This is a genomic window from Desulfovibrio sp. 3_1_syn3 (genome assembly GCF_000145315.2).
In the GTDB taxonomy this organism is placed as follows: domain Bacteria; phylum Desulfobacterota; class Desulfovibrionia; order Desulfovibrionales; family Desulfovibrionaceae; genus Desulfovibrio; species Desulfovibrio fairfieldensis.
The window spans coordinates 1,142,231-1,257,573 of record NZ_ADDR02000001.1 but is presented as its reverse complement, the minus strand read 5'-3'; the positions used below and the strand labels follow the sequence as shown (position 1 = coordinate 1,257,573).

Below are 115,343 nucleotides of genomic sequence, written 5' to 3'. Positions count from 1 at the left end.
ACAGGCCGCGCGTCTCCAGGGCGCTGACGGCCCCGGCGTCCGGGCTTGCGCCCAGGCTCAGAAGCTCCTGCCGCCAGAGCGGATTGATTCCGGCCAGCCGCCAGTCCAGACCGTTCTGGCGCAGATCCACATAGCGCACGCCGTCCAACACCAGCTCATCCGGCTCCCTGGTCTCCCGCGCGGCATTGCCGCCGAAGGCGCCGACGACTCCGGCCAGGGCCGGGGCGCGGTCCGGGGAACTCACGGATGGTCCGGATGCCGAGGCTGACGCCTCATCCTCGGGCGGCAACCGGCGCAGGAGCAACGGCTCACAGATCCAGCCGCCGCCGACACCCGCTTCGTTCCCTTGCGGGCGGCAGAACACAAGAGCCAGCCGGGCATGCGTGTTTTCCGCCAGAAAACGGTCCGCCTCTTCCAGCAGTTCCGGGCTGAAATCCGTTGTCAGCAGGCGCGGCGCGCCGATAAGAGCCGAACCCGCCGCATCCCCGGCGAGAGCCTCTTGCAGGGCGCGGGAAAAAACAACAGCGTCCGTGGAAAAAGACCGGGAAGGAGCAATGCCGACCCAGAGGGCGGTGGGCGCGCCGCGCGCCGCGCCCAGGCGCAGCAGGCTCAGGCAAGGCGCGGCCAGGACAAGCGCGGCATCCGTCTCCGGACCGCCGACAGGCAGAAGGACGCGCCGGAAGGTTTCCAGCGCGAGCGACGCGGAAGGCGCGGCAAGGGAGGCGGTTATGGCATCGTCGTTGTGCATGGCGGCCTTTGAAGCGCCGCCGCAAAAGCGCGCGGAACATCCGGCGTGGTCTTGCGGAGCGGGCGAAAAATGCTAGGGCATATCCAGGCTGTTGTCCAGCCTGTGCCGCATTCCGACACGGCCGGGGGCCCCGGTCCGCCCGCGTCATGAACGCCGGCCCTCTCCGAAACCCGCCGGGCGGGCCGATATTTACTGCCGCTTTCAGCGCATTACGGGCTTGCCTTGCGTTTCGGCTTCAGCTATACTGAATCGTTACAAAGATGTGCCGAATCAGCGGCACTCCATCACGCCGGTCCCATATCCGGCAAATTCCGGACAATTCGCGAGGATAAGGCATGAAGAACAACCATTCCTGTCAGGCAGGCTCCACAGCGGCGGAACAGCGCGCCGTTGCGCCAAAGAGCTGCGCTTCCGGCTTCAACCGCATGCGTTCCAAACTCTCTTTCGAGCGGCTTGTGGAAATGGCCAGCCAAATGGGGATGGATAATCCTCTCTTTGTTTGCCACGATCGGGCGGCCAAGGCCACCACGCTGATCAACGGCAAGGAATTCATCAATTTTTCCACCTATGATTATCTGGACATCAACGCCCATCCCGAAATCACCGAGGCCGTGACCAAAACGGCCGGCATTTTCGGCACCTCGGCCGGAGCCAGCCGCCTGGTGGGCGGCGAGCGCCCGCCCCACCATGATCTGGAGCGCGCCCTGGCCGATCTGTATGAGGTGGAGGACTGCATCGTCTACGTCAGCGGGCACGCGGCCAACGTCTCCACCCTGGGCTTCATGTTCGGACCGCGCGACGCCATCTTTCACGACGGCCTGGCCCACAATTCCCTGGTTCAGGGAGCGCGCCTTTCCGGCGCCACGCGCTACTCATACGCCCACAACGACTGCGACGCGCTGGAGGAGATGCTTAAAGCCCACCGCGGCGAGCACAAATACGCGGTCATCGTTACCGAGGGGCTGTTCAGCATGGACGGCAACATCCCGGACCTGCCCCGGATCATTGAGCTCAAAAAGAAATACGACTGCATGCTCCTGGTGGACGAAGCCCACTCTTTGGGCGTGCTGGGCAAGACCGGGCGCGGCGCGCGCGAATATTACGGCATAGACCCCACGGACGTGGACATGTGGATGAGCACCTTGTCCAAGGCCATGTGCGGGTGCGGCGGTTTCATCGCGGGCCGCAGCGACCTGATAAAATTTCTCAAATACGGTTCGCCGGGTTTCGTATTCAGCGTGGGCATGCCCCCGGTCATTGCCGCGGCCTGCCGCAAGGCGCTGGAAATCATGCTGCGTGAGCCCGAGCGGGTGCATAAGCTCCAGCACATCAGCCGGTATTTTCTCGAATACGCCCAGAGCAAGGGCCTGGACACCGGCGCGGCCCAAGGCTATGCCGTCGTGCCCGTCATTGTCGGGGACTCCATGGTTTCCGGCTTCCTGTCCCAGCAGCTCTTCAAGCGGGGCATCTACGTCATGCCCGTCTCCTTCCCGGCGGTCAAAGAAGGCACGGCCCGGTTGCGCTTCTTTATTTCCGCGGCCCACACCGAGGAACATGTCCGCAAAACCCTGGATGCCGTGGTGGAAGAATTGCCCAACGCCCAGGCCATTGTGGAAAAATACCGGCGTGAGCATCAGGACGAAGCACAGGACGATTAGCATTCTTGCCCCGTCCGTGCCGTCCGATTCGGCGTTGACAGCAGCCTCGGCCGGACCGGCGCAAAACCGGTCCGGCCTTTTTTGCACTTCTTGCGGAGAATGCCATGTCCCGCTCCGAGGCGGCCCCCACAGCCGCGTCCCCAGACCCATCTTCCTCAGACGCCACACCTTCGGCCCGGCGAGGCGACGCCGTCACGCCCTTCTCTCTGGCCTATGTGCTGCTCTGGTTTCCTCTCTCCTCGGAAACCTTTATTTTCAGGGAAATCGTCCAGCTCATGGCCCTGGGCCTGCCCATCCACGTCTACACCATGTACGGCAAGGCCCTGAAAGGCTGCTCCCAGGAAATGCGGGACTTCCCAGGTCCGGTGCGCCGCATGGGGGCGACGGCCTTTTTCCGGATCTGGGCGGCGTTTTTCCGCGCCCTGCGGCGGGAACCGGGCAAGGTCTGGCGACTGCTGCGCGAAGGCTGCTTCCGCCGCATGCGCAATCTGGAGTCCCTGGGCGAAAATCTCTGGTGCTTTATGGCCGGTTTTCTGCTGGCCGAACAGTGCCGGGCCGACGGCATCAGCCTGATCCATTCCTCCTGGGCCAACGGCCCGGCCACCGCGGCCTGGGTGGCCTCGCGCCTGACGGGCATTCCTTTTGCCTTCACCGGCAGAGCCGGAGACATCTATCCCCAGGACGGCCTGTTGCGTGAGAAAGCGCGCGACGCATTGTTCATCCGTACCAACAATCAGGCCAATGTAGGCTGGCTGCAAAGTTTCTGCCCGCCGCGGCAGCAGGACAAGGTGCGCCTGGTCTACAACAGCCTGACCTTTACCGAGCGGACGGAATGCGCCCTGCCCATGCGGCCGCCCTACCGCCTGCTGGCCGTGGGCCGCTTCGCGCGCACCAAGGGTTTTCCCGAACTGCTGACAGCTATGGCCCGACTGCGGCGCGAGCAGGTGCCCGTGCGGCTCACCCTGGTGGGCGACGGCGGCTGGCGGCGCAAGCTCATGGCCCTGCGGCGACGACTGCGCCTGACCGACTGCGTGGACATGCCGGGTTTCCTGCCCCATGACCGGCTGCGCGAATTCATGCAAAACCACGACATGCTGGTGGTGCCCAGCGTGGTGCACAGCAACGGCGACCGTGACGGCATTCCCAACGTGATCATGGAAGCTCTTTCCCACCGCATGCCCGTGGTGGCCACGGACGTCTGCGGCATCTCCGAAGTGATCCGCGACGGGGAAACCGGCCTGCTGGTGCCCCAGCGCGACCCGCGCGCCCTGGCCCTGGCCGTGCGGCGCATGCTGGAAGACCGGGAGCGGGCCCTGGGCATGGCTGAAGCGGGCCGCGCGCTGGTGGAACAGATGTTCGACAGGGATACGAACATCACGGCCCTGCGCGGCCTTTATCTTTCGGCCGATCGCTCCCGGCGGACGGAACAGGGCTGAGCCATGCGCCGACGCGAGACGTTGTACCTGGTGGTCAGCCTGGATGTGGAAGAGGAGGGGCTGTTCGGCGGCCGCTATGCCCGCCGTGCGCCGCGCGTGACCAATACCGCGCAGCTCTCCCGCCTGGCGCCCCTGCTGGAACGGGGCGTGCGGCCCACGCTTTTCTGCGCGCACAGCGTGCTGACCGACCCGGCCTCACGCGCGATCCTGGCCCGGCTGCGGGACATGTCCGGCGCGGAAATCGGGGCGCATCTGCACCACTGGAACACGCCGCCCTTGGACCTGGACAGCCATGCGGGCGGGCAGTCGGATATGGCGGACGTGACAAACAGCGTGCCTGCGGCATCGGTTCCCGCTGCCCTGATGGCGGCCAAGCTGGGCACTCTGTTCCGGGTGGGCGAGGATTTTCAGGGCGCGCCCCTGACCTCTTTCCGCATGGGGCGCTGGGATCTGCACCGCGCGCATTGGCCTTTGCTGGCGCGGGCGGGCGTTTTGTGCGACGCTTCGGTGCGCCCTCTGCACTGCGCCAAAACAGGCGCGGATGGCGTCGCGGCCGGGCCGGACCACTTCAATGCCCCCAGCGATCCCTACTGGGTGCCGGTGGAGGGCAAACACATTTTTGAAGTGCCCCTGACGGTCACACCGCTGCTTCGCCCCCTGCCCAAAATGCTGAGAGCCCTCCCCGACGGGCCGGATTCATGGGGCCGGGCCGTGCGGGCAAGCCTGCGGCACTGGGGGGCTCTGGCCCTGCTGCCCGTTGAGCACCCGTTCTGGGCCATACGGGCCGTGACCAGTCTGTTCGCAGCCCGGGGGGGACGCGTGCTGTCGCTGACCTGGCATTCCTCGGAAATGCTGCCCGGCGGCGCGCCGCATCTGCCCGACGCAGCCTCGGTGGAACGGCTGATGACCAAAATCGAAGCCTATCTGGACTGGCTGCACGCGCATTGGGAGGTGCGCTGCCTGACCATGGACGGCCTGCGCCGGGAGCTGGGGAGCTCGGCGGCCTGCCCGCGTTCGGACGTCGCGTGCGACTGGACAACAGGGGCGGAACAGGAGAAAGAATCCGGACAAGGGGGAACAACTTGGGGAAGCGACCGAGGAGAACCCGCATGACGACAGAACAGATCAATCCATCCCCTCCCGGGGAAGGAAAACCCCTACCCGCCGGCCTACCCCATGTGGCTTATGTGCTCTTGTGGTATCCGCTTTTTACCCAGCCCTTCATTTTCCGCGAAGTGGAAGGACTCAAGGAACATCTGCCTCTGACCGTCTACAGCCTGTATGCGCGCAATCTGCGCCACTGCTCCACGGAAATGCGGGCGGCGGCGGACAGTGTGCGCACCTTCGGGATCAAAGCCGCGCCTCTTTTCGCCCTGGAACTGCTGCGTCAGTTGCTGACCCATCCCCTGCGCCTGTGCCGCCTCTTCCGGCGCAGCATGTTCCGGCGTTGGCGCAGCCTTGAAACCTTTGGCGAAAATCTCTGGGCTTTCGGCGCGGGCCTGTATCTGGGCCGTCGGTTCCGTGAGGACGGCATTGACATGATCCATGCGCCGTGGCCGCGCGGCGCGGCCACGGCGGCTTGGGTGGCCGCCGACATCGCGGGCGTGCCCTTTTCCACATCAGCGCGCGGCGACAATCTGGAACCAGCGGACCCGGACCTGGCGGACAAGTTGAGCGCGGCCCTTTTTGTGCGCGCCAACAACGCGGCGGACCAAGCCCGCATCGAAGCCTTTGACCGCAGCCAGGCCAGAGGCAAGGTAGCCCTGGTCTACAACAGCCTGACTCTGCCGCCGCCCGCCGTGGACTCCACGGCCTCCCGTTCCGGGGGCTGCACGCGGAAAACGCCGCGCCTGGAACAGGGCCCCGTGCGCCTGCTTGCTTTGGGTCGTTTCGACGTGACCAAGGGCTTTGACGTGCTGCTGACTGCCTGCGGCATCCTCCGGGAACGCGGCCTGAATTTCAGCCTGACCCTGGCCGGAGGCGGCGGCAAAGTCATGGGACTCGGGCAGTTGGGCGCGCAGCTGGTCAAAATGCGCAAGGATCTGGGCCTGGAAAAACAGGTCGACATGCCGGGCCTGATTTCCCACAACGAACTGCCGCGCATTCTAGACGAGCATGACATCTTCGTGGCCCCCTGCGTGGTGCATGCCTCGGGCCGACGCGACGGCATTCCCAATACGGTTATTGAAGCACTGGCCTACGCCCTGCCGGTAATCAGCACCACGGTCAACGCGCTGCCGGAGGTGGTGCGCGACCACGAGACCGGCCTGGCCATACCGCCCGGCGACCCGCAGGCCCTGGCCGAAGCAGTGCTCCGGCTGGTCGGGCATCCGGAGGAAGCCCGGCGCATGGGGCGCAACGGCGCGCTGCTGGCCCGGGACATGTTCGATCCCCATACCAACAACCTGCGGCTGGCCAAGCTGTTCATCAGCTGGTACGCCCACTGGAAAAAAACATGTGCGGCATAGCTGGCATCTGTCATCTGGACGGGGAAACGCTCTCCCCGGAAGCCGGAATCCGTGTCAAGGCCATGACCGACTGCCTAACCCACAGGGGGCCGGACGGCGAAGGCCTCTGGCAGGCCGGCCCGGTCTGCCTGGGGCATCGGCGGCTTTCCATCATTGACCTGACGGGCGGTACCCAGCCCATGCACAGCGCCGACGGCCGCCTGAGCGTGACGTTCAACGGCGAGATCTACAACTTCGCCGAACTCAGGGACGAGCTGGCGGCGGGCGGCGCGCGTTTCCAAACCAATTCGGACACGGAAGTCATTCTGGAAGGCTACCGCCGCTGGGGCGCGGACTGCCTGACGCGCTTCGACGGCATGTTCGCCTTCGCCCTCTGGGACGCGGAGCGCCGACGCCTGTTCTGCGCGCGCGACCGCTTCGGCAAGAAGCCTTTTTTCTATACCGTCCAGCACGGCTGCCTGTACTTCGCCTCGGAGCTCACGGCCCTGGCCCGCGTGCCGGAGCTGACCCTCACGCTGGACCCGCAGGCCGTCATGCGTTACCTGGCCTACGAATACGTGCCCACGCCCCAGACCGTTTACGGCGAAGTCCGCAGCCTGCCGCCCGCCCACCTGCTGCTCTCGGGACAAAGCGACGTCCGCCTGGAACGCTATTGGGACATGCCCGTGCCGGACGAAGCCGACCCCAGGGATGAAGGCGAACTCTGCCGGGAGCTGAACCATCTGCTCTCCCGCGCCGTGCGCCGCCGCATGGTCAGCGACGTGCCGCTGGGCGTCTTTCTCTCGGGTGGCATTGACTCCTCCATTGTGGCCGGGCTCATGGCCCGGCAGTCCGCCACGCCCATCAAGACTTTTTCCATCGGCTTCACCGAAGCCAGCTACGACGAATCGCGCTATGCCCGCATCGCGGCGCGAGCCTTCGGCACGGACCATCACGAGCGAATACTCTCGGCCGAGGAATGCGCGGACGAGCTGCCCGGCATCGTCAGCCGCATGGATGTGCCCATGGCCGACGCCTCGGTAGCGCCCACCTGGCTGCTCTCGGGCGTCACCCGCGAGCATGTCACCGTGGCCTTGGGCGGAGACGGCGCCGACGAACTCTGGGCCGGGTATGAGCACTATATCGGCTTCAAGGTGGCGGAGTGGTACAACGCCCTGCCCGCCTTTGTCCGGCGCGTGATCATCGAACCCCTGGCCCGGCATCTGCCCGCCTCGGCCGGGTATATCAATCCGCGCCTGGCCGTGGCTACGTTTCTGCGCGGGGCGCACGCCCCGGCCTGGCAGCGGGTGCAGACCATGCTCACGGCCTTCACCCCGGAGATGCAGCGCGAAATCCTGGACACACCCTGGCTGGAAGCGCACGGCGACTTTCTGCGGTCCGACCGGCTTTTCGCTCCCACGCGCGAGCAATACGAGCACTGGCTGCCGGAAAGCGCGGCGGCTCCCCTGGCACGCGCCTTTCACGTCTATGTCCGCCAGTTCATGCTGGACGACATCCTGGTCAAGGTGGACCGCTGCTCCATGCTCCATTCCCTGGAAGTGCGCGCGCCCTTCCTTGACCGGGACGTGGCCGAATTCGCGGCCCGGCTGCCCGTGCGCCACAAGCTGCACGGCTTCAAGCGCAAGTATCTGCTCAAAAAGGCCTTTGCCGACCTGCTGCCGCCGGAGATTCTGCACCGCAACAAGCGCGGCTTCCAGATTCCGGTGGCGGCCTGGCTGCGCGGGCGGATGCGCCCGCTCATGGAAGATCTGCTCAGCGAAGCACGCCTGCGCGGGCAGGGCATTTTCAATCCCCGTGCCGTGCGCGCGCTCATGGACGAGCATATTTCAGGCCGGGCGGATCTGCGCAAGCCGTTGTGGACGCTGCTGGTCTTCCAACTCTGGTGGCAGGCCAGAAAAAACAATTGAGCCTTTTGCCCCTGACGGCGTTGGGCTTCGCAACGCCGTCGACAAAAAATCTCGCTTGGCCCGAACCTTGCCAGCGCACATGCCATGCTTATATTTTATAGTCGTTACGATAGAGAAGACGCGCCCCAGCGCATTTTGAAGATAAGGAGAATGTTATGACCAGCCAGATAAAAACAGTTCTTCTGCTGGCCTTGCTGTCCGGCATCATTATCGTGCTGGGCGGCCTGATGGGCGGCCGCACCGGCGTGATCATCGCCTTCGGCCTGGCCCTCGTGATGAATGTGGGCAGCTACTGGTACTCGGACAAAATCGTGCTTTCCATGTACCATGCCCGGGAACTGGCCCCTGAGGAAGCCCCCTATCTGCACCGGATTGTGGAAGAGCTGGCCCGCAATGCCGGCATTCCCAAGCCGCGCGTCTGCGTGGTGCCGGAAGAGGCCCCCAATGCCTTTGCCACGGGCCGTGATCCGCAGCATGCGGTGGTGGCCGTGACCGAGGGCATCATGCGCCTGCTTTCGCCCGAGGAGCTGCGCGGCGTGGTAGCCCATGAAGTGGGCCATATCGTCAACCGCGACATCCTCATCCAGACCGTTGCGGGCGTGCTGGGCTCGGCCATTGTGACCCTGGCCAACATCTTTCAGTTCACCGCCATTTTCGGCGGCAACCGTGACGGCGAAGGCGGCGGCAATCCCATCGGCGCGCTGGTGTTGGCCCTGCTCGCGCCCATCGCGGCCGGGCTGATCCAGATGGCCATTTCGCGTTCGCGCGAATACCTGGCCGACGACACGGGCGCGGAACTGTGCGGCCAGCCGCTGGCCCTGGCCGGAGCCCTGGCAAAGCTGGGCGCGGCCAGCGGAAGGATTCCCATGCAGGAGGGCAATCCCAGCACGGAGCAAATGTTCATTGTGGCGCCCATGTTCAGCATTGACGGCAGCATGGCCAACCTGTTCAGCACGCATCCGCCGCTGGAGGAGCGCATCCGGCGTTTGCAGGCCATGGCCGCCGCCCGGCGTTAGGAGCTGTTTCTAAATAAGGATTTTTGTGGAAAATCCGCACCGCCCACCATCCACTTCACAACAAAGGTCGAGGTTATGAAACTACGCCTCCCGCTGGGAATTATGCTGGTCCTGCTGCTCGCCGCCTGCGGCGCCAAAAATGCGTCGGAGGAGCCGCCCGCTCCCCAGCCCGCGCCCTGCCCCTTTGTCTATGTTTATGCGCCGGGCAATTACATTATCGACATTGCAGGCGGCGCGGATGTGGTGCTCGACCCCATGGCGCAGGACTTTTCCCTCTTCTGTGCGCCCGCGGACGCCCGCGCGGCGCTCAACGCTGAAATCGCGGCGGGCCGCCTGCCCGAGGGCGATTGGCGCATCTACCGGGTGGAAGGCCAGTTCGACGACCTTGCCCAGAAGTCCGGTCCCAACCAGTACACGCTCAAACGTATGGCTCCCATTGTGGATTGGGTGACCGAAGACATCTGAGGCCGGACGCCGTATGCGGAACGCCCGCTCCTTGCTGAAAGGAGCGGGCGTTCTACATTTTGAAACGCAAAGCGTTTCATTTGCGCTTGAAATTATCGCTTAACGGTGAAATAAATTCGCCTTGCGATACTTTCGCGGTGCGGATTTTCACGGAAAATCCGCACCGCGCGTTGAGATATTTTCAATATCAAAACGCTCTAAGAACGGTAATCGGAATTCAGCGTCACATATTCATGGCCCAGGTCCGAAGCCTGGAACGTATAGCTGCCGGGGCCGTCACCCAGATTGATGTCCACAGCAATATCCTTGGCCTTGAGCAATTCGGCCAGCTTTTCCTCCTGATCGTCGTTCACCGGACGGCCCAGGCGGAAGCGTTCCACGCCGCAGAGGTGCAGGCCCACCTTGGCGGGATCGAAGCTCGCGCCGCTGTAGCCCACAGCTGTGACGATGCGGCCCCAGTTGGCGTCGCCGCCGTAGATGGCCGTCTTGACCAGCTGCGAATGCCCCACGCTGCGGGCCACCAACTCGGCGTCCGCGTCATTGCGGGCGCCGCGCACGCTGATATGGATGACCTTGCTTGCGCCTTCGCCGTCCATGACCAGCATGTGCGAAACCGTGCCCAGAATGGCGGTAAGGGCCTCTTCCAGCAACGCCAGATCCGCTTCATCGCGGGCGGCCACGCCGGACGCGCCGTTGGCCAGGCCCAGGATGGTGTCGTTGGTGGAGGTGTCGCCGTCCACACTGACCCGGTTGAAGGTCTTGTCCACGGCCCGGCCGAACATGGCCTGCCAGGGCTCACGCTCCACGGCGGCATCCGTAAGGGCCACACAGAGCATGGTGGCCATATTGGGGCAGATCATGCCCGCGCCTTTGGCCATGACTGTCAGGCGCACCGTGCCGCCGGAAAGCGTCACCTCGCGCATGGCGAATTTGGGAAAGGCGTCCGTGGTCATGAAGGCGCGGGTGAAGCCCTCGGCGTCGCGGCTGCCCAGGCTTTGAGCCAGGGTGGGCACAGCCTTGCGCCAGAGGTCCATCTTGAGGTGGGCTCCCACCACACCGGTGGAAATGGGCAGAATCTCCTGCGCCTCAAGGCCCGTGGCCTCGGCCGCCATCTCCTGGGTGGCCCGGCAGTTGTCCAGGCCCTCCTCGCCGGTGCAGGCGTTGGCCTGGCCGGAATTGGCCAGCACCGCGCGGGCCGTGCCGAAGGTATCCAGGATTTCCCGGCAGACCAGGACCGGCGCGGCCTTGAACAGATTCTGAGTGAACATGCCGGCCAGCACGCAGGGCCGGTCGGAAATTATCAGGCCCAGGTCGTCGCGGCCCGCCTTTTTGAAATTGGCCGCCGCGGCTCCGGCCTTGAAGCCTTTGGGAAGATCGTCAATCATTGTCTATCCTCATGCAAATGAGATGGCGCTTTGCTTCGCCGTCCACAGAACGGCATTCGAAATTTTTTCGTCGCTGACAAAAAAGACAAGCGGCGCGCCGACGGAGCGTAGCATACTACGTGACCGAGGCGCGCCGCGCGGTCTGATGCGGTCAGCGGCGAAAAGGGCCGAATGCCGCTAACTCTTGGCTTTCTGGATCTCTTCGGCCAATGCCGCCGGCACACGTTCGTAATGGTCGAACTGCATGGTAAAGGTGGCGCGGCCCTGGGTACGCGAACGCAGGTCCGTGGCATACCCGAACATAGAGGCCAGGGGCACCTGGGCGCGCACGCTCTGCGCGCCTCCGGCGCGGGCTTCCATGCTCTGCACGCGGCCGCGGCGGCCGTTGAGGTCGCCCATGACATCGCCCAGGTATTCCTCGGGCGTAACCACTTCCACATCCATGATGGGCTCGAGCAGCACGGGACCGGCCTTGTGCATGGCGTCCTTAATGGCCATGGAACCGGCCACATAGAAGGCCTGCTCCGAGGAGTCCACTTCGTGGTAGGAACCGAACACCAGGTTGACCTTGAAGTCCACGCAGGGGAAGCCCGCCAGCACGCCGGACTTCATGGCGTCCTGAATGCCCTTGTCGATGGCCGGGATGTATTCCTTGGGAATCACGCCGCCGGTGATGGAGTTGACGAACTCGTAGCCCTTGCCCGGATTCGGCTCCACCTCAATGACGCAGTGGCCGTACTGGCCGCGGCCGCCGGACTGCTTGGCATGCTTCATGTCCGACTTGGCGGGCTTGGAGATGGTTTCGCGGTAGGCCACCTGAGGCTTCCCCACATTGGCGTTGACGCTGAACTCGCGGGTCAGGCGGTCCACGATGATTTCCAGATGGAGTTCGCCCATGCCCGCAATAAGGGTCTGGTTGGTCTCCTCGTCGCCCTTGACCCGGAAGGAGGGGTCTTCCTTGGCCAGCTTGTTCAGCGCGGCAGAAAGGGCATCGCGGTCGGCCTTGGTCTTGGGCTCGATGGCCACTTCAATGACCGGCTCGGGGATGTTCAGGGACTCCAGGATCACTTCGTGCTTTTCGTCGCAGAGCGTATCGCCGGTGGAGGCGTTCTTCAGGCCCACCAGAGCCACGATGTCGCCCGCTCCGGCCCATTTGATGTCCTCGCGCTTGTTGGCGTGCATTTTGAGGATGCGGCCGATGCGCTCCTTCTTGCCGGTGTTGGCGTTATACACGCTGGTTCCTGATTCCAGGAAGCCGGAATAGATGCGGAAGAAGGACAGATGGCCGATGAAGGGATCGGAAAAGAGCTTGAAGACCAGACCGGCCAGAGGCCGCTTGTCGTCGCAGGGGCATTCGATGATCTCGTCTTCCTTGCCGGGCACGTGACCGATCATGGGCGGGATGTCCACGGGCGAGGGCAGATAGTCCACCGTGGCGTCCAGCAGGGGCTGCACGCCCATGTTGCGGAAGGCCGAACCGCAGAGCACCGGCACGATGTTCCGGGCGATGGTGGCCTTGCGGATGCAGGAGATGATTTCCTCTTCCGTGAGGGTTTCCCCGCCCAGGTACTTCTCAAGCAGGGCTTCGTCTTCCTCAGCCACAGCTTCCAGCAACTCATGGTGCTTTTCGTCGTACAGGTCCCGCATGTCGGCGGGCACGTCCTCTTCCACGAATTCGGCGCCCTTGGTGGTCTTGTCGAAGCGGATGGCCTTGCCCCGCACCAGGTCCACCACGCCTTCAAACTTGTCTTCCGCGCCGATGGGCAGCTGCAAAGGCACGGCCTTGGCGCCCAGACGATCGTGGATCATGCCCACGCAACGGAAAAAGTTGGCGCCGATGCGGTCCATCTTGTTCACAAAACAGATGCGCGGCACGTGATAGCGGTCAGCCTGGCGCCAGACCGTTTCGGACTGCGGCTCCACGCCGGCCACGGCGTCAAACACGCAGACAGCGCCGTCCAGCACGCGCAGGGAGCGCTCCACCTCAATGGTGAAGTCCACGTGGCCGGGGGTGTCGATGATGTTGATGCGGCAGTCTTTCCAGAAGCAGGTGGTGGCGGCGGAGGTAATGGTGATGCCGCGCTCCTGCTCCTGCTCCATCCAATCCATGGTGGATTCGCCGTCGTGGGTTTCGCCGATTTTGTGGGAAACGCCGGTGTAAAAAAGGATACGCTCGGTGGTGGTGGTCTTGCCGGCGTCAATATGGGCCATGATGCCGATATTGCGCTGTTTGTCTACGGGAACAGTGCGGGACACGGTATTTCCTCCATACTGCGGAAGGTGTGGTACCAAACCGACGCCGCTTCCTTACGGACGCGGCGTCGGCGGCATGCGATTCAAATCGGAACGGCCTTACCAGCGGTAGTGGGAGAAGGCCTTGTTGGCGTCGGCCATGCGGTGGGTGTCTTCGCGCTTCTTCACCGCACCGCCGCGGCCGTTGTAGGCATCCAGCAGTTCGGCGGAAAGTTTGGCGGTCATCCCTTTTTCGCCGCGCGAGCGGGAATAGTTGATCAGCCAGCGGATGGACAGGGAGACCTGACGCTCGGGACGCACTTCCATGGGCACCTGGTAGGTGGCGCCGCCCACGCGGCGGGCCTTGACTTCCATATGCGGCTTGACGTTGTCCAGGGCCTTTTCAAAGGCGCGCATGGGGTCTTCGCCGGTCTTTTCAGCCAGGGTTTCCAGGGAGCTGTAAAAAATCTTTTCAGCCGCGCCTTTTTTACCGTCGTACATCAGCCGGTTCACGAATTTGGTGACCAGACGGCTGGAGTACAGCGGATCGGGCAGCACTTCCCTCTTGGGAACGGGACCTTTACGGGGCATGGGGTTTCTCCTTCATGCTTGTATTGCGGCGTCACCAACCCCGCGACGCGCCGGCGCCCAGAGCAAAGCGGGCGGCCGTGGCGCGGCGCATGGCGCACGCCGGGCGGATTGGCAAAGGGGTTTGAAATGCCGGGAACCTACTTGGGACGCTTGGCGCCGTACTTGGAACGGCTCTTGCGGCGGTCGGCCACGCCGGAGGTATCCAGGGTGCCGCGCACGATGTGGTAACGGACGCCGGGAAGGTCTTTCACACGGCCGCCGCGGATGATTACCACGGAGTGCTCCTGCAGGTTGTGGCCTTCGCCGGGGATGTAGGCCGTCACTTCGATGCCGTTGGTCAGGCGCACGCGGGCGACCTTACGTAGAGCCGAGTTAGGCTTTTTCGGGGTGGTGGTGTAAACGCGGGTGCATACGCCGCGACGCTGCGGGCAGGCCTGCAACGCCGGGGTCTTCTTGCGTTTCACCACGGCTTTCCGCTCAATGCGGATGAGCTGATTGATCGTGGGCATGCATTCCTCCATAAGGAACAGTTAAACGGGGAAAACTCCAAGGGGTTGGACATAGCCCAGGCAAGGCGGGGCTGTCAAGGGGTGAGGCGCTTTCGCGCAGGGCAGACGCATCTAAATTCTGAGAGCCTGAAGGAGAAAATCTTCACTCAGCGCAATCTTGAACCTCTTGCCCTTCAAGCTCGATTTCCCCGGCATGCGCCGAAGTAAATTGAGGCAGATACTTCGCAAAATTCCAAGATTTTTGCCCGCATTACGAACCCGTGCTCGACTTTGATCTTCATCAAAAACTACATCAAGACACCAGTGCAAGGCGTTTTCTATCTGCCAATGAGCTCTCACGCTTTTAGCGGCACGCACTTCATCCTGAGCTAAACTACTTATGTAGTAACGACGGTTTGTCTCGATTTTTCCTCTACTTTCACGCACTGACTCAATAAGTACAAAGCTTTGCAAGCCAGCCCACTGCTCCTTATCGCTATACCAATCTATTGAAGGTGATTGCCAACACCGCCGGGTTTCAATACGGCCATGTTCTTTCTCAATTTGTTCAAATCCCGGTGGAACGTCACAGGATAGAGCATCCATATGCATACGTACTTCCTCGTAAAACATAGGATGATTGCTCTTCAATGCCAAAAGGTAAGCAGCCTGTTTCTCGATGGCTTTAGCCGCTACAACTTTTTGGCAGTTGAGCGCATCGGCCGTTACTACACACCCTTTCAAGTCCAGCATATCCATTAATTGGGGAATGGCTGTAATTTCATTACTCTTTTCTTCTACGGCCAGTTGTCCGAGAACCAAACGATTTTCCACGGACCAAGCGTTGAGCATATGTAAAGCTGTCCCATTCTTCTTGGTAGTGCGCCGGTGTGTTTTTCCGTCAAAGGCCACTATGTCGCCGGTCACTTTCTCCCGAAGACGTCGGGATAATTCAAGGAGACATTCGCCAAAGCAACTCGGGGAAATTGCCTGAAATACGCGGTTGAAGGTATCATGACTGGGAATGCTTTGCATGCCTATATGGCTGCTGAGCCAATCCTGCCTGGCATGGGCATAATCTTCCATGTCATAAAAGCCGTCACCGCCTGACAAGTACGAACATAAAGCAATAAACATAATAGTCCCAAGACTATGTATCTTTGTGCGCTCTACTCGTGGGTCAGGCAGGTCACGGAAAATAGCCAATGTGATTTCAATAGGGTCTTCCATAGCCCCCAGTCTATAGATCTTTTTTAGATGCGTCTGCCCTGACGACCAGAGCGATCGAATGACCGGGATAAGCATTTTTTGTGTCCGGAGCGGAAGAGGAAAATACACTTGCGTCAGGCTCCCTGCAACTTTGCGGTTATTTTACAAAATACGTCCTTTCCGCTGCGCCTTGCCGCCCGAAAAAAATGCAGCTTTTCGCGAACGGCGTTTTTAGAACAATTTCACTTTGAAATTGCTCTGGCGATTGTGTAAGCAGCCGCCCGCCACGAGCGTCAGCCGTCGGCGGCTATGCCGCCTTACGGATGGCGACAGCAGAGCTAAGCGCCGGAGACCGACCCCAAGGGTGGCCCGCAGGGCCATGGCCGTAGGCACGCGAAGCGCGCCGTACGGACATCGAGAGCAGGGCGAGCGTCTTAAAAACTTTGAGAATGCGCATTCTCAAAGTTGAAATGCTCTCATGAGGGCTGGGCCCGGAAATCGAATGGATAGTCGGCGATTGAGCCCTTCGTCCTATTGCCTGCCGGAGGGCGGGACCAAGGGCCGCCGTGCCGTACGAGCACGCTTGTCATTGACAGCGCGCATGTAAAAATCGTATGAAATCAAGAAGTACGCTTGCCAGCCTTGTTTTGCGGATTCCCCCCACCTTCCGTCCCAACGTCCGGCCTTAGTCCCCTCTCTTTTTTTATAGTTCCTATACAAAACGAGATTCAGTTGGTCACCCGGTGATGAAACAAGCCGCAAGCTTTGTCGCCAGGGCCTGTCTTTTCCGGCGTCCGCCGGTTTCAGCCGTTCCGTAAGATCGCCCGCTTTCAGACCGTGGCGCATATACACCAACTACAGCTCAATTCTCCGCAGGAGGATTTATGCGTCCTACGCTATTTCCCAAGCTCCGATACTTCAAAGAACGCCTCAGCGAAATGGGAGGCGAATTATTCTCCGGTTCCGAATACAGCGAACGCCAAGGCGGGCGCTCCTGGGAAGATTATTACCGCCGCCGCTGGCAGTACGACAAGGTGGCCCGTTCCACACACGGCGTCAACTGCACCGGCTCCTGTTCCTTTGACGTGTTCGTCAAGGACGGCATCATCGTCTGGGAAGCCCAGAAAACCGATTATCCCACGCCGCATCCGGATTTCCCCGATTATGAACCCCGAGGCTGCCCGCGCGGCACCTCGGCCTCATGGTACGTATACAGCCCGCTGCGGGTGCGCCACCCGCTCATCCGGGGCAAACTGCTTGAATTCTGGCGCGCGGCGCTGCAAGAGCACGGCGATCCGGTGGAAGCCTGGGCTTCCATCGTCAACGACCCCGTAAAACGGGGGGCCTACCAGCGGGCGCGCGGCAAGGGCGGTTTTGTGCGCTGGACCTGGGACGAGGCCGCCGAGATGTTCGCCGCCTCCATGGTGCACACCATCCGCCGCTACGGGCCGGACCGCATCTTCGGCTTCACGCCCCTGCCCGCCATGTCCATGGTCAGCTTCGCCTCGGGCGCGCGCTTTTTCAGCCTCATCGGCGGCAGCATGATCAGTTTTTACGACTGGTACTGCGACCTGCCCCCGGCCTCGCCGCAGATCTGGGGCGAACAGACCGACGTGCCCGAAAGCGCGGACTGGTACAACGCGGGCTATATCATCGCCTGGGGTTCCAACCTGCCCCAGACGCGCACGCCCGACGCCCACTTCTTTACCGAGGCACGCTACCGGGGCACGAAAATCGCCGCCGTGTCGCCGGACTACGCGGATTTCACCAAGTTCGCGGATCACTGGCTCACAGTGAAGCCCGGCACGGACGCGGCTCTGGGCATGGCCATGACCCACGTGGTGTTCAAGGAATACTTCCTGGACCGCCGCGTTCCCTATTTCGAGGATTACGCCCGGCGCTTCACGGACCTGCCCTGCCTTGTCCTGCTGGACGGCGCGGACAATCAGCATACTCCCGGCCGTTTTGTGCGCGCTTCGGACATCGGGCGCGAGGGCAACAATCCGGAATGGAAAACCGTGGTCTACGACGCCGCGCGCAACGACCCGGCCGTGCCCATGGGCAGCGTGGGCGCGCGCTACGGCGAGGACGGCCGCTGGAATCTGCACATGCGCGACGAGGCCGACGAGGCCGAGCTCACGCCGCTGCTGCGCATGGAGGAAGCCCCCGGAGCCCGGTGGACCATGGTGGCCTTTCCGGTTTTCGACGCCGGAAAGCCCTCCGTCAAGCTGCGCCCCGTGCCGTATGTCACCTTGCGGACGGCCGAGGGGCCGCGCCGCGCGACCACGGTCTTTGAACTGCTGGCCGGAAGCCTGGGCGTGGACCGGGGGCACGGCGGCGACGTGGCCCGCGATTACGACGACGCCGGGGTCAACTGCACCCCGGCCTGGCAGGAAGAGCTGACCGGCGTGCCGCGCGAACAGGTCATCCAGGTGGCCCGCGGCTTCGCGGACAATGCCGCCGCCACCGACGGTCGCTCCATGATCGTCATGGGCGCGGGCATCAACCACTGGTACAACAACGACGTCATCTACCGCAGTATTCTTTCCCTGACCACGCTCTGCGGCTGCCAGGGCGTCAACGGCGGCGGCTGGGCCCACTATGTGGGCCAGGAAAAGGTGCGCCCGCTCTCGGGCTGGACCACGGTGACCATGGCCGGGGACTGGACCGGGCCGCCGCGCCTGCAGAACGGCACCTCCTTCTACTATTTCGCCATTGACGCCTGGCGCTACGAACTGCTGAACATGGGGCGCATGTGCCCGCCCGGCCAGGAAGGCGTCCTGCCCGACCACCCGGCGGACTGCAACGCCGTGGCCGCGCGCCTGGGCTGGCTGCCGTTTTACCCGCAGTTCCAGGAAAACTCCCTGGAGATCTGCCGCAAGGCCGAAGCCGACGGCGCGACCAGCGACGAGGAAATCATCAGGCATGCCGTGGCGCGCCTGAAGTCCGGCGACCTGCGCATGGCCGTCGAGGCCCCTTCGCACGAAGACAACGTGCCGCGCATCATGTGCTTCTGGCGCACCAACCCGCTGGGCTCCAACGTCAAGGGGCATGAATACTTCCTGCGCCACCTTCTGGGCACGGAAAACGCCGTGCGCGGCGGGGAATCCCCACAACAGCCGAGTGAATTCCAGTGCGATCCGCCCATGGAACAGGGCAAGCTGGACCTCATGGTGGTGTCGGAATTCCGTATGAGCACGTCCTGCGTCTATGCCGACATGGTGCTGCCCGCAGCTCACTGGTATGAAATCAACGATCTGTCCTCCACGGACATGCATCCCTTCATCCATCCCTTTACCCCGGCCGCTGACCCGCCGTGGGAAGCCCGCAACAACTGGGAGCAGTTCCGTACCGTGGCCGAGGTCTTCTCCCGGCTGGCGGAAAAGCATTTGGGCACGCGCAAGGACCTGGTAGCCACGCCCCTGCTGCACGACAGCCCCGGCGAAATCGCCCAGCCCCTGGGCCAGGTGCGCGACTGGCGCACGGGCGAGGTGGAACCCGTGCCCGGCAAGACCATGCCCGGCCTGCATGTGGTGGAGCGCCGCTATGCCGACGTGCTCAAGATGTACACCTCCCTCGGTCCCAAGATCCGACGGCCGGAAGGCATGGGCGTCAAGGGGGCCAAGTGGTCCGGCGCCATCGAGCATGACCTGCTCAAGGCCCGCCTGGGCACGGTACGGGAGGAAGGCGTCAGCAAGGGCATGCCCCGCCTGGACACGGACCGCGCCGCCTGCGAGGCCATTCTCTGCCTCTCGCCGGAATCCAACGGCACCGTCTCGGTGCGCTCCTGGACCAGCGTGGAAAAACGCACCGGCCTGTCCCTCAAGGACATCTCCGCGCCCTCCGAGGGCATCGACCATACTTTTGAATCCATCACGGCGCGGCCGGGACGGGCGCTGAACAGCCCCAACTGGAGCGGCCTCAAGGGCGAACAGGTGACCTACACCAGCTTTGCCCAGAACGTGCAGCGGCTGCTGCCCTTCCACACCCTGTCGGGCCGCCAGCACTTCTATCTGGACCACCAGTGGATGCGCGGCCTGGGCGAAAGCCTGCCCGTGTTCCGCCCGCCCCTGCCCCTGGCGACCCTGGGCGAGGTGACCGGGGACGCCGTTCCCCACAAGGACACGGATCTGGTGCTCAACCTGCTGACCCCGCACAGCAAGTGGTCCATTCACTCCACCTACTCAGACAACCTGATCATGCGCACGCTCTCGCGCGGCGGCGGCGAAATCTGGCTCAACGACGAGGACGCCGCCCAGGCGGGCATTGCGGACAACGAATGGCTGGAATGTTTCAACGCCAACGGCGTGTTCATGGGCCGGGCCCTGGTGAGCTACCGCATCCCCAGGGGCCGGGCCTTCATCTACCACGCCCAGGAACGTCACGTGGACACGCCGCTTTCGCCTCTTTCGGGCCAGCGCGGCGGCACGCACAACAGCCTGACGCGCCCCTTCATCAAGCCCACGCAGATGATCGGCGGCTACGGCCAGCTCAGCTATTCCTTCAACTACTACGGACCCACGGGTTGCCAGCGCGATGAATACATCGTGGTGCGCAAGGCCGGGGAGGTGATATTCCATGAAGATTAAAACGCAGATGAGCATGGTGCTCAACCTGGACAAGTGTCTGGGTTGCCACACCTGCAGCATCCCCTGCAAGAATGCCTGGACCACGGATCCGGGCAGCGAATATATGTGGTTCAACAATGTGGAAACCAAGCCCGGCATCGGCTATCCCCGCCTGTGGGAAAACCAGGACATCCACAAGGGCGGCTGGGAAGTGGAGAACGGCAAACTCCGCCTCAGGGCCGGAGGCAAGCTGCGCAAGGCCGCGCAGATTTTCGGCAACCCGAACCTTCCGGGCATGGATCAGTATTACGAGCCCTGGAACTACGACTACCAGAACCTGACCACCTCCCCGGAGCAGAAGCATCAGCCCATAGCCCGGGCCTATTCCAGCGTCACGGGCCGCCCCATGACCCCGCAGGCCGGCCCCAACTGGGACGACGACCTGGCCGGAACCCAGGTCACCGGCCTGGACGACCCCGATTTCGCGGGCCTGGACGCCCAGGCCCTGCTGCAATTCCAGCGGGTGTTCATGCTGCATCTGCCGCGCCTGTGCGAGCACTGCCTGAACCCGGCCTGCGTGGCCTCCTGCCCTTCTGGAGCCATTTATAAGCGGGACGAGGACGGCATTGTGCTCACGGACCAGACGCGCTGCCGCTCCTGGCGCTTCTGCATGTCCGGCTGCCCATACAAAAAGGTGTATTTCAACTGGAAAAACCACCACTCCCAGAAGTGCATTTTCTGTTATCCCCGCGTGGAATCGGGTCAGCCCACACTCTGCGCGCAGTCCTGCACCGGGCGCATCCGCTACATCGGCGTCATGCTCTACGATGCCGACGCCGTGCATGAGCTGGCCGCCACGCCCGACCCGGCCGCCCTCTATGAGGCGCAGTTGCGGGTCTTTCTCGACCCCCGCGACCCCACCGTCATCCGGCAGGCGGAAAAGGACGGCATCCCCCATCAGTTCCTCACGGCGGCCCGGAACTCGCCCGTGTACACGCTGATCAGCGACTGGAAACTGGCGCTGCCCCTGCATCCGGAATTCCGCACCATGCCCATGGTCTGGTACATTCCGCCCGCCAGCCCGCTCACCAATGAGACGGACATCGACATTGACACGCAGCTGGACGCCATGCGCATCCCCGTGCGCTATCTGGCAAATCTCTTCACCGTCGGCCGGGAAGAGCCGGTGCGGGCCGCCCTGCGCAAGATTCTGGCCCTGCGCCGCTTCATGCGGGAGAAGACCTTCAGCGGCCCGGACGCGGCCCAGGCGCTGGAAACGGCGGGCATGACCCCGGAAAGCGCCGCCGCCATGTACCGCCTGCTGGCCGTGGCCCGCTATGAGGACCGTTTCGTCATTCCCACGGTACGGCGCGAAGACGCCCCCGGCGAGGATGTGGAAGCCCTCAAGGGCCATACCGGCTACCCGGACCGCGACCCCGTGGCTCCGGAGTTCAAGGGGGTGCACGCATGACCCGCGCCGAAACCTTTCTGTGGGTAGCGCAGCTTCTGCGCTACCCGGACGAGGAACTGACGGCCCTGGCGCATGAGACGCATGAGGCACGCCGGGAGCCCGTGCCCGCCTGGGCCGCGGCTTTTCTGGACCATGCGGCGGCCACGCCGCTGCTGGATCTGCAGGCGGCCTTTGTGCAGACCTTTGATCTCAACCGCGCCGCCTGCCTGTATCTGACCACCCACGTCTACGGCGACTCCCCCTTACAGGGGCGCGCCCTGGCCGCGCTGACGGAACTGTACCGCGACAGCGGCTGTACGCCTTCCGGCGGGGAACTGCCGGACTATCTGCCGCTGGTTCTGGAATTCCTGGCAATGGCCCCGGCCTGGGCCGCCGCCTGCCTGTGCGAAAAATTCGCCCCTGCGGCACAGAACATCGCCGCGCATCTCGCGGCGGAAAACAGCCCCTGGGCGCCCATGCTGCGCGCCGCCGCCGACGCCATGCGGGAGTGCGCTCCCGACGCCGACCATTCCGCACATCCCGCAGTTCGGGGCGACAGCCGGGCGGCGCGTGACATTCCCTCTCGGGAGGTATGCATATGACCCCGCTCATGAAACTGTTCATCGCCGCTTTCGCGGTGTATCCCTATATCTGTCTGACCCTGCTGACCGGCGGCCTGCTGCTGCGCTACACCTACGCCCAGGAAGAGTGGAACGCCCGTTCCAGCCAGTTCCTGGAAAGCCGGATGCTGCGCTGCGGCAGTCTCATCTTCCATATCGGCATTCTGCTCTCTCTGGGCGGGCATATCGTGGGCCTGGTGCTGCCGCCCGAAGCCCTGCGCGCCGTGGGCATCTCCGCCCAGGCCCACGCCCAAATCGCCGGGCTGGCGGGCATGCTCATCGCGCCCATGGTGCTGCTGGGCGTGGGCATCCTGCTGCTGCGCCGGATAATCAGCCTGCCCGTGCGCCTTACCACGCGCTGGACGGACATCATCGTGCTCCTGCTCATCGGCTTCAACGCGGCCACGGGCATGTATCAGGCCTATGCGGCGCACTTTGACGCCTTCACCACCATCGGCCCCTGGGTGCGCGGCATTCTCACGCTCGCGCCCGCGCCCGGGCGCATGATCCACGTGCCGCTCTTCCTGCAACTGCACGTGCTGAGCGGTCTGACCATCTTCGCCCTGCTGCCGTTCACCCGGCTGGTGCACATCTTCAGCGTGCCGCTGAGCTATGTGACCTTCCCCTTCACCATCTACCGCCGCCGCTGGGGAGGGGTGTGATGCGCGGCCAACTCACGGCAAGGGCCCTCGCGCTGATCAGAAGCGCCGCCCCGGCCAACTTCGGCATGGTCATGGCCACGGGCATCGTGTCCATTGCCCTGCACCTGCTGGGCATGGAGGCCGGGGCGCTGGCGCTCTTTTATGTGAACATCGGCATGTTCTGCTGCCTGTGGGTGGTGTACATCCTGCGCCTGGGCCTTTATCCCCGGGACTTCTTCGGCGATATGGCCGATCACGCGCGCGGCCCCGGCTACCTGACCATCGTGGCGGGCACGGGCCTGCTGGCAAATCAGTGCGCCCTGCTGCTGGGGCGCTATGACCTGGCCTGCGGCCTCTTCTGGCTGGCCCTGGCCGTGTGGTGTTTTTTCATCTGGGCGGACTTTCTGGCCCTTTTCACCACGGACCGGAAACCGCCCATTGAAAAGGGCATCAACGGCGCGTGGCTCCTGAACACCGTGAGCTGCCAGGCCCTGGTCATTCTCGGCTGCGTGATCATCGACCACACGAGCTGGGAGCACGAGACGGCCTTCCTCCTGCTCACGGCGCTCTTCGGCACGGGCTTTATGCTCTATGCCGTCGTCATCACCCTTATCGTCTACCGGTTGTGCTACAAGCCGCTGGCTCCCGAGGCCCTGGACCCGACCTTCTGGGTCAATGCCGGGGCCGTGGCCATCACCACCCTGGCGGGCTGCGAGCTCATCCTGCGCGCCGGGGGATCGCCCTTCCTCCAGTCCGTGCTGCCCTTTCTCAAGGGCATGACCCTCATGGCCTGGGGCTTCGCGGCCTGGTGGGTGGTCATGCTGTTCATCCTCGGGCTGTGGCGGCACGCGGCGCGGCGTTTTCCCTTTGTCTACACGCCCGGCTACTGGAGCATGGTCTTCCCCATGGGCATGTTCACGGCCTGCACCATCATGTGCAGCAAGGCCCTGGGCGTGGCCTCGCTTATGGCGGTGCCGCGCGTGTTCATCTACGTGTCCGTGCTGAGCTGGCTGTGCACCTTCTGGGGCCTGGGGCGCTTTCTGTGGCGCTCGCTTCAGGAAAAAGCCGGTTAAGGCCGTTCAGGCGCACAATACGCCGACGCTTCCGGAGCTTCCCGTCATTCCATTGTAATAAAGAAGTCCTGAGCCCGGTCGGGCTCAGGACTTCTTTATTACCGCTTCCTCTCGCGGGCCAAACGGCTCCGCGTGCTCTTCACCCGCAAGGGTTCGACACGTCGTTACAGGCCCAGAGCCTTTTTGATCTTTTCCGAAGTCACGGGCAGCCGGTAGAAACGCTTGCCGACGGCATGGGTGACGGCATTGCCGATGGCGGCGACCACCGGGACCATCACCACTTCCCCGATTCCTTTGGGCGGCGCGGTTTCGGATTCCGGCTCAAGATAATCGGCGGTCTGATTCCAGACCGCGACATCCGTGGCCCTCGGCAGCGTGTAACGGTTGAAGTTCCACGTTCCGTTGCCCGGCCCGTCTTCATAAAGCGGCAATTCCTCCATCAGGGCATGCCCGATGCCCATGGCCAGGCCGCCCTGCAACTGGCCGGATACGAGTTCCGGTACAATCATTTTGCCGGTACCGAGCAGGCTGTGGTGGCGCATGATTTCTATCTCGCCGGTGAAGGTGTTGACGTTGAGTTCAACGATGCAGGCCGCGGGCGCGTATGTCGTCACACCGGCGTTATTGCGTTGAACCGGGGGGAATTTCACGCTGCTTCTCTTGATGAAGTCATAGCCGCCGCTGGTCATGCGCCGCTTGAGCTCCGGCGCGGCGCCGTCGCCGTAACGCACGGAGAGAACGTCGGCGGCCACTTCGATGGAACCGATGGTCGGAACATCGAATGTCGCGGTCGTCCATTCCCAGCGGCTGAAGCAGTGCAGGGCAACCCCGGTCACCAGCCCCAGCTCGTGGGCTTTTTGGGCGACCCGTTCAAACGGCAGAATTTCCATGCCGCCCCCGCCGATGCCGCCCTCGACGACACGCAGGTCATTCACGGTCATGAAGCCGCTGGAGATCTGGCCGCCTGCCGGTCCCTCGCTCCAGATGGCGCGCGCCGCCGGCCACAGCGTGTTTTCAAACAGGAACTTCGCCGCCTGCCGCGTGCCGAAGCCGATGAAATAGGCGCTGTTGGAGGCGCTCATGGCCGGCAGCATGAACGGCACCCAGTAGGGATTCTTCTGTAAGTCGTCCTGCTGTTTCTGCGTCGTCGTGTAGGGCGACCAGTTGCTGACCATCGGCAGTTCGGCGAATTCCGCGACGCCGAACTCGACGGAATCGGGCGTCTTGCCCAGCATGTCACGGACGATGACCTGTTGCGCGGTGGTCGCGCCGGTACCGATCTCCTGCACGCAATGGCGCATCCGCACCTTGCCGTCGGCATCGAATTCCAGGGCCAGCGCGGTGGTATCCGCACCGGTGCCGTAATCCTTCTGCGCCTGCGCGAAGCCGACGCCGTACAGTCTGCCGGGGTTGGCCTTGTCGAACTCGGCCTTGGCTTTGTGCCGGTTCACCCAGAGCGGATGCTTTGCCGCGATGTCGAGCATTTCAATATTGCCCGGCTCGCCGAGCGGCTGCGCGCCCTGCGTGTTTTCGAAACCGGCCAGCATCGCATTGCGGCGACGCAGTTCGATCTGATCAATACCCAGTTCGGCGGCGACTTCATCGACCATCAGCTCCGTGATGCTCATGGCCTGAAGGGTGCCGTAGCCGCGCATGGACCCCGCCTCCACCGCGGGCGATGCCAGCGCGATGGCCGCAAGATCGGATTTCGGGAAATAATAGATGGACTGCGCGGCGGTGGCGGCCACCTGCGCCACCGAGAAGGAGAAGTTGGCGCGGCCGCCGCCATTGAGGTTATAGAAGCCCTTGAGGATCTCGAACTTGCCGCTCTTGCGGTCGGCCACGATGGTCACGTCCATTTCGACGGAGTGGCGCTTGATGCCGAGCTGGAACTGCTCATAGCGGTTGTTGGCAAGCCGTACCGGCAGGCCGTTGCCATAGAAACACGCCGCGATGACATAGAACGGGAAGATCGAATGGTCCTTGGCGCCGTACCCCACGGTGGTGCCCGTGAGCAGCTTGATCGTTTTGACCGGGAAGCGCTTGTTGTCCTTGACCATCAGCGCCGCGACGCGGGCGACCTCATACGGCGACTGTGCCGACGCGACCAAGTGCAGGGTGCGCGTTTCGGCATCATACCAGGCATTGCCGTTGTCCGCCTCCAGCGCGCACGAGTCGATTGATTGCGAGAAGCCCTGCCGCTCCAGCACCAGTTTGCTTTCATCCTTGCGCGCCGCTTCAATAGCCTTTTCGATGTCCGCGGCCGCGTTCATGCCGCGCCGCATCGGCTCATAGGTTTCGCGCGCCACCGTGAGCGGGTCGCGCACGCCGCCGCCGCCACGATGCCGCGTCATCACCGAGGCGGGCACGAAAAGTCCGGACGGGCTTTCCGGCGGCCAGACCGGCTTATTGCCGTCGAAAGCGCCCCAAATGACGGCGTCCTGCATCGGCGAATACACGGATGAGGCTGTCGGGTTGTCGCCGCCGATGCGGACATAGCGTGCCGCGCCGTAGTTGGGCGGCGTGTTCGGGCCGGTGGCGGCGCCGTATTTCACGACATTCTCGGCAAAGCGCAGTCTGCGCTTCGCCGCCTCGAACGTATCAAAGTCACGATAAATCAGCAGGGCCACCGGGTGGCCGAGCAGCGGCGGGGTCTGCCCTTTGGGAACCAGAAAGTTTTTGCCGTAAAAGTCGGCGGCCAAACCCTCGGCCTGCGGCATGGTCACGCCGTCACCGACCAAATTTTCATGCAGGACAAGGCGGTCGGGCTGCAATTCCGGCCCCAGAATGCTCAGGTCCACACCCTCAAAGGTCCGATCGGCCCGCGTCGCCTTAATGAAGAAGGCGTGGGCCTGCTCCCTGGGCCAGCCGGGCAGATCCCGCGCACGAAAGTCCCGCGCGAAGTCCTTTTGCCCGGCCACCTTGCGCACGGCATCCCACCGATAGCGAACCTTGCCGTCCGGCGACATCCAGTCTGTGGGGCCGGGGCCCGAATTTATTTCCACTGCAAAGGCATCCGGCAAGCGTCCGATCATGACGGAAATGCCGAAAACTGTTCCGAGTTTGATAAAATTGCGTCGCGAAATATCAATAGTCATGGTTTTTTTCCTATTCGGGATCCGCTTGCGTCGCAGACTGCAAGCGGCATAAAAGAAGACAGACATGCCCAGCGACAGGCCCGCCCGTTATTGTATTCATTTTACCGCGGTTTCCTGGGCACTCACCTGAGCGGCGGTCACCGGCACGGCCTGGCCGCCCCATTCCGCCCTGATCCAGGTCACGAGCTCGGCGACCTCGGCGTCGTTCATGCGGTGCGCGAAGGGCGGCATGGCGTACATCCGCTCGCCGTTCTTGAAGATCTGGGTGGGAATGCCGTTGAGAACGGCTTTGATCAGCGTCCGCGGGTCGTCCATGGCCAGCGTCGCATTGCCCTTCATGGCCGGACCGACATTGGGGAGGCCCTGGCCGTTCATGCCGTGGCAGCCCGCGCAGAACGCCATATAGGCCAACCGGCCGGCCGCCATGGGCGTGCCGGATTCCGGGGCGACGGCTTGCGGCAGCGGCGCGGGGGGCGCGGACGGGGGCACCAGCTTGCCGTCCTTGGCCGTGAGCAGGTAGGTGGCTACCGCCTTGACGTCCTCCGGCTCCATCGTGCTGGTCGAGAAATGCGTGACGGTGTACATCCCGTCGAACGCGGTGCCCTGGGGAGCGACGCCGGTGGCGAGATAGGCGCTCAGCGTGGGAACGTCGAAGCCGTGCTTGGCGAGCGCCGCGGCGGTAATCGCGGGAACCGCCACGCCGTCCACTTCGCCGCCCTGCAGGGCACGGGAGAATTCAAGGCCCATCATGAAATTGCGCGGCGAATGGCAGGCGCCGCAATGCGCCAGCCCTTCGACAAGATAGGCGCCCCGGTTCCATTCGGCGGAGCGCTGTTCGTTCCGGGCCGCCTTGCGGTCCGGGAAGTTCAACAGGGTCCAGAAGTTCATGAACGAGCGCACCGGCAGCACGAAGGCCCCGGTATTGGCCTTGTTGGCGACCGGCATGGCCGGAATGCTCATATTATAGGCGTAGAGCGCGTCAATGTCGTCAGGCGTCGTGAGCTGCGTGAAGACAAAGGGCATTGCCGGATAGAGATTGCGATTGCCCGGCGCGATGCCGTCGCGCATCACGCGATGAAAATCGGCGCGCGTATAGTTGCCGATGCCGTACTGTTTGTCCGGCGTGATGTTGGTTGAATACAGCGTGCCGAACGGCGTCCCTATGGCCAGGCCTCCGGCGCCCATCGGCCCTTGCGGCAGCGAGTGGCAGCCGAAGCAGTCACCGGCCAGGGCCAGTTCGCGGCCGCGCGGAATCAGAGCTTTCATCTGTTCGGGTGAAAGGGCCTGTTTCGCCTGCGGGGCTACGCTCGATGTCCGGAACAGCCCGAACAAAACGGCAAGCGCCGCCACGATGACAACAGCGATGATGACGAGAATCGAATTGCGCAATGTACGGCTTTTCATGGCGGCCCCCTACCCGATCACACAGCCGGGAGTGGCAAGCGCCACATCGCGCACGGCTTCGTAATACCGCACATACCCCGTGCAGCGGCAAATATGCTCGTTGAGCGCTTCCTCGATTGCGCCCTCCAATTCGGCGCGCCTGATCGGCTTGTGCTTCAGACCGTCGATGAAGGCGGTCGCGCCCGCGACAAAGCCGGGCGTGCAGTAGCCGCACTGGAACGCGAATTTTTCAATGAAAGCTCTCTGGATCGGCGTCAGTTCGGTAATGTTGCCGTCAGCGTCCGTTTTGGCCTGGCCTTCGATCGTGATGATCGTCTTGCCGTCAAAGGCATGCGCATTGGTAATGCAAGTCCGGGTATCGACCATGCTGCCGTCCGGCTGCACTTCCACGACGGTGCAGGCATGGCAGACGCCTTGCCCGCAGCCGAAATGCGTGCCGGTCAGGTTAAGATAATGATGTAAAAAGTCGATCATCGGCATCCCCACCGGCACCTCGACAGGGCCGACCTTTTTGCCGTTTACAATCATGCTCAATGGCTTTTTCTCAATCTTGGGAGCTGTATTTTCGTTGCTCATGCTCATGCCTTTCTTATTTTTTGATCTGGTTGGAAATCCATAAATATATCAGCCGCGCCTGAAGATGACCCGGCATCTTCAGACGCGTTGATCCAGGGTTGCGCACCCTTTCCCTCTTACAGTTTTCGATTGAATCGATTGGCGGCAAAGAACAAAACTCAGGCGGGTTGGAGCCGGTATGGTCACGATTCTCACTTTGGAATGTAGGAGCTTTCTCTGGCAACATCAATAGTTGCATAATAATATGTATAATATTATACAGTATGGCTGTACCGGCCCGGTCGGGCGGCGGCGCGCTTCCGCCCGGCGTACAGAAAATGGGGGCTCGGAAATATTCTTTTTCAGCGCGATCCGCGCCGCCGCCCACTACCCGTCGCCCAAACCGGAGCCCGCCGCGCGCGGGGACGCCCCGGCCCCTTTTCAAAGCCGTGTTCCCTACCTATAGTGTGCTTGCCGGTTTCCGGCCTCAGCGACGAACTCAAGCACAAGGATACCCCATACATGGACAAACACGGCTTCACCCTGCTCACGGAACGGGACATGGCGGAAGTGGGCGGCACGGCCCGCCTCTGGCAGCACAAGATTACGGGCGCGCAACTGCTCTCCGTGGTCAATGCGGACGAAAACAAATGCTTCGGCGTGAGCTTCCGCACGCCGCCCACGGATTCCACGGGCGTGGCCCACATTCTGGAGCATTCGGTGCTCTGCGGCTCGGACAAGTATCCGGTCAAGGAGCCCTTCGTGGAGCTGCTCAAGGGCTCGCTGCAAACCTTTCTCAACGCCTTCACCTTTCCGGACAAGACCTGCTATCCGGTGGCCAGCGCCAACCTGCGCGACTTTTACAATCTCATCGACGTCTACATCGACGCGGTCTTTCATCCCCGCATCAGCGAGGATATCTTCCGCCAGGAAGGCTGGCACGTGGAGGCGGAAAGCGCCGACGGCCCCTGGACCTACAAGGGCGTGGTCTACAATGAGATGAAGGGCGTGTATTCCTCGCCGGATTCCGTGCTGGCCGAGCAGAGCCAGCAGGCCCTGTTCCCGGACACGCTTTACAGCCTGGATTCCGGCGGCAATCCCGAGCGCATTCCGGACCTGACCTACCAGGCCTTTCACGATTTCCACAGCCGCTACTATCATCCGAGCAACGCCCGCTTCTTCTTCTGGGGCGACGATCCCGAGGACGAGCGCCTGCGCCTGCTGGACGCGGCCCTGGCGGGCTACACGGCCCGGCCCGCGGATTCCGCCGTGCCCCTGCAGCCGCGCCGGGACGTGCCGCGCCAGATCGAGGTGCCCTACGCGGCGGCCGAAGGCGAACAGCGCGCCCTGTTCACGGTCAACTGGCTGCTGGGCGAGCGCGGCGACGTGGGCCAGGCCCTGCTCATGGAAATGCTGGAACACATTCTGGAAGGCCTGCCCGGTTCGCCGCTGCGCAAGGCTCTGATCGGTTCCGGCCTGGGCGAGGACACCACGGGCTGCGGCCTGGAAACGGACCTGCGCCAGATGTACTATTCCACAGGTCTCAAGGGCGTGGCTCCCGACGACGTGCAGCAGGCCGAACTGCTGATTTTCGACACGCTGGCCCGACTGGCCGAGGAAGGCATTGACCCGGCGGCTGTGGAAGCGGCGGTGAACAGCGTGGAATTCGCCTATCGCGAAAACAATTCCGGCCGCTTCCCACGCGGTCTGGCGGCCATGATCCAGGCCCTGTCCACCTGGCTGTACGACGGCGACCCCCTGGCCCCCCTGGCCTGGGAAGGACCGCTCACGGCCATCAAGGAGCGCCTGGCCAGGGGCGAGAAAGTTTTTGAGGAAGCCATCCGCCAGTGGTTTTTAAACAACGAGCACCGGGCTACCGTGGTCCTGCTGCCGGACGCCGGCTTGGGCAAAGTCCGCGAAGAGGCGGAAAGCGCTCGCCTGGCCGATGTCCAGGCCGAAGCGGGGCCGGAGCGGCGCGCGGCGCTGGTGGAAGAAACCCTGCGCCTGCAGGAGGCCCAGACCGCGCCGGACAGCCCGGAAGCCCTGGCGACCATCCCGGCTCTGGGCCTGGACGACCTGCCGCGCCGCAACGCCGCCATTCCCCGCGCCGAATCCCGTCTGCCGGAAGTCTGCCTCAGCCACGAGTTGCCCACCAGGGGCATTGCCTACGCCAATCTGCTGCTGCCTCTGAAAGGCCTGCCCGAGCGTCTGGTCCCCCTGCTGCCGCTCTTTGCCCGTTCCCTCACCGAACTGGGCACGGCACGGCGCGACTTCACGGAGCTCGGCGCATACATGGCGGCCAAGACCGGCGGCGTCGGGGCCGACACCCTGCTGGGCACCACAAGGGGCGAACGCCGCACCTTCAGTTATCTGAGCCTGGCGGGCAAGGCGGTCTACGACAAGATTCCGGACCTGTTCGGCATCTTCCATGAAATCCTGCTGGAGCCCCTGCGCGATCCCGCCGTGGCCCGCGAGCGTCTCAGGCAGATGCTGCTGGAAGGCAAGGCCCGCCTGGAGCACGGCCTGCAGGCCGCCGGGCATACGGCGGTGGGCACGCGGCTGCGCGCGCATTTCACCGGCGCGGGCGCGCTGGCCGAACGCACCGGCGGCGTAAGTTATCTGGCTTCAATACGCGGCCTGCTGGAACAGCTGGAAACGCAGCCGGAGGCCCTGCTGGCCGATCTGGAAGAATTGCGGGCCCTGGTCATGTCCGCTTCCGGCGCGGTCTTTGACTGCACGGCCGAAGCCGGGGGCCTGGCCCTGGCCCAGGACAGGGCCCGCGCCCTGCTGGCCGAGCTGCCTTCCAACGGCCCGGAACGCACGGACCACGAAGCCGGGCCCATGCGCGACCTGCCCATGGCCGAGGCCTTCCTGGCCCCGGCCCAGATCAACTACGTGGGCAAAGCCGCCAACATCTATGACCAGGGTTATGTCTACCACGGCTCGGCCAGCGTGATTCTGCGCTATCTGCGCATGGGATACCTGTGGGAGCAGGTACGCGTGCGCGGCGGGGCCTACGGGGCCTTCTGCATGCTGGACCGCCTGGGCGGCACCCTGGTCTGCGCTTCCTACCGCGACCCCAATGTGGACCAGACCCTGGCCGCCTATGACGGCATGGCCGACTTTCTGCGCGGCTTCAAGCCGGACAAGGCCCAGCTGACCCAGGCCATTGTGGGCGCGGTGGGCGATCTGGACAGCTACCTGCTGCCCGACGCCAAGGGGGCCCAGTCCCTGGCGCGCTGGCTCACCGGCGATACGGACGAGATCCGCCAGCGGATGCGCGAGGAAATTCTGGGCACCACGGAGCGGCATTTCAGCGAGTTCGCCGACGTGCTGGCCGAAGCCGCGCGCCAAGGCGCGGTCTGCGTGCTGGGCGGCCCCAAAACCAAGGAAGCGGCCGAAGCCCACGGCTGGGCCGCGCAAAACCTACTGTAATCATGAACGCCCCCGGCCGTCTCGTGCTGGTGCTGGGCATGCACCGCAGCGGCACCAGCACGCTGGCCAGGGGCCTGCGGGTTCTGGGGGTCGCGTTGGGCAAGAACCTGCTGCCCGCGCACCCCTGCAATCCCAAGGGCTTTTTCGAGGATGCCGGGTTCTATGCCTTCAACAAGGCTCTGCTGGCCCAACTGGGCCTGACCTGGCGCAGCCCGGAAGCGCCGGACGCGGCGGCGTTGCGGCGGCTGGCCGCCGGTCCGCCGGGAGTCACGGCCCTGGGGCTGCTGCGCGAAAAAAGCGCCGGACAGGCGATTCCTGGCCTCAAAGACCCGCGCATGAGCCGCCTGCTGCCCTTCTGGCGGCCGGTGCTGGCGGCTTCAGGCCTGCGCGCGCACTGCTGCATCGCCCTGCGCCACCCGGAAAGCGTGGCCCATTCCTTGTGGCAGCGGGACCGCCTGAACGCGGAACACAGCCACGCCCTCTGGCTCGCATACATGCTCGACGCTCTGGAAGGCAGCATCGGCCTGCCGCGTCTGCTGGCGGACTACGGCCTTCTGCTGCGCAAGCCCGAACACCAGTTGCAACGCCTGGGACATTTTCTGAATCTGCCCTTGGACCCGGCGGAGCTGACGCTGTTCGCGGACGATTTTCTGGACAAAACACTCTGCCACCACAGCCCGGCCGACGGCACCGACCGGGAAAGCCCCGGCGGAGCTTGGGCGGCCCTGGCCCTCCGCCTGTATGAGGCCCTTGTCCCGGCGGCCGCTGATTCCCCTGAGCGCCGGGCGCTGGACGAACCGCGCCTAGCCCGCCTGGTGACGAGCCTGCGGCGTGAATCCGCCGCCCTGGCGTTTCCGGTCTCTCCGGAGACCCGGCCATGAGCGGGCAATCCACGGCCCATCCCCTGGCGGGCCGCCTGGCCGCGCCCTCCTTTGTGCTGCCCGGCACGGTGGCGGAAAACGCGCGTTTTCTGAGCGGCAGAGTGGACGAGATGGCCCTCTGCTTTTTTGAAGCCCAGGCCTGCCTGAAGTACGACGAAAATGATCTGCCGCCGGATTTGGCGGAACCTTCGGAATCAGGGACGTTGCGCTGCCACGTCCACTTGCCCGTGGACCTGCCCTGGCCCTCCCGCCACGGGACGGCGGCCGAAGCCGAAGCGGCGGCCGCGGCGGATCTGGCCCTGGCGGTCTGCGCCGGAGCCGCCTATCTGCATCCGGGCTTGGCCGTGCTGCACCCGCCCGCAGGTTCCCCGGCGCACAAACGCCGCCTGCTGCGCGCTTTCGCGGCCCGCTGGCAGGCCCGCAGCCGCATCCCCCTTTTACTGGAGAATGTGGATTCCTGTGACGTGCTGGAATTGGGAAAAACCTTTCCGGCGGACCACGGGCTGGGCCTCTGTCTGGACGTAGGGCATCTCCTGGGCTATGCTCAAGACCATCTCCTGAATTCCGAGCTGCCGGAAACAGCGGCCCTGGTTCATTGGAGCGCGCCCGGCAGGATGGATCAACACCTCCCGCTGACGAAATTCACAATGCGGCAACGCCGCACGGCGGCAGCTCTCATGGGCCGTCTGCCGCATACGGCTGTTCATCTGGCGGAAATTTTTCACTGGCCGGGCGTGGCGGCATCACTGCCCGTGCTGGCGGCGCTGGCCCGCGAAGCCCTGCCGGAAAAAACGGCCCCGAACGCACAGCCATATGAAAATACGCATTCATGAAAAATTTTTGTTCTTTATCAGGGGCGAAAGGATCATTCTCAGCGCTGCTATAACGCCTATCAGGGCATTTCAACGTTGAAACGCCCTAACGCCGAACACGGTGCGGCGCGCCGCGAAGACCGACCCGACGGGCGGCCCGTAGGGCCGTGCCTGTAGCCCAAAGGGCGTACGGGCATCGAGAGCAACGCGGCGTGGATTCCGGCGATAACCGCGTTTTTTGCCGGAATGACCCCTTTGAAACGTATAGCGTGCCAAAGGTAATCTGCCCTGGAGCAGTTGACACTTTTCATGCCTGAACTGTTCCAGGAGGCCAAGGGGAGGGCCATGCCGGTCAACGCCGAACACATCGCCAGTTTCAAGCAATGGCGGCAAAATCTGGACAAGGACGACCGCTGGTGCATCATGATCAATGCCGATCCGGACGCCCTGGCTTCGGCCGTGGCGCTCAAGCGGCTCATGCTGCACAAGGTGCACAGCGTGGACATCATGCGCATCAACGAGGTGACCCGGCCGGACAATCTGGCCATGATCCGTTATCTGCGCATCCCGGCCAAACCCTGGCAGCCGGAAAAGGCGGGGCAGTACACCCGTTTCGGCATGGTGGACTCCCAGCCCCGGCACAATCAGGCCTTCGCGGGCATTTCCTACGACCTGATCATCGACCACCATCCCCTGACGGATCTCACGGACTGCACCACGCCCACGGCCTTTTGCGACATCCGGCCCGGCATCGGCGCCACCAGCACCATGATGACCCGCCTTCTCCAGGCTCTGCGCATGCGCCCAGGCCCGCTGCTGGCAACAGCCCTGCTCTACGGCATCCGTACGGACACGGCGGCCTTTGAGCGTTCCGGCGGCGAGGAAGATTTGCGCGCCTACCAGTGGCTCTCCCAGCATGCGGACAACAACTTGCTGCGCCGGATCGCCCGCAGCGAATATCTGCGCGCCTGGCTGCCGCTCTTTTCGCGCGCCTTCCGCTCGCTCACCGACTGCCGGGGCGGCGGAGCCCACGCCACGCTCGGCGAAATCAAGAGCGCGGACCTGCTGGTGGCCATTGCCGACTTCTTTACCCGCGTGCACGGCCTGAAGTGGATCGCTGTCAGCGGCATTGTGGACAAAACCGTGATCGTGATCTTTCGCGGCGACGGCGGGCGGGACATCGGCCGTCTGGCCGACGCCTGTTTTTACGACGTGGGCACCGCCGGCGGGCACCGCAACCTGGGCCGGGCGGAATTTCCACTTTCCGCCGTACCCGAGGGCGTCAAAGCCGCCGACTTTGTGCAGCAGCGTCTGCAGACCCGCAAGCTGCGCCCCAAAGCCGCGATCCAGCCCGTCCCTCCGGCCCCGGAACCGGCCCACCCTGTCGCCAAATCCTGATCGCGCTGAAAAAAATGGACTGGAACGCCGCGCTTTACCGGAAAAGCCATGGTTTTGTGGCCGAATACGGCAAAAATCTGCTGGCCTGCGTCCCGGAAGACGCCAGCCAATGTATTCTGGATTTCGGCTGCGGCACCGGCGAGCTGACCGCCGCCCTGGCCCGGAAAGCCGGGCAGGTGATCGGCGTGGACCAGTCCGCCGCCATGATCCGGGCGGCGCGCGAAAAGTACCCCGGTCCGGAATACCATGTTCTGGACGCGGCCGGTCTAGCCGTCCAGGGCTGGACGGCCCGTTTCGACCTGGTCTTTTCCAACGCGGTTTTTCACTGGATTCAGGATCAGGACGCGCTGCTGCGCGCCCTGCATGCGGTTCTGAAGCCGGGCGGCCTGCTGGTCTGCGAATTCGGCGCCCAGGGCAACGTGGCGGCCGTATGCTCGGCCTTTGCCTCGGCGCTGGCGGCTCGCGGCCGGACCCGGTCCGAGCCCTTCTATTTCCCCACCCCGGCGGCATACCGCCGAAAACTGGAAACAGCGGGCTTTCAGGTCCGGCAGATTGAGGACTACGACCGTCCCACGCCCCTGTCCGGCGGCGAAAACGGCTTGGCCCACTGGCTGGAACAGTTTTTCGCCGGGGATCTGGCCGGTTTTGAACAAGCGGAACAAATGACAATCTTCCGCGAGGTGGAATGCGCCCTGAGGCCGCGCCTCTGGGACGGGGAGCAGTGGGTCGCCGATTACCGGCGGCTCCGGTTGCTGGCCGTCAGAAGCTGAACGACCGGGAGACTCAGTCCTCGCTGCGGCCGCAGACCAGGGCCAGGCGGCGGCCCGATTCCGCATAATGCTCCAGCAGGGTCCGCTGGATATGCCGGGGATCGCGCCCGCGCACGGCGTCGTAAATGACTTCGTGCCGCTGATAGAATTCACGCGGTGAAAAAAGCGTGTCCCAGCACTTGTAGTAGAGGAATTTGGAGATGTGCGCGCAGGAATTGCGCGCGATGCCCGCCATCAGACGATTGCGGCAAGGGGCCAGCAGGGCGTCGTGGAAGGCTTCGTCAATCTGGCTCAGCGCGGCCAGACCGGCGGCGGCGCGGCTCTGACGCCCCATTTCGGCCAGAATTTCTTCCACCCCGCCCAGGGCCTTGTCATCCCAGCGCTCCAGGGACTGGACAATGCAAGCCCCTTCCAGAGTGCCGCCCAGGCAATAGCTGTCTTCAATCTCCCGCGCCGTAAGATGCCGAATGAACTTGGCCTTCTGCGGCAGACCCGTGACCAGGCCCTGTTGCAGCAGGCTTTGCAGGGCTTCGCGCACCGGCCCCCGGCTGATGCCGAGGTGTTCGGCGATCTCGGTTTCACGGATGGGATCGCCGGGCGAAAGGGTGCCGTCCAGCAGGCGCTGCTTGATATAGGCGATGGCCTGGGCGCTGTACGTCTTGACCTGAGGCAAGGGGGGCTCCTCATGTTTTTGTCCCATGAGGTAGACTTACGCCGACGTAATGTCAACATTTCCGGACGCGGGCGAACCTTTTCCCTCCCGTGCCCGCGGGAGCGATCACCCTGCCCCGGACAGCCGCTGATCGGGCCTGTCCGGGGCAGAATGGTTTGCATTGCTAGGCCGCCTCCCCGTTTTCGCCGGACTCGGCGAAACGGCGGTTCCAGCCGGTCAGGACCGAGAAGAGCAGCACCGCCAGCAACGCCCAGGAGTAGGGATTGTACAGGGCAGCGCTGATGGGCGGCGCCGCGATGCCGTAACTCTCGGCCGCGCTGTAGAGAGCGCCGTACCAGGCTGCCACGGCGATATGCCAGGGCAGGATGAAGAAGACAGTGCACACCGCGCAATCCATGAGGTTGGCGCGCCGCGCCGCCGCCAGGCGGAATTTTTCGCCCATGGGACGCACCAGGCTGGGGCCCACCAGAAGTTCCGCCGGTGCATTGGCCGAAATGGGAATGGACGCCAGAATGGTCACCCCCACGATGAAGAGTTCGGCCTGGCGCACGGTGGCCACCACGCTTTTCCGGGCGAACTCCAGAATCTTGCCCATGATGCCGCATTCCACAAGAATCTGGGTTACGGCCAGAATCAGGATGGCGAAGATGATGGCCCCCACCACGCCGTCGATGCCGGACTGGATGATGCCCGTGGAGCCCCCGGCCTTGGCCGGGATGCCGAAAATATCGCCGGGCTTGAGCGTGCCCGCGCAAATGCCCACCAGGGCTGCGGTCACGTTGCCGTAAATCAGGGCTTCAATGATATGCCTGCCGCGCAGGGCCGCAACCACGACCACCACCAAGGCCAGCAGCATGAACACGCCCGACGGATTCAGCGTGGCTTTGATTTCGGGCAGCACGCGCACCTCTCCGCCGCCGCCGAACATCAGAAAGACGATGCCCGAGATGACGGCCGCGCTCATGGCCAGCGGAAAACGGCTGCGCACCACCTCGCGCATGCTCGCGCCCTGAGTATACGCGGAAACAATGGTCGTGTCCGACACCGGGGCCAGATTGTCCCCGAAGGCCGCGCCGGACAGGATAGCCAGGCCGAGCATGGCCGGGTCCGCCCCCAGAAAGTAGCCCGCCGGGTACAGCACGGGCGTCAGGGCGATGCAGGTGCCCGTGCTGGTGCCCGTGCCCAGCGCGAAAAGCATGGCCGCCAGGAAGACCAGCAGGGTGAAGACCGCGCCCTGCGCCCCGGTGGTCATGCCCAGCCAGAGCAGACCGTTGACCAGGCCCCCGGCGGCCATGAGTTTGCCGAAAACCCCGGCGAACAGCCAGGCCGTAACGATGACGATGCCCGTCTTGTCGCCGATGCCGCGCATGGCGGCCTTGCAGTATTCCGCCTTGTCGCGGGCGAAAAACAGCCCCACGGCCAGGGCCAGCCAGGCGCAGGCCCAGAAGGGCTTGGTGCCGCCGCGCCCGGCCACGGAGAGCCAGGCCAGGCCAATGACAAGAATGGTCAGAGGCACCAGGCCGCCCAGCATGCCGCCGTACATCCGCAGTGTTTTTTCCTGCATGGTCCTTTTCCTTGTGCTTGTCCCGGCTGAGCCGGGAAACTGCCGCGCGTCGGTTCCCATGGCGGAAGCGGCGCGCGGCAGGGGCGTTTATGACTTCTGCCGGAAGGAATCCAGATAAGCATAGAGCGCCGGGGAACCGCCGGTATGCAGGAACAGCAGGTTCGCGCCCTTTTTAAAATGATCCTTGCGCACCAGGTCCATCAAACCGGACATGGCCTTGCCCGAATAGACCGGGTCCAGCAGGATGCTTTCGGTGCGCGCCAGGAGCTTGACCGCCTCCACCATGGCGTCGGTGGGCAGGGAGTAGCCCGGCCCCACGTAATCGTCATAGGCCACCACGGCATCGCGCGGAATATCCATGCTCACGCCCATATATTCGGCCGTGTCTTGCATGAGCTTGTGCACAGCCTCTTCCTGCACGGGCTTTTTGCGGTTCACGCCGATGCCCGTGACCGGAATGTCCATGTGGCAGCCCAGCAGTCCCAGCAGAAAGCCCGCATGCGTGCCCGCGCTGCCGCTGGGCACAATGATGTGATCAAAGTTGAGGCCCTGCTCGAACATCTGCTGCATGAGCTCCTGGGCGCACTGCACATAGCCCAGCGCGCCCACGGGATTGGAGGCCCCACCGGGCACGATGTAGGGCTTGCGGCCCTCGGCGCGCAATTTGGCGGCCAGTTTTTCCATTTCCACCGGCATGGGGCTGCCGCCGGGCACCACGGTGATGCTCTTCACGCCCATGAGCTGATAGAGAAAATTGTTGCCCGACGCCTCGGGCTTATAACTGCCGGGCACGCGCTCCTCCAGGACCAGATGGCAGTCCAGGCCTTCCTTAACCGCCCAGGAGAGGGTCAGGCGGCAGTGGTTGGACTGCACGGCCCCGCAGGTGATGATGGTGTCCGCGCCCTGGGCCAGGGCATCGGCAATGGAGAAATCCAGCTTGCGGGTCTTGTTGCCGCCGCCCGCGCCGGGCAACAGGTCGTCCCGTTTGATCCAGATATTGGCCTTGTTGCCCAGCGCCTTGCTGAAGGCGGGCAGAAATTCCAGCGGCGTGGCTTCCCGCACATAGCCGCGACGGGCGAAGCGAGCCAGATTCATACAGTTTCCTCCTGAATCAGATGTTTGTTGTTCAGCCGTTGTCCGGCCACCGGGGAACGCCCCTGATGGCTGTTGTCGGAAAAAATCAATGTGGGGAGGTACGCCCCTTGGCCATGTCCACCACGGCCCGCGCCAGTACATCGGCGGCATCCACCTGGGGGCAGTCCGCCCGCGCGCCGATGACACCGAGTTCCGTACAGGCGACGATCAGCACCGCCGCCCCCCTGCTCCGCACGTGCCCGGCTATCTCCGCAAAGGCCGCGCGCGCCGCCTCGCCCGCGCGGCCCGCCTTGACATCTTTGATGACCTGCAAAAGGCGTTGCTCCCACGGACCGTCGGCATACAGGGGGGTCAGGCCCAAGGCCGCGCAGGGGCCTTCGTAAAGGCCGGTGAGCCGCACCGCCGGCGAAGCCAGGATGCCCGCCGCGCCGCCCGGCGCGAGTTCCGACGCGGCCCTGGCCGTGAGTTCAACCATATTGAGCACCGGAATGCCCACAGCCGCCCGCACCTCGCCGTAATAGTTGTGCGCCGTGTTGCAGGCCATACACAGAAAATCCGCGCCCCAGGCCTCCAGCCGCCGCGCCATGTCCGCCAGGCACGGGCCGGGAGAAACGCCGCCGCCCTCCAGCAGGGCCTTGATGCGCGAGGGCACCTTGGGGTTGTTGTCCACAATGCAGCGCACATGGTCCGCGTCGTCGCGGGCGTCGGTATGGGCGATGATGCGGCGCATCAGATCCACCGTGGCCTCGGGCCCCATGCCGCCGAGAATGCCCGCCGTCTTTTCCTTCATGGTTTTGTCCTCCACGATGCTCAGACGTTCATGGCCGCCCCGCGCGCGGGGTCCATATCCGTTTCCAAACGCGAAACCACAATGGCCCCCGTGGCATCGCCCAGCACATTGATGGTGGTGCGCGCCATGTCCATGACCCGGTCCACCCCGGCCACCAGGGCGATGGCTTCCAAGGGAATGCCCACCTGCGTGAAGACCATGGTGATCATGATCAGCGCCGCCCCCGGCACGCCCATGGAGCCGATGGAGGCCAGAAGCGCCATAAGGACGACGGTCAGCTGCTTGTCCAGCGGCATGGGGATGCCGTAGATCTCAGCCGCGAAAATGGCCACGATGCCCATGTAGATGGCGGCCCCGTCCATATTGATGGTATTGCCCAGGGGGATGGAGAAGCTGGAGACGCTCCGGGAGGCTCCGAGCTTCTGCACACTCATGAGGTTGGAGGAGAGGGCCGCCGCGCTGGAGCAGGTGGTAAAGGCAATGAGCAGGGGCTCGCTGATGCCGCGTAGGAAATGTCCGGGCCTGACGCCGCTGAACTTCACGCAGGGAAAATAGACCAGCAGTATTTGCAGGATGCAGGCCAGATACATGACGGCCACCAGCTTGATGAGCGGCAGCAGCACTTCCAGCCCATGGGTGGCGACGGTATAGGCCATAAGCCCGAAAACACCGATGGGCGCATAAAGCATGACCATGGAGGTCACGCGGATCATCACTTCGGCCATGCCGTCAAAAAACGCCGTGACGACCCTGACTTTTTCGCCGCAGATACTGAGGGAAAAACCCAGCAACACGGCAAAGAAAATAATTTGCAGCATATTGCCCTTGCTCAGGGCCTCAACAGGATTGATAGGCACGATGCCGAGCAGCACCTGGGTGAGGCTCGGAGGGACCACGTCCTTGGCCTTGAGGCCGGTGGTGGAAAGATCAAGCCCCAGACCCGGCTGAAAGATATTGGCGAGGATCAGGCCGATGATGATGGCCACGGCTGTGCTGGCGAAATAATAAACCAGGGTTTTTCCTGCCACGCGGCCCAGGCGGCCGATGTCCCCCACGCTGGCCGCGCCCGCCACCAGCGTAGCCAACACCAGCGGCACCACCACCATGCGCACAAGGTTGATGAACAACTGCCCCAGGGGTTTGAACCACTGCGGGTCCATGTTCCAGTACTGGGCGGATGCGCCCGCCATGATGCCCAAAACCATGCCGATGCCCATCTGGGTCGGCAAACTTATTCTCCTTTTCCCGCTCATACTCGCTCCTCACGTCGGGCCGCGGCGTGCGTCCCGGCAGAAGGTTCACCGTCGCCGACGGGCGGCGGCCTGGGTTTACGGAAATATTCCGGCGCTCCTTGTTAAAAGTTAAATGTTAACATTTGATGTAATTAATTTGTGTCCTTTGTCACAAGTGCTGTCAACAAAAAAATATCCCGCAATTTTTTATTGACATCCGCCGGGCCCGGGGCTACTCACATTCCAACACGGAGTTTTACGTCATGTCCCGATTTGTTCCCGCCACCGCTTCCTCGTACGCCGCCGGCTTCAGCTGGTATTTTTTTGCGTACTTTACCGAAGCCTGTGGTCGGGAACTTCGCTGACGTCCATTGTCCGCAAGTTCAAAGGGCCGCAGGCATACCACCTGCGGCCCTTTTTTGTTTCCGGCCGCAGGCGGGCTGCCCGCAAAACATGCTGACACGCAACAAGAAAGGAGTTTCCCATGTACCTCGGCAAAAAAGTCCGTCTGGAGCGCATCATCAATCGTGAGAACGGCCGCACCATCATCGTGCCCATGGACCACGGCGTCACCCTCGGCGCGGTGGAGGGCCTGATCGACATGCGCGAGGCCGTCAACGACATGGCCATGGGCGGCGCGGACGCGGTGCTCATGCACAAGGGCCTGGTGCGCTGCTCCCACCGCAACGCGGGCAAGGACGTGGGCCTCATCGTCCATCTTTCCGCCTCCACGGCCCTCTCGCCCTGCGGCAACACCAAAACCCTGGTGGGCACCGTGGAAGAAGGCATCAAGCACGGCGCGGATTGCGTCTCCGTGCACATCAACCTGGGCGACCCCAACGAGCGCCTGATGCTCACCGACCTGGGCCGGGTGGCCGAAGCCTGCGACAACTGGCACATGCCCCTGCTGGCCATGGTTTACGCGCGCGGCCCGCAGGTGAAGAACAGCTACGATCCCGAAGTGGTGGCCCACTGCGCCCGCGTGGGCGTGGAGCTGGGCGCGGACATCGTCAAGGTGCCCTACACCGGCGACATCGAGAGCTTCTCCGACGTGGTTTCGGCCTGCTGCGTGCCCGTGGTCATCGCGGGCGGCGAACGCATGGAATCCACCCGCCAGATTCTGGAAATGGTCCATGATTCCCTCAAGGCGGGCGGCGCGGGCATTTCCGTGGGCCGCAACGTCTTCCAGCATCCCAACCGCGTGAATCTGGTCAAGGCCCTGCGCTCCATAGTGCACGAGGACGCCGACGTGGATCAGGCCCTCAAGGTCGTGGGAGAGTAGGCTCCATGTCCCGCATCTATTTCCGTTGCGCGCCCTTTGACAAAGGGCAGGTCACTCTGGCTCTGGAATCCGGCGTGGACGGCGTCATCGTGCCGCGCGACCATGTGGAGCGTGTGGCGGCGCTGTCGCGCTGCCCGGTCTGGGCCGACGAGGACGTGGCCGTGGCGGCGCTCACGGTCAAGGCTGACGAGGAGGCCGTGCTGGCCCGCCTCAAAAACGGCGAACGCGTGGTGCTGGCGCGCGGCTGGGAGGTCATCCCGGTCGAGAATCTGCTGGCCCAGAGCGACGCGGTGCTGGCTGAAGCCGGGAGCCTGGACGAGGCCCGCCTGGCCGCGGGCATCCTGGAGCGCGGCGTGGACGGCATCGTGGTGCGGCCCGAAGCTCTCGGCGAGCTCAAGGCCATCGTGGCCCAGTGCAAGCTCTCCCAGGGCCGCGAGCATCTGCTGCCCGGCGTGATTACCCGCGTGGAGCCCGTGGGCCTGGGACACCGGGTCTGCGCGGACACCCTCTCCCTGCTGCGCCGGGGCCAGGGCATGCTGGTGGGCAATTCCAGCGCCTTCACCTTTCTGGTGCACGCCGAAACCGAGCACAACGAATACGTGGCCGCGCGGCCTTTCCGGGTCAATGCAGGAGCCGTGCACGCCTACACGCGCCTGCCCCACGACAAGACCACCTATCTGGGCGAACTGCGCGCCGGGCAGGAAGTGCTCATCGTGGGCGCGGACGGCGAAACCAGCGTGGCGACCCTGGGCCGGGTCAAGATTGAGGTGCGGCCCATGCTCCTGATCGAAGCCCGGGTGGAATGCGAGGGCGGCACCAAAACCGGCGCCATCTTCCTCCAGAACGCGGAAACCATCCGGCTCACGGGCCCGGACGGCACGCCGCTGAGCGTGGTGGGCCTCAAGCCCGGCGATACGGTGCTCTGCCGCATCGACGAGGCGGGCCGTCATTTCGGCATGCGCGTGCGCGAAGAAATCCGGGAGGTCTAGGGGCATGGACGACGCCAAGACACATTGGCCCCAGGGCCGAGATACGGAAAACGGAATGGAGGGCGCGCAACGCCTGGCCGCCATCCGCAAGGAAATCGACAGCGTGGATCTGGAGCTGCTCCGGCTTTTCAACCGCCGCGCGGACCTGAGCCAGGAAGTGGGCCGGATCAAGGCCACGGAGCCGGGCATAATCTTCAAGCCGTTGCGCGAGCGCGAAGTGCTCGACGGCCTGGCGGCCAAAAATCCCGGCCCCCTGCCGGAGGAACATCTGCGGGCCATCTGGCGGGAGATCTTCTCTTCCTCGCGCGCCCTGCAACGCCCGCAGAACGTGGCCTATCTGGGGCCGGAAGGCACCTTTTCCTATTTCGCGGGCGTGGAATATCTGGGCCACGCGGCCAGCTTTCACCCCTGCGGAGACATTACCCAGATTTTCGAGGAGGTCAGCTCCGGCCAGTGCGAACTGGGCGTGGTGCCCCTGGAAAATTCCCTCCAGGGCACGGTGGGCGTGAGTTTTGACCTTTTCCTCAAGCACGAGGTTTTCATTCAGGCCGAGCTTTTTTCGCGCATTTCGCACTGCCTGCTGAGCAACGCCCCGGCCCTGGCCGCCGTGCGCACGGTCTATTCCCACCCGCAGCCCCTGGCCCAGTGCGGCGGCTGGCTGCGCGCGCATCTGCCGGGCGCGGCCCTGATCCCGGTGGAATCCACGGCCGCGGCGGCACAGCGCGCGGCGGGCCAGCCGGACGCGGCGGCCATAGGCCACGGCAAACTGGCCGACATGCTCGGTCTGGGCGTGCTGGCCCGGCGCATTGAGGACGAGCCCGGCAACTGGACGCGTTTTGTGATCATCGGCCCCAAATCGGCCCAGCCCGGCCAGAGCGGCATGGCGCCCCGGCCCATGCCCGGCCACACCGGCGCGGACAAAACCTCCCTGCTCTTCACCCTGCCGGACAAGGCCGGTTCCCTTTCCACGGTGCTGGACCTGCTGGCCGGAAATGACATCAACATGCGCAAGCTGGAATCCCGCCCCCTGCGCGGCCAGTGCTGGAAATACGTCTTTTTCGCTGATGTGGAGAGCGATCTGGAAGACCCGCGCCACGCCGCCCTGCTGGAGCGGCTGCGCAACGCCTGCACCAGCTTCCGCATCCTGGGCAGCTATCCCACCGGCCCGCAGCTGGACCGCATGAGTCTCAGCGGGGACGACGCTTCCGACGAACAAGGTATGTAAGACCATGCTTCAAAACACAGATCAGACTTCAGTCGTTACGGTCACGGCCCCGGCCTCCAAATCCCTGTCCCACCGCTACCTCATCGGCGCGGCCCTGGCCGGGGGCGAATCCACGGTGCGCCACACCTTGGAAAGCGTGGACCTGGAATGCACCAGAGCTATTCTTTGCGGCGCGGGCGCACGCATGGAAGCGCTCGACGCCTCCGGCAACGGGGCGGGAAACAACAGCGGCGGCTGGCGGGTTCAGGGACTGGGCGGCGCGCCGCGCGGCGGCCGGGGGCGCCCCCTGGATTGCGACGTGCGCGAATCCGGCACCACCTGCCGCCTGCTCACGGCCGTACTGGCCGCCGGTGAAGGTCTGTTCCGCGTCCACGGTTCAAAACGCATGCACGAGCGCCCCATCGGCGACCTCACCGACGCCCTGACCCGGCTGGGCGCGGGCGTGGCCTTTGAGGGCAAACCCGGCTGCCCGCCCCTGCTGCTTCAGGCCCACGGGCTGAACCCCGCCCTGGCCGACGGCATAATCCACCTGGGCATGGATATGTCCAGCCAGTATTTTTCCGGCCTGCTGCTGGCCGCGCCGTTCTGCGCCACGCCGCTCAGCGTAGAGCTGGCCGGGCGCAAAGCCGTGTCCTGGCCCTATGTGGGCCTGACCCTGCAATGTCTGACGGATTTCGGCATCAGCTTCAGCGTGGAAACGCGCAAGAACGAGGCCGCCCCCTGGCAGACCCTGCCGGAAGGAGACTGGCGCGATCTGGCCGAGGCCCGCCCCGGCTGCCTGCGCGTCACTATGCGGCCCGGCGCATATCGGCCCGGCGACTATACGGTGGAGGGCGACTGGTCCGGCGCGTCCTATTTTCTGGCCGCGGGGGCCCTGGGCCGCAGGGCCGTGCGTGTGCGGGGCCTGCGTGCCGACTCTCTGCAGGGCGACCGCGCCATGCTGGGCATCCTTCAGAAAATGGGCGCGCGTCTGGAGGTGGAGCCCGACGCGGTCACGGTGTACCCCTCCGAACTGCACGGCGTGGCCCTGGACATGGGCTCCTGCCCGGACCTGGTGCCCACGGTGGCCGTGCTGGCCGCCTTTGCCAAGGGTTCCACGCGCATCAGCAACGTGGCCCATCTGCGGATCAAGGAGTCGGACCGCATCAACGCCCCGGCCACGGAACTGGCCAAGACGGGCGTGACCGTGGACGAACTTTCGGACGGCATGCTGGTCAGCGGGACAGGGGGAACGGGGGACATGGGCGGACGCCTCCGCAACAGGCCCGCCGCGCCGCGTCTGCCCGAAGGCGCGACGCTTTCCGCGCATAACGACCACCGCATGGCCATGTCCCTGGCCCTGCTGGGCCTGCGCGATCCCGGCCTGCGCGTGCGCGAGCGCCTGGACGACCCCACAGTGGTGCGCAAGTCCTTCCCGCAGTTCTGGGACGTCTGGAGCCGACTGCAATGAGCCCGAGCAAAAACCTCCCCGGCGCGGCTACCCCCGCCAAAACCGTCATCATCGGGGCGACCGGACGCATGGGGGCCATGCTCTGCGCCAGGTCCCGGGCCGCCGGACTGACTGTGGCGGGCGCGGATCAGCCCCTGACGCCGGAGATTCTGGCCCCGGCCTGCGCCGGGGCGGACCTGGCCCTGATCTGCGTGCCCGCCGCCGTGTTCGAGGACGTGCTGTTGCGCGTCCGCCCACATCTGCCGTCAAATACAGTGCTGGCCGACATTACCTCGGTCAAGGAACACCCCCTGCGCCAGATGGAGCGGCTCTGGCCCGGCCCGGTGGTGGGCACTCATCCCCTTTTCGGCCCCCAATCCGAGCCGGATGCGGACCAGCCCGTGGCCGTGATTCCCGGCCGCAACGCCACGGATAAAGATCTGGACCTGACCGAGGGCTTTTTCACGGCCCTGGGCTGCCGAACCTTCCAGACCACGGCGGAAAAGCACGACCAGGCCATGGCCCGCATCCAGAACATGAACTTCATCACCAATCTGGCCTATTTCGCCCTGCTGGCCGGGCAGGAGGACCTGCTGCCCTTTCTCACCCCGTCCTTCCGCCGCCGCCGGAACGCGGCGCGCAAGATGCTCACCGAGGACGCGCAGCTCTTCGCCGGTCTGTTCGAGGCCAATCCTCACAGCCACGAGGCCGTGCGCCAGTACCGCCAGATGCTCAATCTGGCCGCGGCCGGAGATATCGACCTGCTCTGCCGCCGCGCTCAGTGGTGGTGGCGGGACGGCGCGGCTTAGGGCCTCTTGACACTAGACGAGATGGGCTTTGAAATTGTTCCGAAGGCGAACAACAGACAGGCAATGTTTGAAAGGCTCCGGCCCCCGCAAGAGGGACCGGAGCCTTTCAAACATTGCTTACCAGGCATAGGCCTGCGGCGCTTCTCCGCCCGGACCGGGCCAGATTTCGTCGAGCGCGCGAAGCGTGTCGGCGTCAAGCGCGACATCCAGCGAACAAAGGGCGGACGTCAGTTGCTCCAGAGTGCGCGGGCCGACAATCGGCGCGGCCACAACCGGGTTATGGAGCAGCCAGGCCAGAGCGACGTCGGCCGGGCGTTCGCCCAAATCGTCGCACAGGGCTTCGTACTTCTCAAGCCGGGGACGGCAGCGCTCAACGGCCTGCCGCATTTCCGGAGCCGCGCGGCGGCCGTCCCTCACCCCCCGCAGGACCCCGCCCAGCAGCCCGCCGCCCAGCGGGCTCCACGGAAGCAGGCCCAGACCGTAATAACGGCACGCCGGAATCACTTCCAGTTCCACATTGCGCACCGCGAGATTGTACAGGCTCTGCTCGGCGACCAGGCCCATGAAACGGCGCGAGCGGGCCTCGGCCTGGGCCGTGGCGATGTCCCATCCGGCGAAGTTGCTGCTGCCGATATACAGGACCTTGCCCTGCCGGACCAGAAGCTCCATGGCCTGCCAGATCTCTTCCCACGGAGTCAGCCTGTCGATATGGTGCATCTGGTACAGGTCGATGTGATCGGTCTTCAGTCTTCGCAGGCTGTCTTCGCAGGCCTTTCTGATGTGGCAGGCGGACAAACGCCGGTCGTTGGGCCCCAGGTCCATGGGCTGATAGACCTTGGTGGCCAGCACGATCCGGTCGCGCCGACCGCTTTTCTCAAGCCAGCGCCCGATAATTTCTTCGGAGATGCCGAAGCCTTTTTCCATATCGGGGCGTTGCGGGCCGCCATAGACGTCGGCGGTGTCAAAAAAATTGATGCCGGATGCCACGGCCTCGTCCATGATTCTGAAAGCCACGGCTTCGTCCGTCACAAAACCGAAATTCATGGTTCCGAGACAAAGGCGGCTGACCTTCAGGCCGGAACGTCCAAGCTGCGCGTATTGCATGTTGTTTTCTCCCTATATTGCGTTTTCTAGTTAAGAACATGACGCGTTCCCCCGGTGGAACAGGCAAAGCCGTCCCGCACCGGCAAAAGGAAAATAAGCAGCAACATAATACATGTAAAATACTTATATTTTATCATGATCAATGCTTTAAAAGCATACTTTAAATTATGGCTGCTTTCGCGGATGGAGAAAAAATTACCATGGATATAAAAGTATTGCGGTATTTTCTGGCGCTTGCCAAAGAGGAAAGCGTCACCGGAGCGGCAAAATATCTGCATCTGACGCAGCCCACGCTCTCCAGGCAGCTCAGCGAACTGGAAGATGAGCTCGGCACGGCGCTGTTCATCCGCGGCAGCCGCAGGATCACCCTGACGGATGAAGGCATGCGCCTGCGCAAACGCGCGGAGGAAATTCTGGAGCTTGTGCGGAAAACCGAAGCCGAATTCCAGGCTCCGCCGGAAGGCGTCAGCGGGGATATCTATATCGGCGGCGGTGAAACCCATGTCATGGGATGTCTCGCCGAGGTCATAAAGACACTGCAGCAAGAATACCCCCGAATATGCGTTCATATCTTCAGCGGCGACGCCGATGCCGTGACGGAGCGGATTGACAAGGGCTTGCTTGACTTCGGCCTGTTAATTGAACCGGCCAATACAAGCCGCTATGAATCCCTGCTGCTTCCGGCAACGGATACCTGGGGCGTGCTGATGCGCAGGGACAGCCCGCTGGCGGAACAGAAATCCGTACGCCCCGAAGACTTGTGGGAGTTGCCGCTCATTCCCGCAAGCCAGCGGCTTGTCGATGACAGACTCTCAAAATGGATCAGACGCGACGTGAAAAAGCTGCATATTGTCGCCACGTATAATCTGCTTTTTAATGCAACGATCATGGTTGAAAAAGGCATCGGCTACGCCCTGGGCATTGACAGGCTCGTGAATACGACGGGAAACAGCAACCTCTGCTTCAGGCCGTTTGATCCGGCCCTGACCGTTGAGGTGAATTTTGTATGGAAACGCTACCAACTGTTTTCAAAACCCGCCGAGCTGTTTTTGCAACGTCTGAAAAAAACCTTCGGGTAATGAGCAGTCTACGGCAGGGAGGAACGAAAACAAAGAGATATGCGAGAGCGCGCAAAGGTTCAGCGCCGCCCGTATTTCCATTGCGGCGAAGCGGATTGAGCGGGCCTTGCCCCTGACCGCCGCGCGGAAAAGCCTTCTTCCCCGCCGCCTTGCGCCGTCACACGCTTCGTGGCAGAACAGCGTATCCGGTTCCGCTTCGGCCGAACCGCAAAAATGCCTTTCGCACGGCGGTTCGCAGCCCGCGCGGCGAGCTCCGTTGCTGGGATCTCATGAAATATATTCTGCGCCACATCAAACTCATTGTCTGCTGCATCATCATCCTGGGTTTCGCCTGCGTCACGCTGGAAAGCCACCGCGCCTACAAGCAGGTTTTCGACCACAACATCCGCAGTATCTCGGAACTCGGTTCCCTGACCATCTACCATGAAATCGACAAGGCCTTGAGCATGCCCGTGGCCGTCTCCCTGTCCATGGCCAACGACAGTTTCCTGCGGGCCTGGCTTGAGGAGGAGCAAAAGCGCCCCGGCGACGCCGCCCATATTCGGCAATTACAGAATTACCTGGCGGGACTGCAAAAAAAATTCAAATACAATTCCGTCTTTGTTGTTTCCGAAGCCAGCCGGACCTATTTTCACTATGAAGGCAAATCCGGCAAAACCATCTCCCCGCGCAACGCCCGCGACACCTGGTACTACGACTTTTTGAAAAGCGGCCGCCTCTACGGCCTGGACGTGGACCGGGACGAAGCGGACCACAATGCGCTCACGGTCTTCGTCAACTGCCGCGTCGACGACGACAACGGCAAGCTGCTGGGCGTCCTGGGCGTGGGTATGAAGATGCACCGCCTCCAGGACATCCTGACTTCCTATGAACGGCGTTTCGCGCTCAAGGCCTTTCTGGTCAACGACGTGGGCGTGATCCAGGTTGCCTCGGACAGCGCGCTGATTGAAAACCGCAATCTCTTCGCCACACCGCCGCTGTCCGAACTTAAGGACAAACTGCTCGGGCACAAGGATGAAACCGAGGGGCGCTGGTCCGGCTTGGGCTCCCGGAACATCTGCATGCTGTCCCGTTATGTGGACACCCTAGGCTGGTACCTGATTGTGGAAAAGGACACCTCCCCGCTCCGGAGCGCCTTCAGAGTGCAGCTGATCCAGAGCGCGGTCACGGCCCTGCTGGTGATCGCCGCCGTTCTGCTGCTCATTTCCTATCTCATGAACCGCCACGGCAAGATGCTGGAAAAACTCGCGGTCACGGACAAACTGACCTCCCTGCCCAACCGGGGCGCGCTGGGCGACATCATCAGCCGGGAGGTGGAGGCCGCCCGCGACTGGAAGCGGACCTGCCACGCCTTTCTGTTCGATGTGGATTTCTTCAAGCAGATCAACGACCGGCACGGGCACCTGGCCGGTGACCGCGTGCTGGTGCTGGCGGCCCGGCTGGCCCGCGAAAATGCGGGCGAAGACGGCATGGTGGCGCGCTGGGGCGGCGATGAGTTCTTCGGCCTGCTCCATGCCGACGCGGAGGAAAGCCGCGCCCTGCTGGAGCGGCTGCTGGCCGCCATGCGCGAGCACCCGGAACTCAGAAAATGGGGCGTCTCCCTGAGCATCGGCGTCACTCGCATTAAGGAGACGGACGATATGGACAGTCTGGTCTCGCGCGCGGACGAGGCCCTGTACCGCTCCAAAAAAGACGGCCGGGACCGTCTCTCCTTTATCTGATCCTTTTCGGCGTTGCCGCCGCATGCCTGCGCGCGGCGCTTTCCACGGCCTCGCTTTCGCGCAGCAGCAGCGTCAGGCCCAGCGAGGCCAGCAGGCTCACGCCAAAAATGACGTCCGAGGCGGCGTAGCTGCCGGTGAGGTCATGGGAAAGTCCCATGACGGGAAATCCCGCGCTGCGCAGAATGATGAAGATGGAAATAAACTTGTAGGACGGCAGAAAATTGCCGTTGCCGAAAAAATAGGAAACCACGGCGGGCAGAATGGTCCACAGGCCGCCGATGCAGCCGCCGAAGCTCAGGCTGAAAGCCGTCATGCTCCAGATGCCGGGCGGCAGAAAGCAGAGGCCCAGGCTCGCCGCACTGCATAGCATGACCAGACGCGCGGCGAAAAGCGGGGTGAACCGGTCGCAGACCCAGCCCCAGGCGTATTTGGCCAGGGCCGCAAACAGCGCCGCGGCACAGGCCAGCAGCATGGCCGTGTACGCCTCCAGCCCCAGATCCGCGAAACGCGGCTTCATCTGGCTCATGATCGACGAACCGGCCATAAGGGCCATGCCGAAGGCCAGGCCTAGAAACCATGCTCGCGGCTCGTGCAGCATGCCGGAAAACGAAACCTCCGCGGGAGGCCGCCTGGGACGCCGGGGCTCGCGCCGCCTGCCGTCGGGATACAGATGCATGGCCCGGGGCGTGTCGCGCACCAGAAACCAAGTCAGAGGAGCCAGAGCGCAGGTCAGCAGGCCCAGAACCAGATAGGCCGTGCCCGCGTCAAAATGCCGGATCAGCACCAGGCTCAGAAACGGCAGCGCCACACCGGAAAGGGACGTCCCCGCGTTGGCCAGGCCGAAGGCCCGGCCCCGGTAATGATGAAACCAGTTGTTCATAAGGGCGTTGCCCACCACCCCGCCGCAGAACTGGGTGCAGACCCAGGCGATGGTGAACAGCAGGGTATAGAGCAGGATGTTCCCGGTAAGGCCCATGACCGCCGTGGCAGCGCCGCCCGCCAGCGCCCCCAAGGCCATGAGCCGCCGCAGGGAGCAGCGGGCGGAAACCGCGGCGGCCAGAGGCATGGCCAGTTGCCCCATAAGCGCGGCAAAGCCCATACTGAGATTGAGTCCCGCCCGTGTCCAGCCATGAACCTCGCACAAGGGTTCCATGAAGGCGTTCATGCAGTAAAGCACGCTGCCCTGCAGCATAAAGTTACCGCCCATGGAAAGCAGGCTGATCTTCCATCCGTAAAACACGCTTCTCCCCCGTGCCGCAGCCGTGTTGCGAGCTCGCCGCGCGCCGTTTCAGCATTCCCCAAACACGAGCTCATTGCCCACCAGCACGCCGACGACGCTGATGTCGCGCAGACGCCGGGGGGCCACGGCCAGCGGGTTTTCGGCCAGAATGGTCATATCCGCCAGCTTGCCAGGCTCAAGGCTGCCCTTGATCCGCTCCTCGTGAAACTGCCAAGCCCCCCAGGTGGTCACGCTGCGCAGGGCCTCCAGAACCGGAATTGTTTGCTCTTCTCCCAGCACGCGGCCCGAAGCGGTGCGCCGGTTGACGGCCGACCAGACCGAAAGCAGCGGGTCCATGGGCGTCACGGCGGAGTCGTTGTGATTGGTAAAGGGAATCCGCCGTTCAAGGGCGCTGCGCAGGGGGTTGATGCGCCCGGCCCTGTCCGGGCCGAGAAAAATCTCGTGATGCCTGTCCCCCCAGTAATAGGTATGCACCACAAAGAAGGAGGGCACCACGCCCAGCCGCCTGATGCGGTCCAACTGGTCCTCGCGCGCGGTCTGGCAGTGAATGATGATATGACGCCTGTTCACGTCGGGCAGGGCTTTCTGGGCCTGCTCATAGGCCTCCAGCACGTCGTCGATGGCCGCGTCGCCGTTGGCATGCACGGCGACCTGCCAGCCCTTTTTGTGGTAGCCCGTGATCAGCTCCGCCAGGGCCGCGCGCGTATGGATGGCATAGCCGCGCCACTGGCCGGGAAGCCCGGCGTCGAGAAGCTTATGGTAGGGATTGCTTAGATAGCCCGTGTAGCCCTGGATGCTGCCGTCCTGAAAGAGCTTGACCGCGCCCAGGCTGAGTTTGCCGTCACCGGTCAGCCAACCGCCCGGCGCCGGGTCGCGCGGGGCCAGACTGAAGTCGAACAGGCCGTGCTTGGGCAGAAGCTGTACCCGGTTTCTGATGATGCCCGCCGCATGCGCCTTGAAATAATTGTGCCACATGGCCGTGGTCACGCCGCCGTCATGGGCTGTGGTCACGCCCTTGGCCAAGTAGTCCTCGCAGGCCCGGCGGGCTGAAATCAGCCACAGTTCGCCGGTCATGGCCGGAGCCGCCTCCAGCACCCTGTCCATGGCCGCGGGCTCCTCCACAAGGCCGGTCAGGGCCCGGTCCGGCCCCCGCCGGAACAGCCCGCCCGCCGGGTCCGGCGTGTCCGGGCCGATGCCCGCCGCGGCCAGGGCCAGACTGTTGCACAAGGCCGAATGCCCGGAAATGTGCCGCAGAAACAACGGATGCTCCGGCACAAGGGCGTCCAGCTCCGCCAGGCTGAAGTGGCGCTTTTCAGCCAGGCCCGTATCATCGTACCCCGCGCAGAGCAGCCATTCGCCCTTGGGCGTTTCCACGGCTCCGGCCCTGATGCGCCCGGCCAGTTCCGCCAGGGTCTTCAGACTGCCGATGGGCGCGGCAAAGGCGTCCAGATACAGGGCGTTATACATGCCCGCGCGCATATAATGGCTGTGGCAGTCGTAAAAGCCGGGCAGCATGGTCCGTCCCTTGAGGTCCACGAGCCGCGTGTCCGGGCCGCGCAGGGGAGCCACGTCATCCGGTCCGCCCACCGCCGCGATTCTGTCGCCGCGCACGGCCAGGCAGGAGGCCGTGGAAGCGCGCGAGTCCATGGTCAGGATGGTTCCGTTATGATAGATATGGGTGGCGGCAGGCATAGCGCGTCCTTCTGTTTTTTTAGGGTAGTGGCGGCCTCAGCTCCGGGCCGCGGCTTTTTTCCATTCCTTGCGCAGCAGATTGAACAGGATGAACAGGCTGATGCACAGAAAAACGGCGCACACCGGCCGGGTGAGAAAGACCGTGTAGTCATTGTCGGAAATACTCAGGGCGCGGCGAAAATTGGTTTCAATGATGCCTGAGAGGATCATGGCCAGCAGCAGCGGGGCCAGCGGAATGGAAGCCTTGGTCATGATCCAGCCCAGGATGCCGAAGACCGCCATCACCCCCAGATCGAAATTGGAATTATTCAGGGCGTAGCCGCCCACCACACAGAGCGTGGTGACCAGCGGCATGAGGATGCCGCCGGGGATGCTCACGATTTTTGAAAACACCCGTACCGAAGCCATGCCCAGAACCAGCATGAAGACATTGGCCAGGAGCAGGGAAATGAAGATGCTGTAGACCAGGGCACCCTGCTCCTGAAAAAGCAGCGGACCGGGCGTCATGCCCTGGATCATCAGCGCGCCCAGAATGACGGCGGTGACCACGTCGCCGGGAATGCCCAGGGTCAGTAGGGGAATGAGCGCCCCGCCGGTCACGGCGTTGTTGGCCGACTCCGTGGCCGCGAGCCCCTCTATGGCCCCGTTGCCGAAGGCTTCCGGATGCCTGGAATTGCGCTTGGCCTCACTGTAGGCCGCGAACGAGGCCGTTCCCGAGCCCGTGGCGGGCACAATGCCGATAAAGGTGCCGATCAGCGAGCCGCGCAACAGCGCGCTTCTGTTGGCCCAGATTTCCGCAAGGGAGATGCCCTTTCTGGAAATGTTCACAGCCGAAAGACGCTTGCCGCGAAAGACGTCCTCGCAGGTGAGAAAAACCTGCGAAAGCGCGTACAAGCCCACCAGAGCCGGGATCAGCGACACGCCGTTGATCAGGTTGGCGGAATCAAAGGTCAGGCGCAGATTGCCGGTGAGCGGATCCATGCCCACCATGGCGATGAGCAGGCCGAGGCAGGCCGCGATGCAGCCCTTGAGCAGCGCGCCCTCGGACAGGGTCGCCACGATGGTCAGGCCGAAAATGCCCAGGGCGAAATACTCCGGCGCGCTGAAATTCAGGGCGAAGCGCGCGAGCTGCGGGGCCACCCCGGCCAGGATGAAGCAGGAAAACACGCCGCCGATAAAGGAAGCCACGGTGGTCATTTCCAGGGCGCGCAGCGATTCCCCCCTGGCGGTCAGCCGTGGGCCTTCAAGCATGGTGGCCGCGGCCGCCGCTGTGCCCGGCGTGCTGACCAGAATGGCCGTGATGGAACCGGCGTAAATGGCCCCGCAGTACATACCGAGCAGGGAGGAAAAGGCCACCACCGGGGGCAGCCCGAAGGTCAGGGGGATGAGCAGGGCCACGCCCATGACGGCCGTGAGCCCCGGCAGGGCTCCGAACACGATGCCCAGCGCCACGCCCAGAAGATTCGCCAGCAGCGCCTCAAAGCCGCACGCCGCGGCCAGTGCCGAAAGGAAAGTATCCATAGGCTCAGCCTCAGGGAAGCGGGACGTTAAACAAAAGGGCGAAGACCAAGTACAGAAAAGCGGTCATCAGGCCCGCGATCAGCAGGATGCGCCAGGGGCTGCGATAGCCTGTGAGCACCTGGGCCAGCACCAGAAAAACCAGGGTGGCGGAACAGAAGCCCGTGCCGCCCGGCCAGAGCGCGTCATAGGCGTATTCGCCAAGCCCGACAAAGCCCGCCACATAGCCGAGCACCAGCAAAATCATCAGCAGCACTTTCAGCAGCACCGGGCGCTCCGGCCACGAGGCCCGGCCCCGGACCAGAAAACTGCGGACCAGCAGGATGCAGGCCAGAACAGCCAGCAGTACGGTGACGCCCGTGGGAAAGGAGGCCGGTCTGAAAAACTCGGCCGACGCGGATTCCGGCAAAAGGCGGATCTGTTGCCAGGCCACGGCGCAGATCACCAGAAGAGCCAAGGCGATGAAAAAATCCGTTTTGTTTTTCATGGGGCCTCCCGTATCCGGCGGCATACCTGGGCGGGAACGGCGGGACGCGGGTCTTCCTTGCCGCGTCCCGTTCTTCGCGCGGGGCGCGCCCGGCGCGAAGGATCAGTCCAGCGATTTGCGCCCGGCCAGCACGTCGTCCACCAGGGCGGAACCGGCCGCGATGACCTCGCCGAATTCCTTGGGCGGCAGATAGTCCACGGACAGGCCGATCTTCTTGAACCTGGCGATGACGTCGGGATCGGCCAGGGCCTTTTGCAACAAGGGCTGCAAAGCGGCGATGCGTTCGTCCGGCACCTTTCCGGAGGCCACCAGGCCGTGCCACGAACCCATATCGATCCATTGCTCGTCTTCCGGACTCAGCCTGTCGGCGTAAATCTCGCGGAAGGTCGGCGTGTCCGGCAGCGACGGATGACGGGTCTTCCGGGTGACGGCAATGGTGGCGAAGTCGCCCGATTCCACATAGGGCAGCACATTGGTGGGCACCTGGAATCCGGCCGTGATGTGTTTGCCGAGCAGGGCCGTGGAGACCTCATGTCCGCTGCCGTAGGCCGCGTGCCGGACTTTCAGGCCGTTGTGGAAGCGTTGCAGAAGCTTGGTCAGGTAGAGGCGCTGGGTGGTGATGGCCCCGGTGCTGCCGTAGACTATATCGGCGGGATTCTTTTGCGCGGCCTCGATAAAGGCCGGAAAATCTTTCAGGCCCGAGGCCTTGTTGACGGAAAAAGTCAGCTCCATGACCGTGATCTGGGCCACGGGCTTGAAGTCTTTTTCCGTAAAGCCCACATTGGTCAGCTTGGGCGTGGTGCACAGCCCGCCGAATGCGGGAAAACACAGCGTATAGCCGTCGGGCCGGGCGCGCAGCATGTCGTTGAGGCCGATGGCCTGCGCACCGCCGGGTTTGTTGATCACATTGATGGTGATCTTGAATTCTTTCTGGAAATACTCCGCCAGGATGCGGCTGGCGATGTCCACCGCGCCGCCGGGACCGAAGGGCACGATGATGTTCAGGGGCCGGTCTTGGGGGTAGTCGGCGCGGGCCTCGGACGCAAGGCCCGACAGGCAGACGCCGAGCGCGAGACAGACGGCAAGGATGAGTTTTCTCATAACTACTCCAGCGTTGAGGTTGAAGCAGTTTCATCAAGATCCATGCCAGGAATGCGCCGTTCGTGAAAAAAGGCGCAGCAGCGGGCCGCGGGCGGGACCAAGGCTGTTCAGGACAGTTCTTACGGCGATTTTTGTAACAGTTCTTATGCAAATATGTAACAAAAGTGCTACAGTCTGCGGCGCGGCAGGCCCGCGCTTCAAGGCTGCAGCTTGCGCCAGAGCGTCATCCGGCTGATGCCCAGGCGGCGCGCCGCCGCGCCCAGATCCTGGCCCGTCGCGGCCAGAGCCGTTTCAATGATCTTCCGTTCCAGAGTCCGCATCTGCGTCCGCAGGTCAGCGGCGCAGGCTTCGTCCGGCGGGTTCTCCAAAGCAGGCTCCTGGCCCTGCCAGACGCACGCCAAAAGCTGCGCCCAATCCCGTCCGCCTGCCGCACCCGTATGGTTGGCGATCAGCGCTAGGCGCTCCAGCACGCTGAACAGCTCGCGCAAATTGCCGGGCCAAGCCCGGCGCGTCAGCAGCGGGCCCAGGGCCCGCTCCAGCACATCCGCCGGAGGCGTCGGCCGCAGATCTTTGCGCAACCGGGAAACAGCCATGGCCACAATGTCTTCGGGCCGTTCCCGCAACGGAGGCAGGGTCAGATTGAGCACATTGAGACGGTAGTACAGATCCGTGCGAAAGAGCCTGCGCCGGACAAGATCCTCCAGATCCCGGTTGGTGGCGCAGATCACCCGCACGTCCAGGGGGATGACCTGGGTGCCCCCCACCCGGACGATCTCCCTCTCCTGCAGAACGCGCAACAGGCGCCCCTGCAACAACAGCGGCAGATCACCCACCTCGTCCAGAAAAAGCGTGCCGGTATGGGCCAGTTCAAACATCCCGGCTTTGCCTTGGCGGCGCGCGCCCGTGAACGCGCCCTCCTCATAGCCGAACAGCTCGCTTTCCAGCAGACCTTCGGGAATGGCCGCGCAGTTGACCGCCACAAAGGGGCTTTCCGCGCGACGGCTGCCCGCGTGAATGCTCTGGGCGAAAATTTCCTTGCCCGTGCCCGATTCGCCGCAGATCAGCAGATTGGCGTCCGTGGAGGCATAGAGCGCCGCCAGTTCCTTTACTTGCCGCATGACGGGCGAGCGGGCTTCGATATCATCAAAGGTGTAACGCGCGGTAAAACCGCACGCCTTGAGGCTGCTGCGCAGACGGCCTTCCGCCCGCCGGATGCTTCCGGCGTCGGAAAAGGAAAAGACCAGGCCCGCGCTTTTGCCCTGAACCGCCACGGGCACCCGGTTGACGACCAGGGTCACGCCGCCGATGTCCCGGACCCGCCCCCGCTCGGCCCTGTCCGGCAGCCCTTCGCCGCTCAGAAAGCCGCCGGGAACGGCCGCGCGGATGTCCTTATCCAGCAGGTCTTCGGGCGTTCTCTTGAGCAGTCGGGCGGCGGAGGTGTTCACATGACTTACCGCGCCCTTTTCGTCCAGCACCAGCAGGCCCTCGCTCACGGCATTGAAGACGGCGTGGATGCGCGCCGCGCGCCGCCGCTCGAGCCGCCGGGCTTCCGCGATGGCGGCGGCCTCGCGCAGACAGCGCGCGGCGGTTTCTTCGTCAACTCTGAACTGGCGGGTGGGAAAGCCCAGGGGAGCCACAAAATCCCGCACATAGGTGCCGCCCACCACCAAGTCCACGGAACCCGGTTCAAGCTCTGCGGCCATATCGCGCGCCTCCGCGCGGGAACGGAAAAGGCACTCGCGAATCTCCATGCCCAGAACCCCGGCCACGCAATCCACATCCCGCAGGGGCCCGGCGTAACGGAACCAGGCCACCCGCCGAACCTTTCCAACATCGGGCAACAGCAGGCGCAAGAGATCCATGGCCGTCATTTCAATGGTTACCACGGGCACGGCCGTATGCCGCTTCAAAAAGGCAACATTGATGCTGCGGCTCAGAAAGACGTCGCAGTCGTCGGGCGGCGTGGCCCGCGCCACGGCCACAGCCGCGTCCTCCTGTCCCACGACCACGCGCAGGCGGCAGCCCATGCGCCGGGCAATGGGCGTGAATACCGCGCCCATTTCCGGATACGGCGCGATCAGAATGCAGTGAAAGCCCTTGTCTGTGCCCCCTTCGCCCGCCGTGCTCCTTGGCATGGTCCAGCCCCCTCGGCTATTGGTGCCGCTCCCGTGCAGAATAGTCGCAACCCGCCCGCCAGGCAATGATCAGACCGTCTCCGGCCGGGGCATGCTTCTTGCTATCTTCCCGCTGATCGCCAAAAACGCAACAGCGGGAACGTCATATGTTCGGCAAGCAGCAAGACCCCAGCAGAACGGAAGAAGCCACTCCGAAACGCAGAAACAAACAGCGCCAGGAGGGCAATGTTCCCAAATCCCAGGAGCTGGGCAAAGCCGTGAGCCTTACGGGCGGCCTCATCGCCCTCCATCTCTGGCTCGGCCCCATGACCGAGGAGATCAAGACGCTGTTCCGGCGCTTTCTGGGCCACGCCTGGGAATTCGATCCCAATCCCCAGAACGTCTACACCCTGAGCATCGATTTGACAGTGGAGCTGTGCAAGATCATCCTGCCGATCCTGCTTTTTCTGGGTTTTCTGGCTTTTCTGGCCCAGCGCCTCCAGGTGGGCAAGCTCTGGACCACCAAAGTTTTCAAGTTCAAGTGGCAGCGCTTCAACATCATCAAGGGTCTGAAACAGATGATGTTTTCGCCCCAGACAGCCCTACGCACCATTAAAAGCCTGCTGTTTTCCATCATCCTTGCCCTGATTCCCGGCTATCTCATTTATCAGGAATACCAGAACTTCCTGCCCATGTACTACGCCACGCCCGAAGGCGTGGCCGCCTACATGCTCCAGATGGGCCTCAAGCTGGCCTACTATGCCCTGCTGCCCATCCTGGCCATCGCGGCTTTTGACGTCTGGCAGTCGCGCTTTGCCTACAAGGAAGGCATGAAGATGACCAAGGACGAAGTGAAGGACGAGCGCAAGCAGGCCGAAGGCGACCCGGTCATCAAGGGGCAGCAGCGCCGCAAGATGATGGAAGTGGTCATGAAGCGCATGATGCAGGACGTGCCCAAGGCCGACGTGGTGGTGACCAACCCCACCCATATCGCCGTGGCCCTGCGCTACAACGCGCAGGAGGCCCCGGCCCCGGTGGTGCTTGCCAAGGGCGCGGATCACCTGGCCGAAAAAATCAAGGCCGTGGCCCGCGAGCACAACGTGCCCATCCGCGAAAACGTGCCCTTGGCACGCGCTTTGTATAAGGCTGTGGAAGTGGGCGACATGGTCCCCGAAGAACTGTACAAGGCCGTGGCCACTGTGCTGGCCAGCATTTGGAAGCTCAAGCCAACCATGCGGCAGAATTAAATTTATTTGCGGGGCTCCCCGCCCACAGAACATGACGAGGTGTCAGAAAAATGGCGACGACCGGACTTCCGCAAATTGATTACAGCCGCTTCTCCAAGCACGGCGAACTTATGCTGGCGGCGGGCGTGGTGGTTATCCTGTTCGTCATGCTGGTGCCGCTGCCCACCTTTTTTCTGGACATCATGCTCTGCGTGAGCATTTCCATCTCGCTGCTGGTGCTGGTCACCACCATGTTCATGACCTCGCCCCTGGAGTTCACCATCTTTCCCTCCCTGCTGCTGGTGACTACCCTGCTGCGCCTGGCCCTCAACGTGGCCTCCACCCGCCTGATCCTGCTCAACGGCGATATGGGCGCCGAAGCCGCGGGCAGCGTGATCCGCTCCTTCGGCGAATTCGTGGTGGGCGGCAGCTACGTGGTGGGCGGCGTCATCTTCATGATCATGTTCATCCTGAACAAGAGCGTCATCACCGCGGGCACCACGCGCATCGCCGAAGTGGCCGCGCGCTTCACCCTGGACGCCATGCCCGGCAAACAGATGGCCATCGAGGCCGACCTCAACGCCGGGCTCATCGACGAGGAAGAAGCCAACGACCGCCGCCACGCCCTGCGCAAGGAGGCCGACTTCTACGGCGCCATGGACGGCGCGTGCAAATTCGTTTCCGGCGACGTGAACGCGGGCATGATGATCACCATGGTCAACCTGATCGGCGGCATCATCATCGGCGTGGTCCAGAAAGACATGGACTGGAACACGGCCCTGACCACCTACTCCCTGCTGACCATCGGCGACGGCCTGGTTTCCACCATCCCGTCCATCATCGTTTCCACGGGCACGGGCCTGCTGGTTTCGCGCGCCGCCTCGGAAGCCAAGATGGGCGAGGAATTTCTGGCCCAGCTTACCTTCAACAGCCAGGCCCTGAAAATGGTTTCCGGCGTGCTGCTGGTCTTCGCCCTGGTGCCGGGCCTGCCCACCATTCCTTTCCTGGTGCTCTCCATCCTGCTCTTTATGGTGGCGCGCCTGACTGCCAAGGATGAAGAGGAGGACGCCAAGGCCGACAAGAAGGGAGCCAAGGGCAAGAGCGGCGGCAAGTCCCCGGCCACGGCGGACACCCCCGAGGAAGTGCAGGCCCTACTGCCCCTGGACACCCTGGAGCTGGAAGTGGGCTACGGCCTGATTCCCCTGGTGGACGAGGAACAGAGCGGCAACCTGCTGGCGCGCATCCGCTCCATCCGGCGGCAGTTCGCTCTGGATATGGGCGTGGTCATCCCCTCCCTGCACCTGCGCGACAATCTGCAACTGAAGCCCGGCCAGTACGCCCTGTTGATCAAGGGCAATCAGGTGGCTTCGGCGGAAATCCTGGTGGACCACTTCCTGGCCATGGACCCCGGCAACGTGACCACCAAGATCAACGGCATCGAAACCCGCGAGCCCGCTTTCAACCTGCCCGCCCTCTGGATTCCGGACAGCCAGCGCGAAGAGGCCATGCTGGCGGGGTATACGGTGGTGGACCCGGCCACGGTCATTGCCACCCATCTGACGGAAGTGTTCAAGCGCCATCTGGCCGACTTTCTGGACCGCCAAGCCGTCCAGGGCCTGCTGGACACCGTGGCCAAGCATTCGCCCAAGGCCGTGGAGGATCTGGTGCCCGGCACCATTTCCTTGGGCGGCGTGCAGAAAGTGCTGCAACTGCTGGTGCGGGAAAACGTCAGCATCCGCGACATGCTGACCATTGTGGAGACCTTGGGCGACTTCGGCGGCGGCGTCAAAAATCCGGACATGCTGGCCGAATACGTGCGCGAAAAACTCTCCCGCTCCATTGTGCGGCCCTATCTGGACAGCCAGGGCGTGCTGCCCGTGCTGACCCTCAACGGCAACGCCGAACGCATGGTGCAGGAAGGCATCCGCCAGACCGACAACGGGGCCACCTTTCTTTCGCTCAATCCGGCGGCGGCCCAGCGTCTGGTGCAGAACATCAACTCCGCTGTGGAGAACGCCGTGAATACCGACGGCCAGCCCGTGATCCTGGCAAGTCCCATAGTCCGGCCGCACCTGGCCCAGTTGATCACCCGTTTCCTGCCCACGGTGCCCGTGATTTCCCAGGCGGAAATTCCCTCGGACATCCGCCTGCAGGCCGTGGGCACGGTCAGCGCGGAATAAACCCGCGACGCCGCGACAGATATAAGGCCCGCCCGCACACGCGGGCGGGCCTTTGCCGATCGGCACCATGCGACCGCTTGTCAAAGCGACCGCGCTGCCTATATCTTATGGTAAATCCCCTTACGAGGACCTTATGAAAAACATTCTTGACGCACTGAACGGCAACGGCGGCCTGAAAGCCGGACTCGGAAACGTGGGCGACACGCTCAAAAACACGTTGCAAAATGTCGGCGCGGGCAGCCCGGGCGGCATCGGCGGCCTGCTGGGCTCGGCCGCTCTGGGCGGCCTGCTGGGCGCGCTGTTCACGGGCAAAAGCGCCAAAAAATTCGCCAAGGGCGCGCTTATGGTCGGAGGCACGGCCGCGGCGGGCGCGCTGGCCTGGAACTTCTACAAAAAATGGGCCCAGCCTGGCCAGGCCGGCGGCGCGGACGCGGCTCCGGCGGCGGAAATCCCCGCGCCCCGGACTCAGGGCGCCCTGCCTCCGGCCGAGAACACGGCCCTGCTTCTGCTGGAGGCCATGGTCTTTGCGGCGCGGGCTGACGGCCATATTGACGAAGAGGAAAAATCCCGCATCCAGGACACGGCGGCCTCGCTCTTTCCCGATCAGAGCATGACCGAGCTGCTGGACGGGCTCATGAACAGGCCCATCGACCCGGCGTCCCTGGCGGCCAGGGTGCGCGACCCCGAGGAAGGGCGCGATCTTTACCGCCTTTCCCGCGCGGTGGTGAATGTGGACAATTTCATGGAGCGCAGCTACCTGGACGGCCTGGCCCGGGCCCTGAACATCGGGGCGGACGAACAGGCCCGGCTGGAAAAAGAGACGGAAGCCGCTGTTCAAAACGCCGTTTAGAGCAAGTTCACTTTTTCAAAGTAAATTTGCTCTGGCGGTTGCGTGGGCAGCACCAACTTTGAGAATATTAATTCTTAAAGGTAATCTCTCTTAAATGGTGGAGACAAAAATGCGCGCAAGCCCGCGTGTAACAACGCGGGCTTGCGCGCGGCGGTCTGCGGACGGTCCGGGCCGCTATCCCGCCGCAATGGGCGTCGCATTTTCATACAGGCTGCCCAAATAGGTGCGCAGACGGGCCAAAGCCTGCGCGTGCAACTGTGAAACGCGGCATTCGGTGATGCTCATGACTTCCGCTGCTTCGCGCATGGTCAGCCCATCCGTGTAATAGAGCGAGAGCACCATTTTTTCCCTGGGCGTCAGGCGCGCAAGCAAGCGTTCCATGTGTTCCGCGAGCTCCCGCATGACAGCGGTATGACAGGGCTCATCCGCGCCTCCTGGTCCGTCGGCGGCCAAGCTGTCCTGAATTGCATCCAGCGAAAAAAACTGCCTGGCCTCAAGCGCCTCCATGGCGTAGCGCAACGTGCGCGGCTCTAGCCCGGTCATGCTCAGCAACTCTTCTTCCGTGGCCTGGCGGCCCCGCCCGCGCTCCACCATGCGTCTGGCCTCGTCCAGCCTGCGCATGGCTCGCCGTAGCGAACGCGGGAGCCAGTCCTGGCGGCGCAATTCGTCCAGCATGGCCCCGCGGATGCGGTTTTCCGCATATCGCTCAAAACACACGCCCCGTTCTGGACGGAAGTTGCACAAAGCCTCCACAAGCCCCAGCGCCCCAGCGCCCAACAGTTCATCCAGTTCCACATGAAATGGTAGCCTGGCCTTGAGCCGCAACGCCAACGGACGGATGCGGGGCGCGTAATGCCGCGCCACCACCTCCCGCTCGGCCGGAGAAAAATCTTCCCAGGCCGTAAAGCCGCTCTCAAAGGCTTTCCGGGCGTTCGGCCACATCCGCCGGACGTCAGCCGTGCCCAAGGGCGGTGCCCCTGTGTTTTCTTTGCGCATTCGAGGAGCCGGGTTTTCCTCTCCTCGCCGTCCCGCGCCACACAGCAACGGCTTCCAGAAAAACTTAATATTGCCGTCCGGATTTTCCGGGACGTCCCAGGCCAGAATATTTTCCGCCAAACGCAACACGGCTCTGGACGCCGGACTTCGGGGGTCCCTGACATAAAAAGGCAGTTGTCGCGCGGCGGCCTCCCGCACAGCATCATCCTGTGGAATCACTCCCGCCAGATCCAGGGAAACGCCGCCGGGAAGACTGTCGCAGGCCTGATACAAGCGCGCCAGAACAGCCCTGACGGTCCCGAGAGCCGGGGCCATGTTGACGCAGACCTTGAAATGCTCCACCCCGTGGGTCAGCTTGAGCATCTTGATCAGGGCGTAGGCGTCGGTCAGCGACGTGGGTTCGGGGGTGAGCACCACCAGTCGTTCCTGGGCGGCCAGGTTAAAATAGAGCACATTGTCGCTGATGCCCGCGCCGGTATCCACAATAAGATAATCCAGCCCGTCCTCCAGCTCGCCCACGGCTTCCAGCAGTTCCAGCTTCTGGCCGGTGGACAGGGTGAGCATTTCGCTCACACTCGAGGAGGCAGGCAGGATGAAAAAGCCGTAAGGCGTGGGAAAGAGAATTTCCCGTAGCGACGCGCCTTCGTGAAAGAGGTGGAAAAGACTTTTCCCCGGCTTCAGGCCCAGCAGCATGTCCACATTGGCAAGGCCCAGGTCCGCGTCGATCAGCGCCACGCGTTTGTTGAGCCGAGCCAGGCAGAGCGCCAGGTTGACCGAAAGATTGGTCTTGCCGACGCCGCCCTTGCCGGAAGTGACGGAAAATGCCAGGGGGAATGTGCCGCGCATCTGTCTGCTCCGCAGTGCCCGGGCGACGCCGGGAGGCTTTGGCTATGCCTGAACGATGCGTCACGGATTTCCCGCCCGTGACGCATCGCAGACCGGACATTGCTTTCCGGTTGAGGGGCGGGTAAAGTCAGCTTGCGAAACAGGAACCTCTTACCGCCCGCAATCTCTGATTAGAACAAAAAATCAGTCAATTCAACTGAAATATTGATCAGAAAGTAGAATTTACCCTATTTATTATTCAGAAAATCTGTACTTAATCCAGAATTTCGACTAGATAGGATAAATTTTCGGGCGACGGAAATTTATTCTATGGACACGCTGGGAGCACGAATCCGCCTGGCGCGCGGCAAAACCTCGCAGGGGGCTTTCGCGGCCTTGATCGGCGTCAGCAAGGGCTCGCTGGGCGGCTACGAGCGGGATGAAAATCTGCCCAATACGGACGTGGCTCTGAAAATCTGCCAGCAGACCGGATTTTCAGTCGAATGGCTGCTCTCCGGACGCGGCCCCCTGCGCGCTGACGCCGCGCCCTGCCCGCACGAATCCGGGCCGCCGTCGGAAGCGAAAAAGGCCGCGCCGTACTGCGCGCGCTGCCTGAAGCTGGAAGAAAAGCTGGAAAAGCTGGAAGAGGAACGGCGGGAACTGAATACGGAAAACCGCCATCTCTGGAAAGAAAACAGCGACCTGAACGCGCGCGTGGCGCGTCTGGAAGAACAGCAGAAAAAAACTGAGCCTGCGGAAACTGTTGCGCGGGATTGTTCCGCCGCGTAAGGGCCCCGGCGCGTTCACGGTTCCGGCGGGGCGAAGCTGCGCGCGCCTTCATCCGGATGCCGCGCATGGTCTCCGGCAAAAAAGGAAGGAGGGCACCATGCTGCCTCGTCAGTTAAGTGCCGGGCAGAGAAAATATCTGCGCCTGGCCCACTTGCTGTTCGCCTCTCTCTGGGGAGGCGGAGCCACAAGCATGGTGCTGATCGTCTGCCTCTTCCACCCGCAAACGGCGCATGAACTGCTTGTATACAGCAGCATCCTTTTTTATATTGATTTTCTTATTGTCGGACCGGGGGCCGGAGGCTGCTTCATAACCGGTTTTCTTTACGCCCGCTGCACGCCCTGGGGTTTTTTCAAATACAACTGGATCGTGGCCAAATGGTGCGCCAATGTGGGCTTCATCCTTTTCGGCCTGCTCTGGTTTGTGCCCTCGCTGGAGTCGGCCGTCACCGCCGCGCGCGCCCTGCCCATGGAGTTCCCCCTGGCGCCTGAAAGCATCGGGACGAACATCTGGCACCTGGTCCAGAATCTGGGTACCGCCCTGCTCTTCGCCGGTGTGCTGGCGCTGTCGGTCTTCAAGCCCTGGGGAAAAACTCCCTGGGCCGCCGAAGCCCCACGCCCGCATGCAACCGCAGACGCGTCAAAGACGATCGCCAAGGAATGAATACGACGCCGGCGGGTCCGGGGCCTCTAGAGCAGATTACCTTTGAAATTTTTACAAATTTCAAAGCCGACATTCCGGCGAAAAACGTGGTTATCGTTGCTGTCGATCCCCGTATGGCTCCGTTGTCGCCAACGGGGACAGCCCTTCGGGCTGCCTTCGGTCGCTCCGCCGGAATCCACGCCGCTCCGTGTGCGGCGTTAGAGCAATTTCAAAGTGAAAATACTCTAAAGAAGAGCCGATCCATAAAACGCATTTCTGCCTCGGCAATGGAATGCGTTTTTATTTTGGCCCCTATTTTGCATTTCCCTTTTCGCCGTCAGACAAGCGACACGGCGGACGGCACGTACAGGCAACAACCGGCGGCGCAAGCCGCGAGGCAAAGGAACGGACCATGCAGGTAAAGACATTCACCGGCGCCACATCGCAAGAGGTTCTTGCCCGGATCAAGGCTGAAATGGGGCCTGAGGCCGTCATCCTGGGCAACCGTACCTACCGCAAGAACGGCGTGGTCTGTCATGAAATCACCGCCGGGCTTGAGCGGCAGGCCCCCGGCGAAGCCGGAGCGGCTTCGGGCGCGCCCAGCGGCTGGGGCGAATGGCACAAGGAGTGGATGCAGATCAAGGACCAGCTTTTTGCCCTGATGAAGCCCGCCATCCAGCTGGAGCGCCTCACCCCCCGGCAACGCGTGGCCTTGGAGTACCTGCAACGCGAGGGCGTTTCCGACGCCGTGGCCGTGGATCTGTACAAGCGCCTGCTGGCCGATCCCGGCGCGTCGGTACTGGAATGTCTCTGCGGCATGGTGCCGGTCAAGGCCTGGGGCCCGGCGCAGTGGGGCCAGCGCGTGCATCTGTTGGTGGGGCCTTTCGGCTTCGGCAAAACCAGCACCGGTTTGCGCTTTGCCCTGCATCTGCGCAAAAACGAGCCCGAAGCGCGCATCGCCTTCATCAACGCCGACTGCCTGCGCGGCAACGGCCGCCTGACCTTGCGCCACTGGGCGGAGCTTTCCAACTTCACCTATATGGAAGCCCCGGACAGGGCTGGCATGGAACAGGCACTGGCCGCCGCCAAAAACGCCCGGGCCGTGTTCGTGGACGTGCCGGGCCTGGCGCGCGGCCAAAATCTCGCCCAGTGGCGGGCGGACATGGGCCTGGACATGCCGGAGACCGCCACGCATCTGGTGCTCTCGCCCTTTTGCGACGCGCTTCAGACACAGGAATTTTTACGGCGCTATCAGAGCGACGGGTCGGGCAGTCTGGTCTGGACCAAACTGGACGAGGCCGTGAGCTTCGGCAGCATCGTCAATGTGGCCTGCGCGGCCGGGCTGCCGGTTTCGGCGCTGTCCTTCGGCGCGGAGCTCAAGGAAAGCCTCGCCCCGGCCACGGAACCGCTGATCTGGCGGCTGATCTTCAAACGGCAAATCCCCGGCCAAGCGGCCTGAGCCTGACCGAGCCCATACAAACAATGCGGAGCAGACAGATGAGCGGCACATTCCCCCTGGTATTTTCCGTCACTTCCGGCAAGGGCGGCGTCGGCAAGACCAATCTTTCGGTCAACCTGGCGCTCTGCCTGGCCCAGCTCAACAAGCGCGTGGCGCTGATCGACGCGGACCTGGGCCTTGCCAATGTGGACGTGTTGCTGGGCCTGACCCCGCAGAAAAACCTTTTCCACCTCTTTCACGAGGGCGCGTCACTGCGGGAGATCCTCTTTCCCACGCCCTACGGCTTTTCCATTCTGCCCGCCTCCTCGGGCGTGAGCGAAATGCTCACCCTGTCCACAGGCCAGAAGCTGGAACTGCTGGAAGCCGTGGGCGAGCTGGAGGATGAGCTGGATTATCTTATTGTGGATACCGGCGCGGGCATCAGCGACAATGTGCTCTATTTCAACCTGGCCGCCCAGGAACGACTGGTGGTGCTCACCCCCGAACCCACGTCGCTGACCGACGCCTACGCCCTGATCAAGGTACTCAAGCTGACCCACGGGGTGGAGCATTTCAAGGTCTGCGTCAACATGGCCCCGGACCTCAAGACCGCCAAGGACATGTTCATCCGCCTGCACCAGGCCTGCGACCATTTTCTCAGCGGCGTCTCCCTGGACCTGGTGGGCGTGATTCCGCGCGACACGGGCGTGCGCAAGGCCGTGGTGCAGCAGCTGCCTTTCTGCGTCAGCGAGCCCCAGAGCCCGGCGGCCAAAGCCGTGATGCAACTGGCCAGAAGCATTACGGCCTGGGAAGCGCCGAAAAACCTGGACGGCAACATCAAATTTTTCTGGAAGAAACTGCTCTTTCATTGATACCCGCGTCACGGCGGCATGCAAGAGAATGAAAGCGATACGATACAATACTCTCAACGGGATTATTACTCCGTCGTCCGGCCGGGCGGGCTGAGGACGGCGGCAACACAACGCGGCATGCGGGCATGCCGGAGGAAGAAGAGGCACGAACCGGAAAGGAACACGACATGAAAACCGGCACAGCGCAAGCACAACAGGTAAGTCCCTGGGAAGCGCTTGAAACCGGCGCCACAGCCTGGGAGGATTTCTCCTCGGCGGAACAGGAAGAGGTGGTGCGGCACTACGCGCCCAAGATCCGCTTTCTAGCTCTGCGACTCAAATCCAAGCTGCCCCGCAGCGTGGAATTGGGCGAGATGATCAGCTCCGGCACTCTGGGCCTCATGGAAGCTCTGGGCAAATTTCGTCCGCAGTTGGGCATCCGCTTTGAGACCTACGCGGAAAACCGCATCCGCGGGGCCATGCTGGACGAGTTGCGCCGCCTGGACTGGTTCCCCCGCTCCCTGCGCCAGCGCGTGCGCGTGCTGGACGAGGCCATGCGCAAAGTGGAGCATGAGCAGGGCCGCCAGGCCACTGAGGAGGAACTGCAAGATATCACCGGCCTGGAGTTGCGCGATGTGCGCCAAGGCCTGGAAGCCTTGCAGAACCAGCTCTGGCTCTCCCTGGACGCCATACAGGACACCCTGGCCGGCGACGGTCCGGAAAGCGGCGGCGAACCCTACAGCAATACGGCCCTGCGGGAACTTGTGGAACGCGTGGCCCCGCTGATCGAACGCTTGACGCCTAGAGAAAAGTTGGTACTCTCATTATATTATACAGACGAATTAAACATGCGTGAAACGGCTGAAATCATGGGTATTACCGAAGGCCGCGTCTCGCAGTTGCATTCGCAGGCCCTGGGCCGCCTGCGCAAAGAGTTTGCCAGTCTGTACGGCGATTCCGCGGAAATGTAGCGGAACCGGACTGCGGTCTTTGCGGCGCGGACGCGCCAGCGTCTCCGGCTGTTTTGCCGGATCGTCGAAGGAGTATACGTCATGCCTTACAATCCCAATATGCGTGTCCTCGTTGTGGACGACTTTTCCACCATGCGTCGTATTGTGCGCAACATTCTGCGCCAGCTCGGCTTCAATAACGTGGTGGAGGCCGACGACGGCACCACGGCCTGGGAAGTTCTCAACCGGGAAAAGGTCGAGTTCATCGTTTCCGACTGGAACATGCCCCAGATGACCGGCATCGACCTGCTGCGCAAAGTGCGCGCCAGCGAGCAGTTCGCCGACATTCCCTTTCTGATGGTCACGGCCGAGGCCCAGCAGGAAAATATCATCGAAGCGGTGCAGGCCAAGGTGTCCAATTACATCGTCAAGCCGTTCACCGCCGACACCATGAAACAGAAAATCGACAAAATTTTTCCCTAGCGCACGCCGCGCCTGGAATCGCGGCGAACAGCAAAGCCATGCCGCCGCCTCTGGACTTAAGCGGACCGCCGTCACCCGCAGGACACGCCCGCATGTTCGCGGCCCGCGTTTTTACGCAGGGCCCGCCGCATCCGTAAGCGCGGCAACGTCGTTCCGCCGGAATTTTTTCCGAGCCCTTCCTGCATGCATGGCCGCCATGCGTGACTGCAAGATGCGCCGGGCCGCCCGGGAGTAAACGCGTGGCAGACGAAACCGAACTCAAAACAGCCCCGCCCAAGGACGAAGTACAGGTCAGCCTGGGCCCCAGCCTCGGCCAGACCAAGGTGGAGCTGGACCTTGACGACGCGCCCTTCCTCCAGCCGACGGAAGATGATCTGCCCGCTGAACAGGAAGACAACCTTCCCGCCGAGCCTGAGGATCAGGCCGCCGCCCAGGCCAAGCAAAAGAAAAAAAAGCTGTTCCTGCTGGCCGCCGGGGCGGTCGTCGGCCTGCTGCTGATTCTGGGCGCGGCCGCTTGGTGGTTTTTTCTGCGCACGCCGCCGCCCGCGCCGGATACGCTCAAGCCCGAGGTCATCGTGGTGCCCTCCAAGCCCACGGTGAAAACCAAGCCGGATTACGTCAAGGAGTTCGCTCCCTTCCTTGTGCCGCGCGATGACGGCAAAAGCAAAACCCGTTTTCTGGTCTGCAAATTTTCCGCCGTGAGCAAGGACGCCGGCCTGGGCAAGGAAATGGACCAGAAGATGATTTCCCTGCGCGACGCCATGTATTATTATCTGCGCAGCAAGAGCAACGAATATCTGATGGACCCGCGCAATGGACCGGCCATCAAGCAGGATCTGGCCTCCGTGCTGAACGACTATCTGACGCATGGCAAGATTGAGGATATTCTGTTTGAAAGCTATCTGAATGAATAGGGAAGTACCGTAGTTCGGATGAGGGCGTCCTGAAGGACGCCCGGGGAATCGCCATGAGCGTCGACGCCACCATGGCCGTACTCTATGCCCAGACGGGCCTGGCCGCTCCCCTGGCCAATGCCGCCGCCGTGGCCCCCCAGGCCTCGCTGGCGATGTCGCGGGTTCTGGCCGCTGAAATGGCCCGTCAGCAACAGCAACAAATCGAAAAAACCGAAAAAGCCGAAGGCCCCAACATCGCGCCCGACGGGCGCGGCGGCAACGCGCAGTTCGGCAGCCGCCGCCGCAAGCGGCCCCAGCCGTACGACGCCGAAGACGACGAACCGCGCGCCTCTCCCTCGCCGCTGGTGGGCAATCTGCTGAACGTCAAAGTATGAACGTCACTCCTTTTCTCGCGCTGGTCATTGTCTTTTCCCTTTTGGAACTGCTCATCCTGGGCGGCGTGCTCTTCTTTTATCTGCGCCTGCGCCGCTCCGAAACCCTGCTCAACACCTTACAGGGCAATCAGGAAAGCCTGCTGGCCCGTATTGAGATGAACGCTCGCCTGGAGCGGGAAATCGTGGCGACCTTCGCCCAGCGCCAGGCCGAACTGCGCGGCCTGGACGAAAAACTGGAAGAACGCGCCCAGGAACTGCGCCGCCTGCTGGAACAGGCCGAAGGCATCTGCCGTTCGCCGCAGTTTCTGCGCGAAATCATTCTCAACGGCCGCCGCAAGGGCCTGTCCAGCCGCCAGATCGCCCGCAACGCCGGGCTCAGCGTGGATGAGGTGGAGCTGATTCTGGCTCAGAATCCGTAATAGTATGTCAGACCATTTCAATACTAATCTGCTCTAACGCCTGTTGGCACTATAGAATTTTTGTTCGCTCGCAAGGAAGATAAGCCTGCTTTGAGGGAGTGCACTCTTTTGGCACTCAGCCGAAAATGCAGGTGAAATCTGATGTGGCGAGCGGGCAAAAATTCTATAGTGTCAACAGGCCTAGGTCCCGGTATGCAAAAGCCCCCGCGCGGATCACTCCGCGCGGGGGCTCTGTCTTGTGGACGGCGGCAGTCAGGCCGGAGCCTTTTCTCGCAAGCGACGCGCATCCCGTGCGGGCGGCGCGCCGAACAACCGCTTATACTCACGGTAGAACTGGGGCAGGTTTTCATAGCCCACGGCGTAGGCGGCACGCGCCGCGTCCGCCGTCTCCACCAGCATAAGGCGCTGCGCCTCATAGAGCCGCAGATGCTTGTGATACGCGCCGGGGCTCATGCCCGTGACGGTCTTGAAGTGTTTGCGGAATGTGGGCGGGGCCATATTCAAACGCCTTGCCAGCGCATCCACGTCCAGAGGCGCTTTGACGTTGTCGCGCAGCCAGTTGATGCCCTGAAAAACCTGGTTGCTCTTGGTGCCTTGGGTATTGAGGGCCCGGAGCAGCTCGCCCTGCGGGCCCAGGAGCAGGCGCAGATGTATCTCCCGCAGCGTGATGGGCGCGAGCACCGGAATATGCTCCGGCCTGTCCAGCAGCTCCATCAGGCGCAGAAGAGCCCTGAGCACTTCCGGGTCCGTGGGGCTCACGGCACTGCCCTTGAGCGCCTCGCGCGCCCGCGCCGGAGGCAGACCGGCAGCGAGCCGCGCGGTCAAGTGGCTGTCCAGGTCCAGGGAGAGCACCAGATAGGGCTTCTCCGGCGAGGCGTCCGTAATGTGGCTCATGTTCGGCATGTCCACGCCCGCGAGCAGACAATGCCCCGCGCCGTAGCGATACTCCTCGCCTCCCGCCACCGTCCGTTTGGCCCCCTGCACAGTGACGGCCAGAATGGGCCTGTTGAAGCAGTTTTCCGGCTTGTGGGGCTCATCCCGCCGATGCAGGACAAAACCCGGCACGGGCGTGGGATAATCACCGGGCGCGGGCATGCGCCGCAAGCACATCTCCCTGAGTAGGGCATCGGTTCTTCCGGCCCCAAGGCCGTCTTTGAGCTCGTTCACCGCAGCATCTCCTGATCTTTGCCGTGCGCGCCAGAATACCCCAGGCCGGGCAAGGGCAAAAGCCCCGGCAGAATCGTGCAAAAAACGGATAATTCCATATCTACACCGCCCGCGGCGGACCGCGCTATACAGCAGGCCATGGTGAGCGTCCCGCCGGGCGGCGTTGATCCGGCAGGCAACAGAATATTCGACGACGCTCCACACACTCAAGGAGAAATGAGCATGCGCAGATTCCGATTACTCTGCATAACGGCCACCGCGCTGGGCATATTGTCCTTCGGCGGCATTCCGGCTCTTGCCCAGGGCACGCCCCAGGAGGCCGACAACTTTTACACCGGCGAGGCAGTCAGCATGCAAAAGGTCACATTCAAGAATCAGTACAAAATGACTGTTGCGGGCAATCTTTTCCTGCCCAAGGCCTTGGATCAGAATCTGAAACATCCCGCCGTCATCGTGGGGCATCCCATGGGCGCGGTAAAGGAGCAGAGCGCGAACTTGTATGCCGCCAAGATGGTGGAACAAGGTTTCGTGGCCCTTTCCCTGGACCTCTCCTTCTGGGGGGAAAGCGAGGGCGAGCCACGCAATGCCGTTTCCCCGGACATCTATGCCGAGGATTTCAGCGCCGCTGTGGATTTTCTCGGCACCAGGCCCTTTGTCGACAGGGAACAGGTCGGGGCCATCGGGATTTGCGGCAGCGGGAGCTTTGTGCTCAGCGCCGCCAAGATTGACCCGCGCCTGAAAGCCATTGCCACGGTCAGCATGTACGATATGGGCGCGGCCAATCGCAACGGGCTCCGGCACGCGCTGACGCCGGAGCAACGCAAGCAGATCCTCCGAGAGGCGTCGGAGCAGCGTTATGTGGAGTTCAGCGGCGGCGAAACCAAATATACCAGCGGGAGCGTGCATGAACTGCATGCAAACTCCACCCCGGTTGAGCGCGAATTTTACGACTTCTACCGCACGCCGCGGGGCGAATTCACGCCCAAGGGCTCGTCGCCCCTGCTCACGACCCACCCGACTCTGACCAGCAACGTCAAATTCATGAATTTTTATCCCTTCGCGGACCTGGAAACGATCTCTCCGCGTCCCCTGCTGTTCATCGCCGGCGAAAAGGCGCACTCCATGGAGTTCAGTGAAGAGGCGTACCGGCTCGCGGCCGAGCCCAAGGAACTCTTCATTGTTCCGGATGCCGGGCACGTCGATCTCTACGACCGGCTCGACCGCATTCCCTTTGACAAGCTCACGGCTTTTTTCAGCGAAAATCTGAAGTAAGCCCTTATGAAAAAATGCCGGGGTTCCGCGCCGCTTGCGGGGCTCCGGCAGGAGATGCCATCAGATGAACGCGCACACTGCCGTTTTTCAGAGCGATACGGCGCACTGGCCCGCCGTGTTTTCCCTGTTCATGGGCGTCACATGTCTCATCGCGGCGGAATTCATGCCCGTCAGCCTGCTGACGCCCATGGCCCGGGATCTGGCCGTCACCGAAGGCATGGCCGGGCAGACGGTCACCGCCGTGGGCGTTTTCGCCGTACTCACCAGCCTGCTTCTTTCACCGCTGACCAGGGGCATGGACAGGCGACGCATTTTGCTGGCCTTTTCGCTGCTGCTGATTGTTTCAAATCTGCTTGTGGCCCTGGCCCCGAACTATTACGTCCTCCTGGCCGGACGCGGCCTGCTGGGCATCTGCGTGGGAGGCTTCTGGTCCATGGCCCCGGCGGTCACTTTGCAGCTGGTGCCCGCAAAGGATCTTCCCCGCGCGCTGAGCATCGTATACGCCGGGGTTTCAGTGGCGACCATTCTTTCCCTGCCCCTGGCCAGCTATCTCGGCCATCTGCTCGGCTGGCGCAACGTCTTTCTGCTCACCTCGCTGCTGGGCGGCGTCATGTACGCCTGGCAGTTCGCGGTCATTCCGCCGCTGCCGTCCCGCCCCGGAAACAGCTTCAGCAACATGTTCGCCCTGTTGCGGCGGAACTGGGTGCTGGCGGGCATGGGCGGCACCATTTTCAGTTACGGCGGCTATCACGTCTTTTTCACCTATCTCAGGCCGTTTCTGGAGCATGATCTCGCGCTTCAACCCGCCGCGCTGTCCTCAGTGCTCCTGGCCTTCGGCATCGCCAACTGCCTCGGCACCCTGGCCGCCGGCTTTGTTCTGGGCAAATGGTTCCGGCCCACCCTGTTCGGCGTGCACCTCGCGCTTGCCGCTGTGGCAATCCTGCTGTTTTACGTGCAGAACCGCCCGCTGAACATGATCCTGGTCATGACCTGGGGATTCCTCTTCGGCTTCATCCCGGTCAGCTGGTCCGCCTGGATTGCCCGCACGCTCGCCCACAAGGCGGAACTGGCGGGCGGCATCTCCGTGGCAGTCACCCAGTTTTCCATCGGCCTTGTGGCCGCCGTGGGCGGCCTGACCTTCGACAACCTCGGCATCAGCGGCATCTTTCTGATCGCCGTGACGTTTCTCCTCGCGGCCGCGGGCCTGGTCAGAGGCAGTTTTACGCTGTACGCCAAGGACAGAGAGCAGCTCCCCTGAAGCCCAAAAACACGATATAAAAGTCAGGCGGGCATTCAGAAAAATGTCGGCCTGACTTTTGCCCTGCGGCGGATATCGTCCGGTTAGGGGCTCTTACTTTGCTCTGATGAGGGTGTCGTCTGGGGTTCGCCCAACATCCTGACCAAATCCCTGCGCGGCGGCGCGCCGAACAGACGGCTGTATTCACGGCTGAACTGCGAGGAACTTTCATAGCCCACGGCACGGCCCGCGTGGTTGGCGTCCAGATTGCGGCTGAGCATCAGGCGCTGGGCCTCATAGAGCCGTAAACGCTTCTGAAATTGCAGGGGGCTCAGGGACGTCACCTTTTTAAACTGGCGGTGAAAGGTGGACGTGGCCATGGCGACCCGCGCGGCCAGCGCGTCCACCGACAGGGGCCGCATGTAGTTTGCCCGCAGCCAGGTTATGGCCTCGGCCACCTGATGCCCGTGGGAACCGACCGTGTGGAGCCGCCGCAGATCCCCGCCCTGCGGCCCGGCCAGCACGCGGAAGAGGACCTCCCGCACCAGCAGCGGGGCCATCAGGGCCGCCTCTTCGGGCCTGTCCAGCAGGTCGACCAGGCGCGCAAAGGCGTCGTGGACGTCGGGCTCGACCCTGGCCACGGACACGCCGAGACAGCGTCCGCCCGGAGCATCGAACGAGGATGCCGCCACGGAAGCCAGTTCCGTGGCAAGCGCCCGGTTGATCACCAGCGAGACGGCCAGCAGCGGCTGCTCCGGCGAGGCCCCGAGTATCCGGCTCTCGCTCGGCATGTCCACGCCGTTGACCAGGCAGTCCAGCTCTCCGTAGCGGAAGATCTCACGCCCGATCACGGACTCCTTGCGGCCCTGCACGATCAGGCCGACGGACGGAGCGTAAAAACAGGTATCCACCATATTCGCCGCGTTCCAGCGCGTCAGCGTCAGGCCCTCCACGGCCGTGGGCCGCCTGCCCGGCTCCGGGGCCAGACGCATGAGCGTCGTCTTCAGGCGCTCATTGGCCTCCCGCATGGCCTCTTCCCGCATGGTGATCCCGTCTGTCTGCATGGCTTTCTCCGCAAGAAACGTTGTTTTCTCCCAGCTAGCACAGGCGGCGGCAGAGGGGAAGCTCGCGGCAGAATCAGGCAAAAAATGGATAATTTTATTGCTTCATGGAGCCCAAGGCCGGGCTTATATCTGACGCAACAGCTGAAAACCCGGCAGAGGCGCGGGCATCAAGCCGCTCCCGGCCGGAAACCAAACGAGGTAAGACCAGTATGAGCAAAAAAATTCTGATCCTTTCCACCAGCCCGCGCAAGGGCGGCAATTCCGACGGCCTGGCCGACGCCTTTGCCGAGGGCGCGCGGGAGGCGGGCCATCAGGTGGAAAAAATAGTCCTGTACGACAAAACCATCGGCTTTTGCAGAGGCTGTCTGGCCTGCCAGAAAACACAGCGCTGCGTCATCCGCGACGATGCGGATGCCATTGCGCAAACCATGCGGTCCGCCGAGGTCATCGTCTTTGCCACGCCCATTTACTTTTATGAAATGTGCGGCCAGATGAAGACCCTGCTCGACCGCACGAACCCCCTCTTCCCCTCGGACTACGCCTTCCGGGATATTTATCTGCTGGCCAGTGCGGCGGACGGGGCGGAAAGCGCCATGGACGGCGCGGCCAAGGGCCTGCAGGGCTGGATCGACTGTTTTGAAAAGTCCCGCCTGAAAGGCGTGGTCCGGGGCGTGGGCGTGACCGGTGTTGGTGAAATTCAGAACGTCCCCGCCGCCCTGAAAGCCGCTTACGACCTGGGCAGACAGGCCTGACCCAGGCAATGCTTATGACCACGGAGGAGGGGGCGCGCTTGGGAGCGCGCCCCCTTTCAGATCAGGCCTTATTTCGGTAATCAGGGAACAGGTCGCCTTTGTACAGATGCAGCCCGGTCCGGGAATAGCCGGAAGCCACCTGGAACGCGGCGAGGTCGTCAAAAGTGTTTCCCACCACCTGCATGCCGATGGGAATATTGTTCCCGGCAATGCCCACCGGCACATCCACCACGGGATAGCGGCTGAGCAGGTTCCAGATATACGTCAGCACGTGCGCCATTCCTTTGACGGGTTTGCCGTTCACCATCACCGTGTCGGTGGTGGGATCGTTGTCCGCCGGGAAATACGGCGTTGCCAGAGTGGGCATGAGCAGGGCGCGATACCCCTTGCCGAAAACATCCTGCTGCAACTGCCGATGGAGTCGGGTCGCAAGTTCGTCGGCGGCTGCCATGGCCTCCGGGCCGCCGTTGCGCGCCTCCTTGAGGAAATGCGCGGCGTAGCTGGTGAGCTTGTCCCGATGTTGCCCGGCGTTCAGCAGCATGGCGCCGATCCCGGTGGAAAGCAGGCCGTGCATGAAGGTTTTGTACTGGCCCGCGTAGCTCCAGCCCAGCCTGACCTCGTCCACAACGGCCCCCTGGCCGCGCAGAACGGCCGCGGCATCCGCCAGCGCTTCCCGGACCGAAGGATCAATGCCCTCCGGTATCCAGCTCTCGAAATAATCAAGCGCGATTCTCACGCCCTTAAGCCCCCCGTACGTGCGCGGATAGTCCAGTTTCTGCCGCAGGGCGGCATGCACCTTGGGATGCGGCCCGGTGATCACATTCTGCATCAGCACCATGTCGTCGAAGGTCCGGGCAAGGGGCCCGAGCGTCTCAAAGGTGGTCTCGGAAGTGGGAACACGGCCGAAAGGCGCTTTAAAGCCATAGAGCCCGCAAAGCGATGCGGGAATCCGGATCGAGCCCCCCATGTCCGAGCCTGTGGCGAGAGTTGTGAATCCGGCCGCCAGGGCCGCCCCGGACCCGCCGGAGGAGCCGCCCACCGCGTAATGGAGGTTCCAGGGGTTGCGCGTGACGCCCCACAGCCGGGACCATGTCTGGCTGTGGATATAGAGTTCCGGCACTGTGGTCTGAATGTGCAATATGGCCCCTTCAGAGAGCAGCATGTCGATGATGGCGGCGTTTTCCCCGGCCGGGGGAGCGTCCTGCAGAAGCACCGAACCCATGGTCACGCGCCAGCCGCGCACGTCGTTTTCGTCCTTGACGGCGACGGTCACGCCTTCCAGGGCCCGAGCGGAACCCGATTTATAGCGTTTTTCCGCTTCCTTGGCGGCCTGCATGGCCTGGCCGAAATGCTCGTACGTAACGGCATTCACCTGACCATTGAATTTCAGATAGTCTTTCAATTCCCTGCCGCTGGTGTTCAACGGCCCGTTATATTTGTTTATTCTTTCAATCTGGGCCGTGAGGACGTCCACCGGGGACAGCGCGCCTTCCCTGAAATATTGTATCTGTTCCACAGCCGTCAGATAGGCCAGGCCCTCTTTCGCCGGAGCCCCGGCCAGGGAGGAACGAGGGAAGCCGATGGAGAAAAGCCCGGCTTCAATGGCCGCAATGGCGCTCAAACGGAGAAAGTCGCGCCGTTTTATAACAGAAATCATAATCAGTTCCTTGTATGTCTATGCCGCCGCAAGCGCTCTGCCGTTTCCGCAACGCGGCCGCAACAGCGGCGCCGCACAGCAGGGCCCACGGGCGGCTTGTTTGCCCGCGCCTTTCGCCCGAGGAGCCGCCTTCCGGGCCGTCCGGATGCGCGACGCCCGCCCCGGCAGCGATAACCGGGAATACGCGTTCCTTATTCTATAATCATAGTTGGGAGCTTTTTCAATTCAGGAGGGATATGTTACAGATCCGGGCCCGCATCCGGATGCCGTCAAAGGCCGTGGAGAAGTCCAACAGCGGGGGCAGGTCCCGGCGGCCCGGAACAAAAAAATCCGCCGGAGCGGATTTGTATGCGACGCCCCGTGGCGCGTGCCGCGCAAGTGCCTGTCAGGCCGCGCGCGCTCTAAGAGTTGTTTTTAAATTGTCCTTTCGCCCTCTGCCTGCGCCAGGCTTGCCCCGTGCGAAGGTCGGGTTTGGGTATACTCCCACCGCCCTGGACTCGCCTCCCTTGGCAGAGAATGAAAATCCTTAGTAGAAACAACTCCTAGGGCATTTAACGCTTGAACGGCTCTAACCGGGAGTGGTGCTGGTCACATAGGCCAGTGCGGCCTGGCAATGCTCCGCCACAAGCCGGGCCGCAAGACCGGCGTCCTTCAGGCAGAGGGCCTCATAGATGGCGGTATGCTCGGCCAGAGTTCCCGACTTCAGCGGCGTTTTGCGGGTATAGAGCCTGTCGAAAAAACGGGTGTACAGATTGCAGCGCAGATAGATGCGCGACCAAGCCTCGTACAGATAGGAATTTTCCGCGGCATGCACCACGGCATGGTGAAAATCTTCATCCCGGAAGGTGAAGTTGAGAAAATCGTCATCGTCAATGGCCTGCTCCGTGGCCACGAGGATGCGCTTGATCTCCAGCTGCGCGTTTTTGCGGCCGTGCAGAGCGGCCAGGCGCGCGGCCTCGGATTCGAGCAGGATGCGCACGCCGAAAGCCGCGCGGGCGTCGTCGCCGTTGAGATTAGGAATGAAACAGCCCTTTTTGGGGAGCTTCTGCAGCAGGCCTTCGGCCACCAGACGGTTGAGGGCAATGGTCACCGGCGTGCGGCTCACGCCGAAATGCTCGGCCAAGTCACGCTCCAGAAGAAAATCACCGGGCTGATACTTGAGCTTGATATCCCTGATGATGAGTCGGTAGGCTTTTTGCTCGGCATTTTCTTTAGTATTCATGGCGTGTTGCTTCTCCGATTCCGGCACATACCATATCCGTCAGTCCGAAACCTGTAAAGGTTTTCCTGTCGCTACTGTCTGATTGCAAAAAAACGTGGTTTTTCACTGACTCACAGCGGCTGCGCCGCCACAAGGCCCGCAGGGTTCTGCGTGTCTAAGTTTTCAAATCAGACACCAAAACAGAAAAGTTTACATTTCTTCTCTTTTTTTCTTGACATGAAAATTTGTCAAGAATAATTTATTATTCAACAATCATGATGAATGCATTAAAAAATTTATTAAGAAACTCTTTTTGGTTTTCCCGGATTCCGGAGGATGGCATGCCGAGGTTGAGCATCGTTGAAACATAACTGAACGGGGGCATCATGTCGGACAAGAGCTTGTTGATTTTGGGCATGGGTTTGCAGGGCAAGGGGGCGTTGCACGACGTTCTGGAGCATCGCCTCTTTTCCAGGGTCACCGTGGCCGACTGCGGCGCGAGATACGCGGGAGAAATGCCGGGCTACGAAGCCAAGGGCGTCCGTGCCGTCTCCATGGACGCCAACGACACGGAAAAACTGCGTGAACTCATCGCGCAGCATGATGTGGTCATTGAGCTGCTGCCGGTCGAATTCGCCATGAAGGTCGGCCGCCTGGCGGCGGAGGCCGGTGTGCATCTGGTGAGCAGCATGTATTACATCGGCCAGTCCATGACGGACCCGGTAAGATTCCGACAGATGAAGGCGGAAATGGACGATATCGACGCCGTGGCCCGCCGCCGTGACTGCACGCTGCTGATTGCGTTCGGCATGGACCCCGGCCTGGACCTGATGCTGGGGGCCGACGCGCTGGGCAGGCTGGACGATATCGACCATTTTTATTCTTACGGCGCCGGGTTTCCTGAAGCCTCCGCCTGCGACAACGCGCTTTCCTACAAGTTTTCCTGGTCGCCCAGGGGCACGCTGGTTTCCTATTATCGCGCCACCAAGAAGATCGTGGACGGACAGATTGTGGACGTGCCCGCGGAAAAGCTCTACGCGCCGGAAAACACGCACCTTCTGCATGAGGAAACGCTGGGCTGCGACCTTGAGTGTTACGCGGCGGGCAACTGCCAGAACTTTGCCGAGATGTTCGGCATCAGCGGCAAAGTGCGCAACATGAACCGCTTTTCGGCCCGCCGCATCGGGCACTGCGCCTTCTGGGACGTCATGGTCAAGTGCGGCTTCCTGCGGGAAGACCCCGTCAACGTCAACGGCACGCCGATTTCGCCGCTGGATTTCTGCACCGCGCTGCTGACTTCGCAGGAACAGTTCTGGTACCGCAAGGACGAACGGGACATCGGCTACATCCGCGTGGAAGCCCGCGGCAGCAAGGCGGGCAAGCCCGTCGGCGTGACGCATACCATCATCGACTACGCGGATCCCGCCGCCGGTCTGACCTCCATGCAGCGCCTTGTGGGCTTCACGGTCTCCATCGCCGCCGGGCTCATCGCCCGCGGCGCGTTCAAAGAGCGGGGCGTGGTCATGCCCATGGCCATGCCTCTGAGCCTCATGCAACCCGAACTTGCCAAGCGCAACATCACTATTGTCACCAAGGTGGAATAAAAAACTGCCACTGAAGGGGAAGTTCAGTGGCAGTTTACCCTAAGCAGGAATACCAAGAATCCGAATCTCTCCGTATCCCAAACGCTTAAGAGGTAACATATGAACACGCCTGGCAGACAACCGACGATGTTGCAGTCTGTTTTTCCGCTCATAATGATGTTCATCATTCTGATGGGCGGCCGTTTGTACCTGAATTACCGTATCGAACCCCTGATCCTCTTTTCCGCCGTCATTGCCGGTCTTGTGGCCTGGTACCTGCACTGCCCGTGGCAGAAGCTGGAAAAAGCCATTCTGAACAAGATCGACGTCGCCATGCAGGGCATGCTGGTCATTTTCAGCGTGGGCTGCATGGTCGGCGCCTGGATGTTCTGCGGCACGGTGCCCTATATGGTGTACTGGGGCCTGCAGCTGGTGAATCCGCACTATATGCTTTTAAGCGCCTTTCTGATCTGCACGCTTACCTCATGTTGCACCGGCACGTCCTGGGGCTCCGCGGCCACCATCGGCGTCGCCATGATCGGCATCGCCCAGGGCCTGGGCATTCCCCTGGCGCCGGTGGCGGGCGCGGCCCTGAGCGGCTGTTATGTGGGCGACAAGCTGTCCCCGCTTTCCGACACCACCAACCTGGCCCCCGCCGTGGCCGGGGCCAAGACCTACGAACATATCGGGCACATGCTCCACACCACCATCCCCGGCACCATACTTTGCGTGGTGGTTTTTTTCATCACCTCGTCCAGCGTCACCGGAGATTTGCACACGCCCGCAGAAATCCAGGACTTTATGAACCAGTTGACGGAAATTTACAACCTGCATTTTCTGCTGGCCGTTCCCGTCATTCTGCTGATCACCGGTTCGTTGCTCAAGTGGCCCGTGCTGCCGACCATCGTGCTGACCACGGTCTTTTCCATTGCCCTCGGCTGTCTGCTTCAGGGCTTTGACCTCAAGAACGGCATTCTCGCCACCACCACCGGCTTCAAGGTCAGCATGACCCATTATCTGGCCACCCCGACCCCGGCCGTGAAGGCCCTGCTCAATCGCGGCGGCATGATGGGCGTGCTTGAGAACATGGGCATGCTCTGCGTGGCCATGGCGTTCGGCGGCATCATGCACGGCAGCGGCATGCTGACCGTAGTGCTGAGGAAGATGCTCAACCGGGTCCGCACGGACGGCGGCCTGATCATCTCCACCCTGCTCTCCTGCGTGGTGCTCTGTTTCTCCACCGGCTCGGCGTACATGGGCATTCTCATCCCCGGCGCGCTGTTCAAGGATTCCTATCTCAAGCGCCGCCTGCATCCCAAGAACCTGTCCCGCGCGCTGGAAGACTCCGCCACCATGCTGGACGGCGCGATTCCCTGGGCTTCCGGCGCCGTGTACATGAGCGGCGTTCTCGGCGTGAGCGCCTTTGATTACCTCCCGTGGATGGTCTTCAACTACTCCAGCGTGTTCATCGGCCTGGCCTGCGCCACGCTGGGCATCGGCATCGTGAAGATCAGCGCCGATGAGGCTAAGCGCCGCCTGGGAGACGCGCAGGCGGACACCACCCTGCTGGAAGAGGAACAGGCCGCCGTCGCGGCGTAAATCCCGGCATCCTCCCTCAAACCGGGCGCGGCGTTTTCCGGAAAAACGCCGCGCCCCTCGGGGAAACGACTATGAGCGATCGCGCCGTTTGGGGAAGCCGCCTCGGCTTCATCATGACAACCGCGGGCTTTGCCGTGGGGCTCGGCGCCATCTGGCGCTTCCCCTACATGATGAGCAAGAACGGCGGCGGGGCCTTTCTGCTGGTCTATCTGCTGACCACCCTGGCCGTGGGCGTGCCCCTGTTTATTGTGGAGGTCATGCTCGGCCGGGTCACACGGCACGGCGGCGTGTTGGGAATGCGGCAACTCACGCCGCCCCGCAGCCCCTTCCGCCTGGTGGGCTGGCTGGGCGCGGCGGCGGGCATCGGCATTCTGTCCTACTACTGCGTCATTCTGGCGCTACTGCTGATCTACTGGCTGAAAAGCCTGGGCGGGGCCTTTGCCTACGGAGCGGATATGGAGAGCTTCGCGCACATTTTCGACCTCACCTCGTCCAGCGTGGCGTCCTTGGGATTCGCCGTGCTTGCCGCCGTCCTGCTGATGGGCGCGGTCATCCGCGCGGGGCTGAAGCCCGGCCTGGAGCGGACCTGCAAATACCTGATGCCCGTGCTGCTGCTCTTTCTGGGCATTCTGGCGATCAGATCGCTGAGCCTGCCCGAGGCCGGAAAGGGCGTGGCCTGGTTCCTGAAGCCGGATTTCGGACGCATTGACCTTCAGGTGGCGCTGGACGCGCTGGGGCACACCTTCTTCGCCGTGGGCATCGGCGTTTCCACGACCTTCATCTTCGGCAGCTATCTAAGCGAACAGAGCAATATCGTCACGGACGCGCTGATCATCATCGGCATCAACACGGCCGTGGCCGTTCTGGCCGGGCTGGTCATCTTTCCCGCCATGCACGCCTTCGGCCTGACCAAGGCCGCCGGAACCGGCCTTGTTTTCGAAACCATGCCCGCCATTTTCTCCCACATGTCCGGAGGCTGGCTGCTCAGCGCCGTTTTTTTCTTTCTGCTGATCATTTCCGGCTTCGCTTCGGGCCTGGGCCTGGTGGAAGGCGTGGTGGGCACCCTGGACGAGGCCCTGGGCCTGGGCCGTAACAAGACCCTGATTCTGGTCCTGCTGGCCGTACTGCTGCTGAGCATCCCCACGCTGCTCTCCTACGGCGCTCACGCTCCCTGGGCCCGGATCCGGCTCTGGGACAAAACCATCTTCGTCTTCATCGAATACCTGGTCACGGCCCTGATCATGCCGACGGGCGCTCTGCTCATGAGCGTGTTCGTGGCCCGGCGTTTCGGCTTCGCCGCCTTTGCCGCCGAGGCGAACAAAGGCGCAGGAGGCCTTCGGATCACCCGGCACTGGAAATTTTTCATAACGGCAGTGGTGCCCTGCGCGGTAGGAGGCATCCTGCTACTGGGCCTGTTCGCATCCTAGAGCAGACTAACTTTGAGAATTGACATTCTCAAAGTTGACGCTGCCCTCAACCTATCGTTGCTGTCGTCATCCGTAAGCCGCTAGCGGCAATGGCTGACGCGCGGCGGGAACGCTGTCCCGCCTTGGCTTCAGGCGCGGGCATCTGCTTTCGCAGCCGCCCGTGCAAAGTAGATTTGAAAAGTTACTTTGCTCTAACGCACAGACAAAACAAGGAGAACGGCATGCTGACCTTCGGAAGTATCGGTTGCGGCAATATGGGCGGCGCTATCCTGGAAGGCGTGGCAAAGCTCGGAACATCCGGAACATGGCGGGTGATCGGCTTCGACCCCAACCAGGCCGCCGTCAAAGGCTTGCGGGAACGCTGCGGCCTCACGCCCTGCGCCGATGAAATCGAGACGGCCCGGCTGGCCGACGTGGTGCTTATCGCCGTGAAGCCGGAACACGTGCGGGCCGTGCTGGAGAAAATCGCCCCCCACCTGACGGGTAAACTGCTGATCTCCCTGGCGGCCGGCGTGGCCCTTGAGCGGATCAAAACCTACAGCGCCGACGCCTGTCCGGCCGTGGTCATCATGCCCAACACGCCCGCCATGGTGGGCGAAGGCTGCTGCGCGCTCTGCCTTGACGACCCGGCGCTGAACGAGGGACAGAAAAAACTGGTGCTGGAGCTGTTCAGCGCCATGAGCACCGCCGTGGTGCTGCGCGAATCGCAGATTCCGGAGTTTTCGGCGCTCATCGGCAGCGGGCCCGCGTTCATCTTTCATCTGCTGGAATCCTTTGTGGAAGCGGGACTGCGCCTAGGCTTCTCCTATGCCGACGCCAAACAGCTGGTGGAAAAACTCATACTCGGCAGCGTCAGGCTGGCTCAGGGCAATCCCGGCATACCGCACGCCAAGCTGCGGATGAATGTCTGCTCGCCCGGCGGCTCCTCCATCATGGGCGTCAATGAGCTGGACCGCCTCGGAGTGCGCGGGGCGATCATTGACGCGGTCCTTGCCACCCACCGGCGGGCGCTTGAAATGTCGTCCTGATCTTACGGCGCGGAAGCCGTGCCTCACGGCTTCCGCGCCGCCTCCGGAACACGGCATGCGCGCCCGCTCTTCGCAACTCTCCCGCTGGTCCGAGCTGTGGAGCATCACCTGGCCGCAGATTCTCATGCTGCTCGTGCAATTCGGCATCGGCCTGACGGATGTCTGGGCGGGCGGCCGCCTGGGTGCGGACGTGCAGGCCTCTATCGGCCTTATCGCCCAATGCCACATGGTGCTCATGACCATCGGCATTGCGACCGCCAACGGGGCCGTGGCCGCCATCAGCCAGAGCCTGGGCGCGCGGCGGGAGCGCCGGGCCCGGCGTTTCACGGGCCTGACGCTGGCAGCCGGTCTGGTCGCCGGAAGCTGCCTCGCCTGTGTCGGCGGCCTATTCCGGCAGGATCTGCTGGCCGTCATGCGCACGCCCGAGCACCTGCGGGCCCCGGCCGGTATCTTTCTCATGGCCTATCTCTGGACCCTGCCCGGCCAGTATCTTCTGTCCATCACCACAGCCGCGCTGCGGGCGGCCAAATCCGTGCGCCTTCCCCTGCTGGCGGCGCTGGGCACCGGCGTCCTGAACATCTGGGGGGATCTGGCGTTCGGGCTGGGCTGGTGGGGATTTCCGCACTACGGCGCCGCCGGGCTGGCCTGGGCGACCTTCGCCTCAGTGAGCCTGGGGGCCTGCGTGCTGCTGGTCTGCCTGCTGCGTTCAGGCCTGCTGCAACGGGATTCCCTGCCGCCGCGCCGCTGGATGCGCAGCGGGGGGCATTACCTGCTCCGCGTGAGCCTGCCCGCCCTGGGCACGTCCTTTTTGTGGCAGACCGGTTTTGTGCTCGTGCTCGTCATCACCATGACCCTGCCGGACGACAGCGTGACCGCCCTGGCCGGGTTGACGGCGGGCATGCGCATCGAAGCCGTCATCTTTCTGCCCGCCGTGGCTTGCCAGATGGCAGTGGCGGTTCTTGTGGGCCGGAGTCTGGGCAGGGGAGAAAAACAGGAGGCCCAGCGCACGGCCTGCGCCATGCTGATCCTGGCCGTGGCGGGCATGAGCGCGCTCACGGTCCTGCTCTGGTTCACGCGCGACGCGCTGGCCGCCATGATGACCGACGACGCCTGCGTGCATCAGGAAACAGTACGCTATCTGGTGTTTAATTTCCTGTCCGTACCGCTGATGGTGGCAAATCTGGTTCTGGTGGGCGTCTTCATCGGCGCGGGAGCCACGCATTATCCCATGTGGAGTTACGCGCTTGCCGTATGGGGAGTGCGCCTGCCGCTTTCGTGGTGGCTGGGGCACGTGGTGCTGCGCTCTTCCGCCGGAGTCTATTGGGCCATGGTCGCCTCCCAGCTCGTCCAGTGCGCCATGCTTCTGTGGGTACTGCTGCGAGTGGACTGGAAACGCTTCGCCCTGGGCTCATCCCGCCCCTGAAATCAAAACCACCCGCATAGCGGGTGGTTTGCTCCAGCCCTATAAGGGCTTGTTACCGGCCAGCGTCTAAAGGCGCTGGCTTTCACTTTGTTCAAGCCCAGTGCCCTTGCCGCTTTGGCTTACCCCTGGAAGGGGTTTTGGTATTCTCGGGTACTTACTCGATCTTGCAGAATATCATGCTTCTCTTGCTGCTGAATGTATTTTTTGACCGTTACCTCATTGAGTCCTACCGTACTGACGAAATATCCTTCCGCCCAGAATTTCCTATTGCCAAATTTGTACTTCAGGTTTGCATGCTTATCGAAAATCATCAATGAGCTTTTTCCTTTCAGGTACCCCATGAAACTTGATACACTGATTTTTGGAGGAATACTCACCAGCATGTGCACATGATCCGGCATGAGATGGCCCTCGATAATTTCAACACCTTTATATTTGCATAAGTCCTTAAGAATTTCTCCGATACTTTCTCGAATGTTGGCAAATATTATTTTCCGCCTGTATTTTGGAGAAAAGACAATGTGATACTTGCACAACCATTTTGTGTGGGCTAAACTTTGAACTCGAGTTCCCATATAAAAACACCTTTCCCTTAAAAATTACGATGGGCTTGAACAACTCTATCGTATGGGAAAGGTGTTTTTTGTATAACAAATTATTTCCACCCGCATAGCGGGTGGATTTCTGTTTCGCTCGCAAACGCTCGCTCAACTGGCTAAAGCCCCTTATGTAAAAGGCCCCGCGCGCCCAGAGCGCGCGGGGCCGGGTTCACCGCCGTTCAAGCGAGGACAGCGCCCGCAAGGCTACTTGGTATACGGCGGAATGGGCGTCTTGACCATCTTCATGAACTTGTCGGTCACGTAGTCGGCGTTCTTGACCCTTTCATATTCCTCAGGGGTGAGGCGGCCCAACTGGGTAAAGAAGGCGGCCAGATACCGCTGCCACTGCTGCGCCTCGCTCATGCCCTTGGAATTGTCCAGCAGCCTGAGCTGCTCCTCATAGTTGAAGACAGGGTGGGTTTTGATATCCTTGAGAGCCACTTCCGGGGTGTACTGCTGGCCCGCCCAGTCCATGAAGAAACGGCGGTACAGGGGCACCAGGGATTCGGCGGGCTCGTTCTTGAGCATATGGATGCCGCGCATATAGGCGCGCAGGAAGCCGGTGATGACTTCCGGATGGGCGTCAGCATACTTCTTGTCTGCCTGGATCACAATGGGCAGGGTCTGGCCGCAATTTTTGATGTTGCCCGCCAGCCTCCAGCCCTTGGCTTCGCCTACGTAGAGGTGCGGCGCCCAGAGGGCCACGCCGTCGCCGGTGCCGTTTTCAAACGCGCCCAGGGCCTGGGGCTGATCCATGTTCTTGATGACCACGTCCTTGTCCGTGAGGCCCAGCACCTTGAGCCAGGAGGAAAGGGCCATGTGCGGCGAGGACATGGTGGTGCAGAGGAAGGTCTTGCCGCGCACGGTTTCCGGGCTGCCCAATACGTCGGGGAAGTCCTTGTTCCAGCCCTTGACCTTGGCGATGGGGCTGTCCGGGCGGACCAGCACGCCGTTGGTGTAGGATTCGTCATTGCCGATGGCGATCACATAGGTGTCGTAGCGCAGTCCGCCCCAGACGCCGGGCACCGCGCCGTTGCCCGCCACCACCCAGGAACCGGAGGGCGTGGCGTTGACGATGTCCATACCGGAATTGAAATAATTGACTTCGAAATCCAGGCCTTCTTCCTTGTCCCAGCCGCGCTCATGGGCCAGCCAGGCGGCGAAGGTTTCGTTTTCGTTCATCCAGCCCATGGGAACCTTGACCAATTCCTTGGCCTGCAGCACGGGCGCGGCGGCCAGGAAAAGCACGGCCGCGAGAGCCGGACCCAAAAGATTGCGCAGTTTCATCCTCATGCCTCCAGGGTGAGAGGGTGTCGGGGCGGGACGCGGGCATGCCGCGCCCCGCGAAGCCTGATGCGCTACGAAGCCACGCAGGAGCGCACGCGCGGCGCGACCGGGGCGGCCTGACCGGCCTTGCCCTTGGGATCATAGGTGCGCGTCGTGGTGACCTTGTGCTGGGTGAAGAAGTCTATGCCGCCCTTGCCCTGCACCTTGTCCGTGCCGAGCAGGGAGCCCTTGATGCCGCCGAAGGGCACATAGGGATGCGGCGCGCAGATGCCCACGTTGACGCCCACCATGCCCACATCTGTATCGCGGCTGAACACTTCCGCGTAATGCATGTTCTGGGTGAAAATGCAGGCCCCGTTGCCGTATTCCGAACTGTTGACCAGCTCGATGGCGTCGTGAATGTCCGCCACCTTGATGGTGGCCACCAGAGGACCGAACACCTCGGTGGTGAACAGGGGGTTGCAGGGCGTCACGTCGCGGATGATGCAGGGGCCGACAAAGAAACCGTTCTTGTTCTTTTCCGGCAGGTCCACCCGGCGGCGATCCAGAACCAGCTTGCAGCCCTGGCCGTGCCTGAGGGCGATATCCACGTAATTGAGCACATTGTCCGCGGCCTTGCGGGAAATCAGCGGCCCCATGTAGACGTCGGGGTCAAAGGCGTCGCCCACCTTGACGGTCTTGGAGGCCTCAATCATGCGCTCCAGCACTTCCTCGTAAACTTCCGGCACGGCGGCCACGATGGACCCGGCCAGGCAGCGCTGCCCGGCGGAGCCGTAGCAGGAATTGAGGAAGTTGTTGATGAAGACGTCCATATTGCTGTCTTCCATGACCAGAAGCAGGTTCTTGGCCCCGCCCAGCAGCATGGAACGCTTGGCCCCCTTGGCGCAGCCCGCGGCCATGGCTTTGGCCGTGGGCGTGGAGCCCACCAGGCAGACGCCCGCCATGCGCGGGTCCTCATACCAGGAACCGGGAATGTCGCGGTTGCCGTGCACCACGTTGACCACGCCCGCGGGCAGCCCGATTTCCATGAAGATCTCGCAGATGAGCTGCATGAAATAGGGTGACTGGGTGGAGGGTTTGAAGATGAAGGTATTGCCCACGGCGATGGCGTAGGGAATGAACCAGCCGAAGACCAGGGCCGGGAAGTTGAAGGGAGCCACCCCGCCAAACACGCCCAGGGGCTGGCGTACCACCTTGGCCGAGATATTGGTGGAGATGTAATCCAAGGTGTCGCCCTGGATCGTGGACGGCGTGGCTGCGGCGGATTCCAGAATCTCGATCACCCGCTGCACTTCGCCGCGCGCTTCGGAAATATGCTTGGCCTGGTCCAGAGCAATGGCCTGGGCCAGTTTTTCCAGGTCCCGCACCATGCAGTCATGGATTTTATAGATATAGGCCATGCGCTTGCCGATGGAGAGATTGCGCCAGGGCCTGTAGGCCGCATGGGCCGTGGCGATGGCCGCCTCAGCCGTGGCCGGGCCGGAAATGGGCACGCTGCCGATTTCCTCACCGGTGGAGGGGTTGTAGAGCGGCACGCGCTTGCCGCCTGCCTCTTCCTGCCATTCGCCGTTGATGAAATTTTTGATCCTGATGTCCGACATGGCGTACCCTCCGCGTGGATACTGGTCTGTTACTAGAACGTGTTATCCTGACATGGCTTGCTCATTGGGCTGGAACCGGAGCATGTTCACATGGCCGCGATTTCAAAACGCATCCGCTCCGGGAAGTCCGGCTGATTCTTTTCCTCAATTTTCAGATAGCGTCTTTCGCGCACAGACTGCTTGCGGAAATCTGACAAAATCTGTCGGCAATCGGACAAAAAAGGCCATAAAAAAGCGACTGACGCATGCGAAGGCATGGAGGGAGGAGCCACGCGTTCAGGCTTAAGGTAGTTGAAGCATTTCAAGTGCTGGATGCTTTAATTGTCGCCGCGCGCCCGGAAAACGCAGCCCGGCGTGCGCCCGAAGGCCTGCTTGAAGGTGGCGATAAAGGCTGAAATCGAGGAATAGCCGCTGTCCAGGGCCACGGAGGTGACGCTCTCGCCCTGTTTCAGACGGCTGTAGGCGGCCTGCATGCGCTGGCGCTGCCGCCAGGTGCGGAAGGAAGTGCCGGTCTCCCGGCGGAAAAGCCGGGCCAGATTGCGCTCGGACATGCCCAGGCGCTCGGCCCACTGGGCCAGGGAAGTGGACACGCCGGGCGTGGTGAGCAGGGCCGTGCACAGCTCCACCAGGCGGTGGTCGCTGGGCATGGCCAGCGGCTGCGCCTCTTCCGGCGATTCCAGAAGCAGGTCCAGCAGCACGGCCACCAGACGGCCCCGGGCATCCGCACCGTAGGAATAGGGCTGCGGCGTGAGATGCAGCAGCAATTCGCGCACCAGGGGCGTGATCTCCATCACGTGGCAGCGGGCGAAACGCTCCACCCCCAGCAGAACGCGCTGGTCGATCCAGAGGCTGCAATCCCTGGCTTCGCAAGGCACATACCATTCATGACGGCAACCGGCGGGCACCCAGACGGCCCGCTGGGGCGGGGCCAGCCAGTTGCCCTGCTCCGTGCACATGACCATGCAGCCGTGCCCGGTGTAGGCCAGCTCGCCCCAGGGATGCACATGGGGCTTGCTCCAGGTATCGGGTGGGAAGTCGTCATTAAACCAGACTACCGGCCTGGCGGCCGGATCATAGGGCGCGAGATAGCTTTTGGCTTCCAGTGGTTCCATGGACGCCCCGCAAAAGCAAATCCGAATAAAAAGGAGCCTGTTGCATGGCCCTTCGGCGCTTCCCCAGAGCAATTTCACTTTGAAATTTGTAGAATTTCAAAGCTAATCTGCTCTAGAGACTGTCGCCACGAGATGAATTTTCGTGTTATATCAAGGAGAACGAGCCTTTTATGCAGGGAGTGTACTCTTCTGGTACTCGCTTTATCCGTTGCGACGAAGGAAGCTACGGATGAAGACAGCAATGAGTTACACAAAATTCCTTTCATCGAAATCACTATCGCTATCCGTAACACAGCAGAGCTGTGAGCGGCTAGCGCGACCGAAATAAAAGGCGATGTTCGACGCGGAGATAACCGAAAAGACGCTCGTGACGACTGTCTCTAAAAGTCCAGCTTGAACTGCATGCCAAGCCCCAGCGCCGAATCCGGCTGGCTGTTGTTGGCGCTGTGATCCCGGTTCTGCTCGTCCTTGAGAATCAGCTCCGGGCCCACGCTGATGCTCAGATCCTCTCCGGCGTCCACATCGGCAAAGGCCCGCACCACATGACGGCTTTCCAGGGGCAGGCTTTCATCCGGCCGCGCGCTTTCCGTAGGCAGACGCTCCCGCCAGGTGGCGGTTTCATTCTCCACACTGACGCCCAGTCCGCTCTTTTTCTTCTTTTTCTTTCCGGCCGCCTCATCAAGGGCGCTGTCGATGCCCGGCGTGGTATTCATGGCCTTCTTCTTGAGCCCGGCGTCTTTCACGGCGCGCTCGTGCAGATGCCGCACGGGAGTGCCCTGCCGCCAGATGGCGGCGTCGCGATCATCCGACTGGCCGAAGGCCCAGGCACTGCCGTGCAGGGATTTCTTTTTCCCGGCGTCGGCTTTGAGTGCGCCCGGTCCCGAACGGCTTTGCCCGGAAACGGCTCCGACCGGGTGCTTGCCCGTCGCGTGGCGCGATCCGGCAGCTTGCGGCGCGGCGCGCTGTTCCGTCGCCGCGAGCGAGGCCGCGGGCCAAGGCGAACCACAGACCAGGGTCGCAAAGGTGATGAAAAACATCATCCATCTGTTCATCATATTTTTTCTTACTTCAACCAGCGCGCCTCTGTAAAGCCCGGACCGGCTTTCCTCCGGGCCCGTGTTTCAAACGGCCGGGAACATCCCGGCCGTTCCGCGCGAAACAAAAAACAACCGAACTATTTAATTGCTCTAAAGAATTATTGAAATGCACCGAAATAAGAATTATATATCATAACTGTGCATGATATCCAGAATGCAATAATCAAATAAAAATACTCTAATTTCATCTATTAAAAAAACATACGTATGTAAGTAAGTATGAATATCTTTTTACGTAAATACCTTCTGGCCAAAATAATTTCCTGAAAAATTTACTTCCTTCGGTAAAAAACCGGTGTGCTTCCATTAACTGGAGGCACTCCGGTTTTTTACAGACAGAGAAGGGAATGCTTTCTTTAAACACCGCGGTCCAGAGGGGGGGGAGAAAAATCGTGATCCGAGGCAGGGACGGGACCGTGCCCATACAAGCAACACGTAACATGTTACCGCGCTGGCGTGGCGGCTGGCCGCCGCGGCTGCGGAACTTCAGGCTCTCCAGGAGGAGTAGATGAAAAACCTGAAAATCGGAATAAAAATGGCGCTGGGGATATGCATTATCCTCCTGCTGGTATTCTTGAACGGCGTATACTCCATCAAGTCGCTCACAGGCATTGATGACGGCATGACGTCCATTGAGAAAAAATACCTGCCGCTGGCTGAGCTGGCCGCCGAGGCGCAGAACACCCTCAAGGATGTGCCCGCCACCATGAACACGTATCTGCTTACGGGCCAGAAATCCCTCTGGGGGTCCACGCAAGCGGAGATGGTCAAGGTGCAAGGGCTGATCGGCGAACTGAACAAGGCCGCCAAGACCTACTCGGAAATCGACACGGAGCTGGGCAAAGAGCTGGTGGACAAGTTCAAGCTGTTTGAAACGAACCTGCGCAACGTTTATGCAACCAACGAAGCCTTCATTGTAAACCGAGTGTCCATGATCCCCATCGGCCTCAAGATCAATAAAAAAATAGTTTCTTACAAGACCGAAATGCTCAAAAACTTCAAGGAGGCGCATGCTCAGGGCGACCTCACGGAAATGGCCCTGCGCCTGCAACGCCTTGAAAGCATCGACGCAGTGTCCTCCATCTTCGCGGATATCCGAGGCAGAATGCTGCGCAGCCTGGCCGCGCAGCAGCAGGATGACATCAAGGAAAACCTCAAAGTGCTTTTCCCCAGGCTTTTCGCCCAGATGGACATCGTGGCGGCCGACCTCAAAAACCCCGCATACCGCGAGCTACTCGGCGAAATACGCAAGAATGTCGAATTGTTTCATGGCAAACAGCGCGACATGCTCGAGCTGTGGAACAAGAAAGACGCGCTGAACAAGCAGCGCGAGGAAGCGCGTGAACAGGTCCTGGGCGTCATGGGCAAAATCGCGGAACAGACCTCTCACCTCCAGCGCACTGTCGTCGCGAAAGTTTCACAGGCTGCCACCGCCAGCGTGAAGTTGACTTTCGGCGTCTGCGCGGTAGTGTTGTTGCTCGGCCTTCTGATCGGCATTCTCCTGACGCGCGCCATCACCTCGCCCATGGCCAAAACCCTTGGATTCGCTCAGTCCGTGGCGGCCGGGGAGTTAAACAAAAGGCTGCATCTTGAGCAGCGGGACGAGTTCGGCCAGCTTTCCACGGCCCTGGACAGCATGGTGGACTCGCTGAACGAAAAAATCGAAGAAGCCAACACCGAATCCGCAAAAGCCCAGGTCAAGAGCGACGAAGCCACGGCCGCCATGGAAAAGGCTGAAGCCGCCGGCAAGGAGGCCAAGGCTAAAACTGAAGCCATGTTGACAGCCGCCGACAGGCTGGAAGAAGTGGCCTCTGTGGTCTCCTCGGCCTCCACCCAGCTTTCGGCCCAGATTGAGCAGTCCGACCGGGGCGCGGGCGAGTCCTCCCAGAGGTTGGGCGAGGCGGCCACCGCCATGAACGAAATGAACGCCACTGTCCAGGAAGTGTCTAAAAACGCCGGTTCCGCTTCGTCCGCGTCGACTGAAACCAAGGAAAGAGCCTCCACCGGTTCCCATATTGTGGAGCAGGCCGTGCAGGGCATTGAGCAGGTGCATCAGATGTCTCTGGTACTCAAGGACGATATGGGGCAACTGAATGAACACGCTCAGGACATCACCCGGATCATGAACGTGATTTCCGACATTGCGGACCAGACCAATCTGCTGGCGCTCAACGCGGCCATTGAAGCGGCTCGTGCCGGCGAGGCCGGGCGCGGCTTCGCCGTGGTGGCCGATGAGGTGCGCAAGCTGGCCGAAAAAACCATGGCCTCCACCAACGACGTGGGCAACGCCATCAAGGCCATCCAGGAGAGCACGGCAAAGAGCATGACCGGCGTGGATCAGGCTGTGGAACGCATCGCCCAGGTCGACGAACTGGCCAGCCGGTCCGGCCGGGCCCTGCGGGAGATCGTGAACACCGCGGAAGTCACGGCCGACCAAGTCAATGCCATTGCCACGGCCAGCGAGGAGCAGTCCGCAGCCAGCGAGGAAATCAACCAGACCATCGTCCAGGTCAACGACATGTCCAGACAGACCGCCGACACCATGGCCGAGGCCTCCAAGGCCGTGTCCGATCTGGCCTCGCAGGCCCAAAGGCTCACGGCGCTCATCCAGGAAATGAAGCAGAGCTAACAGCTCCTTCCCCGTCCGCACAAGAGAAGCCGACTTTCCTCCGCGTATCGGAGAGAAAGTCGGCTTCTTACACCAGCCTTGGCTTTTTGTCGTGAAAAGCCCCGGTCGGATGGGCAGCTCCGGCCCGAAGGGCTCGCTGTCCGTCCGGCCGGGGCGTCAAGACGGATTTATGTCAGCCGGTTAGTTAGCTTGCGTCGCGGGCGCGGCCACGGGCGTCGTCTTGCCTGCGGCGGTTTCCTCCTGCAGCAGGCGTTCGGTATTGACCACCGGGAAGCTCGGGCTCTTGCCGGGGTCCTCCCAGCCGCCGCCCAGGGCCATGCAGACGCTGACCACCGCGTCAAGACGGTCGCGCAGGGCCGAGGCCAGTTGCAGCTCGGCGGCAAAGAGCTGGCGCTCGGCGTCCAGCACCGTCAGATAGTCGGTGTAGCCGTTGTCATACTGCAAGCGGGCGATGTCCACCGAGCGGCGCAGGCTTTCCACCTGAATCTGCATGCTGCGCACAATGGCGTCCGCCTCGCGCTGCGAGGTGAGCGAGGTGCGGATGTCTTTGAAAGCCACCTGCACTGTCTTGCGATACACCGCGATGGCGGCCTTTTTCTGGGCTTCCGCGTCCTTCAGATTATACCAGTTGCGGCCGAAGTCCAAGATGGGCAGCGTTCCAGTGGCCCCGTAGCTCCAGGCTCCGGCCGGACCGGTGAACAGATTGCCCACCGCCGCGCTGAGCGTGCCCAGCATGCCCGTCAGGGAGATGGACGGGAAGAACTGGGCGCGGGCCACGCCGATATTGGCATTGTAGGCCATGATCATGTATTCGGCGGCGCGCACGTCCGGCCGCCGCTCCAGCAGTTCGGACGGCAGGCCCTCGGGCAGCACCGGCGGCGAAGGCAGCATGCCGATGGCCTGCCCGCGCGGCATGGCGCGGTTGATGATGTCGCGCGGCGAACGGCCCAGCAGCACGGCCAGGGCGGCCTCGGCCTGGTCCACGGACACGGTGCTGGTGTGCACCTGGGCGCGGGCGGTTTCCACCTCGGCCCTGGCCCGCTGCCAGTCAAGCTCGGTGATGTCGCCCTGCTTGTAGCGGCTGGTGTAGATGCCGAAGGCATCCTCGCGGCTCTTCAGCGTGCGCCGCGCCGTGTCCAGCTGCATGTCCAGGGCCAGCAGGGCGAAATAGCCCTGGGCCGTCTGCCCGGCCACGGAAAGGCGCAAGGCCTCGTGCCCCACCACGGTATTCATCAACACGTCGGAAAGGGCCGTATAATTGTTGCGGTACTTGCCCCAGAAATCCAGTTCCCAGGAAGCGTTGAGCGAACCCTGGTAATTGGTGTTGGAGCGGTCGGCCAGAGTGCTGTAGTTGGCGATCTTGGTGGACGAACTCTGCGAAGTGGCCGCCGCGTCGCCGCTGACCGAGGGCAGCAGCTGGGAGGTGGCAATGCCCACCTGGGCAGCCGCGGAATCGATCTTTGCCAGGGATTCGGCCAGATCCTGGTTGTTTTTCAGGGCTTCCTCGACCATGGCCGTGAGCACGGGGTCGTTGAAGCGGGTCCACCAGTCGGTGTTCAACGGCGTGGAACCCAGATCCACCTTGCGCCATTGCTCGGGGATGTCCTGCCCGGGCCGCTCATAACGCGGCGCCAGCGAGCAGGCGGAAAGCAGCAGGGCCAGCGTCATCGCCAGCGCCAGCGCGCGGGCTGCGGCAAAGGCCGGAGCCCGTCGGGCTTTATAGGGGGCGCTCATATATCCTCCGGATCGTCATCAAAACGGCTCTTGCCTTCATTGGGGTCTTTCTTGCCCTGCAATTTCAGCGAAAGCTGCATGATGGCCTTAAAGAAGTACGGCACAAAGAGCGTGGCGATGCAGGTGGCCGCCAGCATGCCGCCGATGACCGCCGTGCCGATGGCGTGGCGGCTGTTGGCGCCCGCGCCGGAGCTGATGGCCAGCGGCACGCAGCCCAGGATGAAGGCCAGGGAGGTCATCACGATGGGCCTGAAACGCAGGCGCGCGGCCTGCATGGCGGCCACGTCCAGGCTACGGCCGTCGCGCCAGGATTCCACGGCGAATTCCACAATCAAGATGGCGTTTTTGGCCGCCAGGCCCACCAGGGTGACTAGAGCCACCTGGAAGTACACGTCGTTGGACAGGTCCCGCATCCAGGTGGCGACCAGCGCGCCGAACACGCCGAAGGGCACGGCGGTGAGCACGGCCAGGGGCAGAGACCAGGATTCATACTGGGCGGCCAGGATCAGGAAGACCATGACCAGAGCCAGCACGAAGATGATGGTGGTGTCGGCGCTGGCCAGCTTTTCCTGCAGGGCCGAGCCCACCCAGCCCAGGCTGAAGTCGTTGGGCAGCACCGCGTTGGCGGCCTGCTCCATGGCGTCCAAGGCCTGGCCCGAGGAATAGCCGTCGGCCGGGTTGCCCATGATGTGCGCGGCCGGGAACACGTTGTAGCGTTCCATGACCTGGGGGGCCGTGCGGCGCTCCAGAGTCATGACGGCGGTGAGCGGAATCATCTCGCCCTTGTCATTGCGCACAAAGACGTCATTGAGCGACTCTGGCAGCATGCGATAGGCCGCCTCGGACTGCATGCGCACCTGGAAGGTACGGCCCATGTAATTGAAGTCGTTTACATAGGTCGTGCCGAAGGTGGCGCCCATGGCCGTGAACACGTCGCTGACGCTCACGCCCATGTCCTTGCAGCGCTCGCGGTCCAGATTGGCGTAGAGCTGGGGCGCGCCGGTGGAGAAGAGGTTCTGCACGCTGCCGATGGCCGGATACTTGGGCGTGCCGTCGGCCTTTTTGGCTGTGGCCTCGGCCACCACCGCGTTGGCCTCCTTTTCCAGGTCGTAGATGGTGCCGTCGCCGCGCATCTGGATATAGCCTTCAAAACCGCCCGTGGTGCTCATGCCGCTGATGGGCGGCGGCGAAAAGCCCAGCACCACGGCTTCCGGCTGCATCATGGTCACGGCCATGACCTTCTTGGTCAGGTCGTCGGCGGACATTCCCGGCCCCTTGCGCTGATCCCAGGGCTTGAGGGTGGCGAAGAAGGTGCCGTAGTTGCTCTTGACCGCCATGGAGGTGATGTCCAGGCCGTTGATGGTGGCGATGCCGTCCACGGAAGGGTCCTTGAGCACAAAGTCGGTCAGGGTATCGGTGACCGCCGTGGTCCGGTGCTGGGACGCGCCGTCGGCCAGGATGGCCATGCCCAGGATGTAGCCCTGGTCCTCGTTGGGCACCAGGCCGCCGGGCACCACCTTGAGCAGCCAGACAATGGCGACCAGCATCACGCCGAACAGGATCATGGCGCGCAGGCCCGAGTCCTTGATGAAGCGCACGGCGCGCAGGTAACGGTGCGTCACCCGCCCGAAGGCGTAGTTGAACCAGGTAAAAGCGCGCGGCGGCTTGTAGTCATGGGCGTGGGGCTTGAGCAGCAGGGCGCAGAGCGACGGCGTGAGCGTCAGCGCCACAATGCCCGAGAGCACCACGGATACCGAAATGGTGATGGCGAACTGCTTATACATCTGGCCCGCCAGACCGCCCATGAAGGACACCGGAATGAACACCGCGCAGAGCACCAGCACAATGGCGATAACCGGGGCCGTGACCTCGTTCATGGCCTTGGCCGTGGCCTCCTTGGGCGGCAGATGCTCGGAGCTCATGATGCGCTCCACGTTTTCCAGCACCACGATGGCGTCGTCCACCACGATGCCGATGGCCAGCACCATGCCGAAGAGAGTCAGGGTGTTGATGGAATAGCCCAGGGCGTACATGCCCGCGAAGGTACCGATGATGGACACCGGCACGGCGATGCAGGGAATCAGGGTGGCCCGCCAGTTCTGCAGGAAGACATAGACCACGATGAACACCAGAATCATGGCCTCCACCAGGGTGCTGATCACCTCTTTGATGGATTCCATAACAAAGTCGTTGGTGTCCACCACGACTTTGTAAGCCATGCCGTCGGGCAGGGTTTTGGCGATCTCTTCCAGGCGGGCCAGGACCAGATCGCCGGTGGCGATGGCGTTGGCGCCGGGCAGCAGATAGACCGCGCCCATGCGCGCCACCATGCCGTTGTAGCGGGAACCGACGCTGTAATCCTGGCCGCCCAGCTCAATGCGGGCCACATCCTTGAGGCGCAGCATGGCGCTGTCCTCGCCGGTGCGGACGATGATCTCGCCGAACTGCTCGGGCGTGACCAGGCGTCCCTCCGTGTCGATCTGCCAGGTGAGCTGGGTGGAGGACGGCGAGGGCATGTCGCCCAGGCGGCCGGGAGCGTACTGCGAGTTCTGGTCCTGAATGGCCCGGGCCACCTCGCCGACCGTCAAACCGTATTTGGCCAGCTTGTCCGGCTGGAGCCAGATACGCATGGAGTAGCTCATGGAACCGAACACGGAACAGTCGCCCACGCCGGGCACGCGCTTGAGCTCGTCCACCACGTTGATCTGCATCCAGTTGTGGATATAGACCTCGTCGTAGCGGCCGTCAGGCGAGTAATAGGCGAAGGCCTGCAACATGGCCGGGGAGCGCTTGACCACGGTCACGCCCTGGCGGCGCACCTCTTCGGGCAGCAGGGTCTGGGCCAGGTTGACCTTGTTGTTGACGTTGACCAAGGCCATGTCCGGGTTGGTGCCCAGGGAGAAGTAGACGTTGATACTGCCCGAACCGGAGCCGGAAGCGGCGGTGGAAGTCATGTAAAGCATGTTTTCCACGCCGTTGATGTTCACTTCCAGAGGCGCCAGCACCGTGGCCGCGATGGTCTCGGCCGAGGCGCCGGGGTAGGACACGCTCACGTTGACCGTGGGCGGCACCAGGTCCGGATACTGGGCGATGGGCAGGGCCTTCATGGCCAGCGCGCCCACCAGGGTGATCAGGATGGATATGACGGCCGAAAGGACCGGCCGGCGCAAAAAGAGATTCGGCTTAGCGGAAGCGGCCATATGTACCTACTTTTGAGCGGCGGGAGTCTGAGCCTGCTGCTGTTGGGCGGCGGGTTCCTGCACGCGCACCTGGGTTCCGGGCCGGGCCTTGACCAGCCCCTCGCTGATGATCCTCTCGCCGCCCTTGAGGCCGGAATCCACCAAGTAGCGGTCGCCCACGGCCACGCTGAGGGTGACGGGAACGGGGAATACCTTGTTGTCCTTGTCCAGAGCCATGACCAGCGCCCCCTTCTGGGTCAGCAGGACGCACTTCTGGGGAATAAGCACGGCGTTGGTGAGCACGTCGCCTTCCATGAACAGGCGCACATACTGGCCGGGCATGATGTGGCCGTCGGCATTGGCGAAGACCGCGCGGGCCTTGATGACGCCCGTGCTGGGCTGCACCTGGCTATCGATGAACGTGACTTCGCCCTCGCCCTTGTACATGCTGCCGTCCAGCAGGCGCAGCTGCGCCTTGTAATGCCCGTCGTCCGGGAAGCGCAGCCGCCCGGCGGCGGCCAGCTGCTGGCGGCGCATGCGCTCGGGCGCGGCAATGGAAAAGTCGATGTACATGGGGTCGGTCTGGTTCACGTAGGTCAGCAGGGAATTATTGCCCACCAAGTTGCCGGGGGTGAAGTTTTCCTTGCTGCTGTAGCCGGAAACCGGCGCCGTCACCTGGCAGTAATCCAGATTGATCCTGGCCTGGCGCAATTCGGCCTTGGCGCTTTCATAGGCGGCGCGGGCGTTGTCGCGCTCCTTCTGGGAAACGGCGTTCTTTTCGTAAAGCGGCCGGATGCGCTTCCATTCGCGTTCGGCGTTGTTGAACTGCGCCTGGGCCTGCTGGACCTTGGCTTCGTACTGGTCGCGCTCCAGCTGGAACAGGAGCTGACCCTGCTTCACAAAATCGCCTTCCTCATACAGGCGTTTTTCAATAATGGCCTCCACACGCGCGCGTACTTCCACGGCGCGCGAGCCCGAGGCCTGGGCCTGATACTCGGCGGACCAGGGTACGTCGGCCACCGTCACGTCAAAGACGGCCACCGGGGGCAACATGCTTTGCTGGGCTTTTTTGTCGTCGTTGCAGGCGACGAGGGCCAGGCAGAGGCCCACTACAAGGGAAAAGGAAATCAGCGATCTCATGGTCATGCACTACTCCGTTGCGCGCGACGCTGTGCGCGCGCCGAAAAAGCCTTTTTTGACGCGGAGCCGCTCCGCGTTGAATACGTGGGCCCGTTGCGGGCAGGCCTTTTGAAGGTCAGCTCCGTGAAGCGCTCTTGCCGCCCGGCGGACGAGTTGCGGCGGGCGGCCTCTCCGGGCGTGAGAAATCCGGGACGCTCCCAAGGCAAATTGCCTATGAACCGCTCTGCGGTTTCAGAGATTCATTCAGCCGAAAAACGAAAATTGCGGTTCCGGTGGAACCCGGCCGTTTCACGGCGCGGGCATCCACTCTCGCAGCCTCCGGAACACGGCAACGTTTCAAAGCCGCCATGCTCCGGATCAACCCGTCGGCCGCAGGGCCGGCGCGGCTTCGCCGCGACGCAAACGCATCGGCGAACAAACTGCGCCCGAACGGACATCCGGGCGCAGACCCTGTAAAAGGGACTCAAACAGCCTTTTAGAAAGCATATTTCAAGGGAAAAAGCAAGAAACGGGCCAAGAGGGGGGAGAAAAGCTATGCTGATGAATTTCCTGTTATTTCACTGAGTTAACCACCCGCGTCCTCATTTTGCAACTTATTGAAATAACAAGTAAATTTTTTTCAAAAAAAATGGCTGTCCCCTTGCCGAAACGCGACCCGCGCAATAAGGAAGCACCGCCCCGGGCGTCCCGCCGCAACGGTGCATCTTTCGCCGTAGTGCGGCAGCGACCCCGGCGTGGAACGCAGGCAACGGCTGAAGCCACGGCCGCAGGTTCTATTCCGGCTCTGCGGCGCCCTCTTCCAGGCGGGTGCGCAGATGCCGGGCCTGGCGGCTGGCGATACCCAGAAAGGCGGCCCACCAGATGGCGTTTTTCAGCAGTTGGACGCGCTGAAAACGGTGGCGCTCGTCACCGGTGCGCAGGGCGGTGATGTCCAGATTTTTTTCGCTGCCGGTTTCGCTGAAAAAGGTAATCCGCAGGGCCGCGCGCTGGATGGTTTTGAGCTCCTCGGGCGAGAAGCGGCTCAGGACCCTGCCGGAAAGTTCCGTAGCCCGGAGCGAGGTGGTAGCCTGCTCCGAGTCGCATTCAAACTCGTGCGGGCGGCTGTTGATCAGCAGGTCCACCCGGGCGATATTGGCCAGATTGATCTTGCTGCGGTTGATCACCTTGCTCTGGCGCAACATGCGGTAATAAAAGGCCCCGAATTCCTCGGAAGCCCCGATGATCACCGTGGTTTGCGAATCCGGGTAAAAGACGCCGATGCTGGCCGTCATGCGCGACGCGTCGGCAATGCCGCTTTTTTCCTCGGCGATCAGGCGCTGCAGACGTGCCGTCTTGCGCTTGGTTTCCAGATAGAGGAAAAGCAGAAAGGCGATCAGCAGCGCCCCTAAGGTAAATTCCATGTGGCCGGTCTCCCCATCTCGACCTAGCCTTGTCTGAAAGCAAATGTCAAGGGCGGGAGGGTGCGTTGCGTGTTCTCAATCCTCAAAACGCAGGCGCTGCAACGTTCCGGCGCGCGCGGCCAGCAGTTCGGCCACCACGGACACGGCGATCTGCCCCGGCGTCTCCGCGCCGATGGACAGGCCGATGGGACAGCGTACCGCCGCCAGTTCCGCGTCGGGCACGCCCTGGGCGCGCAAAAAGGCATAGACCTGCTCGCGCTTGGATTTGCTGCCGATCATGCCGATGTAGGCGGCGTGGCTGGTCAGGGCCTGGGCCAGAGCCTCGCGGTCGAAGCTGTGGCCGCGCGTGACAATGGCCACGTAATGCCGCCGCCCGATGCCGCAGGCCTCCACCAGGTTTTCAAAACCGGGCAGGGTCAGGCAACGCCGGGCCATGGGAAAACGCGCCGGATCGGAAAATTCCGGACGGTCGTCAACCACGTCCACCACAAAGCCGCAGGCATGGGCCAGGGCCGCCACCTCCAGCGAAACGTGCCCGCCGCCGCAGAGCAGGAGCACGGGCGGCGCGTCCAGGGGTTCCACATAAACGGAGCGCTCCCCGAGGCTGATCAGCCCGGCCTTGTTTTTAATTTCTTCCAGCAGGGGGATTGCCGCGTCCAGGTCCGTGCGCACCGCGCCGGAGGCGGCCAAGGCCGCCCAGCCCTCCGGATCCTCCGGCGATGTTTCCGGCAGGGCCGCCAGGTGCAGGCGGCGCTGCGGCAGGCTCTCGCGGCTCACATCCACGATCCAGGCGCCCCGGCCGCCCTCGCGCAGCACCTGCCCGGCCAGGGCGAACAGCCGGTCCTGTTCCGGCCCGAGCGCTTCGCAGAGCACCTCCATGCTGCCGCCGCAGATCATGTCGCTGGCCGGGTTCAGGCCGGTGAGATCACAGGCGACGCGGGCGGAAATGCCGCTCTCCAGGCTTTGGCGGGCCGCCTCCACGGCGCGGGCCTCCAACGCGCCTCCGCCCACCGTGCCCTCCAGACCGGCCGCCGTGAGCAGGGCGCGGGTACCGGCGTGGCGCGGGGCCGAACCCCGGCTGCTGATGATGGTCAGCAATACCGTGGGAATCCCGGCGGCCAACAGAACGGCCAAGCGCTCTTCCAGGCAGTCCTCGCCCGCCGGGGACGGGACATTTTCCGGAACGCCGCCGCGCGGCGTTTCCGGGGCCGGATCAGGCGGCGTTTCCTTTTTGGAACTTTTACGCATCGCCGTCCTCCTTCACATAGCCGCAGCCCTTGACCGGGCAAATGATCTTGACCCCGTCCCGGCTCTTTTTCTCCACCAGATAGGGGGAATCGCAGCGCGGGCACGGTCCGGGCACGGGCTTGTCCCAGAGAGCGAAATCGCACTGGGGGTATTGGTCGCAGGAGTAGAAGATCTTGCCGCGCTTGCTGCTCTTTTCCACCAGGCTGCCTTTGCCGCAACGCGGGCAGGGCACGCCCGTGGAAAAGGGCGCGGCGTAATCGCAGGCCGGATAGCCCGTGCAGGCGATGAAACGGCTGCCGGTGCGCGACTTCTTGATCACCAGATCCTTGCCGCAGCGCGGGCACTGGCCCACCTTCTCATACTGCGGCTTTTCCTGGGCCACGGCTTCCACCTTGCCGTCCTCGGTACGCGCGAAATTGCTGGTGTAGCGGCATTCCGGATAGCCGGAACAGGCCAGAAACGCGCCCGCCTTGCCGAACTTGATCAGCAGGGGCTTGCCGCAGTCCGGGCAGGGCAGATCCGTGGGCAGGCCGCCCTTGAGACTCTGCATATTCTTGGCCGCCGCGTCCAGGGTGGGATTGAAATCCGCCGCGAAGGCACGCATCAGGTCCACCCAGTTCCGGCCGCCCTCGGCCACCTTGTCCAGCCCTTCCTCCATCTGGGCCGTGAACCCCACGTCCATGAGCTTGGCGAAGTGCTCGGTGAGCTGGCGGCAGACCACCCGGCCCAGGTCCGTGGGCACGAAATGGCGCTCGGCCAGATGCACGTAGTCGCGGTCCTGCAAAGTGGAAATGATGGCCGCGTAAGTGGAAGGGCGGCCGATGCCCAGCTCTTCCAGCTCGCGCACCAGGCTGGCTTCGCTGTAGCGGGCCGGAGGCTGGGTGAATTTCTGTTCCTTTTCCAGCTTGTCCAGGGTCAGGGTCTGCCCCGCCTTGAGCGGCGGCAACTCCGCGTCGGCCTCTTCCTTGCCGCGCGGCAGCACGGCCAGGAAACCGGGGAAGAGCAGGCGTTCGCCCTTGGCCCGCCAGAGGGTATGGGCGCAGGCGATCAGGGCCGTGGTGTCGTGGAAGCGGGCTCCGGCCATCTGCGAGGCCACGAAACGCGACCAGATCAGACGGTAGAGATTGTACTGTTCCGGAGGCAGATGTGGCTTGACCATCTCCGGAGTGACGGTCACGTCCACCGGGCGGATGGCTTCGTGGGCGTCCTGGGCCCCGCCCTTGGCCTTGTAGATGCGGGCCTTTTTGGGCAGATGATCCTGGCCGAAGGTCTGAACGATGAAATCACGGGCCGCCTGGCGCGCCTCGTCCGCGATGCGCGTGGAGTCGGTACGCATGTAGGTGATCAGCGCCGTAAGGCCCCTGTCACCCAGTTCCACGCCTTCATAGAGGCGCTGGGCGATGTTCATGGTGCGTTTGGCCGTGTAGGAAAGACGCTGGTTGGCCGCCTGCTGCAGGGTGGAGGTGATGAAGGGCGGCTGGGGCGCGCGCTCGCGCTCCTTTTCCTCCACGCTTTCCACCACAAAGGGCTTGCCCTTGAGCGCGGCCTCCAGCGTGTTCGCCTGTTCCGCATTGCCGACAACGGCCTTCTTGCCGCTGATCTTGACCAGCTCCGCCTTGAACGGCGGCGGCACGTCGGCGGACAGCAGAGCCTTGAACAGCCAGTATTCCTCGGGCTTGAAGGCTTCGCGCTCGGCCTCGCGCTCCACGATCAGGCGCAGTGCCACGGACTGCACACGCCCGGCGGAAATGCCGCGCTTGATGGTTTTCCAGAGCAGGGGCGAAATCTTGTAGCCCACCAGACGGTCCAGCACGCGCCGGGCCTGCTGGGCGTCGAAAAGATTGACATTGAGATCGCGCGGGTGCTCCAGGGCGTCCTTGACGGCTTTGGCCGTGATCTCGTTGAACTGGATGCGCTTGATGTCCTTGGCCTTGTCGCGGATCAGCTCGGCCACATGCCAGGCAATGGCTTCACCCTCGCGGTCCGGGTCCGGGGCCAGGTAGACCGTGTCGGCCTTGGCCGCTGCGGCGCGCAGCTCACTGACCACGCTCTTCTTGTTCTCGATCACCTCGTAATGGGGCGCGAAATCGTTGGCCTCGTCCACGCCCAGGGAACTGGAAGGCAGATCGCGCACATGGCCCACACTGGCCTGCACCGCATACTGCGGCCCCAGGAATTTTTTGATGGTTTTCACCTTGGCCGGAGATTCCACTATGATCAGCTGTTTGCCCATGCGCCGTCCTTATCCGGACGTCCGGCGGCCCCGCAACGGGGCTTCCGGCGTTCCGGGTTCATTGCATTTGTTATTGTAGGGGCAAGATACGACAAAAGATCGCGGCGTCAAGTGCGGCGGCCCGACGGAATCCCCGGCCGCCCTGTTTTCCCGCGCGGTGGACAGGGACGTTCATCTGGGCTAATGAGAGACTACCGGTCGGCCCGGAAATCTTTCCGCCCCCGGCCGGAAAGGATGTTGTATGCGCGCATTCCGCAAGTCATGCCGCCATGTTTTGCCCCTCCTGACGTTGGCGCTCTGTTGCCTGCTGGCCGCCTGCGCCGGGCGCCAGGCCGGCGACGCGGGAACCATGCCGGACGGCACAACGACCCACCCCCCCGAAGGCTCCCAAGGCCCCTTCGATCCGTTGCCGCGCGTGGCCGTCAAGAGCGGACAGAGCGTGCACGTGGCCGTCAGCGGCGGCGAGCCCAATCTGAACGCGGACCTGCAATCCATGCTCACGGCTTACATCCAGAGCGAGCGCGGCCTGGCCCCGGCCGACGCGGCCAAAGACGCCGACATCCTGGTGCGCGTGCGCATTGAGGATATTTACCCCCTGGGCTCCAAAAATGAGCCGGTCAGCGCTGGCAAAGCCCTGGGCGGGGCGGCCACCGGGGCCATGCTCGGCATGCTGCTGGGCGGCGCCGTGAACGTCAACGGCCGCAGCGGCGCGGGTTGGGGCGCGGGCGGCGGCGCGTTGCTGGGCCTGGGCGTGGCCCTGCTGGACAGCCACGGCAAAAGCAAGGTCTGGGGCATGCGGGCCAGGGTCGGCATCAGTCCCGACGGGCGCGAACCCGCCGAAGCCGACATGCGCCAGGTGGCCGTCAGCGCCGAGGGAGCCGACATGGGCCGCGAGGACAGCCTGCCCGCCCTGGAAGACAAGCTGAGCCTTGAGGTGCTCAACGCCCTTACGCCCTGAAAATGTCGCCTGACATCGTCCCCCGCCGCGACGGCTTTGCGACGCGGCGTTCTCGGACACCCGCGCCGGACGATATGCGTTTGGAAGGGCGGATTGCCTCCGGCAAGCCGCAAACCGTACTTTTCCGACGGGCCGTGAACAGAACGGCCCGTCGCATGCAAGGAGCCATATGCCCATAGCGCGATTGTTTCTTCTGCTGCTTCTGGGTCTGAGCCTGATTCCGCTCAACGCCTGCGTCCGTCAGCGCGACGGCGACGCCGGAGAGGTGGAGGTATTGCGCTCCGGCGCGTTGAATAGGGCCGGGGACGAGGACATCCCCAATGTGGCCTACGTGAACGTGCGCGACATGAGCAACCGCGTTTTCCATCTCGGTTCCCAGGCTGAAGCCTGGCTGGGCCGCAAGGGCTTCACCGTGACCGACAATCCCAGCCAGGCCGGGTATATTGTGCAGATTTCCGTGCTCGCGGCGGGCCCGGTGGACCCGGACAGCCTGCGCGCGGTGGTGGACGCCGGATATGACGGCCCCTCCAAATTTTCCGGCACGGGCGGCACCGCCCTGCTGGCCGACGTGCTGCTTGTGCAGCGGCGCGTGCCCAGCGCCCGCCGTCCCAGCCGGGCGAACCTGAAAAATATTTCCAACCGCAATGCCGTAGCCAGCAGCCAGATGCGTCTGGGCCTGCTGGTGCGCCATGACATCCGGCTGAAAGCCGGGCTCCCCCCCTATTTCGCGGACGTGCTGGCCCGGGAACTGAGCACGGCCATCAGCGCTGCCGACGGCGAAGCCGACGCATCCGCGCCCGCCACCCCGCGCTGAACGCGCGCAAGGCCATCAGGTCAGCGTGACGCGGCCCCCGCCACAGCGGCGGGGGCCGTTTGCTTTTCGGCATCCCGGCTAAAAAACCTTACGGTTCCCTAAGACAAAAGCTGACTCATCCGTAAAGAATAGATAACATGTCCAGCCACGCCGGTCCTCCATGAGTTCCGACGTTCACATACGGCTATGTTGTCCGGCCGTAGAGGCGTTCCCCCAACTGTCAAAGGAGATGCTATGCTTGCCTGGTACCGTCGTTTGCGCATGACGCCCAAAATCGTTCTGCCCGTCACTGTCCTGCTGGTGGTGATCTTGGGCTTTCTCACCTGGCAGATCCAGTCCAAGAGCTCTCAGGCTATCGAGGACGTGGCTAAACGCGAACTGGCGGCCTTGGGCGCGCAAAACGGCAACTATGTCAGAAGCTACCTGAACACGGCTCTCAGCGCGGCCGCGGCCCTGGCCGACGGCCTGGAGCAGACCCTGAAAAAGGGCGTGCCCCCGTCGCGGGAAACCCTGATCGCCATGGAAGAAGGCGTGCACATGGGCAACCCCGACATTTTCGGCTGCGGCATCATGTGGGAGCCCAATGCGTTTGACGGCAAGGACGCGGAATACAAGGGCGTCCCCGGCAGCAATGCCGAAGGCCGCTTTTTGTCCTACAGTTCCACGGGCGCGGATGTCACGGATCTGAACGATCAGCTCGTGCAGAGCTATTATACCGTGCCCAAAAAGACGATGGCCCCCTATCTTTCCAATCCCTACCCCTTCCCGGTGGAGGGCAAGGAAGTCGACATGTCCACGGCCGCCTATCCCGTCATCGTGGACAACGTGTTCCGCGGCGTGGCAGTGGTGGACATGTCCCTGGAAAAACTGGACAAGCTGATCACAAATATTGCCGTCTACGAGAGCGGCTACGCGGGCCTGCTCAACGACCAGGGCCTGGTGGTGGCCCACAAGGACAAAAGCCTTGAGAAGAAAAACCTGTTCGAGATCAACAGGTTCAATAATCCCGAAAAGGTCAGGGAGGCTTTCGCCTCCGGCAAACCCTACGTGGAAGAGGTGGACACCAAGGAAGGCCGGGTCTTCCGCTATTATCAGCCCATTCCCGTCCGGGGCAGCAGCCAGCACTGGTATCTGGCCGTCATCGCGCCCATGGACGAGGTGCTGGCCCAGGCCAATGCCATCAGCCGGATGACCGTCGCCCTGTGCGTCGCCACCCTGGTAGTGCTGTTGGTAGTGATCTTCCTGCTGATCCGCTCTTCCGTGAAGCCCATCAACTATCTGGCCAGGACGGCGGAAATCATTGCGGACGGCAACCTGGAACAGCCCATTGAGGACGAGCGTTTCGGCGGCGAAGTGAAGATGCTGAGCACCTCCCTGAAAAAAATGATCGCCTCCCTGATCGAGGGCATCAAAAAGGCCGAGGCCCTTTCGATTTCCGCGCAGGAGGAATCCCAGAAGGCCCGGGAAGCCATGACCCAGGCCGAGGCCGCGAGCAAGGAAGCCCAGAGCAAGACCCAGGCCATGCTGGTGGCCGCCGACAAGCTGGAGGAAGTGGGCAATGTGGTCTCCTCGGCGTCCAGCGAGCTGTCGGCCCAGATCGAGCAGTCCGACCGGGGCGCGGCCGAGTCCGCCCAGCGCCTGTCCGAGGCGGCCACGGCCATGAACGAAATGAACGCCACTGTCCAGGAAGTGGCCAAAAACGCGGGCTCGGCCTCCGCCGCCTCCGCCGACACCAAGGAAAAGGCCCAGGCCGGGGCTCAGGTGGTGGAAAAGGCCGTGCGCAGCATCGAGCAGGTCCACCAGATGTCCCTGGAGCTCAAGGGCGACATGACCCAGCTCAATGAGCACGCCCAGGACATCACCCGGATCATGGGCGTGATCTCGGACATTGCGGACCAGACCAACCTGCTGGCGCTCAACGCGGCCATTGAAGCGGCCCGCGCGGGCGAGGCCGGGCGCGGTTTCGCCGTGGTGGCCGACGAAGTGCGCAAGCTGGCTGAAAAGACCATGGCCTCCACCAATGACGTGGGCAATGCCATCAAGGCCATCCAGGAAAGCACGGCAAAGAGCATGGTCGGCGTGGACAACGCCGTGGAACGCATCGGCGAGGCCACGGAACTTGCCGGCCGCTCCGGCGAGGCCCTGCAGGAAATCGTGGCAACCGTGGAAATCACGGCGGACCAGGTCAACGCCATTGCCACGGCCAGCGAGGAGCAGTCCGCCGCTTCCGAAGAGATCAACCAGTCCATCGTCCAGGTCAACGACATGTCCCGGCAGACCGCCGAGGCCATGGGCGAAGCCGCCAGGGCCGTGTCCGACCTGGCCGCCCAGGCCCAGGGTCTTACCGAACTCATCGAGGCCATGAAGAAGGGTTAAGCGCTTACGGCCCCCTGTCTTCCCCGCCCCGCCGGAGCTCTTCCGGCGGGGCTTTTTCTTTCTTCCGCCTGTCGGCAATTTGTCGCGCGCCGTCCCGGCCCCGCGGCCCTCCGCCGCGCAAGGCCCGTGCCACGGCATTTGGCGGGCATTGGCACTGTACTTGCTTTGTTCTTTTCGCGCGGCAGGCCCGAAGCCCGTCTTCATTCGCCGCCGCAGGAGGAAGAGCATGTCACAGTCCGCATGGTTGATCCGGCCCCCGACCGAGCAGCAGCAAAATCCGGCTTCCGTCGCGCCCCAGCGCCGCGCCCCGGCCGCCCCGACCACCCCGGCGGGCGGCGGCGCCTCGCCTTTTGCCGCCCTGATGGCCGGTCAGGAAAAAAAGGGAGCGGACAAAAGCGCCCTTGTGGCCGCCCGGCCGGAGGAAACGGGTACCACCCTGCAATTGCGCAATCCCGTCCTGGCCGGACGCTCGCCCAGCGATCTCATACGCGCTCAGACCTTTACCAAGGCCCAGGCCGATCTGCGCCAGACCCAGGCCATGGAAGGGATGATGCAAAGCATTTCCGGCGGGGATTCGCCCCTGGATCTGGCCCGCAACATGGGCATGGCCCGGCATCTGCGCAGCATGACCAACACCTTTGAAGGCCGTCTGAACGGGCTGAGCATGGGCGATTTCATCCATACCCGGTCCGGCGCGGGACGCGGACGGCGCGCCGCGGGCCGGACTCAGGAACATGACGGGCTGGGCCAGCTTTCCGCCCGCTTCGAATCCGGCGGCGACGGCGTCGCGGCCATCGGCTATGACCGCAACGGCGGCACGTCCTACGGCAAATACCAGATCGCCTCGCGCGTGGGCAGCATGAAAAATTTCCTGGAATTCCTGGACGGCGAGGCGCCGGACATTTCCCAGCGCCTGCGCAAAGCGGGCCCGGCCAACACGGGCAGCCGCCGGGGCGGCATGCCCGACGCCTGGCGCAGCATCGCCAAGGAACAACCGGAGCGCTTTGAAGCCCTTCAGGAAGGCTTCATCCGCGAGAGCCATTACAAACCCGCCGTGGAGGCCATTGCGGAACGCACCGGCCTGGAAGCCGACAAGCTCTCACCGGCCATGCGGGAAGTGATCTGGAGCACCGCCGTGCAGCACGGCCCGGCGGGCGCGGCCCGCATTTTCGACCGGGCCGACGACCTCAGCGGCAAGCCCACGGACCCGGCTTATGAGCGCAAGCTCATCAGCAACGTCTACAAACTGCGCGCCGGGCAGTTCGGCTCATCCACCGACGAGGTGCAGGCGGCGGTGCATAACCGCTTCCGGCAGGAAAAGACCCTGGCCCTGAACATGCTGGACGGCGGCGGGCGCACCGCCCTGGCCTGAGGCGCGGGGGCGGTACGGCATGAGCGCTGACGTTCTGCTTCTCAACCTGACCCGTTTCGGGGATCTGCTGCAAAGCCAGCCCCTGATTCAGGACCTACACGACAGCGGGCATCGCGTGGGCCTGGTCTGCCTGGACAATTTCGCCGCTGCCCTGCCCCTGCTGCGCCATGTGGACGCGGCCTGGCCCCTGCCCGGCGCAAAGCTCATGGCCGCGCTGGACCGCCGCTGGCAGACGGCGGCGGCCACCCTGCTGGATCTGGCCCGGAGCATCCGTGAGGAGGCCCGGCCAAGCCGGGTCGTCAACCTGACGCCCAGCCTGCCGGGCCGCCTGCTGGCAAAACTGCTGGCCCCCTCGCCGGAGGTCGTGCTGGGCTTCGGCCTGGACGCCGAGGGTTTCGGCGTCAACCGGGGCATCTGGTCCTCGTTTCTGAGCGGCGCCACGCTGCGCCGCCTGAACGCGCCCTTCAATCTGGTGGACATGTTCCGCATGGTGGGCGCGCCCCTGTGCGCCCCCGGCATTGCCGCGCGTCCGGGGCTCTTCAGCCTGCAAACGCCCCCGGCGGAGGCCCTGGCCCACGCCGACGCCCTGCTGGCCGAGCCCGAAAATCCGCCCGCGGGTGGCCATATCCAAGGATTTGTGGCCCTGCAACTGGGCGCCAGCGAGGCCCGGCGGCAATGGCCCACAGCGTATTTCGCGGCCCTGGGCGACCGGCTCTGGCGCGAGGCGGGCCTCTGTCCGGTGCTGCTGGGCGCGCCCGCCGAAAACCCGCTGGCTCAGGAATATGCGGCCCGCGCCAGCGCTCCCTTCGTCAATGCCGTGGGACGGACAAATATCCCCCAACTGGCGGCCCTGCTGACCAGAACGCGCCTGCTGGCCACCAACGACACCGGCACCATGCATCTGGCCGCCGGCCTGGGCCTGCCCTGTCTGGCCTTTTTCCTGGCCACGGCCCAGCCTTGGGACACCGGCCCCTATCTGCCCGGCTGCTGCTGCCTGGAACCGGCCCTGCCCTGCCACCCCTGCCCGTATAATCAGGCCTGTCCGCACGAACAAGTCTGCCTGACGCGCATCAACCCGCACCGCGCGGGCGATCTGATTCTGGCCCGCCTGGAAAGCGGGGACTGGCAGGCGGGCCTGAGCCCGGAACTTTGCCGCGAAGCCCGCGTCTGGCTGACGGAAACCGACGAGTTCGGCTTCGCCCGCGTGCGCAGCCTTTCCGGGCACGAATGCGAGGACCGCAGCCTCTGGCTCAGCCAACAGCGCCTGTTCTGGCGTCACATTCTTGACGACCTGGAAAACACCGCGGACGGCGCGCCTGTCACGGCGGACGCGACAGGCGCGCCCGACCACCCGGCGATGGCGGAGGCCCGGACGCCGGACGCCCCGCCCTGCTCCCCGGCCTTTGTCGCGCGGGTGGCCCCGGTACTGGACCAGGCCGCGCGCCTGCTGGACATGCTGGCCGAGCAGGGCCGCCTGGCGGGCAAATCGTCCAAGGCGGGCCAACTTTTTCTGCTCAATTGCGAGCGCTTGCAGAATCTTCTGGACGCCTGCCCGCTCCTGGTCTCGCTGGGTTATTTCTGGCGCGAGCTGCGTCAGGAGCGCGGCGGCCGCATGGACGAGCTGCTGCGCTTTGTGGATCTGCTGGCCGGGCATCTGCGGCGCTGGGCCGCAAGCATGGCGGTTTGAACCGTAATCCGTTGTAATTCCTGATTTGGCACATGCCTTGCAATATCAAAGGCACGCAACATATCGGCAAATAATTCCCCGTGGGGAGCAAGGAGGGCTGTATGATTATTGTTGACGGTTGCAAAAGCGATAAGGAAATTTCCAACTTCGCCAACCTGGAAGAAGTGCTGACCAATCTTATGGACGACGAAAAAATGGATGACCGGGTGGTCACCGATGTTTTCGTGAATAATGAAAGTTTTTCGGAAATCTATCCCCACCAGGCCGAGGATGTGTCCTGCGACACCATCACCTCGGTGGAGGTGCGCTCCGTGCCCGCCGCCGAGCTGGCCGTGGACATGTCGGCTGAAATGGGCAAGGTGGCCCGGATGATGGGCAGCGGCGCGCGCAATGTGGCCCGCCTGTTCCGCGAAGCCTCGGACACCGACGCCCTGGAGCTGTTCCAGGACCTGCTGGACGTGACCCGCGACTTCATGGGCATGCTCGGCGTGCTGCGCGAGCGCTATCTCGGCGGCGCTGATGAGGAATTCACCCGCAAGGCCGAAAAACTGGCCGAGCTGCTTTCCGAAATGAGCGACGTGCTGGAAAACGAAGACTGGATTCTGCTGGCCGACCTGCTGGAATACGAATTCCTGCCCCTGTGCGATGAATGGCAGGAAGTCAGCGGCCATCTGCATGAACAGATGGTCAAACGCGTCGCGCAATAAACGCTGATGTTCAAAAAAATCCGTCCGGAACGGGCCGGGGCTGTACATGCCCGGCCGCCCAGGGGCGGGAAAAAGGAGTGCCCATGAGTCAGGGACTATGCCTGTTAGACGAGGCTTTGGATCTTGCCCGCCAGGAAATGCTGGCGCTGGAGGACGGAGCCTATGACAGGGCAGTGGAACTGGCGGAGCGGCGCAACGAGGTCACCAGCATGGCATGGCACGTGCTGGAATCCGGCAGCACCGACCAGTACCGGAACCGCCTCATCGAACTCACCCGGCTCCAGGAGCATCTGGCCGATCTCGCCACCAAGGCGCAGGAGGTCATTCGCGCAAGCCTGCAACGCTCGCGGCGGGAAAAACAGCGCATGCGGGG

At 63.0% G+C, this 115,343-nt stretch carries 89 protein-coding genes and 1 pseudogene (2 of these 90 running past the window's edge); 52 read left to right on the top strand and 38 right to left on the bottom strand.

Going from position 1 to position 115,343, the window contains the following annotated elements:
- Nucleotides 1-748 carry the 5' portion of an acyltransferase domain-containing protein gene (locus tag HMPREF0326_RS05275; RefSeq protein ID WP_020990279.1) on the bottom strand. 3,197 nt of this gene lie to the left of the window's left edge, so the window shows 748 of its 3,945 coding nt (coding positions 1-748); the start codon lies at nucleotides 746-748; its stop codon lies off the left edge, out of view.
- 335 nt (nucleotides 749-1,083) lie between these two features.
- Here HMPREF0326_RS05275 and HMPREF0326_RS05270 point away from each other — a divergent pair, with 335 nt between their 5' ends.
- The 7 genes from HMPREF0326_RS05270 (at nucleotide 1,084) to HMPREF0326_RS05240 (ending at nucleotide 9,698) form a co-directional block, all read left to right on the top strand.
- Nucleotides 1,084-2,406 (top strand): aminotransferase class I/II-fold pyridoxal phosphate-dependent enzyme, encoded by a 1,323-nt coding sequence (locus HMPREF0326_RS05270; RefSeq protein WP_008683446.1) that lies wholly within the window; start codon nucleotides 1,084-1,086, stop codon nucleotides 2,404-2,406.
- 104 nt (nucleotides 2,407-2,510) lie between these two features.
- Nucleotides 2,511-3,842, top strand: coding sequence for a glycosyltransferase family 4 protein (locus HMPREF0326_RS05265; RefSeq protein WP_008683445.1), 1,332 nt, complete (start codon nucleotides 2,511-2,513; stop codon nucleotides 3,840-3,842).
- A 3-nt stretch (nucleotides 3,843-3,845) separates the two neighbouring features.
- Nucleotides 3,846-4,955, top strand: a complete 1,110-nt coding sequence (locus HMPREF0326_RS05260) for a polysaccharide deacetylase family protein (RefSeq protein WP_008683444.1) — start codon at nucleotides 3,846-3,848, stop codon at nucleotides 4,953-4,955.
- Nucleotides 4,952-6,310 carry a glycosyltransferase family 4 protein gene (locus tag HMPREF0326_RS05255; RefSeq protein ID WP_020990278.1) on the top strand — a complete coding sequence of 453 codons (1,359 nt, stop codon included), beginning with the start codon at nucleotides 4,952-4,954 and terminating at the stop codon, nucleotides 6,308-6,310. Before HMPREF0326_RS05260 ends, HMPREF0326_RS05255 begins: the two co-directional genes overlap by 4 nt.
- Entirely contained in the window at nucleotides 6,298-8,217 is a 1,920-nt protein-coding gene (gene asnB / locus HMPREF0326_RS05250) for an asparagine synthase (glutamine-hydrolyzing) (protein ID WP_020990277.1), read from the top strand. Before HMPREF0326_RS05255 ends, asnB begins: the two co-directional genes overlap by 13 nt.
- 155 nt (nucleotides 8,218-8,372) lie before the next feature.
- Nucleotides 8,373-9,233 (top strand): zinc metalloprotease HtpX, encoded by an 861-nt coding sequence (locus HMPREF0326_RS05245; protein ID WP_008683441.1) that lies wholly within the window; start codon nucleotides 8,373-8,375, stop codon nucleotides 9,231-9,233.
- A 75-nt stretch (nucleotides 9,234-9,308) separates the two neighbouring features.
- Nucleotides 9,309-9,698, top strand: a complete 390-nt coding sequence (locus tag HMPREF0326_RS05240; protein ID WP_008683440.1) for a DVU_2496 family lipoprotein — start codon at nucleotides 9,309-9,311, stop codon at nucleotides 9,696-9,698.
- A gap of 197 nt (nucleotides 9,699-9,895) precedes the next feature.
- On the opposite strand, the gene argJ is transcribed toward HMPREF0326_RS05240, so the two are convergent.
- From argJ to HMPREF0326_RS05215, 5 genes are all read right to left on the bottom strand, one after another.
- Entirely contained in the window at nucleotides 9,896-11,080 is a 1,185-nt protein-coding gene (gene argJ, locus HMPREF0326_RS05235; protein WP_198012621.1) for a bifunctional glutamate N-acetyltransferase/amino-acid acetyltransferase ArgJ, read from the bottom strand.
- A gap of 180 nt (nucleotides 11,081-11,260) precedes the next feature.
- Nucleotides 11,261-13,339 carry an elongation factor G gene (gene fusA, locus HMPREF0326_RS05230; protein WP_008683438.1) on the bottom strand — a complete coding sequence of 693 codons (2,079 nt, stop codon included), beginning with the start codon at nucleotides 13,337-13,339 and terminating at the stop codon, nucleotides 11,261-11,263.
- Between the two features lie 96 nt (nucleotides 13,340-13,435).
- Nucleotides 13,436-13,906: a 30S ribosomal protein S7 gene (rpsG, locus tag HMPREF0326_RS05225; RefSeq protein ID WP_008683437.1), complete on the bottom strand. Its 471-nt coding sequence runs from the start codon at nucleotides 13,904-13,906 to the stop codon at nucleotides 13,436-13,438.
- A gap of 137 nt (nucleotides 13,907-14,043) precedes the next feature.
- On the bottom strand, nucleotides 14,044-14,415 hold the full coding sequence (rpsL, locus tag HMPREF0326_RS05220) for a 30S ribosomal protein S12 (RefSeq protein WP_008683436.1): 372 nt from the start codon (nucleotides 14,413-14,415) through the stop codon (nucleotides 14,044-14,046).
- 111 nt (nucleotides 14,416-14,526) lie between these two features.
- Nucleotides 14,527-15,624 (bottom strand): ISAs1 family transposase, encoded by a 1,098-nt coding sequence (locus tag HMPREF0326_RS05215; RefSeq protein WP_035073053.1) that lies wholly within the window; start codon nucleotides 15,622-15,624, stop codon nucleotides 14,527-14,529.
- An 863-nt stretch (nucleotides 15,625-16,487) separates the two neighbouring features.
- Here HMPREF0326_RS05215 and HMPREF0326_RS05210 point away from each other — a divergent pair.
- From HMPREF0326_RS05210 to HMPREF0326_RS05190, 5 genes are read left to right on the top strand one after another with little or no spacing between them, the layout of a single operon-like run.
- The gene (locus HMPREF0326_RS05210; RefSeq protein ID WP_008683435.1) at nucleotides 16,488-20,192 is read left to right on the top strand and encodes a nitrate reductase subunit alpha; all 3,705 of its coding nucleotides are present in this window, start codon (nucleotides 16,488-16,490) and stop codon (nucleotides 20,190-20,192) included.
- On the top strand, nucleotides 20,182-21,642 hold the full coding sequence (gene narH, locus HMPREF0326_RS05205; protein ID WP_008683434.1) for a nitrate reductase subunit beta: 1,461 nt from the start codon (nucleotides 20,182-20,184) through the stop codon (nucleotides 21,640-21,642). The genes HMPREF0326_RS05210 and narH overlap by 11 nt, the downstream gene beginning before the upstream one ends.
- Entirely contained in the window at nucleotides 21,639-22,223 is a 585-nt protein-coding gene (gene narJ / locus HMPREF0326_RS05200) for a nitrate reductase molybdenum cofactor assembly chaperone (protein WP_008683433.1), read from the top strand. The genes narH and narJ overlap by 4 nt, the downstream gene beginning before the upstream one ends.
- A complete protein-coding gene (narI, locus tag HMPREF0326_RS05195; protein WP_009302751.1) occupies nucleotides 22,220-22,903 on the top strand; it encodes a respiratory nitrate reductase subunit gamma in 684 nt (227 codons plus the stop codon). Before narJ ends, narI begins: the two co-directional genes overlap by 4 nt.
- On the top strand, nucleotides 22,903-23,955 hold the full coding sequence (locus HMPREF0326_RS05190; RefSeq protein ID WP_020990275.1) for a tellurite resistance/C4-dicarboxylate transporter family protein: 1,053 nt from the start codon (nucleotides 22,903-22,905) through the stop codon (nucleotides 23,953-23,955). Before narI ends, HMPREF0326_RS05190 begins: the two co-directional genes overlap by 1 nt.
- A gap of 164 nt (nucleotides 23,956-24,119) precedes the next feature.
- On the opposite strand, the gene HMPREF0326_RS05185 is transcribed toward HMPREF0326_RS05190, so the two are convergent.
- The 3 genes from HMPREF0326_RS05185 to HMPREF0326_RS05175 all read right to left on the bottom strand — a co-directional run bounded on the left by HMPREF0326_RS05185 (nucleotide 24,120) and on the right by HMPREF0326_RS05175 (nucleotide 29,033).
- Nucleotides 24,120-27,053, bottom strand: coding sequence for a xanthine dehydrogenase family protein molybdopterin-binding subunit (locus HMPREF0326_RS05185; RefSeq protein ID WP_020990274.1), 2,934 nt, complete (start codon nucleotides 27,051-27,053; stop codon nucleotides 24,120-24,122).
- Between the two features lie 96 nt (nucleotides 27,054-27,149).
- On the bottom strand, nucleotides 27,150-28,457 hold the full coding sequence (locus HMPREF0326_RS05180; RefSeq protein WP_008683429.1) for a cytochrome c: 1,308 nt from the start codon (nucleotides 28,455-28,457) through the stop codon (nucleotides 27,150-27,152).
- 9 nt (nucleotides 28,458-28,466) lie between these two features.
- Nucleotides 28,467-29,033 carry a (2Fe-2S)-binding protein gene (locus HMPREF0326_RS05175; RefSeq protein WP_008683426.1) on the bottom strand — a complete coding sequence of 189 codons (567 nt, stop codon included), beginning with the start codon at nucleotides 29,031-29,033 and terminating at the stop codon, nucleotides 28,467-28,469.
- A 501-nt stretch (nucleotides 29,034-29,534) separates the two neighbouring features.
- On the opposite strand from HMPREF0326_RS05175, the gene HMPREF0326_RS05170 reads away from it, so the two are divergent.
- The 5 genes from HMPREF0326_RS05170 (at nucleotide 29,535) to HMPREF0326_RS05150 (ending at nucleotide 36,308) form a co-directional block, all read left to right on the top strand.
- Nucleotides 29,535-32,447, top strand: coding sequence for an insulinase family protein (locus HMPREF0326_RS05170; RefSeq protein WP_008683425.1), 2,913 nt, complete (start codon nucleotides 29,535-29,537; stop codon nucleotides 32,445-32,447).
- A 2-nt stretch (nucleotides 32,448-32,449) separates the two neighbouring features.
- The gene (locus HMPREF0326_RS05165; protein WP_008683424.1) at nucleotides 32,450-33,328 is read left to right on the top strand and encodes a sulfotransferase family protein; all 879 of its coding nucleotides are present in this window, start codon (nucleotides 32,450-32,452) and stop codon (nucleotides 33,326-33,328) included.
- Nucleotides 33,325-34,161, top strand: a complete 837-nt coding sequence (gene cbiR, locus HMPREF0326_RS05160) for a cobamide remodeling phosphodiesterase CbiR (protein WP_009302745.1) — start codon at nucleotides 33,325-33,327, stop codon at nucleotides 34,159-34,161. The genes HMPREF0326_RS05165 and cbiR overlap by 4 nt, the downstream gene beginning before the upstream one ends.
- Before the next feature lie 288 nt (nucleotides 34,162-34,449).
- Nucleotides 34,450-35,538, top strand: a complete 1,089-nt coding sequence (locus HMPREF0326_RS05155) for a DHH family phosphoesterase (protein ID WP_020990273.1) — start codon at nucleotides 34,450-34,452, stop codon at nucleotides 35,536-35,538.
- Nucleotides 35,539-35,552: 14 nt separating this feature from the next.
- A complete protein-coding gene (locus HMPREF0326_RS05150; RefSeq protein ID WP_008683420.1) occupies nucleotides 35,553-36,308 on the top strand; it encodes a class I SAM-dependent methyltransferase in 756 nt (251 codons plus the stop codon).
- Nucleotides 36,309-36,321: 13 nt separating this feature from the next.
- Here HMPREF0326_RS05150 and HMPREF0326_RS05145 read toward each other — a convergent pair whose 3' ends face one another.
- The 5 genes from HMPREF0326_RS05145 to HMPREF0326_RS05125 all read right to left on the bottom strand — a co-directional run bounded on the left by HMPREF0326_RS05145 (nucleotide 36,322) and on the right by HMPREF0326_RS05125 (nucleotide 41,683).
- The gene (locus tag HMPREF0326_RS05145; protein WP_008683419.1) at nucleotides 36,322-36,981 is read right to left on the bottom strand and encodes a GntR family transcriptional regulator; all 660 of its coding nucleotides are present in this window, start codon (nucleotides 36,979-36,981) and stop codon (nucleotides 36,322-36,324) included.
- 163 nt (nucleotides 36,982-37,144) lie between these two features.
- A complete protein-coding gene (locus HMPREF0326_RS05140; RefSeq protein WP_008683418.1) occupies nucleotides 37,145-38,545 on the bottom strand; it encodes a Na+/H+ antiporter NhaC family protein in 1,401 nt (466 codons plus the stop codon).
- An 87-nt stretch (nucleotides 38,546-38,632) separates the two neighbouring features.
- Nucleotides 38,633-39,640: a D-cysteine desulfhydrase gene (locus HMPREF0326_RS05135; RefSeq protein WP_008683417.1), complete on the bottom strand. Its 1,008-nt coding sequence runs from the start codon at nucleotides 39,638-39,640 to the stop codon at nucleotides 38,633-38,635.
- Between the two features lie 85 nt (nucleotides 39,641-39,725).
- A complete protein-coding gene (locus HMPREF0326_RS05130; RefSeq protein WP_020990272.1) occupies nucleotides 39,726-40,430 on the bottom strand; it encodes an aspartate/glutamate racemase family protein in 705 nt (234 codons plus the stop codon).
- A 20-nt stretch (nucleotides 40,431-40,450) separates the two neighbouring features.
- Nucleotides 40,451-41,683, bottom strand: a complete 1,233-nt coding sequence (locus HMPREF0326_RS05125) for a dicarboxylate/amino acid:cation symporter (RefSeq protein WP_008683415.1) — start codon at nucleotides 41,681-41,683, stop codon at nucleotides 40,451-40,453.
- 463 nt (nucleotides 41,684-42,146) lie between these two features.
- On the opposite strand from HMPREF0326_RS05125, the gene HMPREF0326_RS05120 reads away from it, so the two are divergent.
- Genes HMPREF0326_RS05120 through HMPREF0326_RS05100 form a run of 5 tightly spaced genes read left to right on the top strand, consistent with a single transcriptional unit; the run spans nucleotide 42,147 to nucleotide 47,396 of the window.
- Complete coding sequence (locus tag HMPREF0326_RS05120) at nucleotides 42,147-42,944, top strand: 2-amino-3,7-dideoxy-D-threo-hept-6-ulosonate synthase (RefSeq protein ID WP_008683413.1); 798 nt, start codon at nucleotides 42,147-42,149, stop codon at nucleotides 42,942-42,944.
- Between the two features lie 5 nt (nucleotides 42,945-42,949).
- Nucleotides 42,950-43,933, top strand: a complete 984-nt coding sequence (locus HMPREF0326_RS05115) for a 3-dehydroquinate synthase II family protein (protein ID WP_008683412.1) — start codon at nucleotides 42,950-42,952, stop codon at nucleotides 43,931-43,933.
- Between the two features lie 4 nt (nucleotides 43,934-43,937).
- Entirely contained in the window at nucleotides 43,938-45,158 is a 1,221-nt protein-coding gene (pheA, locus tag HMPREF0326_RS05110; protein WP_020990271.1) for a prephenate dehydratase, read from the top strand.
- Nucleotides 45,159-45,162: 4 nt separating this feature from the next.
- Entirely contained in the window at nucleotides 45,163-46,608 is a 1,446-nt protein-coding gene (locus tag HMPREF0326_RS05105) for a 3-phosphoshikimate 1-carboxyvinyltransferase (protein ID WP_008683409.1), read from the top strand.
- Entirely contained in the window at nucleotides 46,605-47,396 is a 792-nt protein-coding gene (locus HMPREF0326_RS05100) for a prephenate dehydrogenase/arogenate dehydrogenase family protein (RefSeq protein WP_009302736.1), read from the top strand. Before HMPREF0326_RS05105 ends, HMPREF0326_RS05100 begins: the two co-directional genes overlap by 4 nt.
- 117 nt (nucleotides 47,397-47,513) lie before the next feature.
- Here the strand turns inward: HMPREF0326_RS05100 and HMPREF0326_RS05095 are convergent, their stop codons facing one another.
- Complete coding sequence (locus HMPREF0326_RS05095; protein WP_008683407.1) at nucleotides 47,514-48,500, bottom strand: aldo/keto reductase; 987 nt, start codon at nucleotides 48,498-48,500, stop codon at nucleotides 47,514-47,516.
- 200 nt (nucleotides 48,501-48,700) lie between these two features.
- Here HMPREF0326_RS05095 and HMPREF0326_RS05090 point away from each other — a divergent pair, with 200 nt between their 5' ends.
- Together HMPREF0326_RS05090 and HMPREF0326_RS05085 are read left to right on the top strand one after the other, a co-directional pair.
- Nucleotides 48,701-49,579, top strand: a complete 879-nt coding sequence (locus HMPREF0326_RS05090; RefSeq protein WP_009302734.1) for a LysR family transcriptional regulator — start codon at nucleotides 48,701-48,703, stop codon at nucleotides 49,577-49,579.
- Nucleotides 49,580-49,848: 269 nt separating this feature from the next.
- Complete coding sequence (locus HMPREF0326_RS05085; protein WP_008683404.1) at nucleotides 49,849-51,300, top strand: sensor domain-containing diguanylate cyclase; 1,452 nt, start codon at nucleotides 49,849-49,851, stop codon at nucleotides 51,298-51,300.
- On the opposite strand, the gene HMPREF0326_RS05080 is transcribed toward HMPREF0326_RS05085, so the two are convergent.
- The 6 genes from HMPREF0326_RS05080 to HMPREF0326_RS05055 all read right to left on the bottom strand — a co-directional run bounded on the left by HMPREF0326_RS05080 (nucleotide 51,293) and on the right by HMPREF0326_RS05055 (nucleotide 59,473).
- Nucleotides 51,293-52,540, bottom strand: coding sequence for an MFS transporter (locus HMPREF0326_RS05080; RefSeq protein WP_008683403.1), 1,248 nt, complete (start codon nucleotides 52,538-52,540; stop codon nucleotides 51,293-51,295). The two genes, HMPREF0326_RS05085 and HMPREF0326_RS05080, sit on opposite strands and share 8 nt — an antisense overlap.
- A 48-nt stretch (nucleotides 52,541-52,588) precedes the next feature.
- A complete protein-coding gene (locus HMPREF0326_RS05075) occupies nucleotides 52,589-54,232 on the bottom strand; it encodes an amidohydrolase (protein WP_009302731.1) in 1,644 nt (547 codons plus the stop codon).
- A 36-nt stretch (nucleotides 54,233-54,268) separates the two neighbouring features.
- Nucleotides 54,269-55,753 carry a tripartite tricarboxylate transporter permease gene (locus HMPREF0326_RS05070; RefSeq protein WP_008683399.1) on the bottom strand — a complete coding sequence of 495 codons (1,485 nt, stop codon included), beginning with the start codon at nucleotides 55,751-55,753 and terminating at the stop codon, nucleotides 54,269-54,271.
- 10 nt (nucleotides 55,754-55,763) lie between these two features.
- A complete protein-coding gene (locus tag HMPREF0326_RS05065; RefSeq protein WP_009302730.1) occupies nucleotides 55,764-56,237 on the bottom strand; it encodes a tripartite tricarboxylate transporter TctB family protein in 474 nt (157 codons plus the stop codon).
- A 102-nt stretch (nucleotides 56,238-56,339) separates the two neighbouring features.
- Nucleotides 56,340-57,338: a Bug family tripartite tricarboxylate transporter substrate binding protein gene (locus HMPREF0326_RS05060; protein ID WP_008683397.1), complete on the bottom strand. Its 999-nt coding sequence runs from the start codon at nucleotides 57,336-57,338 to the stop codon at nucleotides 56,340-56,342.
- A 197-nt stretch (nucleotides 57,339-57,535) separates the two neighbouring features.
- A complete protein-coding gene (locus tag HMPREF0326_RS05055) occupies nucleotides 57,536-59,473 on the bottom strand; it encodes a sigma-54-dependent Fis family transcriptional regulator (protein WP_020990270.1) in 1,938 nt (645 codons plus the stop codon).
- A gap of 146 nt (nucleotides 59,474-59,619) precedes the next feature.
- Here HMPREF0326_RS05055 and flhB point away from each other — a divergent pair, with 146 nt between their 5' ends.
- From flhB to HMPREF0326_RS05040, 3 genes are all read left to right on the top strand, one after another.
- Nucleotides 59,620-60,699, top strand: a complete 1,080-nt coding sequence (gene flhB / locus HMPREF0326_RS05050; protein WP_008683395.1) for a flagellar biosynthesis protein FlhB — start codon at nucleotides 59,620-59,622, stop codon at nucleotides 60,697-60,699.
- A gap of 50 nt (nucleotides 60,700-60,749) precedes the next feature.
- Entirely contained in the window at nucleotides 60,750-62,858 is a 2,109-nt protein-coding gene (gene flhA, locus HMPREF0326_RS05045; protein ID WP_008683394.1) for a flagellar biosynthesis protein FlhA, read from the top strand.
- A gap of 133 nt (nucleotides 62,859-62,991) precedes the next feature.
- Nucleotides 62,992-63,708 carry a tellurite resistance TerB family protein gene (locus HMPREF0326_RS05040; protein ID WP_020990269.1) on the top strand — a complete coding sequence of 239 codons (717 nt, stop codon included), beginning with the start codon at nucleotides 62,992-62,994 and terminating at the stop codon, nucleotides 63,706-63,708.
- A 174-nt stretch (nucleotides 63,709-63,882) separates the two neighbouring features.
- Here HMPREF0326_RS05040 and HMPREF0326_RS17340 read toward each other — a convergent pair whose 3' ends face one another.
- On the bottom strand, nucleotides 63,883-64,650 hold the full coding sequence (locus HMPREF0326_RS17340; RefSeq protein WP_232221588.1) for a FliA/WhiG family RNA polymerase sigma factor: 768 nt from the start codon (nucleotides 64,648-64,650) through the stop codon (nucleotides 63,883-63,885).
- 96 nt (nucleotides 64,651-64,746) lie between these two features.
- Nucleotides 64,747-65,550 (bottom strand): annotated as a pseudogene (locus HMPREF0326_RS17335) (MinD/ParA family protein); the annotation flags it as partial.
- Nucleotides 65,551-65,859: 309 nt separating this feature from the next.
- Here HMPREF0326_RS17335 and HMPREF0326_RS05030 point away from each other — a divergent pair.
- The 9 genes from HMPREF0326_RS05030 (at nucleotide 65,860) to HMPREF0326_RS04990 (ending at nucleotide 72,387) form a co-directional block, all read left to right on the top strand.
- Entirely contained in the window at nucleotides 65,860-66,318 is a 459-nt protein-coding gene (locus HMPREF0326_RS05030) for a helix-turn-helix domain-containing protein (RefSeq protein ID WP_008683391.1), read from the top strand.
- 97 nt (nucleotides 66,319-66,415) lie between these two features.
- Nucleotides 66,416-66,979, top strand: a complete 564-nt coding sequence (locus tag HMPREF0326_RS05025) for a hypothetical protein (protein WP_008683390.1) — start codon at nucleotides 66,416-66,418, stop codon at nucleotides 66,977-66,979.
- A gap of 391 nt (nucleotides 66,980-67,370) precedes the next feature.
- The gene (locus tag HMPREF0326_RS05020) at nucleotides 67,371-68,417 is read left to right on the top strand and encodes a flagellar biosynthesis protein FlhF (RefSeq protein WP_008683389.1); all 1,047 of its coding nucleotides are present in this window, start codon (nucleotides 67,371-67,373) and stop codon (nucleotides 68,415-68,417) included.
- 38 nt (nucleotides 68,418-68,455) lie between these two features.
- Complete coding sequence (locus HMPREF0326_RS05015; protein ID WP_008683388.1) at nucleotides 68,456-69,268, top strand: MinD/ParA family protein; 813 nt, start codon at nucleotides 68,456-68,458, stop codon at nucleotides 69,266-69,268.
- A gap of 167 nt (nucleotides 69,269-69,435) precedes the next feature.
- Nucleotides 69,436-70,218 (top strand): FliA/WhiG family RNA polymerase sigma factor, encoded by a 783-nt coding sequence (locus tag HMPREF0326_RS05010; RefSeq protein ID WP_008683387.1) that lies wholly within the window; start codon nucleotides 69,436-69,438, stop codon nucleotides 70,216-70,218.
- 81 nt (nucleotides 70,219-70,299) lie between these two features.
- Entirely contained in the window at nucleotides 70,300-70,680 is a 381-nt protein-coding gene (locus HMPREF0326_RS05005; RefSeq protein ID WP_008683386.1) for a chemotaxis response regulator CheY, read from the top strand.
- Between the two features lie 239 nt (nucleotides 70,681-70,919).
- Nucleotides 70,920-71,594 (top strand): flagellar basal body-associated FliL family protein, encoded by a 675-nt coding sequence (locus HMPREF0326_RS05000; protein WP_008683385.1) that lies wholly within the window; start codon nucleotides 70,920-70,922, stop codon nucleotides 71,592-71,594.
- A 53-nt stretch (nucleotides 71,595-71,647) separates the two neighbouring features.
- Entirely contained in the window at nucleotides 71,648-71,968 is a 321-nt protein-coding gene (locus HMPREF0326_RS04995) for a hypothetical protein (protein ID WP_008683384.1), read from the top strand.
- Nucleotides 71,965-72,387, top strand: a complete 423-nt coding sequence (locus HMPREF0326_RS04990; protein WP_008683383.1) for a hypothetical protein — start codon at nucleotides 71,965-71,967, stop codon at nucleotides 72,385-72,387. Before HMPREF0326_RS04995 ends, HMPREF0326_RS04990 begins: the two co-directional genes overlap by 4 nt.
- Before the next feature lie 252 nt (nucleotides 72,388-72,639).
- Here HMPREF0326_RS04990 and HMPREF0326_RS04985 read toward each other — a convergent pair whose 3' ends face one another.
- The gene (locus HMPREF0326_RS04985) at nucleotides 72,640-73,554 is read right to left on the bottom strand and encodes an AraC family transcriptional regulator (RefSeq protein ID WP_009302722.1); all 915 of its coding nucleotides are present in this window, start codon (nucleotides 73,552-73,554) and stop codon (nucleotides 72,640-72,642) included.
- Between the two features lie 222 nt (nucleotides 73,555-73,776).
- Here HMPREF0326_RS04985 and HMPREF0326_RS04980 point away from each other — a divergent pair, with 222 nt between their 5' ends.
- Together HMPREF0326_RS04980 and HMPREF0326_RS04975 are read left to right on the top strand one after the other, a co-directional pair.
- Nucleotides 73,777-74,826, top strand: coding sequence for an alpha/beta hydrolase (locus HMPREF0326_RS04980; RefSeq protein WP_009302721.1), 1,050 nt, complete (start codon nucleotides 73,777-73,779; stop codon nucleotides 74,824-74,826).
- Between the two features lie 64 nt (nucleotides 74,827-74,890).
- Nucleotides 74,891-76,084, top strand: a complete 1,194-nt coding sequence (locus tag HMPREF0326_RS04975) for an MFS transporter (protein WP_008683380.1) — start codon at nucleotides 74,891-74,893, stop codon at nucleotides 76,082-76,084.
- A gap of 83 nt (nucleotides 76,085-76,167) precedes the next feature.
- On the opposite strand, the gene HMPREF0326_RS04970 is transcribed toward HMPREF0326_RS04975, so the two are convergent.
- The gene (locus HMPREF0326_RS04970) at nucleotides 76,168-77,127 is read right to left on the bottom strand and encodes an AraC family transcriptional regulator (protein ID WP_009302720.1); all 960 of its coding nucleotides are present in this window, start codon (nucleotides 77,125-77,127) and stop codon (nucleotides 76,168-76,170) included.
- Nucleotides 77,128-77,336: 209 nt separating this feature from the next.
- On the opposite strand from HMPREF0326_RS04970, the gene HMPREF0326_RS04965 reads away from it, so the two are divergent.
- A complete protein-coding gene (locus HMPREF0326_RS04965; RefSeq protein WP_008683378.1) occupies nucleotides 77,337-77,879 on the top strand; it encodes a flavodoxin family protein in 543 nt (180 codons plus the stop codon).
- A 61-nt stretch (nucleotides 77,880-77,940) separates the two neighbouring features.
- On the opposite strand, the gene HMPREF0326_RS04960 is transcribed toward HMPREF0326_RS04965, so the two are convergent.
- Together HMPREF0326_RS04960 and HMPREF0326_RS04955 are read right to left on the bottom strand one after the other, a co-directional pair.
- Nucleotides 77,941-79,536: an amidase gene (locus HMPREF0326_RS04960; protein WP_020990268.1), complete on the bottom strand. Its 1,596-nt coding sequence runs from the start codon at nucleotides 79,534-79,536 to the stop codon at nucleotides 77,941-77,943.
- Nucleotides 79,537-80,104: 568 nt separating this feature from the next.
- Complete coding sequence (locus tag HMPREF0326_RS04955; protein WP_008683375.1) at nucleotides 80,105-80,758, bottom strand: GntR family transcriptional regulator; 654 nt, start codon at nucleotides 80,756-80,758, stop codon at nucleotides 80,105-80,107.
- A gap of 365 nt (nucleotides 80,759-81,123) precedes the next feature.
- On the opposite strand from HMPREF0326_RS04955, the gene HMPREF0326_RS04950 reads away from it, so the two are divergent.
- The 5 genes from HMPREF0326_RS04950 to HMPREF0326_RS04930 all read left to right on the top strand — a co-directional run bounded on the left by HMPREF0326_RS04950 (nucleotide 81,124) and on the right by HMPREF0326_RS04930 (nucleotide 87,797).
- On the top strand, nucleotides 81,124-82,341 hold the full coding sequence (locus tag HMPREF0326_RS04950) for a saccharopine dehydrogenase family protein (protein ID WP_020990267.1): 1,218 nt from the start codon (nucleotides 81,124-81,126) through the stop codon (nucleotides 82,339-82,341).
- A gap of 126 nt (nucleotides 82,342-82,467) precedes the next feature.
- Nucleotides 82,468-83,919 carry a Na+/H+ antiporter NhaC gene (gene nhaC / locus HMPREF0326_RS04945; RefSeq protein WP_008683373.1) on the top strand — a complete coding sequence of 484 codons (1,452 nt, stop codon included), beginning with the start codon at nucleotides 82,468-82,470 and terminating at the stop codon, nucleotides 83,917-83,919.
- 71 nt (nucleotides 83,920-83,990) lie between these two features.
- Nucleotides 83,991-85,346, top strand: coding sequence for a sodium-dependent transporter (locus HMPREF0326_RS04940; RefSeq protein WP_008683372.1), 1,356 nt, complete (start codon nucleotides 83,991-83,993; stop codon nucleotides 85,344-85,346).
- Nucleotides 85,347-85,567: 221 nt separating this feature from the next.
- Nucleotides 85,568-86,374, top strand: coding sequence for a pyrroline-5-carboxylate reductase (proC, locus tag HMPREF0326_RS04935; RefSeq protein WP_020990265.1), 807 nt, complete (start codon nucleotides 85,568-85,570; stop codon nucleotides 86,372-86,374).
- A gap of 55 nt (nucleotides 86,375-86,429) precedes the next feature.
- Nucleotides 86,430-87,797 (top strand): MATE family efflux transporter, encoded by a 1,368-nt coding sequence (locus tag HMPREF0326_RS04930; protein ID WP_008683370.1) that lies wholly within the window; start codon nucleotides 86,430-86,432, stop codon nucleotides 87,795-87,797.
- 119 nt (nucleotides 87,798-87,916) lie between these two features.
- Here HMPREF0326_RS04930 and tnpA read toward each other — a convergent pair whose 3' ends face one another.
- The 5 genes from tnpA to HMPREF0326_RS04905 form a co-directional block, all read right to left on the bottom strand.
- Nucleotides 87,917-88,372, bottom strand: coding sequence for an IS200/IS605 family transposase (gene tnpA / locus HMPREF0326_RS04925; RefSeq protein ID WP_008686514.1), 456 nt, complete (start codon nucleotides 88,370-88,372; stop codon nucleotides 87,917-87,919).
- A 228-nt stretch (nucleotides 88,373-88,600) separates the two neighbouring features.
- Nucleotides 88,601-89,683, bottom strand: coding sequence for an ABC transporter substrate-binding protein (locus tag HMPREF0326_RS04920; protein WP_009302716.1), 1,083 nt, complete (start codon nucleotides 89,681-89,683; stop codon nucleotides 88,601-88,603).
- 71 nt (nucleotides 89,684-89,754) lie between these two features.
- On the bottom strand, nucleotides 89,755-91,284 hold the full coding sequence (locus HMPREF0326_RS04915; RefSeq protein WP_008683368.1) for an aldehyde dehydrogenase family protein: 1,530 nt from the start codon (nucleotides 91,282-91,284) through the stop codon (nucleotides 89,755-89,757).
- Between the two features lie 317 nt (nucleotides 91,285-91,601).
- Nucleotides 91,602-92,396 carry a helix-turn-helix transcriptional regulator gene (locus tag HMPREF0326_RS04910; protein ID WP_008683366.1) on the bottom strand — a complete coding sequence of 265 codons (795 nt, stop codon included), beginning with the start codon at nucleotides 92,394-92,396 and terminating at the stop codon, nucleotides 91,602-91,604.
- Nucleotides 92,397-92,776: 380 nt separating this feature from the next.
- Complete coding sequence (locus HMPREF0326_RS04905) at nucleotides 92,777-93,451, bottom strand: hypothetical protein (protein WP_147568377.1); 675 nt, start codon at nucleotides 93,449-93,451, stop codon at nucleotides 92,777-92,779.
- A gap of 550 nt (nucleotides 93,452-94,001) precedes the next feature.
- Between HMPREF0326_RS04905 and HMPREF0326_RS04900 the strand changes: the two genes are divergently transcribed.
- On the top strand, nucleotides 94,002-96,122 hold the full coding sequence (locus HMPREF0326_RS04900) for a HAMP domain-containing methyl-accepting chemotaxis protein (RefSeq protein WP_008683364.1): 2,121 nt from the start codon (nucleotides 94,002-94,004) through the stop codon (nucleotides 96,120-96,122).
- Nucleotides 96,123-96,302: 180 nt separating this feature from the next.
- Here the strand turns inward: HMPREF0326_RS04900 and HMPREF0326_RS04895 are convergent, their stop codons facing one another.
- The 6 genes from HMPREF0326_RS04895 to topA all read right to left on the bottom strand — a co-directional run bounded on the left by HMPREF0326_RS04895 (nucleotide 96,303) and on the right by topA (nucleotide 107,056).
- Nucleotides 96,303-97,856, bottom strand: a complete 1,554-nt coding sequence (locus HMPREF0326_RS04895; RefSeq protein ID WP_008683363.1) for an efflux transporter outer membrane subunit — start codon at nucleotides 97,854-97,856, stop codon at nucleotides 96,303-96,305.
- Nucleotides 97,853-101,056 (bottom strand): efflux RND transporter permease subunit, encoded by a 3,204-nt coding sequence (locus HMPREF0326_RS04890; RefSeq protein WP_008683362.1) that lies wholly within the window; start codon nucleotides 101,054-101,056, stop codon nucleotides 97,853-97,855. Before HMPREF0326_RS04890 ends, HMPREF0326_RS04895 begins: the two co-directional genes overlap by 4 nt.
- Nucleotides 101,057-101,062: 6 nt before the next feature.
- Nucleotides 101,063-102,181, bottom strand: a complete 1,119-nt coding sequence (locus tag HMPREF0326_RS04885; RefSeq protein WP_008683361.1) for an efflux RND transporter periplasmic adaptor subunit — start codon at nucleotides 102,179-102,181, stop codon at nucleotides 101,063-101,065.
- A gap of 767 nt (nucleotides 102,182-102,948) precedes the next feature.
- On the bottom strand, nucleotides 102,949-103,575 hold the full coding sequence (locus tag HMPREF0326_RS04880) for a hypothetical protein (protein ID WP_008683359.1): 627 nt from the start codon (nucleotides 103,573-103,575) through the stop codon (nucleotides 102,949-102,951).
- Between the two features lie 75 nt (nucleotides 103,576-103,650).
- The gene (locus HMPREF0326_RS04875) at nucleotides 103,651-104,823 is read right to left on the bottom strand and encodes an XdhC family protein (RefSeq protein WP_009302712.1); all 1,173 of its coding nucleotides are present in this window, start codon (nucleotides 104,821-104,823) and stop codon (nucleotides 103,651-103,653) included.
- Nucleotides 104,816-107,056, bottom strand: a complete 2,241-nt coding sequence (gene topA / locus HMPREF0326_RS04870) for a type I DNA topoisomerase (protein WP_008683354.1) — start codon at nucleotides 107,054-107,056, stop codon at nucleotides 104,816-104,818. The genes HMPREF0326_RS04875 and topA overlap by 8 nt, the downstream gene beginning before the upstream one ends.
- A 241-nt stretch (nucleotides 107,057-107,297) precedes the next feature.
- Between topA and HMPREF0326_RS04865 the strand changes: the two genes are divergently transcribed.
- The 7 genes from HMPREF0326_RS04865 to HMPREF0326_RS04835 all read left to right on the top strand — a co-directional run.
- Nucleotides 107,298-108,014: a hypothetical protein gene (locus HMPREF0326_RS04865; protein ID WP_009302710.1), complete on the top strand. Its 717-nt coding sequence runs from the start codon at nucleotides 107,298-107,300 to the stop codon at nucleotides 108,012-108,014.
- Between the two features lie 169 nt (nucleotides 108,015-108,183).
- Nucleotides 108,184-108,828 (top strand): complement resistance protein TraT, encoded by a 645-nt coding sequence (gene traT, locus HMPREF0326_RS04860; protein WP_008683350.1) that lies wholly within the window; start codon nucleotides 108,184-108,186, stop codon nucleotides 108,826-108,828.
- 234 nt (nucleotides 108,829-109,062) lie between these two features.
- Nucleotides 109,063-111,204 (top strand): methyl-accepting chemotaxis protein, encoded by a 2,142-nt coding sequence (locus HMPREF0326_RS04855; protein WP_009302709.1) that lies wholly within the window; start codon nucleotides 109,063-109,065, stop codon nucleotides 111,202-111,204.
- Nucleotides 111,205-111,430: 226 nt separating this feature from the next.
- On the top strand, nucleotides 111,431-112,576 hold the full coding sequence (locus tag HMPREF0326_RS04850; protein WP_009302708.1) for a hypothetical protein: 1,146 nt from the start codon (nucleotides 111,431-111,433) through the stop codon (nucleotides 112,574-112,576).
- 19 nt (nucleotides 112,577-112,595) lie between these two features.
- Nucleotides 112,596-114,263 carry a glycosyltransferase family 9 protein gene (locus HMPREF0326_RS04845; protein ID WP_009302707.1) on the top strand — a complete coding sequence of 556 codons (1,668 nt, stop codon included), beginning with the start codon at nucleotides 112,596-112,598 and terminating at the stop codon, nucleotides 114,261-114,263.
- A gap of 101 nt (nucleotides 114,264-114,364) precedes the next feature.
- Complete coding sequence (locus HMPREF0326_RS04840; RefSeq protein WP_008683340.1) at nucleotides 114,365-114,970, top strand: hypothetical protein; 606 nt, start codon at nucleotides 114,365-114,367, stop codon at nucleotides 114,968-114,970.
- A gap of 83 nt (nucleotides 114,971-115,053) precedes the next feature.
- Nucleotides 115,054-115,343 carry the 5' portion of a hypothetical protein gene (locus HMPREF0326_RS04835; RefSeq protein ID WP_008683339.1) on the top strand. The gene runs 34 nt beyond the window's last position, so the window shows 290 of its 324 coding nt (coding positions 1-290); the start codon lies at nucleotides 115,054-115,056; its stop codon lies beyond the right edge, outside the window.

Bases quoted from the DNA above. Each gene is read 5' to 3' on its own strand.
- HMPREF0326_RS04915 (WP_008683368.1), bottom strand. From the start codon at position 91,284: ATGTCGGACATCAGGATCAAAAATTTCATCAACGGCGAATGGCAGGAA.
- HMPREF0326_RS05185 (WP_020990274.1), bottom strand. From the start codon at position 27,053: ATGACTATTGATATTTCGCGACGCAATTTTATCAAACTCGGAACAGTT.
- HMPREF0326_RS05025 (WP_008683390.1), top strand. From the start codon at position 66,416: ATGCTGCCTCGTCAGTTAAGTGCCGGGCAGAGAAAATATCTGCGCCTG.
- HMPREF0326_RS04950 (WP_020990267.1), top strand. From the start codon at position 81,124: ATGTCGGACAAGAGCTTGTTGATTTTGGGCATGGGTTTGCAGGGCAAG.
- HMPREF0326_RS05120 (WP_008683413.1), top strand. From the start codon at position 42,147: ATGTACCTCGGCAAAAAAGTCCGTCTGGAGCGCATCATCAATCGTGAG.
- HMPREF0326_RS05065 (WP_009302730.1), bottom strand. From the start codon at position 56,237: ATGAAAAACAAAACGGATTTTTTCATCGCCTTGGCTCTTCTGGTGATC.
- HMPREF0326_RS05265 (WP_008683445.1), top strand. From the start codon at position 2,511: ATGTCCCGCTCCGAGGCGGCCCCCACAGCCGCGTCCCCAGACCCATCT.
- HMPREF0326_RS05270 (WP_008683446.1), top strand. From the start codon at position 1,084: ATGAAGAACAACCATTCCTGTCAGGCAGGCTCCACAGCGGCGGAACAG.
- HMPREF0326_RS05130 (WP_020990272.1), bottom strand. From the start codon at position 40,430: ATGAAGGAAAAGACGGCGGGCATTCTCGGCGGCATGGGGCCCGAGGCC.
- HMPREF0326_RS05115 (WP_008683412.1), top strand. From the start codon at position 42,950: ATGTCCCGCATCTATTTCCGTTGCGCGCCCTTTGACAAAGGGCAGGTC.
- flhA (WP_008683394.1), top strand. From the start codon at position 60,750: ATGGCGACGACCGGACTTCCGCAAATTGATTACAGCCGCTTCTCCAAG.
- HMPREF0326_RS05190 (WP_020990275.1), top strand. From the start codon at position 22,903: ATGCGCGGCCAACTCACGGCAAGGGCCCTCGCGCTGATCAGAAGCGCC.
- HMPREF0326_RS04900 (WP_008683364.1), top strand. From the start codon at position 94,002: ATGAAAAACCTGAAAATCGGAATAAAAATGGCGCTGGGGATATGCATT.
- HMPREF0326_RS04965 (WP_008683378.1), top strand. From the start codon at position 77,337: ATGAGCAAAAAAATTCTGATCCTTTCCACCAGCCCGCGCAAGGGCGGC.
- HMPREF0326_RS04990 (WP_008683383.1), top strand. From the start codon at position 71,965: ATGAACGTCACTCCTTTTCTCGCGCTGGTCATTGTCTTTTCCCTTTTG.
- HMPREF0326_RS05100 (WP_009302736.1), top strand. From the start codon at position 46,605: ATGAGCCCGAGCAAAAACCTCCCCGGCGCGGCTACCCCCGCCAAAACC.
- pheA (WP_020990271.1), top strand. From the start codon at position 43,938: ATGGACGACGCCAAGACACATTGGCCCCAGGGCCGAGATACGGAAAAC.
- HMPREF0326_RS05180 (WP_008683429.1), bottom strand. From the start codon at position 28,457: ATGAAAAGCCGTACATTGCGCAATTCGATTCTCGTCATCATCGCTGTT.
- HMPREF0326_RS04875 (WP_009302712.1), bottom strand. From the start codon at position 104,823: ATGCGTAAAAGTTCCAAAAAGGAAACGCCGCCTGATCCGGCCCCGGAA.
- HMPREF0326_RS05060 (WP_008683397.1), bottom strand. From the start codon at position 57,338: ATGAGAAAACTCATCCTTGCCGTCTGTCTCGCGCTCGGCGTCTGCCTG.
- HMPREF0326_RS04955 (WP_008683375.1), bottom strand. From the start codon at position 80,758: ATGAATACTAAAGAAAATGCCGAGCAAAAAGCCTACCGACTCATCATC.
- traT (WP_008683350.1), top strand. From the start codon at position 108,184: ATGCCCATAGCGCGATTGTTTCTTCTGCTGCTTCTGGGTCTGAGCCTG.
- HMPREF0326_RS04975 (WP_008683380.1), top strand. From the start codon at position 74,891: ATGAACGCGCACACTGCCGTTTTTCAGAGCGATACGGCGCACTGGCCC.
- HMPREF0326_RS04890 (WP_008683362.1), bottom strand. From the start codon at position 101,056: ATGGCCGCTTCCGCTAAGCCGAATCTCTTTTTGCGCCGGCCGGTCCTT.
- HMPREF0326_RS04920 (WP_009302716.1), bottom strand. From the start codon at position 89,683: ATGAAACTGCGCAATCTTTTGGGTCCGGCTCTCGCGGCCGTGCTTTTC.
- HMPREF0326_RS04895 (WP_008683363.1), bottom strand. From the start codon at position 97,856: ATGAGCGCCCCCTATAAAGCCCGACGGGCTCCGGCCTTTGCCGCAGCC.
- HMPREF0326_RS04885 (WP_008683361.1), bottom strand. From the start codon at position 102,181: ATGACCATGAGATCGCTGATTTCCTTTTCCCTTGTAGTGGGCCTCTGC.
- HMPREF0326_RS05140 (WP_008683418.1), bottom strand. From the start codon at position 38,545: ATGCAGGAAAAAACACTGCGGATGTACGGCGGCATGCTGGGCGGCCTG.
- HMPREF0326_RS17340 (WP_232221588.1), bottom strand. From the start codon at position 64,650: ATGTGGCCGAACGCCCGGAAAGCCTTTGAGAGCGGCTTTACGGCCTGG.
- nhaC (WP_008683373.1), top strand. From the start codon at position 82,468: ATGTTGCAGTCTGTTTTTCCGCTCATAATGATGTTCATCATTCTGATG.
- HMPREF0326_RS04995 (WP_008683384.1), top strand. From the start codon at position 71,648: ATGAGCGTCGACGCCACCATGGCCGTACTCTATGCCCAGACGGGCCTG.
- HMPREF0326_RS04865 (WP_009302710.1), top strand. From the start codon at position 107,298: ATGCGCGCATTCCGCAAGTCATGCCGCCATGTTTTGCCCCTCCTGACG.
- HMPREF0326_RS05170 (WP_008683425.1), top strand. From the start codon at position 29,535: ATGGACAAACACGGCTTCACCCTGCTCACGGAACGGGACATGGCGGAA.
- narH (WP_008683434.1), top strand. From the start codon at position 20,182: ATGAAGATTAAAACGCAGATGAGCATGGTGCTCAACCTGGACAAGTGT.
- HMPREF0326_RS05240 (WP_008683440.1), top strand. From the start codon at position 9,309: ATGAAACTACGCCTCCCGCTGGGAATTATGCTGGTCCTGCTGCTCGCC.
- HMPREF0326_RS05005 (WP_008683386.1), top strand. From the start codon at position 70,300: ATGCCTTACAATCCCAATATGCGTGTCCTCGTTGTGGACGACTTTTCC.
- HMPREF0326_RS04850 (WP_009302708.1), top strand. From the start codon at position 111,431: ATGTCACAGTCCGCATGGTTGATCCGGCCCCCGACCGAGCAGCAGCAA.
- asnB (WP_020990277.1), top strand. From the start codon at position 6,298: ATGTGCGGCATAGCTGGCATCTGTCATCTGGACGGGGAAACGCTCTCC.
- HMPREF0326_RS05150 (WP_008683420.1), top strand. From the start codon at position 35,553: ATGGACTGGAACGCCGCGCTTTACCGGAAAAGCCATGGTTTTGTGGCC.
- narI (WP_009302751.1), top strand. From the start codon at position 22,220: ATGACCCCGCTCATGAAACTGTTCATCGCCGCTTTCGCGGTGTATCCC.
- HMPREF0326_RS05175 (WP_008683426.1), bottom strand. From the start codon at position 29,033: ATGAGCAACGAAAATACAGCTCCCAAGATTGAGAAAAAGCCATTGAGC.
- HMPREF0326_RS04910 (WP_008683366.1), bottom strand. From the start codon at position 92,396: ATGGAACCACTGGAAGCCAAAAGCTATCTCGCGCCCTATGATCCGGCC.
- HMPREF0326_RS05015 (WP_008683388.1), top strand. From the start codon at position 68,456: ATGAGCGGCACATTCCCCCTGGTATTTTCCGTCACTTCCGGCAAGGGC.
- topA (WP_008683354.1), bottom strand. From the start codon at position 107,056: ATGGGCAAACAGCTGATCATAGTGGAATCTCCGGCCAAGGTGAAAACC.
- HMPREF0326_RS05020 (WP_008683389.1), top strand. From the start codon at position 67,371: ATGCAGGTAAAGACATTCACCGGCGCCACATCGCAAGAGGTTCTTGCC.
- cbiR (WP_009302745.1), top strand. From the start codon at position 33,325: ATGAGCGGGCAATCCACGGCCCATCCCCTGGCGGGCCGCCTGGCCGCG.
- HMPREF0326_RS05090 (WP_009302734.1), top strand. From the start codon at position 48,701: ATGGATATAAAAGTATTGCGGTATTTTCTGGCGCTTGCCAAAGAGGAA.
- HMPREF0326_RS05105 (WP_008683409.1), top strand. From the start codon at position 45,163: ATGCTTCAAAACACAGATCAGACTTCAGTCGTTACGGTCACGGCCCCG.
- HMPREF0326_RS04880 (WP_008683359.1), bottom strand. From the start codon at position 103,575: ATGGAATTTACCTTAGGGGCGCTGCTGATCGCCTTTCTGCTTTTCCTC.
- HMPREF0326_RS05245 (WP_008683441.1), top strand. From the start codon at position 8,373: ATGACCAGCCAGATAAAAACAGTTCTTCTGCTGGCCTTGCTGTCCGGC.
- rpsL (WP_008683436.1), bottom strand. From the start codon at position 14,415: ATGCCCACGATCAATCAGCTCATCCGCATTGAGCGGAAAGCCGTGGTG.
- HMPREF0326_RS05260 (WP_008683444.1), top strand. From the start codon at position 3,846: ATGCGCCGACGCGAGACGTTGTACCTGGTGGTCAGCCTGGATGTGGAA.
- HMPREF0326_RS05040 (WP_020990269.1), top strand. From the start codon at position 62,992: ATGAAAAACATTCTTGACGCACTGAACGGCAACGGCGGCCTGAAAGCC.
- narJ (WP_008683433.1), top strand. From the start codon at position 21,639: ATGACCCGCGCCGAAACCTTTCTGTGGGTAGCGCAGCTTCTGCGCTAC.
- proC (WP_020990265.1), top strand. From the start codon at position 85,568: ATGCTGACCTTCGGAAGTATCGGTTGCGGCAATATGGGCGGCGCTATC.
- HMPREF0326_RS04960 (WP_020990268.1), bottom strand. From the start codon at position 79,536: ATGATTTCTGTTATAAAACGGCGCGACTTTCTCCGTTTGAGCGCCATT.
- HMPREF0326_RS05215 (WP_035073053.1), bottom strand. From the start codon at position 15,624: ATGGAAGACCCTATTGAAATCACATTGGCTATTTTCCGTGACCTGCCT.
- flhB (WP_008683395.1), top strand. From the start codon at position 59,620: ATGTTCGGCAAGCAGCAAGACCCCAGCAGAACGGAAGAAGCCACTCCG.
- HMPREF0326_RS05255 (WP_020990278.1), top strand. From the start codon at position 4,952: ATGACGACAGAACAGATCAATCCATCCCCTCCCGGGGAAGGAAAACCC.
- HMPREF0326_RS05210 (WP_008683435.1), top strand. From the start codon at position 16,488: ATGCGTCCTACGCTATTTCCCAAGCTCCGATACTTCAAAGAACGCCTC.
- tnpA (WP_008686514.1), bottom strand. From the start codon at position 88,372: ATGGGAACTCGAGTTCAAAGTTTAGCCCACACAAAATGGTTGTGCAAG.
- HMPREF0326_RS04905 (WP_147568377.1), bottom strand. From the start codon at position 93,451: ATGATGAACAGATGGATGATGTTTTTCATCACCTTTGCGACCCTGGTC.
- rpsG (WP_008683437.1), bottom strand. From the start codon at position 13,906: ATGCCCCGTAAAGGTCCCGTTCCCAAGAGGGAAGTGCTGCCCGATCCG.
- HMPREF0326_RS05095 (WP_008683407.1), bottom strand. From the start codon at position 48,500: ATGCAATACGCGCAGCTTGGACGTTCCGGCCTGAAGGTCAGCCGCCTT.
- HMPREF0326_RS04980 (WP_009302721.1), top strand. From the start codon at position 73,777: ATGCGCAGATTCCGATTACTCTGCATAACGGCCACCGCGCTGGGCATA.
- HMPREF0326_RS05165 (WP_008683424.1), top strand. From the start codon at position 32,450: ATGAACGCCCCCGGCCGTCTCGTGCTGGTGCTGGGCATGCACCGCAGC.
- HMPREF0326_RS05055 (WP_020990270.1), bottom strand. From the start codon at position 59,473: ATGCCAAGGAGCACGGCGGGCGAAGGGGGCACAGACAAGGGCTTTCAC.
- HMPREF0326_RS05125 (WP_008683415.1), bottom strand. From the start codon at position 41,683: ATGAGCGGGAAAAGGAGAATAAGTTTGCCGACCCAGATGGGCATCGGC.
- HMPREF0326_RS04840 (WP_008683340.1), top strand. From the start codon at position 114,365: ATGATTATTGTTGACGGTTGCAAAAGCGATAAGGAAATTTCCAACTTC.
- HMPREF0326_RS05085 (WP_008683404.1), top strand. From the start codon at position 49,849: ATGAAATATATTCTGCGCCACATCAAACTCATTGTCTGCTGCATCATC.
- HMPREF0326_RS04970 (WP_009302720.1), bottom strand. From the start codon at position 77,127: ATGCAGACAGACGGGATCACCATGCGGGAAGAGGCCATGCGGGAGGCC.
- HMPREF0326_RS04855 (WP_009302709.1), top strand. From the start codon at position 109,063: ATGCTTGCCTGGTACCGTCGTTTGCGCATGACGCCCAAAATCGTTCTG.
- HMPREF0326_RS04940 (WP_008683372.1), top strand. From the start codon at position 83,991: ATGAGCGATCGCGCCGTTTGGGGAAGCCGCCTCGGCTTCATCATGACA.
- HMPREF0326_RS05075 (WP_009302731.1), bottom strand. From the start codon at position 54,232: ATGCCTGCCGCCACCCATATCTATCATAACGGAACCATCCTGACCATG.
- HMPREF0326_RS04845 (WP_009302707.1), top strand. From the start codon at position 112,596: ATGAGCGCTGACGTTCTGCTTCTCAACCTGACCCGTTTCGGGGATCTG.
- HMPREF0326_RS05010 (WP_008683387.1), top strand. From the start codon at position 69,436: ATGAAAACCGGCACAGCGCAAGCACAACAGGTAAGTCCCTGGGAAGCG.
- HMPREF0326_RS05070 (WP_008683399.1), bottom strand. From the start codon at position 55,753: ATGGATACTTTCCTTTCGGCACTGGCCGCGGCGTGCGGCTTTGAGGCG.
- HMPREF0326_RS05135 (WP_008683417.1), bottom strand. From the start codon at position 39,640: ATGAATCTGGCTCGCTTCGCCCGTCGCGGCTATGTGCGGGAAGCCACG.
- HMPREF0326_RS05030 (WP_008683391.1), top strand. From the start codon at position 65,860: ATGGACACGCTGGGAGCACGAATCCGCCTGGCGCGCGGCAAAACCTCG.
- HMPREF0326_RS05155 (WP_020990273.1), top strand. From the start codon at position 34,450: ATGCCTGAACTGTTCCAGGAGGCCAAGGGGAGGGCCATGCCGGTCAAC.
- HMPREF0326_RS04930 (WP_008683370.1), top strand. From the start codon at position 86,430: ATGCGCGCCCGCTCTTCGCAACTCTCCCGCTGGTCCGAGCTGTGGAGC.